The organism is Meridianimarinicoccus sp. MJW13 (assembly GCF_014901205.1).
In the GTDB taxonomy this organism is placed as follows: domain Bacteria; phylum Pseudomonadota; class Alphaproteobacteria; order Rhodobacterales; family Rhodobacteraceae; genus Meridianimarinicoccus.
Genome location: NZ_JACNMU010000004.1, coordinates 1 through 115,343 on the forward strand (window position 1 = coordinate 1; position 115,343 = coordinate 115,343).

Annotated in this window: 78 protein-coding genes and 1 pseudogene (1 of these 79 running past the window's edge); 43 read left to right on the forward strand and 36 right to left on the reverse strand. The window is 65.0% G+C overall.

What is annotated here, in order from left to right:
* The first annotated feature begins 214 nt into the window (after positions 1-214).
* Together H8B03_RS08090 and H8B03_RS08095 are read left to right on the forward strand one after the other, a co-directional pair.
* Positions 215-2,482 (forward strand): NADP-dependent malic enzyme, encoded by a 2,268-nt coding sequence (locus tag H8B03_RS08090; protein ID WP_193141242.1) that lies wholly within the window; start codon positions 215-217, stop codon positions 2,480-2,482.
* A gap of 248 nt (positions 2,483-2,730) precedes the next feature.
* On the forward strand, positions 2,731-3,735 hold the full coding sequence (locus H8B03_RS08095; RefSeq protein WP_193141243.1) for an ester cyclase: 1,005 nt from the start codon (positions 2,731-2,733) through the stop codon (positions 3,733-3,735).
* Here H8B03_RS08095 and H8B03_RS08100 read toward each other — a convergent pair.
* From H8B03_RS08100 to H8B03_RS08115, 4 genes are all read right to left on the reverse strand, one after another.
* Positions 3,732-4,616 (reverse strand): transglutaminase family protein, encoded by an 885-nt coding sequence (locus H8B03_RS08100; RefSeq protein ID WP_193141244.1) that lies wholly within the window; start codon positions 4,614-4,616, stop codon positions 3,732-3,734. The two genes, H8B03_RS08095 and H8B03_RS08100, sit on opposite strands and share 4 nt — an antisense overlap.
* 11 nt (positions 4,617-4,627) lie before the next feature.
* On the reverse strand, positions 4,628-7,009 hold the full coding sequence (locus H8B03_RS08105; RefSeq protein WP_193141245.1) for a circularly permuted type 2 ATP-grasp protein: 2,382 nt from the start codon (positions 7,007-7,009) through the stop codon (positions 4,628-4,630).
* Positions 7,010-7,012: 3 nt separating this feature from the next.
* A complete protein-coding gene (locus tag H8B03_RS08110) occupies positions 7,013-10,348 on the reverse strand; it encodes a DUF2126 domain-containing protein (protein WP_193141246.1) in 3,336 nt (1,111 codons plus the stop codon).
* A 157-nt stretch (positions 10,349-10,505) separates the two neighbouring features.
* On the reverse strand, positions 10,506-11,153 hold the full coding sequence (locus tag H8B03_RS08115) for a response regulator transcription factor (RefSeq protein WP_319022451.1): 648 nt from the start codon (positions 11,151-11,153) through the stop codon (positions 10,506-10,508).
* 101 nt (positions 11,154-11,254) lie between these two features.
* On the opposite strand from H8B03_RS08115, the gene H8B03_RS08120 reads away from it, so the two are divergent.
* The gene (locus H8B03_RS08120; RefSeq protein ID WP_193141248.1) at positions 11,255-11,581 is read left to right on the forward strand and encodes a hypothetical protein; all 327 of its coding nucleotides are present in this window, start codon (positions 11,255-11,257) and stop codon (positions 11,579-11,581) included.
* On the opposite strand, the gene H8B03_RS08125 is transcribed toward H8B03_RS08120, so the two are convergent.
* Positions 11,582-11,968 (reverse strand): hypothetical protein, encoded by a 387-nt coding sequence (locus H8B03_RS08125; RefSeq protein ID WP_193141249.1) that lies wholly within the window; start codon positions 11,966-11,968, stop codon positions 11,582-11,584.
* Between the two features lie 194 nt (positions 11,969-12,162).
* Between H8B03_RS08125 and H8B03_RS08130 the strand changes: the two genes are divergently transcribed.
* Together H8B03_RS08130 and H8B03_RS08135 are read left to right on the forward strand one after the other, a co-directional pair.
* Positions 12,163-14,136 carry a sensor histidine kinase gene (locus tag H8B03_RS08130; RefSeq protein ID WP_193141250.1) on the forward strand — a complete coding sequence of 658 codons (1,974 nt, stop codon included), beginning with the start codon at positions 12,163-12,165 and terminating at the stop codon, positions 14,134-14,136.
* 77 nt (positions 14,137-14,213) lie between these two features.
* Positions 14,214-17,348, forward strand: coding sequence for a calcium-binding protein (locus tag H8B03_RS08135; RefSeq protein ID WP_193141251.1), 3,135 nt, complete (start codon positions 14,214-14,216; stop codon positions 17,346-17,348).
* Between the two features lie 56 nt (positions 17,349-17,404).
* On the opposite strand, the gene H8B03_RS08140 is transcribed toward H8B03_RS08135, so the two are convergent.
* Positions 17,405-19,747 carry a Tex family protein gene (locus H8B03_RS08140; protein ID WP_193141252.1) on the reverse strand — a complete coding sequence of 781 codons (2,343 nt, stop codon included), beginning with the start codon at positions 19,745-19,747 and terminating at the stop codon, positions 17,405-17,407.
* A 199-nt stretch (positions 19,748-19,946) separates the two neighbouring features.
* On the opposite strand from H8B03_RS08140, the gene H8B03_RS08145 reads away from it, so the two are divergent.
* The 5 genes from H8B03_RS08145 (at position 19,947) to H8B03_RS08165 (ending at position 25,893) form a co-directional block, all read left to right on the forward strand.
* On the forward strand, positions 19,947-21,386 hold the full coding sequence (locus H8B03_RS08145) for an FAD-linked oxidase C-terminal domain-containing protein (protein ID WP_193141538.1): 1,440 nt from the start codon (positions 19,947-19,949) through the stop codon (positions 21,384-21,386).
* Positions 21,379-22,560, forward strand: coding sequence for a glycolate oxidase subunit GlcE (gene glcE, locus H8B03_RS08150; protein WP_226925803.1), 1,182 nt, complete (start codon positions 21,379-21,381; stop codon positions 22,558-22,560). Before H8B03_RS08145 ends, glcE begins: the two co-directional genes overlap by 8 nt.
* Positions 22,561-22,571: 11 nt before the next feature.
* Positions 22,572-23,855, forward strand: a complete 1,284-nt coding sequence (gene glcF / locus H8B03_RS08155) for a glycolate oxidase subunit GlcF (protein ID WP_193141253.1) — start codon at positions 22,572-22,574, stop codon at positions 23,853-23,855.
* Between the two features lie 84 nt (positions 23,856-23,939).
* Entirely contained in the window at positions 23,940-24,767 is an 828-nt protein-coding gene (locus H8B03_RS08160) for a sulfite exporter TauE/SafE family protein (RefSeq protein WP_226925804.1), read from the forward strand.
* 157 nt (positions 24,768-24,924) lie between these two features.
* Positions 24,925-25,893: an AraC family transcriptional regulator gene (locus tag H8B03_RS08165; RefSeq protein ID WP_193141254.1), complete on the forward strand. Its 969-nt coding sequence runs from the start codon at positions 24,925-24,927 to the stop codon at positions 25,891-25,893.
* A gap of 4 nt (positions 25,894-25,897) precedes the next feature.
* Here the strand turns inward: H8B03_RS08165 and nadC are convergent, their stop codons facing one another.
* Genes nadC through nadA form a run of 3 tightly spaced genes read right to left on the reverse strand, consistent with a single transcriptional unit; the run spans position 25,898 to position 29,374 of the window.
* On the reverse strand, positions 25,898-26,752 hold the full coding sequence (gene nadC, locus H8B03_RS08170) for a carboxylating nicotinate-nucleotide diphosphorylase (protein ID WP_193141255.1): 855 nt from the start codon (positions 26,750-26,752) through the stop codon (positions 25,898-25,900).
* Entirely contained in the window at positions 26,749-28,320 is a 1,572-nt protein-coding gene (locus H8B03_RS08175) for an L-aspartate oxidase (protein ID WP_193141256.1), read from the reverse strand. The genes nadC and H8B03_RS08175 overlap by 4 nt, the downstream gene beginning before the upstream one ends.
* 7 nt (positions 28,321-28,327) lie before the next feature.
* Entirely contained in the window at positions 28,328-29,374 is a 1,047-nt protein-coding gene (gene nadA / locus H8B03_RS08180) for a quinolinate synthase NadA (protein ID WP_319022452.1), read from the reverse strand.
* A 254-nt stretch (positions 29,375-29,628) separates the two neighbouring features.
* Between nadA and H8B03_RS08185 the strand changes: the two genes are divergently transcribed.
* From H8B03_RS08185 to H8B03_RS08220, 8 genes are all read left to right on the forward strand, one after another.
* Entirely contained in the window at positions 29,629-30,144 is a 516-nt protein-coding gene (locus H8B03_RS08185; RefSeq protein ID WP_193141258.1) for a DUF2478 domain-containing protein, read from the forward strand.
* Positions 30,145-30,299: 155 nt separating this feature from the next.
* Positions 30,300-30,857 carry a cupin domain-containing protein gene (locus H8B03_RS08190; RefSeq protein WP_193141259.1) on the forward strand — a complete coding sequence of 186 codons (558 nt, stop codon included), beginning with the start codon at positions 30,300-30,302 and terminating at the stop codon, positions 30,855-30,857.
* Between the two features lie 14 nt (positions 30,858-30,871).
* Positions 30,872-33,319: an FAD-dependent oxidoreductase gene (locus H8B03_RS08195; protein ID WP_193141260.1), complete on the forward strand. Its 2,448-nt coding sequence runs from the start codon at positions 30,872-30,874 to the stop codon at positions 33,317-33,319.
* Positions 33,320-33,336: 17 nt separating this feature from the next.
* Entirely contained in the window at positions 33,337-34,881 is a 1,545-nt protein-coding gene (locus H8B03_RS08200) for a trimethylamine methyltransferase family protein (protein ID WP_193141261.1), read from the forward strand.
* 16 nt (positions 34,882-34,897) lie between these two features.
* A complete protein-coding gene (locus tag H8B03_RS08205; protein ID WP_193141262.1) occupies positions 34,898-37,342 on the forward strand; it encodes an FAD-dependent oxidoreductase in 2,445 nt (814 codons plus the stop codon).
* A gap of 148 nt (positions 37,343-37,490) precedes the next feature.
* Positions 37,491-37,949 carry a thioesterase family protein gene (locus H8B03_RS08210; protein WP_193141263.1) on the forward strand — a complete coding sequence of 153 codons (459 nt, stop codon included), beginning with the start codon at positions 37,491-37,493 and terminating at the stop codon, positions 37,947-37,949.
* Between the two features lie 96 nt (positions 37,950-38,045).
* Positions 38,046-39,329, forward strand: coding sequence for a sodium:proton antiporter (locus H8B03_RS08215; RefSeq protein ID WP_193141264.1), 1,284 nt, complete (start codon positions 38,046-38,048; stop codon positions 39,327-39,329).
* Positions 39,326-40,942: a glutamate synthase-related protein gene (locus H8B03_RS08220; protein ID WP_193141265.1), complete on the forward strand. Its 1,617-nt coding sequence runs from the start codon at positions 39,326-39,328 to the stop codon at positions 40,940-40,942. The genes H8B03_RS08215 and H8B03_RS08220 overlap by 4 nt, the downstream gene beginning before the upstream one ends.
* Here the strand turns inward: H8B03_RS08220 and H8B03_RS08225 are convergent.
* The 6 genes from H8B03_RS08225 to H8B03_RS08250 form a co-directional block, all read right to left on the reverse strand.
* Complete coding sequence (locus tag H8B03_RS08225) at positions 40,939-42,669, reverse strand: alpha/beta hydrolase (protein WP_193141266.1); 1,731 nt, start codon at positions 42,667-42,669, stop codon at positions 40,939-40,941. The genes H8B03_RS08220 and H8B03_RS08225 overlap by 4 nt on opposite strands.
* 132 nt (positions 42,670-42,801) lie before the next feature.
* Positions 42,802-43,008, reverse strand: coding sequence for a hypothetical protein (locus H8B03_RS08230; RefSeq protein ID WP_193141267.1), 207 nt, complete (start codon positions 43,006-43,008; stop codon positions 42,802-42,804).
* Positions 43,005-43,760 carry a hypothetical protein gene (locus H8B03_RS08235; protein WP_193141268.1) on the reverse strand — a complete coding sequence of 252 codons (756 nt, stop codon included), beginning with the start codon at positions 43,758-43,760 and terminating at the stop codon, positions 43,005-43,007. The genes H8B03_RS08230 and H8B03_RS08235 overlap by 4 nt, the downstream gene beginning before the upstream one ends.
* Positions 43,757-44,797: a Rieske 2Fe-2S domain-containing protein gene (locus H8B03_RS08240; RefSeq protein WP_193141269.1), complete on the reverse strand. Its 1,041-nt coding sequence runs from the start codon at positions 44,795-44,797 to the stop codon at positions 43,757-43,759. The genes H8B03_RS08235 and H8B03_RS08240 overlap by 4 nt, the downstream gene beginning before the upstream one ends.
* Positions 44,794-45,153: a hypothetical protein gene (locus tag H8B03_RS18985; RefSeq protein ID WP_226925805.1), complete on the reverse strand. Its 360-nt coding sequence runs from the start codon at positions 45,151-45,153 to the stop codon at positions 44,794-44,796. Before H8B03_RS18985 ends, H8B03_RS08240 begins: the two co-directional genes overlap by 4 nt.
* Before the next feature lie 105 nt (positions 45,154-45,258).
* Positions 45,259-46,164, reverse strand: coding sequence for a glycerophosphodiester phosphodiesterase family protein (locus tag H8B03_RS08250; RefSeq protein ID WP_193141270.1), 906 nt, complete (start codon positions 46,162-46,164; stop codon positions 45,259-45,261).
* Positions 46,165-46,369: 205 nt separating this feature from the next.
* On the opposite strand from H8B03_RS08250, the gene H8B03_RS08255 reads away from it, so the two are divergent.
* Positions 46,370-47,515, forward strand: a complete 1,146-nt coding sequence (locus H8B03_RS08255) for an NAD(P)/FAD-dependent oxidoreductase (RefSeq protein WP_193141271.1) — start codon at positions 46,370-46,372, stop codon at positions 47,513-47,515.
* Positions 47,516-47,584: 69 nt separating this feature from the next.
* Here the strand turns inward: H8B03_RS08255 and H8B03_RS08260 are convergent, their stop codons facing one another.
* The 7 genes from H8B03_RS08260 to H8B03_RS08290 all read right to left on the reverse strand — a co-directional run bounded on the left by H8B03_RS08260 (position 47,585) and on the right by H8B03_RS08290 (position 72,405).
* The gene (locus H8B03_RS08260; RefSeq protein ID WP_193141272.1) at positions 47,585-48,193 is read right to left on the reverse strand and encodes a VPLPA-CTERM sorting domain-containing protein; all 609 of its coding nucleotides are present in this window, start codon (positions 48,191-48,193) and stop codon (positions 47,585-47,587) included.
* A 44-nt stretch (positions 48,194-48,237) separates the two neighbouring features.
* Positions 48,238-67,377 carry an Ig-like domain-containing protein gene (locus H8B03_RS08265; RefSeq protein ID WP_193141273.1) on the reverse strand — a complete coding sequence of 6,380 codons (19,140 nt, stop codon included), beginning with the start codon at positions 67,375-67,377 and terminating at the stop codon, positions 48,238-48,240.
* Positions 67,378-67,912: 535 nt separating this feature from the next.
* Entirely contained in the window at positions 67,913-68,800 is an 888-nt protein-coding gene (locus H8B03_RS08270) for a dienelactone hydrolase family protein (RefSeq protein ID WP_193141274.1), read from the reverse strand.
* Positions 68,800-70,458, reverse strand: a complete 1,659-nt coding sequence (locus H8B03_RS08275; RefSeq protein ID WP_193141275.1) for an alpha/beta-hydrolase family protein — start codon at positions 70,456-70,458, stop codon at positions 68,800-68,802. Before H8B03_RS08275 ends, H8B03_RS08270 begins: the two co-directional genes overlap by 1 nt.
* 82 nt (positions 70,459-70,540) lie before the next feature.
* Positions 70,541-71,269 (reverse strand): arsenical resistance protein ArsH, encoded by a 729-nt coding sequence (arsH, locus tag H8B03_RS08280; protein ID WP_193141276.1) that lies wholly within the window; start codon positions 71,267-71,269, stop codon positions 70,541-70,543.
* A complete protein-coding gene (gene arsC / locus H8B03_RS08285) occupies positions 71,244-71,666 on the reverse strand; it encodes an arsenate reductase (glutaredoxin) (protein WP_193141277.1) in 423 nt (140 codons plus the stop codon). Before arsC ends, arsH begins: the two co-directional genes overlap by 26 nt.
* A gap of 130 nt (positions 71,667-71,796) precedes the next feature.
* On the reverse strand, positions 71,797-72,405 hold the full coding sequence (locus tag H8B03_RS08290) for a TetR/AcrR family transcriptional regulator (RefSeq protein ID WP_193141278.1): 609 nt from the start codon (positions 72,403-72,405) through the stop codon (positions 71,797-71,799).
* 106 nt (positions 72,406-72,511) lie between these two features.
* On the opposite strand from H8B03_RS08290, the gene H8B03_RS08295 reads away from it, so the two are divergent.
* From H8B03_RS08295 to H8B03_RS08320, 6 genes are all read left to right on the forward strand, one after another.
* On the forward strand, positions 72,512-73,654 hold the full coding sequence (locus tag H8B03_RS08295; RefSeq protein WP_193141279.1) for an efflux RND transporter periplasmic adaptor subunit: 1,143 nt from the start codon (positions 72,512-72,514) through the stop codon (positions 73,652-73,654).
* A gap of 1 nt (position 73,655) precedes the next feature.
* The gene (locus H8B03_RS08300; RefSeq protein WP_193141280.1) at positions 73,656-76,796 is read left to right on the forward strand and encodes an efflux RND transporter permease subunit; all 3,141 of its coding nucleotides are present in this window, start codon (positions 73,656-73,658) and stop codon (positions 76,794-76,796) included.
* Positions 76,797-76,885: 89 nt separating this feature from the next.
* Positions 76,886-77,557, forward strand: coding sequence for a response regulator (locus tag H8B03_RS08305; protein WP_394355454.1), 672 nt, complete (start codon positions 76,886-76,888; stop codon positions 77,555-77,557).
* Positions 77,558-77,645: 88 nt separating this feature from the next.
* Positions 77,646-78,785, forward strand: a complete 1,140-nt coding sequence (locus tag H8B03_RS08310; protein ID WP_319022453.1) for an FIST N-terminal domain-containing protein — start codon at positions 77,646-77,648, stop codon at positions 78,783-78,785.
* On the forward strand, positions 78,782-80,992 hold the full coding sequence (locus H8B03_RS08315; protein ID WP_193141281.1) for a PAS-domain containing protein: 2,211 nt from the start codon (positions 78,782-78,784) through the stop codon (positions 80,990-80,992). The genes H8B03_RS08310 and H8B03_RS08315 overlap by 4 nt, the downstream gene beginning before the upstream one ends.
* A 168-nt stretch (positions 80,993-81,160) precedes the next feature.
* The gene (locus H8B03_RS08320) at positions 81,161-85,012 is read left to right on the forward strand and encodes a calcium-binding protein (protein WP_193141282.1); all 3,852 of its coding nucleotides are present in this window, start codon (positions 81,161-81,163) and stop codon (positions 85,010-85,012) included.
* A gap of 12 nt (positions 85,013-85,024) precedes the next feature.
* Here H8B03_RS08320 and hemP read toward each other — a convergent pair whose 3' ends face one another.
* Positions 85,025-85,192, reverse strand: a complete 168-nt coding sequence (gene hemP / locus H8B03_RS08325) for a hemin uptake protein HemP (protein ID WP_193141283.1) — start codon at positions 85,190-85,192, stop codon at positions 85,025-85,027.
* Between the two features lie 256 nt (positions 85,193-85,448).
* Here hemP and H8B03_RS08330 point away from each other — a divergent pair, with 256 nt between their 5' ends.
* The gene (locus H8B03_RS08330) at positions 85,449-86,459 is read left to right on the forward strand and encodes an IS30 family transposase (protein WP_193141284.1); all 1,011 of its coding nucleotides are present in this window, start codon (positions 85,449-85,451) and stop codon (positions 86,457-86,459) included.
* 111 nt (positions 86,460-86,570) lie between these two features.
* Here the strand turns inward: H8B03_RS08330 and H8B03_RS08335 are convergent, their stop codons facing one another.
* The 4 genes from H8B03_RS08335 to H8B03_RS08350 form a co-directional block, all read right to left on the reverse strand.
* On the reverse strand, positions 86,571-86,987 hold the full coding sequence (locus H8B03_RS08335; protein WP_193141285.1) for a PIN domain-containing protein: 417 nt from the start codon (positions 86,985-86,987) through the stop codon (positions 86,571-86,573).
* Entirely contained in the window at positions 86,984-87,229 is a 246-nt protein-coding gene (locus H8B03_RS08340) for a type II toxin-antitoxin system PrlF family antitoxin (RefSeq protein WP_193141286.1), read from the reverse strand. The genes H8B03_RS08335 and H8B03_RS08340 overlap by 4 nt, the downstream gene beginning before the upstream one ends.
* A gap of 104 nt (positions 87,230-87,333) precedes the next feature.
* Entirely contained in the window at positions 87,334-88,704 is a 1,371-nt protein-coding gene (locus tag H8B03_RS08345; RefSeq protein WP_193141287.1) for an aspartate aminotransferase family protein, read from the reverse strand.
* Positions 88,705-88,851: 147 nt separating this feature from the next.
* Positions 88,852-89,322: an Lrp/AsnC family transcriptional regulator gene (locus tag H8B03_RS08350; RefSeq protein ID WP_193141288.1), complete on the reverse strand. Its 471-nt coding sequence runs from the start codon at positions 89,320-89,322 to the stop codon at positions 88,852-88,854.
* A gap of 266 nt (positions 89,323-89,588) precedes the next feature.
* Here H8B03_RS08350 and H8B03_RS08355 point away from each other — a divergent pair, with 266 nt between their 5' ends.
* Positions 89,589-93,947 carry a peptidoglycan-binding protein gene (locus tag H8B03_RS08355; protein WP_193141289.1) on the forward strand — a complete coding sequence of 1,453 codons (4,359 nt, stop codon included), beginning with the start codon at positions 89,589-89,591 and terminating at the stop codon, positions 93,945-93,947.
* A gap of 113 nt (positions 93,948-94,060) precedes the next feature.
* On the opposite strand, the gene H8B03_RS08360 is transcribed toward H8B03_RS08355, so the two are convergent.
* The 5 genes from H8B03_RS08360 to H8B03_RS08380 form a co-directional block, all read right to left on the reverse strand.
* Positions 94,061-94,906, reverse strand: a complete 846-nt coding sequence (locus tag H8B03_RS08360) for a DUF4394 domain-containing protein (protein ID WP_226925807.1) — start codon at positions 94,904-94,906, stop codon at positions 94,061-94,063.
* Positions 94,907-94,957: 51 nt separating this feature from the next.
* Positions 94,958-95,437: a peptide-methionine (R)-S-oxide reductase MsrB gene (gene msrB / locus H8B03_RS08365; protein WP_193141290.1), complete on the reverse strand. Its 480-nt coding sequence runs from the start codon at positions 95,435-95,437 to the stop codon at positions 94,958-94,960.
* A 71-nt stretch (positions 95,438-95,508) separates the two neighbouring features.
* Positions 95,509-96,060 (reverse strand): fasciclin domain-containing protein, encoded by a 552-nt coding sequence (locus H8B03_RS08370; protein ID WP_193141291.1) that lies wholly within the window; start codon positions 96,058-96,060, stop codon positions 95,509-95,511.
* A 124-nt stretch (positions 96,061-96,184) separates the two neighbouring features.
* Positions 96,185-96,871: an anti-sigma factor domain-containing protein gene (locus H8B03_RS08375; protein WP_193141292.1), complete on the reverse strand. Its 687-nt coding sequence runs from the start codon at positions 96,869-96,871 to the stop codon at positions 96,185-96,187.
* Entirely contained in the window at positions 96,868-97,410 is a 543-nt protein-coding gene (locus H8B03_RS08380; RefSeq protein ID WP_193141293.1) for a sigma-70 family RNA polymerase sigma factor, read from the reverse strand. The genes H8B03_RS08375 and H8B03_RS08380 overlap by 4 nt, the downstream gene beginning before the upstream one ends.
* Before the next feature lie 221 nt (positions 97,411-97,631).
* Between H8B03_RS08380 and H8B03_RS08385 the strand changes: the two genes are divergently transcribed.
* The 4 genes and pseudogenes from H8B03_RS08385 to H8B03_RS08400 all read left to right on the forward strand — a co-directional run bounded on the left by H8B03_RS08385 (position 97,632) and on the right by H8B03_RS08400 (position 100,399).
* The gene (locus tag H8B03_RS08385) at positions 97,632-98,246 is read left to right on the forward strand and encodes a TetR/AcrR family transcriptional regulator (RefSeq protein WP_193141294.1); all 615 of its coding nucleotides are present in this window, start codon (positions 97,632-97,634) and stop codon (positions 98,244-98,246) included.
* A 10-nt stretch (positions 98,247-98,256) separates the two neighbouring features.
* Positions 98,257-98,670 carry a VOC family protein gene (locus H8B03_RS08390; RefSeq protein WP_193141295.1) on the forward strand — a complete coding sequence of 138 codons (414 nt, stop codon included), beginning with the start codon at positions 98,257-98,259 and terminating at the stop codon, positions 98,668-98,670.
* 95 nt (positions 98,671-98,765) lie between these two features.
* Positions 98,766-99,120 (forward strand): annotated as a pseudogene (locus H8B03_RS08395) (DUF1428 domain-containing protein).
* A 130-nt stretch (positions 99,121-99,250) separates the two neighbouring features.
* Positions 99,251-100,399 carry an HPP family protein gene (locus tag H8B03_RS08400; RefSeq protein WP_394355455.1) on the forward strand — a complete coding sequence of 383 codons (1,149 nt, stop codon included), beginning with the start codon at positions 99,251-99,253 and terminating at the stop codon, positions 100,397-100,399.
* Here the strand turns inward: H8B03_RS08400 and H8B03_RS08405 are convergent, their stop codons facing one another.
* Entirely contained in the window at positions 100,400-101,581 is a 1,182-nt protein-coding gene (locus tag H8B03_RS08405) for an MFS transporter (protein WP_193141296.1), read from the reverse strand.
* 159 nt (positions 101,582-101,740) lie between these two features.
* Here H8B03_RS08405 and H8B03_RS08410 point away from each other — a divergent pair, with 159 nt between their 5' ends.
* Both H8B03_RS08410 and H8B03_RS08415 read left to right on the forward strand, forming a co-directional pair.
* Positions 101,741-102,586 (forward strand): LysR substrate-binding domain-containing protein, encoded by an 846-nt coding sequence (locus H8B03_RS08410; protein WP_226925808.1) that lies wholly within the window; start codon positions 101,741-101,743, stop codon positions 102,584-102,586.
* 10 nt (positions 102,587-102,596) lie between these two features.
* Complete coding sequence (locus H8B03_RS08415; RefSeq protein ID WP_193141298.1) at positions 102,597-102,782, forward strand: hypothetical protein; 186 nt, start codon at positions 102,597-102,599, stop codon at positions 102,780-102,782.
* Between the two features lie 32 nt (positions 102,783-102,814).
* On the opposite strand, the gene H8B03_RS08420 is transcribed toward H8B03_RS08415, so the two are convergent.
* A complete protein-coding gene (locus tag H8B03_RS08420) occupies positions 102,815-103,336 on the reverse strand; it encodes a winged helix DNA-binding protein (RefSeq protein WP_193141299.1) in 522 nt (173 codons plus the stop codon).
* Positions 103,337-103,573: 237 nt separating this feature from the next.
* Between H8B03_RS08420 and H8B03_RS08425 the strand changes: the two genes are divergently transcribed.
* The 7 genes from H8B03_RS08425 (at position 103,574) to H8B03_RS08455 (ending at position 110,547) form a co-directional block, all read left to right on the forward strand.
* Complete coding sequence (locus tag H8B03_RS08425; RefSeq protein WP_193141300.1) at positions 103,574-104,545, forward strand: TRAP transporter substrate-binding protein; 972 nt, start codon at positions 103,574-103,576, stop codon at positions 104,543-104,545.
* A gap of 64 nt (positions 104,546-104,609) precedes the next feature.
* On the forward strand, positions 104,610-105,158 hold the full coding sequence (locus H8B03_RS08430; RefSeq protein ID WP_193141301.1) for a TRAP transporter small permease: 549 nt from the start codon (positions 104,610-104,612) through the stop codon (positions 105,156-105,158).
* A 10-nt stretch (positions 105,159-105,168) separates the two neighbouring features.
* Positions 105,169-106,464 carry a TRAP transporter large permease gene (locus H8B03_RS08435; protein ID WP_193141302.1) on the forward strand — a complete coding sequence of 432 codons (1,296 nt, stop codon included), beginning with the start codon at positions 105,169-105,171 and terminating at the stop codon, positions 106,462-106,464.
* Entirely contained in the window at positions 106,461-107,213 is a 753-nt protein-coding gene (locus H8B03_RS08440) for an allophanate hydrolase subunit 1 (protein WP_319022454.1), read from the forward strand. The genes H8B03_RS08435 and H8B03_RS08440 overlap by 4 nt, the downstream gene beginning before the upstream one ends.
* Complete coding sequence (locus tag H8B03_RS08445) at positions 107,210-108,226, forward strand: biotin-dependent carboxyltransferase family protein (protein WP_193141303.1); 1,017 nt, start codon at positions 107,210-107,212, stop codon at positions 108,224-108,226. The genes H8B03_RS08440 and H8B03_RS08445 overlap by 4 nt, the downstream gene beginning before the upstream one ends.
* A gap of 9 nt (positions 108,227-108,235) precedes the next feature.
* Positions 108,236-109,009, forward strand: coding sequence for a LamB/YcsF family protein (locus tag H8B03_RS08450; RefSeq protein ID WP_193141304.1), 774 nt, complete (start codon positions 108,236-108,238; stop codon positions 109,007-109,009).
* 194 nt (positions 109,010-109,203) lie between these two features.
* On the forward strand, positions 109,204-110,547 hold the full coding sequence (locus H8B03_RS08455) for an amidohydrolase family protein (RefSeq protein WP_193141305.1): 1,344 nt from the start codon (positions 109,204-109,206) through the stop codon (positions 110,545-110,547).
* A gap of 36 nt (positions 110,548-110,583) precedes the next feature.
* Here the strand turns inward: H8B03_RS08455 and H8B03_RS08460 are convergent, their stop codons facing one another.
* Complete coding sequence (locus tag H8B03_RS08460; protein ID WP_193141306.1) at positions 110,584-111,351, reverse strand: hydroxypyruvate isomerase family protein; 768 nt, start codon at positions 111,349-111,351, stop codon at positions 110,584-110,586.
* A gap of 221 nt (positions 111,352-111,572) precedes the next feature.
* Between H8B03_RS08460 and H8B03_RS08465 the strand changes: the two genes are divergently transcribed.
* The gene (locus H8B03_RS08465) at positions 111,573-111,788 is read left to right on the forward strand and encodes a hypothetical protein (protein WP_193141307.1); all 216 of its coding nucleotides are present in this window, start codon (positions 111,573-111,575) and stop codon (positions 111,786-111,788) included.
* A gap of 215 nt (positions 111,789-112,003) precedes the next feature.
* Here the strand turns inward: H8B03_RS08465 and H8B03_RS08470 are convergent, their stop codons facing one another.
* Positions 112,004-113,023, reverse strand: a complete 1,020-nt coding sequence (locus H8B03_RS08470) for a replication initiation protein (protein WP_193141308.1) — start codon at positions 113,021-113,023, stop codon at positions 112,004-112,006.
* 739 nt (positions 113,024-113,762) lie between these two features.
* Between H8B03_RS08470 and H8B03_RS08475 the strand changes: the two genes are divergently transcribed.
* A complete protein-coding gene (locus H8B03_RS08475; RefSeq protein WP_193141309.1) occupies positions 113,763-114,965 on the forward strand; it encodes an AAA family ATPase in 1,203 nt (400 codons plus the stop codon).
* Positions 114,962-115,343, forward strand: partial view of a ParB/RepB/Spo0J family partition protein gene (locus H8B03_RS08480; protein ID WP_193141310.1) — the start only. Its footprint extends 623 nt past the window's final position; the window shows 382 of its 1,005 coding nt (coding positions 1-382); its start codon is at positions 114,962-114,964; its stop codon lies beyond the right edge, outside the window. The genes H8B03_RS08475 and H8B03_RS08480 overlap by 4 nt, the downstream gene beginning before the upstream one ends.

Here is a 115,343-nt window from a genome sequence, read left to right on the forward strand (position 1 = left end):
TCCGAGCCGCCCTGCCGTTCCTGGCCGTGCTCTTCGTCTTCCTCATCATGGTCACCTACATCCCGGCCCTCTCGACCTTCCTCCCAACAGCGCTCATGGGACCGGAAATCATCACGAATTAGGGATTGGGCCCCGGACCTATTCGGGACAAACATCACTTGCGGCGGGGCCCATGCCCCGCCGATACTCATAAAAAGAAAATTCGGGGGAAAACATGAAAGATCAACTGACACGGGACGCCTTGGAGTACCATTCCGCGCATCCCAAGGGGAAATTGCAGGTCCTGCCCAGCAAGCCCATGGCCACCCAAGCCGACCTGGCGCTGGCCTACAGTCCCGGCGTGGCCATCCCGTGCGAACGCATTGCCGAAGACCCGTCGCTGGCCAGCGAATACACCATGCGCGGCAACCTTGTGGCGGTGATTTCCAACGGCACGGCGGTGCTGGGGCTGGGCAACATCGGGCCGCTGGCTTCGAAACCGGTGATGGAGGGCAAGGCCGCGCTGTTCAAGAAGTTCTCGGGCATCGACGTCTTCGACATCGAGGTCGACGCCGAGGATGTGGACACGTTCTGCAACGCGGTGCGGCCGCTGGAGCCGACCTTCGGCGGCATCAACCTGGAAGACATCAAGGCACCGCAGTGTTTCGCCATCGAAAAACGCCTGAAGGCCGAGATGAACATCCCGGTGTTCCACGACGACCAGCACGGCACTGCCATCGTCTCGGCGGCGGCGACGCTGAACGCGCTGGAACTGGTGGGCAAGAAGATCGATGAGGTCAAGATCACGGCCAATGGCGCCGGGGCCGCCTCGATCGCCTGCCTGGAGCTGCTCATCAGCTTTGGCGCCAAGCGTGAGAACATCGTCGTGTGCGACAGCCAGGGCGTGATCTACAAGGATCGTCCGGGCCGTCCGATGGATGAAACCAAGCTGCGCTTTGCCGGGGAAACCGAGGCGCGCACGCTGGACGACGCGATGAAGAACGCCGATGTGTTCCTGGGCCTGTCGGTGGCCGGGGCCGTGTCCAAGGAAATGGCCGCCAGCATGGCACCCCAGCCGATCATCCTGGCGATGGCCAACCCCGAGCCGGAGATTCGTCCCGAGGTGGTGGCCGAGGTCCGCGATGACGCCATCTGCGCCACCGGCCGGTCGGATTATCCCAATCAGGTCAACAACGTCCTGTGTTTCCCGTTCATTTTCCGCGGCGCGCTGGACTGCGGCGCCACCGAGATCAACGAAGAGATGAAGATGGCCTGCGCGCGGGCCATTGCCGCCATGGCGCGGATCGAAGCCTCGGACGTGGTGCTGTCGGCCTATGGCGCGGACAGCCTGAGTTTTGGCCCGGATTACATCATCCCCAAGCCCTTCGATCCCCGGCTGATCCTCGAGATCGCCCCGGCGGTTGCCAAGGCGGCGATGGAGACCGGTGTTGCCACACGGCCCATCGAGGACATGGACGCCTACCGCGAGCAGCTGTCGCGTTTTGTCTACCAGTCCGGCATGCTGATGAAGCCGGTCTTCGAAAAGGCCGCCGGCGACCCCAAGCGCGTGGTCTATGGCGAAGGCGACTCGGTGCGCGTGCTGCACACCGCCCAGCAAGCCATATCGGCCGGGATCGCCAAGCCGGTTCTGATCGGATCTGAAAGTGCGATATCAAGCAAGATCAAGGAACTGGGCCTTGTTCTTGACATGAAATCCATCGAGGTCGTGGACCCCGACGCCATCGATCTGACGGTCTATGGCGACACTCTGCACAACCTGGTGGGTCGCAGCGGCATCACGCCGAAAGAAGCCCTGCGCGGGGTGCGCAACGATTCCTCGGTGCTGGCCATGTGCATGCTGCAGCGGGGCGAGGTCGATGCGGCCATCGTGGGGACCGGCGGACGTTTCGGCCATCACCTGACCCGTCTTGAGGGCATCATCGGCCACGCCGACGGGGTGGCGGAACTGTCCACGCTGAGCGCGCTGGTGCTGCCCTCGGGGACGATCTTCATCGCCGACACCTATGTGACCCCCGATCCGACCTCCGAGGAGATCGCGGAACTGGCGGTGCTGTCGGCGCGCACCCTGCGCAAGCTGGGGCAGGAGCCAAAGGTGGCACTGTTGTCGAACTCCAACTTCGGGGATCGGCCCAGCCCGTCGTCACGCAAGATGCGCGCGGCGACGCAGCTGTTGTCGAAGATGGACGTGGATTTCGAGTTTGACGGCGAGATGCACGCGGACGTGGCGCTGAGCGAGACGCTGCGCAACATCGTCATGCCCTCCAGCCCGCTGCGGGGCCGCGCCAACCTGCTGATCATGCCCAATATCGACGCGGCGCATATTGCGCTCAACCTGCTCAAGACACTGGGCGGGGGCGTGTCGGTGGGGCCGATCATGCTGGGGGCTTCCAAGCCCGCGCATATCGTGTCCCAGTCGATCACCGTGCGCGGCCTGCTGAACATGACGGCGATTGCCGTGGTGGACGCCCAGGGCGCGATCTGACGCGACAGAGACAGTCGAAGGCCACGGGGGAAAGTGGCATCTTCGATCGGGGGCGCGCCGTGGGGGACGGCGCGCCCTCACTTTATGGCCGTCCGGGGTCTCCGCACGGGCCATGCCGGCCTGAATGGGCTTGCAACAATTCGTGACGCCCCAAGCGACGACCACCCCGAGACAATGCTCACGGGACCATGCAACATGGCCTGCGCCTGTGTACAAGGCGACGATCCGCCATCGAAAAAGTGGGCCAGATGTCAGACTACCAAGCCGAAAAACGTGTCGTTCGGGATTTTCACACCGCCCTGGAGACAGCACAGGGCGCGGCCATTGCAGATGTCCTGTCTGCCCATTGCGCGCCCGATCTGCTGTGGCGCGGCTATCATCCGTTCCACGAGTTGCAGGGGCCGGACGCGGTTGCCGCGCAATTCTGGGAACCCCTGCGCACCAGCCTGACCCGACTGCAGCGCCGCGAGGATGTGTTCATGGCCGGGGAAAACCGGGCCGACGGGCAGGCGGGGGTCTGGGTGGTGTCCATGGGGCATCTGATGGGGCTGTTCGATCAGCCGTGGCTGGGCATTCCGCCCACCGGCAAGCTGGCCTTCCTGCGCTATTGCGCCTTTTACCAGGTTGAAGGCGGCACGATCACCGAAACAGCCCTGTATTTCGACCTGCCGCAACTGATGGTGCAGGCCGGGTTGCAGCCGTTTCCGCCACAGACCGGTGCGCAACTGGTGCAGCCCGGCCCGCTCACCCATGACGGCTTGCTGTTCGATCCACAGCCTGCCGCAGAGGGCAACCGGACCTGGGCCTGCATCGCCAGCATGATCGCCGATCTTGGCCAATGGCAAAGCGGCCTTCCGATCCACGAGGAACTGGCGCGCAGCTGGACCAAAGACATGCTGTGGTGGGGCCCGACCGGGATCGGGGCAACCTATACCATCCCGCGCTACGTGGCGCAGCATTCCGGCCTGTTTCGGGCAAGCTTTGCCGAGCGCACCAAGACCCGCCACCTGTGCCGGGTGGCCGAGGGGCATTACGGCGGGTTCTTCGGCTGGCCGAATTTTACCGCCCGCCCGACAGGTGGCTTCATGGGGATGCCCGCCACCGGCAAGGCAGGGGACTTCCGGGTGATCGACATCTATCGCCGCGAAGGCGACAAGTTGGCCGAGAACTGGGTGTTCATCGACCTTCTGCATTTCTGGAACCAGCAGGGCGTCGACATTCTGGCGCGCTGCACCGCCGCGCCACAGGGCTAGGCATTCTCCAGCGGCTCCACGTCCACCAGTTGCCGGGTGGTATGATCGCCCACCGACCGCATGTAGCCCTTGACCGGGGCCACATCGGCGTAGTCGCGGCCATAGGCGACGACCACGTGATCGTTGAAGGCCTCGACCGCGTTTGTGGGATCGTATTCGACCCAGCCCATCTGCCGCCCGCACCAGGCCCGGACCCAGGCGTGCATGGCGTCGGCGCCCTCCAGCCGGGGCTGGTTCTGCGGCGGAATGGTGCGCAGGAAGCCGCTGACATAGGCCGCCGGAATGCCGATCTCGCGCAGGCAGGTGATCATCACATGGGCGAAATCCTGGCACACGCCAGCGCGCTGTTCGAAGGCGGCCTCGGTCGGGGTGTCGACGTCGGTGGCCTGGGGGTTGAAGGCAAAATCCTCGTGGATGCGCTGCCCCAGCGCCCGCACGATATCATAAACCGTGGTCTGCGCTCCGGCGACCTCGCGGGCATAGGCGGCCATGCCGTCGTGCCGCGGGATGCGGGTGGAGGGGCCAAGGAAATGATGCGGTGCGTCCGGGGTCAGGTCCGGTTGCGCGGCGATCTCACCCGCCAGCCCCGGCAGGGTGCCGGACATGTCGAAACCCTGCCCCTCGCGCAAGCATTCGACCCGTGCCTTGACCGTGAAACTGCTTTCCTGATGGGGCGAGGCCAGCGCCACTTCGGCGGTCTCATTGCCGAAGAAGTCGAAACCGTTGACCTGTTCCACCGGCGCCGGGGTCACTTCAAGTGTTCGCGACAGCACGCGCTGCTGTCCGGGCAGGGCGCGCGGCATCAGCCGCAGCAGGTGACGACCGGAACTGGCCGGACTGGGGTAGCTGTACTGGATGGTCACGCGAATATCGTACTGCATCGCCCGCTCCCTCAGGTCAGATATGCCAGGCTGGTCTGGTTCGAGATGTCGATCAGCCCCGCCAGCACCAGGTTGAAAACGTCGGTGGACAGGGTCTCGGGCGTTTGCAGCGCCAGATCGGTGCGCGCCTTCAGCACCGCCCGGCTGAGCGGTGTCATCTGGTGGTGCAACTCGACACCCGGCAAATGCCGCAGGTGCGTTTCCATCTGGTTGAACTGGAACAGCACACCCCGCGGGTTCAATGCATCCAGCGCCATCAGGTCCACCACGGTTTCGCGACAGGGCGCGATGGCATAGCGGCGGTGATGGGTCATGACGCTGTCGCCGACCTCCAGCACCAGGTCCAGACCGCCGGTTGCGCTGTCGGGATCGGCAAAGGCGGACAGGCATCCGCACATGGTTGCGGCCCGTTCCGCCGCGCGACCCATGGCCAGAAACCGCCAGCCGGTAAAGCGGTACATGTTCTCATGCACCAGTCCCGAAAAGCCGTTGAGGTTGCGCAGCAGCACGCTCATCGCTTGCGCGGCGCTGTCGCCGGGCAGGGCGGTCGCGGCCTGTTCAGTCAAAGTGCGCGTCAGGTCGGACAGGGCCAGTGCGCCATCGACCGAGAAGCGGTCGCCGACCTGGCTGGCACAGGTGCGGGCATTGTCGATCAGCGCCAGCAGGCTGTCGGGGATCGGCTGGGCGCTGTCACAGCCAAAGCTTGCCAGATAGGCGGTCGAGGCTTGCAGCAGCGGGGCCTGCGGACCCTCGCTGTCGGACAACCGCGCATGATGGGCGCGCAGGATGCGCACGATGTGTTCGCCCCGTTCCACATAGCGGCCCAGCCAATACAGGTTGTCCGCCGCGCGGCTGGGCAGGCGACCGGGGGTCGAGCGCAGCACCGCCGCCGGGTTTGACGGCAGGATCGGCTTGGCCTTGGCGCGGCTGTCGCCGACGATCCAGACATCGGCCACCCGTCCACCCTGCTGCATGGCCAGAATGTTGGAATCTGGCACCATGCCGATCTGCGCAAACCCGCCCGGCATGACCTTCCAGCCACTGGCGGTGCGGGCCAGAAACACCCGCAGGCTCATGGGGCGCGGCACCAGCGCGCCGTCGATCAGTGTCGGCGCGGTGGACAGATGCACCTGCTCCTGCCCGACCAGATCCGGACCGTTCTGCTGGATACGGGTGGTGATCTCCGCCACCGACAGGTTGGCCTGCGCGGCCTCGAACACCGGCGCCGTGGCGAAGGCCGGGCTGATCATCATGCCCTGGGGATGGTCGCGCATATAGGCGCTTTCGTTTTCCTGCCCGCACCACCAGGTTGCGATGTTGGGCAGGCGTAGATCGCGCCCGTTCAGGATCTGGCTGAGCCGAGGCATGAAGGCCATCAGCGCGCGGGTTTCAAGGATGCCAGAGCCGAGCGCGTTGACCATGGTCAGATGCCCGGCGCGAATGGCCCGCAACAGCCCCGGCGTGCCCAGCCGCGAGCCTTCGTTCAGCTCCAGCGGATCGACCCAGCCCGCATCCATTCGCCGCCACAGCACCGACACCGGGCTGGTGCCATTCACCGTGCGGATCATGGCGTGGCCGTTCTGAACCGTCAGATCATCGCCCTGCAACAGCGGAAACCCCAGGTGGCGGGCGATGAAGGCGTGTTCGAAATAGGTCTCGTTCAGCGGGCCGGGGGTCAGGATGCCGACCTGGCTGTGGTCCGCGCCCGACAGCGCCGTCAGCCGGTCGCGGAACTCGCGGAAAAACCCGGCCAGCGGCGCCACGTTGGTCCGCGCGATCATGTCGGAATAGACCCGAGTGGTCGCCATGCGGTTTTCCAGCGCAAAGCCTGCCCCCGAAGGCGCCTGCGTCCGGTCGCTCAGCACCCACCACTTGCCAGTGGGGCCGCGCCCGATGTCGAAGGCCATGAAATGCAGGAAATGCCCCGAGGCCGGTTTGACCCCCACCAGCGGGCGCAGCCATTCGGGATTGTTGGCCACCAGCGAGGCCGGCAGATGGCCCTCGGCCACCAGCCGGTTGTCGCTGTAGATGTCGGCCACCACCTGCTCCAGCAGCCCGGCGCGTTCGGTCAGGCCAAGGGCGATCTCGTCCCATTCGGCTTGCGAGATCATCACCGGCACATGGCTCAGCGGCCAGTCGCGCTGTCCGGTATCCTGCGGCCCGTAGCGGCGGAAATAGACCCCGGCGTCGCGCAGATACTGTTCGCCCTGGCCGATGCGGGCGGCCAGTTTCTCGGGCGCTTGCGCGGCCAGCGCGCGAATGAAGCTGTCCCAGACCGGGCGCACCGCGCCATCTGGACCTATCAACTCATCCGGGACGCCATCGGCCGGGCGATAGCCCTGCAAAAGCCGGGCGACATCGTCGCCCGTGCTGCCGTCCACACCTGCCGTCATGCCTCAGATCCCCGGTTGACGCCTCAGGTCCAATGTCATCGGGAAGTCACGATGCGGCACTTCGCTGGGCGGGATGAAGTTGCCCGGAGTATGCCCATGTGGCTGGAAGCGGGCAAGGCGGCGGGCCTGGGCTTCGTTTCCATTGATCGGGAAAGTGTCGTAGTTGCGCCCGCCGGGATGCGCGACATGATAAGTGCAGCCGCCCAGCGACCGCCCGGTCCAGGTGTCGTAGATGTCGAAGGTCAGCGGCGCATTGACCGGCAGCACCGGATGCAGCGCCTCGGGCGGTTGCCACGCCTTGAACCGCACCGCCGCCACCTTGATCCCGCCCAGGCCGGTGTCCTGCATCGGCAGGCGGCGGCCATTGCAGGCAACGACATAGCGGTCGGGATCGCGGGTGGTCAGCTTGGCCTGCAAACGTTCGACCGAACTGTCGGTATAGCGCACGGTGCCGCCGATAGCCCCGGTTTCCCCCAGCACATGCCAGGGTTCCAGCGCCTGCCGGATTTCCAGGTTCACGCCTTCGTAGTCCACCTCGCCGCAAAACGGGAAGCGGAACTCGGCCTGCGCCTTGAACCAGTCGGGGTCCATGTCGAACCCGTGTTCGGACAGGTCACGCAGCACCTCAAGAAAATCGTCCCAGACGAAATGCGGCAGCATGAACCGGTCGTGCAGGCGGGTGCCCCAGCGGATCGGGTCGCCGGTGGCCGGCGATTTCCAGAACCGCGCGATCAGCGCCCGGATCAGCACCTGCTGGGCCAGGCTCATGCGGGGGTCGGGCGGCATCTCGAAGCCGCGGAATTCCACCAGCCCCAGCCGTCCGGTGGGACCATCGGGCGAATACAGCTTGTCGATGCAGATCTCGGCGCGGTGGGTGTTGCCGGTCACGTCGATCAGGATGTTGCGCAACAGTCGGTCGGTCAGCCACGGCGGCGTCACCGCGCCATCCTTGGGCGCGTTGATCTGGTTCAGGGCGATTTCCAGCTCGTACAGGCTGTCGTGGCGGGCCTCGTCGATACGCGGCGCCTGGCTGGTCGGGCCGATGAACAGCCCCGAGAACAAGTAGCTGAGCGCGGGATGCCGCTGCCAGTGCAGGATCAGGCTTTTCAGCAGATCGGGGCGGCGCAGGAACGGGCTGTCCAGCGGCGTGGCGCCGCCCACGACCACATGGTTGCCGCCGCCGGTGCCGCAGTGGCGCCCGTCGATCATGAACTTGTCGGCGCCCAGACGCGTCTGGCGGGCCTCGTCATAGACGGTTTCGGTGATCGCCTTGCACTCGTCCCAACTGGCGGCCGGGTGCACGTTGACCTCGATGACACCGGGATCGGGCGCGACGCGGATCACGTTCAGGCGCGGATCGGGCGGCGGCTGGTAGCCTTCGATATGCACCGGCAGGCCGGTTTCCATGGCGGCGCTTTCCACCGCCGCCAGCAGTTCAAGATAGTCATCGACGCTTTCGGTCGGCGGCATGAACACGCACAGACGCCCGTCGCGCGGCTCTACCGACATTGCGGTGCGCACGCGCCCGCCCAGCGTTTCGGCGGACTCCAGAACGGCGCGTTCGCGGGCCGGCGTTTCGACCTGTTCGATGGTCCGGGATCTCTGGGTCCGCTCCTTGCTGAGCGCGGGCAGGTCGAATTCGGGCAGATCGCCGGTCTGGGTGACCGGGTCCACCGGATAGATATAGGGGTAGCCCGCCGACGGGATATGCGGCAGCGCCTCCAGCGGCAGGCGGAAGCCCACCGGGCTGTCGCCGGGCACCAGGAAGATCTTTCCGCGTCGGGTGCGCCAAAGCTCTGACAGCCATTTCGACGAAGCCTTGGCCTGCCAGCGCTGCACCGGCAGGATCATCCCCGACGGCTCGGTCAGGCCCCGGTTGAAGACGCGGGCGATGCGGTGGCGCGCCTCGGCATCCTTCAGTTCCGAATTCTCGGGCGTCACATTGTCCGGCAGATTGCTTTCCTTCAGCATCCACTCGGCCGGATCTTCAAAGGCGGGCTGAACGTACTCCGGGTTCACCTCCAGCGTCTCGGCCACCGATTGCAACAGCGTGCCGGCCTCGGCCCAGCCGACCTTGGTGTCGGCCTGTTCGCGGGCAAACAGCGCATCGTTGCGCCAGATCGGTTTGCCGTCCTTGCGCCAGTACAGCGAGAAGGTCCAGCGCGGCAGGCTTTCGCCGGGATACCATTTGCCCTGACCGTGGTGCAGGAAGCCGCCCGGCGCGAATTTCTCGCGCAGGCGGTGGATCAGTGTGTCGGCCATGCCGCGCTTCATCGGCCCGACGGCCTCGGTGTTCCATTCGGCGCTTTCGAAATCATCGATCGACACGAAGGTCGGCTCGCCGCCCATGGTCAGCCGCACGTCGCCGTCTGCAAGCAGCTTGTCGACCTTGTGGCCAAGCGCATCCAGCTTTTCCCAGCTGTCTTCGGGGAAGGGTTTGGTAATGCGCGGATGTTCGGCGGTGCGGGTGACGCGCATGTCGAAGTCGAATTCGACCTCGGCCGGGCTGGCCAGCCCGCTGATCGGCGCGGCGTTGCGGAAATGCGGCGTGGCGGCCAGCGGAATGTGGCTTTCGCCGGTCAGCAGCCCCGAGGTCGGATCCAGCCCGACCCAGCCCGCACCGGGAATATAGGCCTCGCACCAGGCGTGCAGATCGGTGAAATCGTGATCGGTGCCCGAAGGGCCGTCCAGCGCATCCAGATCCGGCTTGAGCTGGATCAGGTAGCCCGACACGAAACGCGCCGCGATGCCCAGGTTGCGCAGCACCTGCACCAGCAGCCAGGAACTGTCACGGCACGAGCCTTTCAGCGAGGTCAGCGTTTCTTCCGGCGTCTGGACGCCCGGTTCCATCCGGATCACATAGCCGATCTTCTGCTCCAGGTCGCGGTTCAAACCGACCAGGAAATCGACGATCTTGATCTTGCCGCCCCCGTCGTCGATGCCGTCCAGAAGCGCGCGCAGCTTCGGCCCGACCGGGTCCGGCCTGAGGTAGATCGACAGATCCTCGGACAGTTCCTCGGGATACTCGAAGGGATAATGCTCGGCCCGGTCCTCGACGAAGAAATCGAACGGGTTGTAGACCGACATGTCGGCCACCAGATCGACCTCGATCTTCAACTCCCGCACCGGCTCGGGGAAGACGAACCGGGCCAGCCAGTTGCCATAGGGATCCTGCTGGTGGTTCACGAAATGCCCGGCGGGCGAGACTTTCAGCGAATGCGAGATCACCCGCGTGCGGCTGTGCGGGGCCGGGCGCAGGCGGACGATCTGCGGGCCGAGCGTCACCGGGCGGTCGTATTTATAGTGGGTCAGATGATGGATGGCTGCGGTGATCGACATGAAAGACTCCCGTCGGTTTCACCGCCCACGCAACCACATCCGCGCAACCGACTGCGAGGGGAAACTGGGCATTTCGGGACATTCGGGCGAAATAGCCGTCTTTTGTCGCGCCGTCGCGCCCATTCGGCAGGCAGAATGATAGCCTGGCAACCGGGGATCAGAGTTCCGCCGACGGATCGATCAGCCCCTCGCGCAGCGCAAAGGCGATAAGTTGGGCCACCGAATGCACGTCCAGCTTCTGCATCAGCGAGGTCCGGTGCCGATCCACGGTCTTGGCGCTGATGCCCAGGATCTGCGCAATTTCCTTGTTCGACCGGCCCGCGACGATCAGGTTCAGGGTCTGGCGTTCGCGGCCGGTCAGGGGCGAGGGCGCGGCGCGATCCTCCAGCAGGGCCGCCACATGATCCGAGATCACCCGCCCCCCGCGCAGGATCTTGGGCAGGGCGGCGTACAGCGCGTCATTCTCGGTGGCCTTGGAAAACAGCCCGTCCACCCCGCTGTCGATCAACTCGCTCAGCTTGCCGACGGCTGAAATGCCGGTCAATACCACGATCCTGGTGTCGGGCGACCAGCGCCGGGCCTCCAGCAGCACCTCGGTGCCCCCCGCCAGCGGCATCTGCACGTCCAGCAGCATCAGGCTGGGGCGATGCTGGCGCAGGGCGGCGATGGCATCCAGCCCGTTGGCAGCCTCGGCCACCACCGTGATGCCGTGTTCCTCGATCAGGCCGGGGGCTTCCAGCGCGGCGCGCAACCCGCCCCGCACGATGGCGTGGTCATCGGCGATCACACAAGTGTAGGTTTTCACGACAGGCGCCCTCGTCGAAACTGCGGTAGTCTGGCAAGCATGGCCGCAGCACATATGGGGTGCAACGGTTTTTGGCGACACGGCAGGAAAGGAAGCGTGACATGCAGACGTCGGGTTTTGGCACAACGATCCTTGGCGCGGCCCTGATCGCTGCCGCCCCGCTGTGGGCGACCGAGGATCTGCGCCCCACGCAGGGCGAGATCGATGCCTTCGTGCTGGCCGATGCGGATCGGGATCAAAGCCTGACCCAGCCCGAATTCAAGACCTTCGTACAGGCGATGGCACAGCAGGGTCAGCCCACCGCGCGCCAGATCCGCTTTTTCGGTGCCTATGGGCTGGCGTTCTCCATCGCCGACGGCGACAAGGACGGGCGCATCACCCCGGCTGAATTGCGGCAGGCGGACGACCGGCATCGCGCCGGGCAGTGATCACGGCGCGCTGTCGCGCAGCCAGTCGAAGGTCAGTTTCTGCCCGGCGCGCTGGCTCAGATCCACTGGCACCGACAGCACCGTGACCGGCTGGCGTCCGGGCTGTTTTTCAAAGTAAAATACATGGCGGGTGGGCGCGAAGGCCACGCATCCCAGACCCGGATCGGGCAGCAGGATGCGGGCAAACCCGTCGGCATGGTTGCGCAGCGCCTTCTGCACGCCGCTGGTGGAGCGGTTCTTCAGGCAGACCAGCACCGCGTCGTCCAGGGGGCCGTCGGTATATTGCGCGCCAATCAGATCATGGGCGCCGCTTTGCAGGATTTCGGGCTGCGCGGCGGCCGGGGTTGTGACAAGGGTGAAGGCGGTCATCAAGAGGCGAAGAAACATGCCGTGGGGCTCCGTTCTGGGTGCCCCCAGCATCGCGCCGCCCCCCCGTCCGTGGTATGAGGTCGATCCACCAATTGCCGCGTCCCGGACTTGCCAGCCGCGCGCAACCCGGCCCATGGTGACAGCAATCCTGACCGCGAGTGCCCATGTTGCCCCGATACCTGTTATGCTTTCTCTGGACGGCCCTTCTGGTCATGACGACAAGCCTGTGGGCCGCGACGCAGGCCCGCGCGCTGGACATTTCAGCAAGCGGAGATGCGGTCGATCTGACCCCGCATCTGACCCATGCGCCGGGGCAGGGGCTGGATCTGGCGGTGATGCTGGCGCGGTTTCGCGCGGGCGGGTTCAGCGCCGGGCTGGAACTAGACAGCCTGTCCACCAATTATGCGCCCGAGGCCTGGTCCGGGGTGGAGCTGACCAATACCAGCCTTGATGACGGCCGCCCGCCCGATCCATTCGCCATCACCCTGCACCTGCCGCTGGTCAGCGAGGTCGACATCTATCTGATCCGTGACAGCGGGCTGACCGAGACGCTGCTGACCTATTCCATCTTTGCCCCTTTCGATCCGGCCCAGCACGCCGCCACCCGCCTGCGCACCGTCGAATTCCAGGTCGCACCGGGAGAGCAGGTCACCCTGCTGGCGCATGTGAAATACGGCCCGTTCCAGACCCTGCGCATGGCATTGCAATCGCCCCTTGGAGTGGCCGAGCAGACGGTGCGCGACACCGCCGGGCTGACGGCGTTCTACGCGGCCAGCCTTGCGGCGCTGGCGTTCTTTCTGGCGTTCTACGTGGCGCTGCGCGACTGGATCAGCCTGCTTTACGCCGCGCTGTTCCTGGCCGGGCTGGCCTTCATCGCCTTCATGGACGGGCTGCTGTTTCGCCTGCTTTATCCCGACCGGCCCGAGCTGCAATCGGCGGTGGGGTTCTTCCTGCTGTACGCGCTGTCGGGGGCGGGCTTTCTGCTGGCCGGGCACGGGCTGGCCAGTGCGGGCCGGAGCCGACTGGCGCGCCTGTGCCGGGGCCTGGCTGGCGTTTCGGCGGTGGGGTTCCTGCTGGCGCTGGCCTCGCCCGGCCCCTATGCGGCGCTGCTCGCCGAGGGGCTGCTGGCGATCAGCCTGGTGGCCATTCCCTTCGGCACCGGCGCGTGGCGACAAAAGCAGGGGCGCACCCATGCCACGGCGCTGTGGCTGTCGCTGGCCACGGTCGGCGCACTGCTGCTGGTGGTGGTGCTTGTCGCCTCGGGCTGGGCACGCGAAACAGTGCCCCTGATGGGCGCCATCCGTATCGTCTATCTGACGATGCTGGTGGCCACGATCACCAATTTCGCGGCCCATGTGATCCTGATCCGACGCGCCCACGCGCGCGCCGTGGCGGCCCAGATGCAGGCGCTGGAAACCGAAGCGCAAACCGCGCAGGAGTTGCTGGAGACCGAGCGCGCCTATACCCGCGCCCGCGATCTGGCCCGCCATCGTCAACGGCAATTGGCCACCGCCAGCCATGATCTGAAACAGCCGCTGGCGTCCTTGCGGATGACCTTCGACAGCCTTGGCGAACGGCTGGAGCCGGACCTGCGCGCCCGTCTGGGCGAGGCCTTCGACTATATCGAAGGGCTGTCGGGCGAATACCTGCGCGACGCGGCCCCGCAAGACGACGGCGACATCGCACTGCCGCCACCCGAGGCTGAGGAACAGACCGAACCCTATGCCCTTGGCCTGATCCTGCAGACCGTGCAGCAGATGTTCCAGCAGGACGCGATCTCGAAAGGGTTGCGGCTGGATCTGATGAACAGCAGCGCGCAGGTGCAAGTGCCGCCGCTGGTGCTGATGCGCATCGCCTCGAACCTCGTGTCCAATGCCGTCAACCATACCGACCGGGGCCGGGTGCTGATCGGCGCGCGCCGCCGGGGATCACGGGTCGAATTGTGGGTTTGCGACACCGGCCCCGGCATGAGCGCAGACCAGATCGCCTCCTTCCGGCAGGAAGGGCAGAAGGGCGCAGGGTCTCAGGGCCACGGGCTGGGACTGGCGGTCTGTTTCGCACAGGCCGAAGCGCAGGGGCTGAACCTGACGCCGGTCTCCCGCCCCGGCCATGGCACGGTGTTTCGCCTGTCCATTCCCGTGGTGCCCGCACCGGCACACGCCGCGATTGGGGGATCGGCCCCATAACCCCGCAACGGTCCGTTTCGTAGGGTCATTCCAGACCGGGGCACACCGCCCCGCACCTGGAAACAAGGAACGGACCCATGGAATTTTTCAGCAAGAAGAGCATTCACCAGACCTATAAGATGTACGGCTGGAGCAGCAGCAAGGATGCGGGCTCGGGCAACGACAAGATGTATGGCTACAGCGCCTACAAGAACAAGCTCTGGGGCGGCTCGGGCAACGACTTTGTCGCCGGCTGGGGCACCTACAACGAGTTGCACGGCGGCAGCGGCAACGACACCGTGAAAGCCTATGGCGCCAAGAACACCCTGTGGGGCGACAGCGGCCACGACACGATCTATGGCTATGGCGGGACCAATACCATCTACGGCGGGTCGGGCAATGACACCGTCTACGGCAAGGGCATCACCAACAAGATCTGGGGCTCCAGCGGCTATGACACGCTGAAAGGGTACGGGGCCTATAACTATCTTTCGGGCGGCGATCAGAACGACCGGCTCTATGCCTATGGTGCCAAGAACGACCTGTACGGCGGCGCACATGACGACACTCTCTATGGGCATGGGGCCTGGAACAAGCTGGACGGCGGCAGCGGCCATGACACCGTCAAGGGCTATGGGGCCACCAACTTCCTGTACGGCCAGTCCGGCAGCGACTACCTGCAGGGCAGCGGCGCCTGGAACAAGATGGATGGTGGGTCGTGGAACGACACGCTGAAAGGCTATGGCGCCTACAACGAAATGTACGGCGGCTCGGGCGACGACACCATCGAAGCTTACGGCGCTGTGAACAACGCCTATGGTGGCACCGGCAATGACACCATCAAGGGCGTTGGTGGCGTCAACAGCCTGAAGGGCGAAAGCGGCGATGACACCATCGAGGGCATCGGCGGCGTCAACCACATCGACGGCGGCACCGGCAACGATCATCTGATCGGCAAGGGCGGCGTCAACACCGTCTTCGGCGGCGACGGCGACGACCTGCTGGAAAGCTTCGGCGGCGTCAACGTGATGCGCGGCGGCAATGGCAATGACACCCTGAAGGCGGCCGCCGTGGTGGCCACCACCCAGTTCGGTGACGCGGGCAATGACACGCTGATCGCGGTCAGCGCCAACAACGGCCAATGGGGTGGCGACGGCGACGACATCATGGCCGCCGTGGGCAACACCAACATCCAGTCGGGCGGCAACGGCAATGACACGATGGTTGCGGGCGGGATCACCAACATCCAGTTTGGCGACGATGGCGCCGACCAGCTGTTCGCAGTGGGCAACCTGAACCTGCAGTTCGGCGGTGATGACAACGACCTGGCCGTCGCGGTCGGCGGCACCAACATCCAGCATGGCGGCGCGGGCAACGACGTTCTGTTGGCCGCGGGCGGCGCCAACATCCAGATCGGGTCCGAGGGCAACGACTGGCTGATCGGCGCGGGCTACGGCAACCTGCAATTCGGCGGCCACCTGTGGTCGACCCTGCCCACCGACATCGATCTGGGCGGCTTCGACCTGGCCGCAGCACAGGACAAGCTGGACGATCATCTGAGCGGCGGCGGCAGTGACGGCAGCAACGTGATGCTGGCGGCGGGCAAGGCCAACATCCAGATCGGCGGGCGCGGCAATGACGTGGCCATCGGCGGCGGCCAGGGCAATGCTCAGGCCGGCGGCGACGGCGATGACGTGCTGATCGGCTGGGGCACCGGCAACGCCCAGTCGGGCGGCGCGGGCAGCGACCTGATGATCGGACTGGGCCGGGTCAACATTCAGTCGGGCGGCGACCACACCGACGTGATGATGGCGGTCGAGCGTGGCGACAGCGCCGGTCTGATGGTGCAGTTCGGCAATGACGGCGGCGACCTGATGGTGTCCAAGGCCGGCGACGGCGAGGCCGACCTGTGGCAGACCATTCAGGATGCCATCGACGCGGCCTTGGACGACGATGACGACGACACCAGCACCGCGACGTCCACCACGACGGACGATGATGACGACGACACCACTGACACCGCACAGAAGAAGCAGGACGCCAAGGATAGCCTGCTGGACAGCGCCCCCTCGCTGAACCTGCAATTCGGTGGCGACGGCGACGATCTGTTTCACGTTGCCGGAGACATCGGCTTCCAGATGGGCGAGGCCGGCGACGACATCTTCCTGGGCGGCGGCACCTACAACCTGTCCTTCGGCGGCGACGGCAGCGACCTGATGCTGTCCACCGGCGACGAGATCAACGTGATGGCCGGGGATGCGGGGGCCGATTGGGTGATCGACACCGGGGTGTTTGCCGATCTCTTCTGGTCGGCGGTGGTGCCGTCGCTGCCGTCGGGTGTGATGCCGGATCTGGGCGGCGGGATGTTCAATCCGCTGGCCGGGGTCGAGGCCGCGGTGCAGGGCATGGGCGACGCGCTGGCCAATGCCAACCCGCTTAACGATGTGATCGACACGGTGGCAGATGCGGCCAACTCGGCCCTGTCCTTCATCGACTACGCCAAGGCGCAGTTCCTGGGCGGGGCAGGCGACGATTTCCTGGCCACCAGCGGCGCCGACGCGGATCTGGTCGGCGGGCAGGGCAATGACACCTACCTGTTCACCTTTGCCGAGGATGCCGAACTGGACATCGACGAGGCCGGTCTGGATGCGGTCCGCGACATCGCCCAGATGCTGGACCTGACCGAGGGCAAGATCGACGCCATCACCGGCGGCGGTGGCGGCACCGACACGCTGGAGCTGCGCAACGCCGGGGCATCGGATGCCAGCGATCTGCGGTTCTTCGTCGAAGGCGGCAGCGATCTGGTCATCGAAGGGGCCGAGGGCGCGGTGCGGATCAAGAACATGGATGACGACACCACCCGCGTCGAAACCCTTGTGATCTCGACCGGCGACACCACCCAGAGCTTCGACATCGGCGCGGCTTTCGAGGACGGGATGTTCACCGCCAACGGTGCCGACCGTCTGGCCCGCGACACGGCCGGGGCCGACACCTTCGACTTCGCCTTCTCGGCCGGGCAGGTGGATCTGGGCGCCTATGCGGGCACCGCGGGCGGTACCAGCGCCATCGACACCGCCTTTGCTGCCGCCTTCGACGGCTGGATCGACACGGTGGCCAATGCCGCCGCCCCGATCCCGGTGGTGGGCGCACTGGCCGATGATGCGGCGACGGCGGCCCATGCGGTGCTGGCCTTCGACATGCCCGCCACGCCGGACATGCTCGACTTCGCCTGATCCTTGCTGGACCCAAGACAAGCAGCGGCCCGCCACACCGGCGGGCCGTTGTCGATTCAGCGTTTCTTCATGGCGTCCAGAAGGGCCGCTCCAAGGGCGCTGTTGCCGCTGTCCTGGCCCTTGGGTTTCGCGCTGCCACCGTGGGGTTGCTTGCCCCCGCCTTTGCCCGGATGACCCTTGCGCGGATCGTTCTTGTGCGGACCGCGCGCATTACGGTCTTCCTTGGCCGAAGCGCCACCGTCCTTGCGCATGGACAACCCGATGCGCTTGCGCGGCACATCGACCTCGACCACCCGCACGCGCACCACGTCCCCGGCCTTGACCACCTCGTGCGGGTCCTTGACGAAGCGGTCGGCCAGCTGGCTGACATGCACCAGCCCGTCCTGATGCACGCCGATATCCACGAAGGCCCCGAAGGCCGCGACATTGGTCACCGTGCCTTCCAGGCTCATGCCCGGTTTCAGGTCGGTGATCTCTTCGACCCCGTCGGCAAAACTGGCGGTGACGAAACCGGGGCGGGGGTCGCGACCCGGCTTTTCCAGCTCCGCCATGATGTCGCGCACGGTGGGCAGGCCGAAACGGTCATCCACGAAGGTCTCGGCGCGCAGTTGCGCCAGCGCCTTGCTGTCGCCCATCACGCTGCGCAGGTCGCGCCCGCAGGCTGAAACGATCTTGCGCGCCACGTCATAGGCTTCCGGGTGCACCGCCGAGGCATCCAGCGGCTCGGCCCCGTCGCGGATGCGCAGGAAACCCGCGCATTGCTCGAACGCCTTGGGGCCCAACCCCGAGACCTTCTTGAGCATCTTGCGCGAGGCAAAAGCCCCGTTGGCATCGCGGAAATCCACCACCGATTGTGCCAGCGACGGTCCCAACCCGGACACATGCGCCAGCAGCGGCGCAGACGCCGTGTTCAGGTCCACGCCCACCGCGTTCACCGCATCCTCGACCACGGCTTTCAGCGATTTCGACAGCCGGTGCTGGTCCACATCGTGCTGGTACTGGCCGACGCCGATGGATTGCGGTTCGATCTTTACCAGTTCGGCCAGCGGGTCTTGCAGACGGCGGGCGATGGACACCGCGCCGCGCAGCGATACGTCGAGATCGGGGAATTCCTTCGCCGCCAGTTCCGACGCGGAATAGACCGAGGCCCCGGCTTCGGACACCACCACCTTGGTGGGCGCCTTTGCCCCGGCGGGCAGGTGTTTCAGCGCGTCGGCCACCAGCCGCTCGGTCTCGCGGCTGGCGGTGCCGTTGCCGATGGCAATCAGGTCCACCCCGTGTCGGGTCACCAGCCGCTGGATTGCCGCCTCGGCGCCGCGCAGATCGTTTTTCGGCTGGAAGGGATAGAGCGTCTCGGTGGCCAGCAGCTTGCCCGTGGCATCCACGACAGCGGCCTTCACCCCGGTGCGGATGCCCGGATCAAGGCCCAACGTTGCCCGCGCGCCTGCCGGGGCCGCCAGCAGCAGGTCTTTCAGGTTGCGGGCAAAGACAGAGATTGCCTCTTCATGGGCGCGCGCGCGCAGATCGCCCATCAGATCCAGCATCATCGTCAGCGACAGCTTGGTACGCCACGTCCAGCCTGCCACGTCGCGCAGCCATGTGTCCCCCGGCCCGTCGCCCCGCGCCTCCAAAGGGGCGGCCACGATGGCTTCGGCTTGTGCCACGCCGGTGTCGGGGTCCGGGGCGATGTCCACGGTGACAACGCCTTCCTTGGCCGCGCGCAGCATGGCCAGCGCCCGGTGCGAGGGCACCTTGGCCCAGCTTTCGCGGTGGTCGAAATAATCCGAGAACTTGGCCCCCTGCGCCTCCTGACCCGCGATCACCCGCGCGCTGATCAGCGCCTCGCGGTGCAGATAGTCGCGCAAACGGCCCAGCAGATCGGCGTTCTCGCACAGTTCTTCGGCCTGAATATCGCGCGCCCCTTTCAGCGCGTCCTTGGTGGTCTCGAAGCCCTCGCACAGATGCGCCTCGGCCAGTTTTGCCGGATCGGCGTAGCGGTTGTCGCGGATGGCCTCCAGCAGCGTCGCAAGCCCGGCTTCGTGCGCGATCATCGCCCGCGTCCGACGCTTCTTCTTGTAGGGCAGGTAAATATCTTCCAGCGCGGCCTTGGTGTCGGCCTTCGCGATGGCGCGCGACAGGTCGTCGGTCAGCTTGCCCTGTTCGTCGATGCTTTTGACGATGGCGGTGCGGCGGGCCTCAAGTTCGCGCAGGTACACAAGCCGGTCGGCCAGCAGGCGCAACTGGGTGTCGTCCAGCCCGCCGGTGACCTCCTTGCGGTAGCGAGCCACGAAGGGGACCGTTGCGCCCCCGTCCAGCAATTGCACCGCAGCCGTCACTTGCTGGGGGCGGGCGTTGATGTCCTGGGCGATGGTCTGTGCGATGCGCTGATCGGTGTCCAAGGAAGCTCTCCACTGTGGTCGGAAGTCCGGTGTAACGATCCGTTCGGCGCGCGCCAAGGCCTTCGGGGGCGGCGGCGGCGATTGTTGAACCGCCCAAGACATTGCCTTGCAGTTGCCCCCCGGTTTGCTGTCTGATGCGGGCGACGGGCGATAAAGGATCGCCAGGACGCAACAGCGGCAGGGAGGCCACATGTCCAGCATCCAGATGGCACCACCGGATCCCGGCGTACTTTCCCGCCGTGACCAGATCGTGGCCGAACTGTCCAAGGTGCTGCCGGCCGATGCGGTGATCTCGGACACCTTCGAAACGCTGGCCTATGAATGCGACGGGCTGTCGGCCTATCGCTGCCCGCCGCTGGCGGTGGTGCTGCCCCATGACACCGCGCAGGTCGCAGCCGTCATGGCCACCTGTCACCGGCTGGGCGTGCCGGTGGTGCCGCGCGGCTCGGGCACCTCGCTGTCGGGCGGCGCGCTGCCCACCGCAGACAGCGTCATCCTGGGCACCGCACGGCTGAACGCGGTGTTGGAGACCGACTTTGACAACCGCTTCATCCGGGTGCAGACCGGCATCACCAATCTGGCGGTGACCGGTGCCGTCGAAGGCGACGGGTTCTTCTATGCGCCGGACCCCTCGTCGCAATTGGCCTGTGCCATTGCCGGCAACATCGCGATGAACTCGGGCGGGGCGCATTGCCTGAAGTACGGGGTGACCACCAACAACCTGCTGGGCGTGACCCTCGTGCTGGCCGATGGCGAGGTGGTCGAGATCGGCGGTCCGGCCCCGGATGCGCCGGGGCTGGATCTGCTGGGGGTGATCTGCGGCTCGGAGGGCCAGCTTGGCGTGGTGACCGAGGCGACGCTGCGCATCCTGCCCAAGCCTGAGGGCGCGCGCCCGGTGATGATCGGCTTCGACAGCGCCGAGGTTGCCGGGCAATGCGTGGCCGATATCATCCGCTCGGGCGTGCTGCCGGTGGCCATCGAATACATGGATCGCCCCTGTATCGAGGTGGTCGAGAACTTCGCGCGGGCCGGATATCCGCTGTGCGAGGCGTTGCTGATCGTCGAGGTCGAAGGCTCCGACGCCGAGATCGCCGACCAGTTGGCCCGCATCACCGCCATCGCCAACCGCCTGAACCCGGTCGAGATGCGCGTCAGCGAAAGTGCTGCCGAAAGCGCGCTGATCTGGAAGGGGCGCAAGTCGGCCTTCGGGGCGATGGGGCAGATCAACGACTACATGTGCCTGGACGGGACGGTGCCGGTTTCGGCCTTGCCCGCCACGCTGAAACGCATTGCCGAGCTGAGCGCCGAACATGGGCTGAAAGTCGCCAATGTCTTTCACGCGGGCGACGGCAACATGCATCCGCTGATCCTGTTCGACGCCAACACGCCGGGCGACCTGGAGCGCGCCGAGGCCTTCGGGTTCGACATCCTGCGTGCCTGCGTGGATGCGGGCGGCTGTCTGACGGGCGAGCATGGCGTGGGCATCGAAAAGCGCGATCTGATGACCTATCAATTCAGTGCCGAGGATCTGGAGGCGCAGATGCAGGTCAAGGATGTGTTCGACCCGGCCTGGAAGCTGAACCCCACCAAGGTGTTCCCGCTGGACCTGAGCGCCGCCCGGAGGGCCGCCCATGACTGACCTTGACGTAACGGATGCGCCGATGACGGTCTTTGCCGCCCCTGCCGACGAAGCGGCGGTTCAGGCTGCAGTGGCCAAGGCTCATGCGAACCAGCAACCGCTGCGGCTGCGTGCGGGCGGTAGCAAGCAGGCACTTGGCCAGCCGGTGCCGCAGGCCGCGCTGCTGGACCTGTCCGGGCTGACCGGCATCACCCGCTATGAACCCGGCGCGCTGGTGATCGAGGCGAAAGCGGCGACGCCACTGGCCGAAATCGAGGCGGCGCTGGCCGAGCATGGCCAGATGCTGGCCTTCGAGCCGCCGGATTTCCGCGCGCTTCTGGGCAGCAGCAGCGCACCGACCATCGGCGGCACCGTGGCGGGCAACCTGTCCGGCCCGCGTCGGGTGCAGGGCGGTGCTTGCCGCGACTACCTGCTGGGCGTGCGCTTCGTGGACGGGCAGGGGCAATTGGTGCGCAACGGTGGCCGGGTGATGAAGAACGTCACCGGGCTGGACCTGTCCAAACTTCAATGCGGTGCTTTTGGCACGCTGGGGGTGCTGACCGAAGTCGCGCTGAAGGTGCTGCCCCGGCCTGAGGCCCGCGCAACCCTGGCGTTCGAAGGCATCACGCTGGAGCAGGGCGTCAAGCTGTTCGCACAGGCGCTGACCACCCCGTTCGAAGTGTCGGGCGCGGCCTGGGTCGAAGGCACCGCTTATCTGCGGATCGAGGGACTGACGGCGCAGGTCGCCTATCGCCGGGATCGGTTGTCGGCGCTTCTGGCCGACCATGACCCCATGAACACGGATGATCCGGCCGCGCCGTGGCCCGCCATCCGCGACTGCGCCGGTTTCGCCGATCACGACGGCCCGGTCTGGCGCCTGTCCCTGAAACCCAGCCTTGCCCCCGGCATTCTTGCCGCGCTGTCTGACCGTCTGGGCGCGCGCGGCATGGCCGATCAGGGCGGCGCGGTGCTGTGGCTGGCGCTGCCGGACGCGGACCCGGGACAGGCCACAGCCATTCGCGCCGCGATCCCGTCGGGGCAGGGCCACGCCACGCTGTTCCGCGGCCCCGAGCCCTTGCGCGCCGCCGTCCCCGTCTTCCAGCCCCAGGCACAACGGCTGGAGCGTATCGCCGCCGATCTGCGCGCGCGGTTCGACCCCGCCGGCATTCTGAACCCCGGCCTCATGCGGGCCTGAGCAGGACACACATGCAAACCAGTTTCACCGAAGACCAGCTGCGCGATGCGGGCACGGCCCGCGCCAATGAAATCCTGCGCGCCTGCGTGCATTGCGGGTTCTGCACCGCCACCTGCCCGACCTATCAGGTGCTGGGGGACGAGTTGGACAGCCCGCGCGGTCGCATCTACCTGATGAAGGAAATGCTGGAAACCGGCCGCACCCCCGATGCCAAGACGGTCAAGCATATCGACCGCTGCCTGAGTTGCCTCAGCTGCATGACCACCTGCCCCTCGGGGGTGCACTACATGCATCTGGTCGACCATGCTCGCGCCTATATCGAGGAACACTACAAGCGGCCCTGGCACGACCGCGCCCTGCGCTGGATGCTGGCCCGCATCCTGCCCCATCCGGGGCGGTTCCGACTGGCGCTGCTGGGGGCAAAGATCGCGCGGCCCTTCAAGGGGCTGATGCCCGATGCGCGCCTGAAGGCGATGCTCGAGATGGCCCCGCGCCAGATCCCGCCGGTCAGCCGCAACGACGATCCGCAGGTGTTTGCCGCCACCGGCCCGCGCCGGATGCGGGTGGCGCTGATGACCGGCTGCGCGCAGAAGGCGCTGAACACCGAGATCAATGACGCCACCATCCGCCTGCTGACCCGCCACGGCTGCGAGGTTGTGGTGGCGCGCGGCGCGGGCTGTTGCGGGGCGCTGACCCATCACATGGGCAAACAGGGCGAAAGCCACGCCTCGGCCGCCGCCAATATTCGCGCCTGGAGTGCCGAGATCGCAGGCGCCGGCCTGGATGCCATCGTCATCAATACCTCGGGCTGCGGCACCACGGTGAAGGACTATGGCGCCATGTTCGAAGGCGATCCGCTGGAAAGCGACGCCGCCCGCGTGGCCGGGCTGGCCCGCGATGTCTCCGAGGTGATGGAAACGCTGGGCCTGTCCGATCCGCACCACGCCGCCCCCCTGCGCATCGCCTATCACGCCGCCTGTTCGCTGCAGCACGGCCAGCAGATCAAGGACGCCCCGAAATCCCTGCTGAAAGACGCGGGCTTCACGGTGGTGGAACCGCGCGACGCCCATCTGTGCTGCGGCTCGGCCGGCACCTACAACCTGTTGCAGCCTGAAATCTCGGGCCAGTTGAAGGCGCGCAAGCTGGACACGCTGGCGGCCACCGCGCCGCAGGCGATTGCGGCGGGCAATATCGGTTGCATGATGCAGATCGGATCCGGCACCGAGGTGCCGGTGGTGCACACGGTGCAGCTTCTGGACTGGGCCACGGGCGGCCCGAAACCGGCAGAGCTGTAGCCGCAGCCCCGCTTCCCGCTTTCTCTTTTCGCCGGCCTGTGCTTGGAAGGCACATCGCGCGCGCCGCTTCTCAGGAGATCCCCCATGGCCTTCGACCCGATGCTCATCGTCTATGCCGGCCTGCTGGTCCTGACCGGCGCCGTGGCCGGGATCATGGCCGGGTTGCTGGGCGTCGGCGGCGGCATCGTCATCGTGCCGGTGCTGTTCCTGCTGTCGGATGCGTTGAACATTTCGCCCGACATCGCCATGCATCTGGCGGTTGGCACCTCGCTGGCGACGATCATCCCGACGTCAATCTCCTCGGCCCGGTCGCACAACCGCAAGGGCGCCATCGACTGGGACCTGCTGCGCGGCTGGGCGCCCTTCGTCTTTGTCGGCGCGGGCATCGGCGGGCTGCTGGCGAAGGTGTTTTCCAGCCTCGTGCTGACCGGGATTTTCGGCTGTGTCGCACTGATCGTGGCCCTCAACATGATCAAGCCCAAGCAGATCATCGTGGCGCAACAGCCGCCGACCTCGGTCGCTGGGCGCGGGGTGCTGGCCACGCTCATCGGCGGGTTTTCGGCACTGATGGGCATCGGCGGCGGCACATTGTCGGTGCCGATCCTGACGCTGTTTTCCTTCCCGGTACATCGCGCCGTTGGCACGGCCTCGGCCTTTGGGCTGGTGATCGCGGTGCCGGCGGTGCTGGGCTTCATCTGGGCCGGTTGGGGGGTCGAAGGGCGGCCGCCCTGGTCGCTGGGCTATGTCAGCCTGCCCGCCGCGGTCCTGATCTTTTCAACCAGCATCTTCGCCGCGCCGCAGGGCGCACGTCTGGCCCATTGGCTGAGCCCGGCAAAACTGCGGTTTGCCTTTGCCGTCTTCCTTGGGCTGACAGCACTGCGGATGCTCAGCGCCGTGTTCAGCGGCGGCTAACGCAACAATGTCCTTGAAACTCTGAAAAACCCGGCGTTTTATGAAACTTCCCGGGCTGATTTTCTTGGTTTGCGGAAATTTGTTCCGATGCGGAGACACGGGAGGGGCGATCATGGCGCAGGCAGAGAGATACCGGTTTGCCAGGAACACGTCACTGATGTGCGCCAATCTTGGGGTGGATCCGGTCCGGGTCCTGCGCCGCGCGGGGCTGTCGCCGGATCTTTTGCAAAACGAAGGCCGCGGATTGCTCTTGCCCGAGTATTTTCGGGTCTGGGACGCCATGATGGCCGAAGCGCATACCCCCGAAGCCGCCGTCAACCTGTCGCTCGCGCTGGCCCAAGGGCATTTTTCATCGCGGATCTTCGCGTTTTCGCGCGCCCCGTCTGTGGCGGCAGGAATAGAACGGCTGGGCATGTATTTTCCCATCCTCTGGCCGACCTATCTGATTGCGGACCGGGTCAGCGATGGGCTCCAGATTGATATCCGTTCCAAGGATCCGCGCCATCCCATACCCGGGACGATGCGCGCCTTCGTCTTGTTTTTCCTGGTGGGACTGGTGCGGCGCTATACCTCCGAGGAACTGGTGCCGCAGCGCGCTGGCCTGGCGACCTACGCAGGGGATGTCCAGCGGGTCGAGGCCATCTTGCGGTGCAGATTGCACGATACCGACGATTTCCTGTTGGAGTTCTCGGGCTGGGATGCAGACAGGCCGCTCATCGCCGTGGCTTCGGAAACCTCGGAAATCTGGGAAGGCTTCCCCCCCAACCTGCGTCCGGCACCGGATGCCGAGGCGCGGCTGTTGCCCATCGGAGAGCGGGTGCGATCGGCGCTGCTGGAGCTTCTGCCGGGCGGCCAGTCGGGCGTAGGGGCTGTCAGCGAACGCATGAACATGAGCAAGCGCACGCTGCAACGCCACCTGTCGGCAAACGGCCTGCAGTTTCAGGAAATCCTGACTGAAACCCGCAAGGATCTGGCCTTGCACTATCTGCGCGACCGCGGACTGCTGGTCGAAGAGGTCGCGCTTTTGCTGGCCTTCAACGACGCCAATGCCTTCTACCGCGCCTTTCGCGGCTGGACCGGGATGACCCCGGCCGCGGCCCGGCGGCCGGTGACGCAAACCGTCTGAACGTTCAGAAATCCAGCCCGATATCGACGTTGGTGACCGAATGGGTCAGCGCGCCCACCGAGATAAAGTCCACCCCCGTCGCCGCCACCTCGGCGATTCGGTCCAGCCGCATGTTGCCCGAAGCCTCTGTGATGATCTGTCCGGCCGCACGGCGCACGGCTTCGGTCAGGGTGGGCGTGTCCATGTTGTCCAGAAGCACCACGTCGGCACCACCGTGGGCCAGCACCTGATCGAGTTGATCCAGCGTATCGACCTCGATCTCGACGCGCATCATGTGCGACGCATGGTCGCGCGCGGCCTTCAGCACGGCCTCGATCCCCCCGGCGGCGGCGATGTGGTTGTCCTTGATCAGGATGGCATCCGACAGGCCGTAGCGATGGTTCGACCCGCCGCCATGCAGCACTGCCAGTTTTTCCACCGCCCGCAGTCCCGGCGTGGTCTTGCGGGTGCAGGTGATGCGGGCCCTGGTGCCCTTGGTCTTGGCCACGAAGGCCGCCGTCTGCGTGGCGATGCCCATCAGGCGGCCCATGAAGTTCAGGCCCACCCGCTCCGCCGACAGGATCGAGGCCGCATCGCCCGAGACCTCAAGCAGCACATCGCCGGGGGCACAGCGGGCACCATCGGTCACGCGCGGGGTGACGATCAACTCGGGATCAATCAGCCGAAAGGCAATGCGCGCCAGCGCCAGCCCCGACACCACACCGGCCTGCCGCGCCACGATGCGCGCGTCATAGCGGGTGCCGGGCGCGATCACCGCACGGGTGGTGACATCGCCGAACGCGCCAAGGTCTTCTTCAAGCGCAGTGCGCACCAGCGGTTCCAGAACCAGATCGGGCAGGGTGGCGAAGGCGAGGCTCATGCCGTGTCCTTTGCAAGGGCGCGGGTCAGGGCCCGCGCATCGTTCAGGGTCAGAAAGCTGCGTTGTGCCAGCGCCGGGTCAGCTTCGGGGAAATCCGTGCGGGCATGGCTGCCACGGGTTTCTGTGCGCAGCAAGGCGGCGGCGGCAATCAGGCTGGCGGTGGCGGTCATGTTGACCACATCGGGCACCTCGGCCTGTGCCGCCTCCAGCTCAGCAATCCGGGTCAGCGCCTGTTGCAGACCGCCACCGGTGCGCAACACGCCAACATGGCGCGACATGGTTTCGCGCAGATCGGTGATCGCCTGCGGATCGGGGGCCGGGGCCGGGCCGGTTTCGGGCAAGGCCACCTCGGCGGCATGGGAAACCGGCGTCAGTTCCGTGCCCAGATCGCCCGCGATGGTGGCGGCAAAGACCAGCGCCTCGAGCAACCCGTTCGAAGCCAGCCGGTTGGCGCCATGCAGGCCGGTGGCCGCCGCCTCGCCGCAGACCCAAAGGCCGTCAAGGCTGGCGCGGCCGTGTGCATCGGTGGCGACACCGCCCATGTGATAATGCGCCGCCGGGGTGACGGGGATGGGCTGGGCCAACGGATCGATCCCGGCGCGGGCGCAGGCGGCGGCCACGGCCGGGAAACGCTCGGGCAGGGCCGCGCCGATGGCGTCGCGAGTGTCCAGCGCCGGGCGATTGCCCGCCTGCACCTCGGCAAAGACCGCGCGGGCGACCACATCACGCGGGGCCAGTTCGGCTTCGGGATGGGCATCGATCATGAAGCGCGCGCCATGCCGGTTGACCAGCACCGCGCCTTCACCGCGCAGCGCTTCGGTCGCCAGCGGCACCGGATCCTCGCCGCTGTCGATGGCGGTGGGATGGAACTGCACGAACTCCATATCCGCCATCCGCGCCCCGGCGCGCGCCGCCAGCCCCATGACCTGCCCCCGGATCGGCGCGGGGTTGGTGGTGCGCGCATAAAGCCCGCCCGAGCCGCCGCCGGCCAGCAGCACCGCAGGCCCCTCCAGCGCGACGGGCATGCAGCGCGAGGGGCTGACCTGCATGACCTCGACGCCTGAGACGCGGCTGCCTTCGGTCACCAGCCCGGTGGCCAGAACCCCGGTCAGCACCTGGATCGACGGGGTGGCGCGGACGCGGGCGATCAGCGCTTCCATGATCGCCTTGCCGGCCTGATCGCCCTGCACCCGCACAACGCGGGCCAGCGAATGCGCGGCCTCGCGGCTGAGCACATAGCCGCCCTGGCGGTCGCGGTCGAAAGGGGTGCCCAGATCGGTCAGCGCGTGGATATGGGCGCGGGCGGCCTCGGTCACCAGTGCTGCGATCGCCGGATCGACAGTCCCGGCCCCGGCACGAATGGTGTCATCGGCATGCAGGGTGGGGCTGTCGGCCACCGCCATGGCCGCGGCGACACCGCCCTGCGCCCAGGCCGAACTGGCGCCAAAGCCCAGCGGCTCGGGCGTCAGCAGGACGACCGGGCGGGGGGCCAGGCACAGGGCGGCGTAAAGCGCCCCCAGACCGGCCCCGACAATGATGATCCGGTCGGTAAGGACCCGGTGGCGCATGACCCGATCAGCCTTGCAGCTTGCGGCTCAGGTCGATCATCCGCTCGACGGCGCGGCGGGCGCCGTCGGCGACGGCGGGATCGACGGTCACCTCGGGGCTCATGGTGTGCAGCGACCACAGCACCTTTTCCAGCGTGATCTTCTTCATGTAGGGGCACATGTTGCAGGGCTTGGCGAAGTCCACGTCCGGAAGTTCGTCCGCGATGTTGCTGGCCATCGAGCATTCGGTCACCAGCATGGCGCGCGCCGGTTTCTCGGCATGCACCCAGTCGATGATCCCCTTGGTCGAGCCGGTATAGTCGGCCTCGGCCACAACCTCGGGCGTGCATTCGGGATGGGCGATGATCTTCAGGCCCGGCATGTTCTCGCGGTAGGCGCGCAGGTCTTCGGGGGTATACAACTCGTGCACGATGCACGACCCGTCCCAGAACACCACGTTCTTGCTGCTTTCATTGGCCACGTTCTGCGCCAGGTACTTGTCGGGGGTCATGATGACCGTATCGGACTCCATCGCCTCGACGATCTGCAAGGCGTTGGACGAGGTGCAGCAGATGTCCGAGGCCGCTTTCACCTCGGCGGTGGTGTTCACGTAGGACACCACCGGCGCGCCGGGATACTTGGTGCGCATCTGGGCGATACCTTCGGCGGTGATGCTTTCGGCCAGCGAACAGCCCGCTTGCGGATCGGGGATCAGCACCGTCTTGGAGGGGTTCAGCACCTTCGAGGTCTCGGCCATGAAATGTACGCCGCACTGCACGATCACCGGGGCTTCGACCTCGGTCGCCTTGATCGCCAGTTGCAGACTGTCGCCGACGAAATCGGCGACGCCGTGGTAAATCTCGGGCGTCATGTAGTTGTGCCCCAGGATGACCGCGTTGCGTTCCTTCTTCAGGCGGTTGATCTCGGCCACATAGGGCGCATGGATCGCCCACTCGGGCGGCGAGATCACGCGCGAGGTGCGCGCGTAGATCTCTTCGGTCGCGGCGGCCTTTTCAAGCGAAGGGGCAAGGTCGTAGTGCCGGGACAATTCGGCGGTGATCTGGCTTGTCTGCACGGACGGTGGTCTCCGGAAGCGTGGACAGGGGTGCCGGAAAGGCACGGATCGGGTCAGTCTCTTGCGCGGGCTTTGGCGCAACAAAATGTCGTGCTGGCCCCATGGTAGATCGGAAGGCGTTTGCATAGCCAGAAAGAGGCCAAAGGTAAACAGGGGATGACACGGTGCGGCCAAGCCGTGGCATCGGGACAGCGGGGCGGCGCCCCCAAGTTTAGCCCATTGCCGCAAGGCCTTCTGCTGCCTATGTTTCGGGCATGAAGATCGCCTATATCTCCTCTGCCGACCGGGGCGGCACCGACCGCCTGCTGGAACAGTTTTCCGTGCATCTGCAAGCCCAAGGCGCGCGACTGTGCGGGATTGTCCAGACCAACACAGATTGCGGCCCCGGCCCCTGCGACATGGATGTGCGCGTCTTGCCCGACGGGCCGATTATCCGCATATCTCAAAGCCTTGGCCCACAGGCGCGGGGCTGCCGGCTGGACACCTCGGCATTGGAACACTCGGTTGCAGCAACCGAAAACAGCTTCGATGCGGGCGCCGATCTGCTGATCCTGAACAAGTTCGGCAAGCATGAAGCCGACGGGCGCGGCTTTCGCACCATGATCGCGCGCGCCATTTCCGAGGATGTGCCGGTTCTGCTGGCGGTCAACGGGCTGAACTTGCCCGCGTTCGAAGCCTTTACCGACGGGATGGCCCGGCGGGTTGATGCCGATCTTGAGGCGCTGACGGTCTGGTTCGAAAGCCTCGGCGCGACCGACGAAGTGGCGTAGCCCCGCGCCGGGGCCACGCGATTCCCTTCTGACACAACCAACACCCGGCCAGATCGCGCCGGTCCATGGCCGTTGTGCCTCACCCGGTTCAAAGTTCCATTTGACAGGCCGTGAAAAATGTCGTGAATTTTTCATATCGTTTTTCAGGAGTCGCCATGCTGAAACGTCCTACCCTCGGCGCTGACCTGCGCGCCCTGCGCAAGACGCGGGGGCTGACCCTGACCGAACTGGCAAGCCGCATCGGCAAATCCGTCGGCTGGCTGAGCCAGGTGGAGCGCGATCTCACCCGCCCCGCGACCGGGGATCTGGAATGCATCGCCGATCGGCTGGGCGTGCCGCTGTCGCTGCTGACCGGCCCCGCGCCCCATGCCCCTGATGAACATGGCCGCATCGTGCGCGCCAGCGGGCGGCGTCGCATCGGCCCCATGGGGGGCGGTTTGAGCGAGGAACTGCTGTCTCCCGATCTGACCGACAGCTTCGAGATGATCCGCTCGACCTTCGCGCCGGGCAGCACCTCGGACGGTACCCTGCGCCGCGAAACCCAAGAGGTCGGGTTCATGATCTCGGGGCAACTGGCGCTCTGGATCGACGGCCACACCTTCACGGTCGGTCCCGGCGACAGCTTCCGCATCCGGCATCAGCCCTTCCGCTGGTCCAATCCTTTCGATGATCCAGCCGTCGCGGTCTGGGTCATCTCTCCTCCGGTCTATTGAAGAAAGGCGACGCCATGGCAGATCTTCCCGCAAAAGCCCGCGTGGTCATTATCGGTGGCGGTGTGGTCGGTGCTTCCTGCCTGTATCACCTTGCCAAGCGCGGCTGGTCTGATTGCGTGCTGCTGGAGAAGAACGAACTGACGGCGGGCTCGACCTGGCACGCGGCGGGCAATGTGCCGACCTTTTCGAATTCCTGGTCGATCATGAACATGCAGCGCTATTCGACCGAGCTGTATGCCCGGCTGGGGGCCGAGGTCGACTATCCGATGAACTATCATCAAAGCGGCTCGATCCGGCTGGCCCATACGCCCGAGCGGATGCAGGAGTTTCAGCGCGCCTGTGCCATGGGCCGTTATCAGGGCATTGCCATGGAGATCTGGACGCCCGAAGAGGCCAAGGCGCGCTATCCGTTTCTGGAAACCCACGATCTGAAGGGGGTTCTGTACGACCCGACCGACGGCGACATCGACCCCGCGCAGGTGACGCAGGCGCTGGCCAAGGGCGCGCGGCAGATGGGGGCGCGGATCCACCGCTTCTGCCCCGCCACCGGCGTGACCCAGCGGCCCGACACCGGCTGGATCGTGCACACCGATCAGGGCAATATCGCCTGCGACTACGTGGTGAATGCCGCCGGGTATTATGCGCAGCGGGTCGGTGACTGGTTCCTGCCCTATGGCGGACGCCGGGTGCCGATGATGGTGATGAGCCACCAGTACCTGCTGACCGACGAGGTGCCCGAGGTCGAAGCCTGGTCCAAGGCCCATGGTGGCAAGCTGCCGCTGCTGCGCGACGTGGATGTGTCCTACTACCTGCGGCAGGAAAAGCACGGCTTCAACCTTGGCCCGTATGAGCCGAACTGCCGAGCGCATTGGGTTGAGGATGATGATCCGATGCCCGAGGATTTCAGCTTCCAGCTCTGGTCTGACGATCTGGACCGGATCGAGGATATCGTGGTCGATGCCATGGCGCGGGTGCCGCTGATGGCCAGCGCGGGCGTGTCGCGCGTCATCAACGGGCCGATCCCCTATGCGCCGGACGGATTGCCGCTGATCGGCCCGATGCCCGGTGTCAGGAACGCTTTCGAAGCCTGCGTGTTCACCTTCGGCATCGCCCAGGGTGGCGGCGCGGGCAAGGTGCTGTCGGAATGGATCGTCGATGGCCGCACCGAATGGGACATGTGGTCTTGCGATCCGCGCCGCTTCACCGATTACACCGATCCTGACAATTGCGTGCAAAAGGGGATGGAGGTTTACGGCAACGAATACGCCATCCACTTCCCGCACCACGAATGGCCTGCGGCGCGGGATCGCAAGCTGTCGCCGAACCACGCCCGGATGGTCGCCGAGGGCGGACAGATGGGCGTCTACAACGGGTGGGAGCGCGCGAATTGGTTCGCCCGGCCCGGCGATGACACCTCACAAGCCGCGACAAAGACCTGGGCACGGAACGGCCCGTGGGAGTCTCGGGTGCGCGAAGAATGCGAGGCCGTCCGCGACGGCGTCGGGGTGATCGACCTGTGCGGGTTTTCGCGCTTCAGCCTGTCGGGCGCAGGGGCGGCGGATTGGTTGCGCGGGCGCATCACCGGGGCGTTGCCCAAGGTCGGGCGGCTGAACCTGATCTATTTCGCCGACGACCGGGGCCGCATCGTGACCGAGATGTCCTGCATCCTGCGGGGCGAAGATGACTTCCTGCTGATGACCGCCGCCGTTGCGCAGTGGCATGATTTCGAACTGCTATGGCGCGCGCTGCCCGAAGGGCTGGTGCTGCGTGATCTGTCTGCCGAGACGACGACGATGCTGGTGACCGGTCCGCAATCGCGCGATCTGTTGGGACGGATCGCCGAGGCCGACCTGTCGCAGGGCTGGCTGAACCATCAGGCTGCGCGTGTGGCGGGGCAGGACTGCCTGCTGGTGCGGGTCTCTTTCGCCGGGGAACTGGGCTGGGAGGTGCATTGCCCCATGTCCGGTGGGGCGGCGATTTACAATTCGCTGAGGGATGAAGGCGCCACGCCGGTCGGGATGTATGCACTCAACTGCCTGCGGATCGAAAAAGGCTATCGCAGCTGGAAGGGCGATCTGTCGTCAGACTATTCGATGCTCGAGGCCGGGCTGGGCCGCTTCGTCAAGCTGGACAAACCGCAGGACTTTCCCGGCAAGCAGGCCTTGCAGGCCGAACACCAACGCGGGGCCGCGAAGGCCTTTGTCACGCTGGTGGTCGATGCCGGGGACTGTGACGCGCCTTACATGTCCTGCATCTGGAAGGACGGGCAGATCGTGGGCGAAACCACCTCTGCCGCCTATGGCTACCGGGTTGGCGCCGCGATAGCACTTGGCATGGTGCGCGCCGACTGCGCCGTGCCGGGGACAGAGCTGGAGGTCGAGATTTTCGGAACGCGCCACAAGGCGCAGGTGCAACCGGATGGCCCGTTGTGGGATCCGGACAACACCCGCCTGCGGGCCTGACGGTGGCGGCGCGCGGGATGGCTGACCCCACAAGAAAGCGGCGCGGCGGTGGGCGCGCGGCAAGGCTGTCCGCGCGTGCGGCCCCGCTGCCTGCGGACCTGCGCCCGGTACGGCCGGGGCTGGAAGGCGGGCGCTACAAGGTGCTGGACGACGCTGATGTTCTTCGCATCCACAGCGCTGCGCTGGACGCGCTGGAACAGATCGGTCTGGCCAATGCCCCCGCCTCGGGGGTTGATCTTCTGACCAGAGCCGGGGCCGTTCTGGGCCCCGATGGCCGCCTGCGGTTTCCCCGCGCACTGGTCGAAGACATGCTGGCCTGCGCGGCCAAGGCGGTGGTCCTGCCGGGGCGGGATCCGGCCTTTGATCTGGACGTCTCCGGCAACCGCGTGCATTTCGGCACCGCCGGGGCCGCGGTGCATGTGGTGGACCCGGTCACGCTGGACTACCGCGAAAGCACGACGCAGGATCTCTATGACGCCGCGCGTCTGGTACAGGCGCTGGACAACGTGCATTTCTTCCAGCGGCCCATGGTGTGCCGGGACATCACCGACAATTTTGAACTGGATACCAACACCATCTATGCGGCCTGCGCCGGCACCACCAAGCACATCGGCACCAGTTTCGTGGGCCCCGAAAACCTGCCCGGCTGTCTGGAGCTGCTGCACCTGATCGCGGGCGGCGAGGCCGCCTTTCGGGCGCGGCCCTTCGTGTCGAACACCAACTGCTTCGTGGTGCCGCCGATGACCTTCGCCACCGAAAGCTGCGAGGTGATGGAAATCTGCGTTCGCGCCGGGATGCCGGTGCTGCTGCTGTCCGCCGGGCAGGCCGGGGCCACGGCGCCGGCGCCCATCGCGACCGCCGTGGTGCAGGCGGTGGCCGAATGTCTGGCCGGCGTTGTCTATGTCAACGCCATCTGTCCCGGCGCACCGGCGATCTTCGGCACCTGGCCTTTCGTGTCGGACCTGCGCACCGGAGCCATGTCCGGCGGATCGGGCGAGCAGGCACTGCTGACCGCCGCGTGCGCCCAGATGCACAAGTTCTATGGCCTGCCGGGCGGGGCGGCGGCGGGCATTGCCGACGCCAAGCTGCCCGACATGCAGGCCGGGTGGGAGCAGGCGATCTCGAACACCATGGCGGGCTTGTCGGGGCTGAACATGGTCTACGAGGCCGTCGGCATGCATGCCTCGCTGCTGGGGTTCTGCATGGAAAGCCTGGTTCTGGGCAACGATCTGCTGGGGCAGGTTCTGCGCTGTGTGCGCGGCATCGAGGTTACCGACGACACCGTCAGCATCGACGTCATGAAAGCCGTCTGCCTGGGCGGGCCGGGGCATTATCTGGGGCAGGATCAGACCCTGAAACTGATGCAAAGCGAATACGTCTACCCCGACGTGGCCAACCGCATGAGCCCCAAGGAATGGGTCGAGGCCGGGCAGCCGCAACTGCTGGATCAGGCCCGCGCCCGCAAGGAGGCGATCCTGGCCAGTGCGCCGCATCACCTGTCCCCCGATCTCGAGACCCGCCTGAAATCTCGCTTCAACCTTGTGACCCTGTCCCACAACTGACGGAGGCCGTCGCCGCATGTCGCTGCCTACCCAAGCCCGCGTTGTCATCATCGGAGGCGGCGTCATCGGCTGCTCCGTCGCCTATCACCTGGCCAAGCAGGGCTGGACCGACGTGGTTCTGCTGGAGCGCAAGCAGCTGACCAGCGGCACCACATGGCATGCCGCCGGGCTGATCGCGCAATTGCGGGCCACGCGGAACATGACCCGGCTGGCGAAATACTCGCAAGAGCTCTATGGTGCGCTGGAAGCCGAGACCGGGGTTGCCACCGGCTTTCGCCGCTGCGGCTCGATCACCGTCGCCCTGACCGACGAGCGCCGGGAAGAGATCCTGCGGCAGGCCTCGATGGCGCGGGCCTTCGGGGTGGAGGTCGAGGAAATCTCACCGGGCGAGGTGGCAGATCGCTATCCGCATCTGAACATCGACGGTGTCACGGCCGGGGTCTGGCTGCCCCGCGACGGGCAAGGCGATCCGGCCAATATCGCGCTGGCGCTGGCCAGGGGCGCGCGCCAGATGGGCGCGCGGGTGGCCGAACGGATCAAAGTGACCGGCGTGGCGCGCGATGGCCGCCGTGTCTCCGGCGTGGATTGGGTTGGGGAAGACGGCACCAACGGCCATATCGCCTGTGACCATGTCGTGAACTGCTCCGGGATGTGGGGCCATCAGGTGGGCCGGATGCTGGGCACCAATGTGCCGCTGCACGCCTGCGAGCATTTCTACATCGTCACCGAAAGCATCCCCGGCCTGACCAGCCTGCCGGTGCTGCGGGTGCCCGATGAATGCGCCTATTACAAGGAAGACGCGGGCAAGATCCTGCTGGGCGCTTTCGAGCCGCTGGCCAAGCCCTGGGCCATGGACGGCATCCCCGAAAGCTTCGAGTTCGACCAGCTGCCCGAGGATTTCGACCATTTCGAGCCGATCCTCGAAGCCGCCGTGAACCGCATGCCGATGCTGGCCGAGGCGGGCATTCACACGTTCTTCAACGGTCCCGAAAGCTTCACGCCGGACGACGCCTATCACCTTGGGCTTGCCCCCGAGATGGACAATGTCTGGGTCGCCGCCGGGTTCAACTCCATCGGCATCCAGTCGGCGGGCGGGGCGGGCATGGCGCTGGCACAATGGATGGAGGCGGGCGAAAAACCCTTCGATCTGGGCGACGTGGATATTGCCCGGATGCAGCCGTTTCAGGGCAACCGGCACTATCTGTTCGAACGGTCGAAGGAAACGCTCGGCCTGCTTTATGCCGACCATTTCCCCTATCGCCAGAAAGCCACGGCGCGCGGTATCCGCCGCACACCGTTCCATCACCATTTGCAGGAGCTCGGCGCGGTCTTCGGCGAACTGGCCGGGTGGGAGCGCGCCAACTGGTTCGCCCGCGACGGGCAGGCGCGCGCCTATGACTATTCGTGGCAGCGGCAGAACTGGTTCGACAATGCCGCCACCGAGCATCAAGCCGTGCGCGAGAACGTCGGGCTGTACGACATGTCCTCCTTCGGCAAGATCCGGGTCGAAGGCCCGGAGGCCGAGGCTTTCCTGAACCATGTGGGCGGTGGCGATGTCGCGGGCCCCGTGGGCAAGATCACCTACACCCAATTCCTGAACCCCGCCGGTGGGATCGAGGCGGATGTGACCATCACCCGCCTGTCGGAAACCGCCTTTCTGGTTGTGACGCCCGCCGCCACACGGTTGGCCGACCAGACATGGCTGGCCCGGCACCGGGGTGACTTCCGCGTCACCCTGACCGACATGACCGCCGCCGAAGGCGTGCTGGCGGTGATGGGACCGTTGTCGCGGGAACTGCTGCAACGGGTCTCGCCCAATGATTTCACCAACGCGGTCAACCCGTTCGGCACCGCGCAAGAGATCGAACTGGGCATGGGTCTGGCCCGCGCCCATCGGGTCAGCTTTGTCGGAGAGCTTGGCTGGGAGATCTACGTCTCGGCCGATATGGCGGGCCACGCCTTCGAAACCCTGTGGGAGGCCGGGCAGGAACTGAACCTGAAACTGTGCGGGATGCACATGATGGACAGTTGCCGGATGGAGAAAGGCTTTCGCCACTTCGGCCATGACATCACCTGCGAGGATCACGTGCTGGAGGCCGGGTTGGGCTTTGCCGTGAAGACCGACAAGCCCGATTTCATCGGCCGCGACGCGGTGCTGCGCAAGCGCGAGACCGGGCTGCAGAACCGGCTGGTGCAGTTCAAGCTGACCGATCCCGAACCGATGCTCTACCATGCCGAGCCGATCCTGCGCGACGGCGCGGTCGTGGGGCATCTGACCTCGGGCGCCTATGGCCATCATTTGGGCGCGGCGATGGCCATGGGCTATGTGCCCTGCGCCGGAGAAAGCGCGGCGCAGGTGCTAGCCTCGACCTATGAGATCGAGGTTGCGGGCGTGCGCGTCAGGGCCGAAGCCAGCCTTGCGCCCTTCTACGACCCCAAGGGCGCCCGCCTGCGCGGCTGAGCCGGGACGTGGCGCCAGCTCCACAGCCAGCTTGCGCCACTGCCGGTTTACGGCAATGCTGATGTCAATGGGGCGGGGCCGCCGCCCCCTGATTTCAGGCATTTGGCGTGGCTTTCTCGCGCCGGGTTCGGAAAGGAGGCAATCGGGCATGAGCGACAAACAGGGCCCCGCGACGCGGGATCGGTTCCGGGTCTTTCGCCCGCTTCAGACCCGCTGGATGGATACGGACGTCTACGGCCATGTGAACAACGTCATCCACTATTCGCTGTTCGACACGGCGGTGAACGGCTGGCTGATGGAGGAAGGCCTGCTGAACCCGCGCACCTCGGACAGTTACGGGCTGGTGGTCGAAACCGGCTGCCGCTATTTCGCCGAACTGCGCTTTCCCGACCTCGTGACCGCCGGGTTGCGGATCGGCAAGCTGGGCAACAGCTCGGTCCGGTTCGAGATCGGATTGTTTGCCAATGACGATCTGACGGCCGCGGCCGAGGGCTTTTTCGTCCATGTCTACGTGCGCCGCGACACCCATCGCCCCACCGCCATCGACGGCCAGCGCCGCGCGGCCTTCGAAGCCCTGATGGACCACACGGGAAAACCACCGGGGTGATCGCGCATCGTTCAGCCATTGTGACTGAGCGAAGTCGCCCATTGACGGTATCGTCGCCGATACACCCGGTGTGAGCGCCGGAAGGAAGGAACCGGGATGGGATTGATCCTGCTGTGCTTGGTCACCGCCGCCTACTGCATGTTCGGCAAGCGGCTGGAACAGACGATGGTGACCGGCCCGATGATCTTCATCGCGCTTGGCGTCGTGCTGAACCAGGCCGGGCTGTACGATGCGGTCTATGGCGAAGAGGCGCTGCATGTGGTGGCCGAACTGGCCCTGATCCTGCTGCTGTTTCTGGATGCCGCCCAGACCAACCTGCGGGTTCTGGCCCGCAGCCACCAATGGCCCGTACGGATGCTGCTGCTGGGACTGCCGCTGGCCTGGCTGCTGGGGGCCGGGGCCATTCACCTGATCCTGCCCGACTGGCCGCTGATCTTCGCGCTGCTGATGGCCGCCATCCTGACGCCCACGGACGCGGCCCTGGGGCAGGCGGTGGTGTCGAACCCCGACGTGCCCGAACGTCCGCGCCGGGCGCTGACCGTGGAAAGTGGGCTGAACGATGGTCTGGCGCTGCCGCTGATCCTGCTGCTGGCCTCGATCGCGGGATCGATCGTCACCCACGACGCCCGCGATTGGGCCGTCTTCGGGCTGAAACAACTGACCCTTGGGCCGCTGGCGGGCATCGCGATCGGCTGGCTGGGCGGGCGGGTGCTGATCTGGGCCAAGAACACCCATGCGACATCGAAAGCCTATGAGGGTATCGGCGCCATCGCCCTGGCCACCGGCACCTACCTTCTGGCCGATCTGATCGGCGGCAACGGTTTCATCGCGGCCTTCACCGGCGGGCTGGTCTTTGGCCATGTGGTCAAGGATCGGTGCCACTTCGTCTATGAATTCACCGAGAACGAAGGCCAGATGCTGGCCTGGGGTGCGTTCTTCCTGCTGGGGGTCACGCTGGTGCCCGATGCGTTGCCGCATCTGGGGCTGGGGGAACTGGCGGTGATCCTGGCCAGCCTGTTCATCACCCGGCCGCTGGCGATCTGGCTGTCGCTGGCAGGCACCGATGCCGCGCCCATGACCAAGATCTTTTTCGGCTGGTTCGGCCCGCGCGGGCTGGCCACGGCGCTGTTTGCCTTTACGGTGATGCCCGATATCGGCGCGGAATGGGGCGAACGGATCCTGTACCTGGCCATCAACACGGTCTGGATCAGCGCGCTTCTGCACGGGCTGACCGCCGTGCCCGCCGCCCGCGCCTATGCCGCGCGCCTGTCGGAACTGACGCCCAAGGCCGAACTGGCGCCGATCAAGGCCTCGGCCAAGCCGCTGCGCACCCGAAACCTGCCACCCCGAAACGCCCCTCGCTCAGGAGATGACCCATGAAGAAGATCCAGATTGCCCGTTTCGACGACCTGCCTGACCGCGACCCGCAATATGCGCTGGTCGGAGAGGTCGATCTGGTAGTGGTGCGCTTTGATGACGAGGTCTCGGTCTTCTATGGCCGCTGCCTGCATCGCGGCGCGCTGATGTCGGACGGGTTCGTGCGCGGGCGCAACCTGATCTGCGGCGTGCACGACTGGGACTACCGGCTGGACACCGGCGTGTCGGAATACGCCAACGAGGAAAAACTGCCGAAGTTCACCTGCTGGATCGAAGCCGGCAATATCGTCGTCGATGAAGACGAGATCCTGGCCTGGCAGCAGGACAATCCCCAGCCGTTCAACCGCGATGCCTACCTGGGGCTTTACGCCGACACCTCGCACGGCACCGAGGAAGAACCCTATGCCGGGCTGATCCAGTCCTACGCCCGCAGTGGCCTGAAACGGACCGGCCACCACGGCGCGGTGGACGCCATGGGCGTGCCGCGCACGCAGCTGCCGGACTGGGACGACATCCAGATACTGACGGCGCAGTTGCACCGCGCGCCGTTGCTGGATGACGACGCCGTCGGCACCGAGGTGGTGATCGGCCCGAACTGTGCAAAACCCCTGACACTGAAGATCCCGCTGTTCGTGTCGGACATGAGCTTTGGCGCCCTGTCGGAACCGGCGAAACTGTCGCTGGCGCGCGGCGCGGAACTGGCGGGCACCGGGATCTGCTCGGGAGAGGGCGGCATGCTGCCCGAAGAGCAGCAGATGAACTCGCGCTATTTCTACGAACTGGCCTCGGCCCGCTTCGGGTTCGACTGGGACAAGCTGGCGCGTGTGCAGGCGTTCCACTTCAAGGGCGGACAGGGTGCCAAGACCGGTACCGGCGGCCATCTGCCCGGCAAGAAGGTGGTGGGCAAGATCGCCGAGGTTCGGGGGCTGGAAGAAGGCACCGACGCGATTTCGCCGCCGCGCTTTCCGGATTGGACGGAACCTAGCCAGATCAAGGAATTCGCCGACGAAGTTCGCGCACGCACCGGGGGCATTCCCATCGGCTACAAGCTCAGCGCCCAGCACATCGAGAAGGACATCGACGCGGCGCTTGAGGTGGGCGTGGACTATATCATCCTGGACGGGCGTGGCGGCGGCACCGGGGCGGCGCCGATCCTGTTCCGCGACAATATCTCGGTGCCGACGATCCCGGCGCTGGCCCGTGCGCGGCGACATCTGGATGTGCTGGGCCGGTCCGATGTGACGTTGGTCATCACCGGCGGGCTGCGCAAGCCGGCGGATTTCATCAAGGCACTGGCGCTTGGCGCCGATGCGGTGGCGCTGTCGAACTCGGCCATGCAGGCCATCGGCTGCATCGCCATGCGCGCCTGCCACACCAACAACTGCCCGGTCGGCATCGCCACCCAGAAGCCCGAACTGGTCAACCGGCTGGTGGTCGAGAAATCCGCCCGGCGGCTGGCCAATTTCTTCGAGGCCGCCACCGAACTGATGCAGGTCATGGCCCGCGCCTGCGGTCACGATCACCTGTCGAAGTTCAACGCCGACGACCTGACCACCTGGAAGCGCGAGATGTCGGATCTGACCGGCATCCCCAATGGCGGGCTCGGCCGGCCCTAGCGCTGCAGCACATAGCTGCCCGGGGCGGGCATCAGCGGGGACAGACCCTCGGCGCGGTTGCCCATGGGCGGCGGCGCCACCTGTTCGGGCGCGGATTTTTCGGCCAGCCATTTGGCCCAGGCCGTCCACCATGATCCGTCGATCTGCGGATGCCGTTCCTGCCAGGTGTCGGGGTCCCTGTAGCGTTGACCGACCGGGCGGTATCCCTGACGGTAGTGCCGATGCGGCGTGCCCGGCACGCTGAGGATGCCGCCGTTGTGGCCGCCGCTGGTCAGCACGAAGGACAGGTCGGACTCGGTGAACAGCGTGGCCTTGTAGACCGACCGCCACGGCGCGATGTGATCCTTCTCGGTGCCGACCACGAAGAAGGGTGCTGTGATGTCGCGCAGGGCGATGATCCGCCCCTCGACCGCGAAGCGCCCTGCGGTCAGCCGGTTTTCCAGAAACAGTCCGCGCAGGTATTCCGCGTGCATCCGGTAGGGCATCCGCGTGGCGTCGGCGTTCCACGCCGAGATGTCGAATTCATGCTCTTCCTCGCCCAGGAAGTACCGGCGCACGGCGCGGGTCCAGACCAGGTCTTGCGCCCGCAGCATCTGGAAGGCGCCGGCCATCTGCGTCTGGTCCAGCACGCCCTGATCCCACATCATGTCCTCAAGAAAGGCGACCTGGCTTTCGTCCAGGAACATCATCAGCTCGCCCGCTTCCGAAAAATCGGTCTGCGCCGCCAGCAGCGTGATCGAGGCCAGCCGGTCATCGCCTTCGCGCGCCATGGTGGCCGCCGCGATAGACAGGATGGTGCCGCCCAGACAGTAGCCGCAGGCGTGCACACGCGCTGACCCGTTGATCTTGCCGACCACATCCAGCGCCGCCATGACCCCCATCCGGCGATAATCCTCCAGCCCCAGATCGCGATCCTCGGGCGTCGGGTTGCGCCACGAGATGCAAAAGACCGTGAAGCCCTGCGCCACCAGCCAGCCGATCAGCGAATTCGTCTGACTGAGATCGAGGATGTAGTATTTCATGATCCATGCAGGCACGATCAGGATCGGCTCGGCATGGACCCGTTCGGTTTGCGGACTGTATTGCAGCAATTCGATCAGGTGGTTGCGGAACACCACCTCGCCGGGGGTGACGGCCAGGTTGCGGCCGACCTGAAACGCCTCGGACCGGGCTGGTCGCGCCCCGCGCATCTGCGCGGTCATGTCATCCAGAACGTTTTGCATCCCCTTGACGAGGTTGGTGCCGCCGGTGTCGCGGGTGCGATGCAGTATCTCGGGGTTCAGCATCGGAGAGTTCGACGGCGAGATCATGTCCAGCACCTGCCGGGCCATGAAGTTGACCCGGTCGGTGCTGCGCGGCCGCATCCCGCGAATGCCCGAGGTCGCATGGTTCCACCAATCCTCTTGTGACAGGTACCAGTTCTTCCAGATGCGATAGGGATAGTCGTTCCACGCCGGATCCCGGAACCGGTGATCGCCGGGGGCGGGGGTGAACCCCGCGTCCAGCCCGGCGCTGGCCATCATCGCCCGCGTGGTGTTCCGGATCGCCCGTTCGGTCAGATCCCAGCGGCGGCCCGGAGCATAGGCAAGATGTGCGGCCCAGTCCGCCCAGGCCGCGCGCGCGGCGTTCGGAGATATCCCCCGCGTGATCCGCGCGGCGGCGGCCCGGGTGGCACGATCCAGCGTGTCATGGGGGTGGGGATCGGCGGTGGCATTGGGGTCGGACATCACAAGTATCCTTGGCAATCGGGGGCGGCCCACGGACGGGTGTCCGGCCGGGGCAGACTGACCTTAGCAGTCCCGGCAAAAGCTATGGATGATGTGTGTCAAATCCACGGCCTCCGCCATGGAAACAGGCTGTCATCGCCCCAGTTTCGACCACAGCGCCTTGATCCGCTCCAGCAGGCTGTCCAGCAGGCTGAGGGTCAGAACCGCGCCGGTCAGCAGGATGATATAGCGGTATTCCCACCAGAAACTGCCGCGCAGCAGGTCGATGTTCTCATAGGCCCACCAGATGCCGCCGCAGGCCGCAACGGTCAGCGCCGCACCAATCACCCGCCCGATCATGGTGCCACCTTCAGGGTTTGGGGATCGATGCGGAAAACGTGCAGAGTGCCGCGCCGTTCCACCCGGCCCTCGACCTCGACCAGAATGGCGGTGTGATCGAGGATCGCCTCGGTCACCGGACCGCCGTCCGCATCCGCCAGCAGAAAGAACTCGGCCCCGTCCACCTTGGCGGTCGCGACGAACACCGGCGGCACGCCGCCGATCAGGCACAGGTTGGCACAGGCCTTGTGCGCAAGGCCCCGACCCGGACGCATGGCCCCGGTCAGGCACTTGCCGTCGCAGATTTCGCCGGTGATGCGCCAGCGGCCCAGATCGACGGGGTCGGGCAGGGTGCCTGTGCCGTCCGCCGGTTTCAGGCCGTTGTCGCCACCGCCCAGTTGCATCCCCTTGATGTCGCCGCGCAGCAGGCGGCCCCCGGAAATCTCGACCACCGCGCCATCGACCAATGCCGCGCGGTCCTGCACGCCGCGCTTGCCCAAGCCGCTGAGCAGCACCGCGTCTCCGGGGGCGTAGCCCTCGCTTTCGATCACATGCACCACCGGATAGGGGTCGGCCTGCATCACGCCGATGGCACTGGCCCGCCCCCGGAACGCGCCATCGCCGGGATCGTCCTGCGTCGCCGCCACCATGTAGCCCGCCAGCCCCAGCAACACGATCAGCCCCAGACCGATGCCGATCATCAGGTCGCGCAGGCTGGCCGGCGTCTTGGCCCAGCCGATGAAGAACGGATCGTCGTTTCCGGGGGTGCTCATGCCGGGTCTCCCACTGTCAACGGGTCCACCGCGGTGCCGGGCGGGTTGGCGCTGGCCGCAATCTCAATCACGCCGTCACGCAGGCGCAGGTTGTACGTCGGGACTTTCTCGGAGAAGGGGGCGGGCGAACAGCCGTCGCGCATCCGGTACTGGAACCCGTGCCACGGGCAGGTGACGCAGCCGTCGATGATGCGGCCTTCGCCCAGCGGCCCGCCCTGGTGCGCGCAGGCGTTGGACAGGGCCGAATAGGCGGCGCCATCGCGGAACACTGCCGCCCGGTCGCCGCTCGGCAGGCGGATGATCCGGGCACGCTGATCGGCGATGTCGCCGGGCGAACAGACCGCCACCCAATCGCCCTTGGCCCGACGCCGGGAAGGGGTTCGCCACCACGCCGCCAGATGCAGGACCGAGACTGCCATCGCACCCGCGCCAAAGAAAATCGCGAAACCGGGGTTCTTCGCGTCCTGCAAAGCCCCCAGCGCCACATGCGCCACCACCGCCAGATAGGCCGGATAGATCAGCAGGTGCAGCCGCTTCCAGACCGGCGCTCCCAGAAACGACAGCCAGAAATCGTGGCTGCTGGCGGCCAGCACCAGCAGGCACAGCAGCGCGAAGATGCCCAAAGCCTCGATCGGGAAGCCCAGAAGCTGCCCGTAAGAGGTGTTGGAAGCCAGCAGCGCCTCGATCTGCGGCGTCGGGGCGAAGGCGAAGTACCAGTTTACCACATAGACCGCATGGGTCAGGGCCACGGCGGCGGTCAGCACGCCGAAATGGCGGCGGTTGTAGAGCAGCGGCAGAAACCGCCGGTCCAGCCTTGCAAGCGGCCCGATGCACAGGATCAGGGTCAGCAGGAAAAACGCGCAGGAGCCGAAGGCCCGCATCCGCAAGATCGCCCCGTCCACCGGGCGTGTGGCGTCCGCCGCCCCGGCACCATAGCCCAGAAACAGGGTCAGATAGGCCATCACCGCGGCCAGCAGCAGCCCGTCGTAGACCCATTTGTTGCGGTTCCACTGGACCGGCACGAAACGCACGCTCATTGCGGGGCCTCCAGCAGGGTGGCGGGGCGTTCGACCGGCCCGTCCTGACGCAGCACCAGCGCCCCGAACAGCACAACCGGGATCAGCAGGGCCAGCATCAGCGCGGCCAGATCCTGCCCGCCGCGCGGCGGCAGATGCCGGGCGCAGGGATCGACCCGGCCCTTTTCCAGCCGCGCCCATCGCCACAGCACCAGCGGCCAAAGCAACACCGTGCCGGGCACCAGCATCGGGCGGACCAGCCAGCTGCCCCGCAGGTTGGGTTCCACCCGGTCAGCGCCCCACAGCAGGAACACCACGGCCACAAGTCCGCCAATGTAGAGATAAAACTGACCAATCAACAGGATATACGCCGCCACAGGTGTCTCTCCCAACCCCGCACGCACGCCGGAACGGGCGCGTTTCACCCGTTATAGTCGAAGAACCCGCCCTTGCGGGCATGCTCACGCAAGGTTGACCTTTCGTCAGGCGCGGCGCTGTTCCCCGGCCTGAAGATGCAGCGCGCGACCGGGAAAATCGGTGATGGTGCCGGTGACGTCAAAGCTCATGACCCGCTCAAGATCTTCGGTGGTGTTAACGGTCCAGGGATAGACCTCCAGCCCTGCACGGCGGGCCGCGGCGACCGAGGCGGCGGTGATCTGGGTGTGATAGGGCGCCCAGGCCACACCGCCAAGCGCGTCGATCATCTTCCACGGTTCGGGATCAAAGGCGCCGACCAACCACGGCGAGCCTTCGTAGAAATTCGGATGCTCGCTGAGCGGGTCGCTGCCCGTGTTGCTCAGATAGGATCGGGGCAGATCCGGCGCGATGGCGGCGGCAAGGGCCAACACGTTCCAGTCGAAGGATTGCAGCCGCATGCTGTCGCGCAGGGGATGGTGCTGCAACATCTCGCAGATCCGCGCAGCGCAGCGATGCGCCACATCCGAGAACTCCGCATCGGTGGGATCGGACTTTATCTCGATCAGGCCCAGCACCGGGCCGCTGCGGGCGGTGCTGGTCATCAGCTCCAGCAGATCCGCGAAGGTCGGCGTGTGCAGCCCGTCCCGCGCCGCCTGTTCGGGGAAGCGCAGGGCATAGGGCGTGCCGGGTTTCAGGCGACCCACGTCATAGGATTGGACCTGCGCCAGGGTCAGATCGCGGATGAAGGGGCCGGGATCGGGCACCCAATCGCCGTCCGGGCCGCGAGCGATGGCCGGGCTCAGGCGTGGATCATGGGTCACCACGGGCACCTCGTCGGCGGTCAGGAACACGTCGAATTCCAGCGCACGCACGCCCATGTCCAGGGTTTCGGCAAACCCCTCAAGCGTGTTTTCCGGCAGCACACCGCGCGCCCCCCGGTGGCCGATGATCGAGAAGGGAGAAGGTGTCACGCTGGCATCTCTGTATCTGGGACAAACGGGTCCGGTCGGGGTCTAAAGCAAGTTTGAATCAGTTGCTTTGCAATTGAACGATTATTTGACGTCGAGTATCGATCGAAAACGACCCGCTGTAACAAGTTCCGTTGCGGCACATTTGACGGATGCTTGAACCTGCCCCGGCTTGTCCGCATCATCGCCCCAACCATTGGGGGGCGTCATGGGGACAGAAATTTTCGAGACCGATTGCGTGGTCATCGGGGCAGGGGTCGTCGGTCTGGCCGTGGCGCGCAGCCTTGCCCTGCGCGGGCGCGAGGTTCTGGTGCTGGAGCGCAACGCGGTCTTCGGCGAAGAAACCAGCGCCCGCAATTCCGAAGTCATCCATGCCGGGCTGGCCTATGCGGCGGGCTCGCTGAAGGCGCGGCTCTGCATCGAGGGCAAGGCGCAGCTTTACGCCTTCTGCGCCGCGCGCGGGGTGCCGCACAAGCGGCTGGGCAAGCTGATCGTGGCCACCCGTGACGCCGAACTGCCAGCGCTGGACAGAACCATCGCGCTGGCCGAAGGCGCGGGGCTGTTCGATCTGGAACCCCGCGACAAGGCCGCTGTCGCGGCGATGGAGCCAGAGTTGACCTGTGTCGCGGCGCTCTGGTCGCCGTCGACCGGGGTGATCGACAGCCATGCCTTCATGCTGGCGCTGCTGGGCGAGGCCGAGGCGCAGGGCACCACCTTCGTGCCCAACAGCAGGGTCGCGGGCGGCCGGGTGCTGGGCGACGGGCGGATCGAGCTGGACATCGGCGGAGACGAGCCGATGCGCCTGCACGCCGCCCATGTGATCAACTGTGCGGGGCTTTGGGCGCAGCAGGTCGCGGGCTGCATCGACGGCATACCGGGCGACAGTATTCCCGGTCAGGTGCTGGCCAAGGGCAGCTATTTCTCGCTGAGCCAGAAGGCGCCCTTCCGCCATCTGGTCTATCCCGCACCGCCGGGGGATGGCTCGCTCGGCGTGCACCTGACGCTGGACATGGCCGGTCGCGCCAAGTTCGGGCCCGATATCGAACGGCTGGATTGCGGCCCCGATGCGGTGGACTACCGGGTCGATCCTGGCAAGGCCGAAATTTTCACCGAAGCCGTACGCCGTTTCTGGCCGGGTCTTCCCGATGGCGCATTGGTACCCGACTATGCCGGATGCCGGCCCAAGCTGGCGGCGGGCGATGCCGGTCAGATCGATTTTCGTCTGGACGGGGCCGAGGTGCACGGCCTTGAAGGGCATGTGATGTGCTACGGGCTGGAAAGCCCCGCCCTGACCTCGGCGCTGGCGATTGCCGAGGTGGTGGCGGACAAGGCGTTGGGGCGACCCGCCGCGTAAGGCCAGACATGCACAAGCCCGGCCTCAGGGAAAGACCGGGCTGCACGGACCGCGACAGGCGGTGTTGGGTCAGGCGGGACGACGGCGCGCAGCCAGTCCCAGCGCCCCAAGGGCGCCCAGCAGCAGAACCGCCCCCGCAGGCAGGGGAATCGCCGCCGAAGAGGCCGGGTTCAACTGGGCCGTTCCGAAGACCCCGCTTGTGGCCAGTGGGGCCGAGGCCGCGAAGGGCGTCGGCCCGAATTCGCCCATCAGGGTCAGTACCGACAGATTGCCGAACTCACCGGCTGCCGCACCGTTCAGCGTGGTGAACAGCAACTCGATGGTGTCGTCGCCGGCCGTGTTCTCGGTAAAGGCGATCTGGCTGAGCGAGCCGTTCAGCCAGGCCGCCGCCCCATCCGCCACCGCCAGATCACCGCTGGTGAAACTGCCGTCAGGGGCAATATCGGCGGCCACGAACAGGCTCAGCCCCGTCGTGACCGGCGTGGCGGCCGTGTTGCCGCTGACCAGGCCGAAGACGCTGAAGCCGAAGAAATTCGCCATATCCGCCGGATCGGCATCCACCTGCGGACTGGGCGATACGGTGATCCCCGGCAGGGCGCTGGCCTGCGCGCCGCCGGTCGAAGCGGTCAGCATCACGGCCAGCACGGGCAGCCATCGGGTCAGAAATCGAAAAGTCATGGTCAAAGCTCCCTGAGATCCCAGCATAGCACGAATGCCGGTCATTACGCGAAGGTCAGATCGTTGATGTCGGTGACGCCCATCACGACGATCAGGTCGTTCTCGCCTCCGTTGAGTTGCAGATAGAGGTTCGCCCCGAAGGCCCGCGACTGGGCGATGTCGGTGGCACCGATGCCGGTCAGGCTGTCCACGCCGACCTCGTAGTCGGTGATGTTGGCCACATCGCGTGCGCCGCTGTTGAGCAGGGCCGCGAAGTCGAAGCAATCCGCCCCGGCACCGCCGCCCAGCACGTCCAGTGGGCCGCCCATGCCATAGATCGCATCGTCCTGCGCCGTGCCGACAAGGTTGTCACGCCCGCTGGTGCCGGTGATCACGTTCTTGCCTTCATCCAGCCCGGCGATGGCAATGGTCACGGTGGCCATGTCGGTGCCGCCGTTGCCATCGCTTACCGTGTAGGTGAAGCTGTCGGTGGCATTGTCGCCAGTGTTCAGCGCCTCAAACTGGCCGTTCGGGTCATAGTCGAAGGTGCCATCCCCATTGTCGATGACCAGCCCCAGCGTGCCCGTGGTGTCGATACTGAGCACCGAAAGGGTCTGACCCTCGGGATCGCTGTCGTTGGCCAGCACATTGCCGGTGGTAAAGCCGGTGTCCTCGTTGGTGCCAAAGCCGACGCCATTGTCGTCGACCGCAACCGGCGCATCGTTCACCCCGGTGATCTGGATCGACACGGTGGCGGTATCGCTGCCGCCGAAGCCATCGGTGATCGTATAGGTGAAGCTGTCGGTCGCCGACTGCCCCGCTGCCAGGCTCTCGAACATGCCGTTGGGGTCATAGTCGAAGGTGCCATCGCCGTTGTTGATGACCAGCCCAAGGGTGCCGGTGGTGTCGACCCCGGTGAGGCTGAAGCTGTCGCCGGTGTCCACATCGCTGTCGTTCAGCAAGACGCTGGCGGTGGTAAAGGCCGTGTCCTCGTCCGTGCCAAAACCGGTGCCGCTGTCATCGCCCGCAATGGGCGCATCGTTCACAGCACCGACCGAGATGCTCACCGTGGCTATATCGCTGCCGCCGTTGCCATCATCGATGGTGTAGGTAAACGTGTCTGTCACCGGCGTTGCCCCTTCCGGCAAGCTGTCGAACTGGCCGTTGGGAACATAGCTGAAGATGCCGCCCCCCAGATGGCTGACCAGCGCACCGCCGGAGGAAACCGCATCGAAGGCGGTGACGGTCAGGGTGTCACCCTCCACGTCACTGTCGTTGCCCAGCACGCTGGCGGTCGAGAAGGTCGTATCCTCGTCGGTGGCGAAACCCGTACCGCTGTCGTCATTGGCCACGGGCGCATCATTGACGCCGGTCACCGTGACGGTGACCGTGCCGGTGTCGCTGCCGCCGTTGCCGTCGCTCAGGGTGTAGGTGAAGCTGTCGGTGGTCGACTGGCCCACGCCCAAGGCTTCGAACTGGCCGTTCGGATCATAGTCGAAGGTGCCGTCGCCATTGTCGACCACCAGGCCCAGCGTGCCGGTGGTGTCGATGCCAGCCACGGACAGCACATCGCCGGTATCGACATCGCTGTCGTTGAGCAGCACCGAGCCGGTGGTCAGGGCGTTGTCTTCATCCGTGGTAAATCCGGCACCGCTGTCATCCACGGCCACGGGCGCATCGTTCACCCCGGTGACGGTAAAGGTGACGGTGGCCGTATCGGTGCCGCCGTTGCCGTCACTGATGTCATAGGTGAAGCTGTCGGTGGTGGACTGCCCCACGGCCAGGTATTCGAACTGGCCATTGGGATCATAGGTGACCGTGCCGTCATTGTGGTTGGTCACCATCCCCAGGGTGCCGGTGGTATCGACACCGGTGACACTCAGGCTGTCGCCATTGCTGTCGGTGTCATTGGCCAGCAGCCCCACCAGGGTCGATGTGTCCTCATTGGTGTTGAAGGTGTCGTCCCCGGCAATCGGGGGCAGGTTGCTGCCGCCGATGGTGATGGTCACGGTGGCCGTATCGGTGCCGCCGTTGCCGTCGGTGATCTGGTAGGTGAAGCTGTCAGACGCCGTGGCACCCATGCCCAGTCCCGAGAACTGGCCGTTCTGGTCGTACGAGAACGTGCCGTCGCTGAGCAGCGTCACCAGCCCGCCCTGTGCCGTTGCCACCGGCGTGCCCAGAAGACCACCCGATTGCACATCGTTGACGCTCAAGATGTCACTGGCATCCGGATCGCTGTCGGCCAGTCCGCCGTTGGCGGCCAGCACATCACCGGTCAGCGCCGCATCCACGGCCACGGCAAAGGCGTCATCCACCGCCGTGGGATCGTCGTTCACCCCGTTGATGGTGATGGTGGCCGTGGCGGTGTCGGTGCCGCCCTGGCCGTCATCGACCAGATAGGTGAAGCTGTCGGTCGCCATTTCGCCCACCGCCAGACTGTCGAACAGCCCCAACTGGTCATAGCGGAAGGTGCCGTTCGACATCTTGGTGACGGTGGCGCCCGAGGGCAGGGCAAAGGCCACACCGGTAGAGACCGGTGCGCCGTTGATCTGTGTTACATCCAGCGTGTCGCCTTCGGGATCGCTGTCCACGCCCGCGCCGTTGTTGGCCAGCAGGTCGATGTCCAGCAGCACATCCTCGGTGGCGTTGCGCGCATCGTTGGCGGCCGAGGGCGCGTCGTTGATGCCGGTCACGGTCACATCCACGGTCGCGGTATCGGTGCCGCCGTTGCCATCGTCCACCGTGTAGGTGAAGCTGTCCAGCGTCGGCGTGCCGCCCTGTTGCAAGGCTTCGAACGCACCGTTCGGGTCGTAGGTCACCGTGCCATTGGCATTCAGCGTGACCTCGGCCCCGGTGGTCAGGGTGATGGTATCGCCGGGGTTCACCGCCTGACCATCGATGTCGGTGACGCTCAGCGCGTCGCCGTCCAGATCGCTGTCGTTGGTCAGCACCGCAATGTTGGTGGTGTTGTCCTCGTCGGTGGTGCCGGTGTCATCCAGCGCAACGGGTGTGCTGCTGATGCCGTTGATGGTGATCGTGGCCGTCGCCTGATCCTGTACGCCACTGCCATCCTGCAGGGTGTAGGTGAAGCTGTCGCTGGCCGTATCGCCGTTTTGCAACGCGTTGAACTGGCCATTGGGATCATAGGTGAAGGTGCCCGATCCGTTGACCACCAGAAGCGCGCCCGAGGTCAGGGTGATCTGCGAACCGATCACGCCGGACTGGCCGTTGACCTGGACCACGAAAGGGATGTCGCCGGTGTCCGGATCGCTGTCGTTCGCGGTCAGGTTCTGGCCGGTGAGGGCCGTCGCCTCGTTGGTGGTATAGCCATCATCGGCAGCGGTCGGTGCATCGTTGACGCCATCGACCGTGACCGACAGGGACACGATGTCCTGCCCGCCCTGACCATCCGAAACGGTATAGGTGATGGAGTCGTTGACCGACGTGCCCACCGGCAGCGCATCCAGCGCGCCGGTCGGGTCATAGGTATAGCTGCCATCGCCGTTGATGGTGAAGCTGCCGCCCTGGCTGCCCGCCGTTGCCACGCCCACGGCAAGGGCCGAACCGCCGACCTCGGACACACTCAGGCTATCGCCGTCGATGTCGGTGTCATTGGTCAGAACATTGCCGAGGGTGGCAGTATCCTCATCCGTGGCGCCGGTGTCATTGATCCCGATCGGGGCATCGTTGACGCCGGTGATGGTGATGGTCGCGGTGGCGGTATCGCTGCCGCCCTGACCATCCTCGACGGTGTAGTCGAAGCTTTCCTGCGCCGACTGCCCGACCCCCAGCGCCTGATGCTGCGTCCCCGGCACGAAGGTATAGCTGCCATCGGCCAGCACCGTCAGAAGCGAGCCCGAGGCCAGCGCGAACTGGCCGCCCACATTGGCCGCGGACCCGTTGACCTGCGTCACCGTCAGCGGATCGCTGTTGGGATCACTGTCGTTGGAAAGCACGTTGCCGGTGGCCTGAGTTTCCTCGTCGGTGGTGTTGGTGTCATCCGCCGCGACGGGTGACTGGTTGGTGCCATTGATGTTGATCGTCACCGTGGCGGTATCGGTGCCGCCGCGCCCGTCGGACACGATGTAATCGAAGCTGTCGCTGGCGCCGCCCGAGAGGCTGCCGTTGGGATCGTAGACCACGTCGCCGGTGCCCGGAGTGAAGGTCACGATGGCGCCCGAGGGCAGGGTGACCTGTTCATCGCCATTGGGCAGGGTGATGCCGCCGGTAAAGGGCGGCGCGATGGCCTGAATGCTCAGCGTGTTGCCATCGATGTCATTGTCATTGGTCAGCACGTTCAACGTCACGGTGGCATCGTCGTTGACATTGGCGCTGTCATCGCCGGCGACCGGGGCGTCGTTCTGGCCGTCGATGGTCAGCATGACTGTGCCGATGTCGGTGCCGCCCTCGCCATCGCTGAGCGTGTAATTGAAGGCATCCGCGCCGTTCTGGAAGTCCGGCAGGGCTTCGAACTGACCGTTCGGATCATAAGAATACGACCCGTCGGCATTCAGCGTCAGCAGCGCGCCCGAGGGCAGGGTGATCTGGGTGCCGATGCTGGCCGCCACGCCGTTGACCTCGGTCACGGTCAGGCTGTCGCCGCCGGGATCGGTGTCATTGGTCAGCACGTTGGCCGAATGTGCCGGGCCATCCTCGCTGACCAGGGCAAAATCGGTGTTGGCAACCGGCGCCCCGTTGATCACGGTCACGGTGAAGCTGTCGACCTCTTGCGCGTTGGCCGCGCCCGAGTTGTCATCGACAGTGACGGTCACCGTATAGCTGCCCTCGGCCCCGTAGACATGGCTGATCATCGGGGTCAGGCTGGCCGAGTTGAAGTTCTGGCTGGCGCCATCTCCGAAGGTGACCGAGAAGCTGCGCGTGTCGGTATCCGGGTCGGACAGGGTCAGCGTGCGCATCAGCGCCTGACCCTCGGTGATCGAGGCGTTCGGCCCGGCCTCCAGCCCCGGCGCGTCATTGATCGGGTTGACGGTGATATCCGCCAGAACCGAACTGGGCGCATAGGCAATGCCGTCAGACCCGGTCCAGGTGAAGCTGTCGGGCCCGTTGAAATCCTGGTTCCCCAGGTAGACCAGATCGCCCGCGATCAACTGCGCACGCGTCACCACCTGGCCCGCGGTGACCGGCGAGCCGTTCACCGTCAGCGTGCCATTCGACGGGAAGGTGTCGATGCGGATCTCGGCCAGCGAGTTGCCGTTGGGATCGGTGAAGCCCGCGTCGAAGATCGCCTCGTCCAGCACGATGCTGGTGTCCTCGTCCCCCACGGCCGAAACCGGCGAGACTGTCGGCGCATCGTTACCATAGACCTGCAACAGCACCGAGCCGTTGTAGGTGATGACGAAGCCGCCGCCGGGCAGGGCTGCAATATCGGGCTGGTTCTGGTTGCCCGTCGTGGTGGTGTTGACCTGGAACTGGCTGTCCAGACGGTTGCCGTTGCCATCGTATTGCTGCGCGAACACGCCCTGCTGGCTGCCGTCCGTCCAGTTGTGGTCGGTCCAGGCAATCACGAAGCCGCCCGAATCCAGCGCCGCAATGGCCGGGTCGTTCTGCGTGCTCTGGCGCTGGTCGTTGACGCGGAACTCCTCGTTCACCGGGTTGCCGGTCACATCGTAGATCTGGGCAAAGACACCCTGGCCGCTCAGATCGGCGGCATCGTCACGCCAAGTGACCACGATGTTGCCATCGGTCAGCACCGTCGCCTGTGGCGTACCCTGGCCACCTATGGTGGTGGTGTTGATCTGGAACTCGCTGCCCATTGTGGCGCCAGAGGCGTCGAACCGCTGGGCGAACACCCCTTCCCAGGTGCCGTCGGTGGCGTTTTCGTCCTCCCAGACGATCAGGAACCCGCCGTCATTCAGCTTGGTGATGTCGGAATTGTGCTGGTTGCCCGACGTGGTGGTGTTGACCACAAAGTCGGTGTTGGGCGTGCCCTGCGGCGTGCCCGAACTGTCGAACCGGCGCGCGATCACGCCGTTGCCGCTGCCGTCGCCGGCCGAGCCGGAGTTGCCCGAGGTCCAGGTGACGACGAAATCGTCATTGTCCAGAACCGCCACCGCCGGGGTGTGCTGCACCCAGGTCACTTCCGAGTTCACGGTGATGACTGCGCCGCTGGGCGTGCCGTCCTCGTTGAACAGTTGTGCCGCGATGCCGGTGTTGTTGCCGTCGATGGTGGCGTCGGTCCAGACCACCACAAAGCTGCCGTCCGAGAAGGCGGCGATCTTGGGATCGGATTGCGTGTTGGTCTGCGAGCCTGCGTTGATCAGGAATTCATCATAAACCCCATTGGCAAGCCCGCTGCCATCGCGCGCCACCGGGTTGCCCAGCACGTCGAACCGCTGGGCGCGGATGCCGGTGCCGGAACTGTCTGAGCTTTCGAAAACCACCACGAAGTCGCCGCCCGTGGCGGGCAGCATGGCGACCGCCGGATCGTCTTCCAGACCCGAGTTCGTGGTGTTGACCGTGCGCTCTCCGCCGACGGCGACCGAGGCATCGGGAGTGGGCGTGATGTTGACGGTGACCAGAACCGGGTCCGACGCCCCGCCATCGCCATCGGTGATCTGGATGCGCAGCGGGCGCTGCGGCAGGGGATCGTCCGAGATGTTGCGATAGGTCAGGTTCTCGACCAGAAGCTCGACGATTTCGGCCGTGGCATTGCTGTTCAGCAGCAACTCGAAGGGCGCGCCGTCCTGGCCGTCCTGACCGATGGTGGCCACCTGGGTGCCGTCCACCAGAACCGCCGTCGACCCGGTGATCGAGATCCGCGGTCCCTGCCGCAGGCCAAGCTGATCCTGTGTCAGATCGTCGGGCGGGTTGATCTGGTCGATCAGCGGGGCCGAGGCGATGACATTGGACACCAGGATCGAGCCGCCGTCGAAATCGGCGGAATCCGGATCCGACACCGCGGCTGCGCCATTGGCGTCGATCAGCTGCGGCACCCCGTTCAGATCATTCTCATCATAGGTGACCTGCGCGTTCACCCCATCCAGAACCGGTTTGCCGCCGGTGGCGAAATCCGCCGGATCGCCCAGCAGGCGATGGTAGACACCATAGCCGCTGCCGTCACCGGCCGGGCCGGATGTGGTCGAGGTATAGCTCGCGACCAGATTGCCATTGGGCAGGGCGGCCAGCGCCCCTTCGAACTGGGTGCTGGTGAACTGTTCGTTGATCTGCACCGCACCGTCGATCCGATAGCCGTTGGCATCGAACTGTTGCAGGAAGACCCCCCAGCCCGAGCCATCGGTCCCGTTGCTGTCGGCATAGCTGACGGCAAACCCGCCACCCGGCAGGGCTGCGATGTCGGGCGCGCTTTGGGAGCCATCCACCACCTCGTTGACCAGGATCTCGGGGCCGGTCTTGTTGCCCGCGCCGTCGAATTTCTGGACATAGATGCCCGACGAGGTCGTGTAGCCGAAGTCGTCGCGAATGTCGCTCTCATAGGCCACTGCATAGCCGCCGTCGTCAGTGGCCACAACACGCGGCGCATACTGGCTGAACCGCTCCAGCGTGTTCACCTGGATCGGGCCGCCGATGGCCGAGGCATCCGCCGCATAGCGTTGCAGGAACACGCCGAAGGCGAAATCGCCTGGATTGTCCAGGTTGTTGGCGGTGAACACCACCACGAAGGTGCCATCGGACTGGATGGCCACATCGGGCTGCGTAACCCCGTTGTTGCCCGCCGGATCGATGAGGATCGCACCGCCGAAGGTGCCGCCGGTATCGTCGAACCGCTGGCCCACGATCTGGGTGTTGAAGGGCGTTGAGGATTTCTGCCCCTGATAGAGAAGCGCAAAGCTGCCATTAACCGGGTCGTCGAAGGCATCCAGAGCCACCGAAAAGCCATTGTTGGTGGACGGGCTGTTGAACTGGATCTCTGTCCCCACCTTGTCGCCATTGGCATCGTAGACCTGCAGGATCACGTCCTGCTGGGTGCTGCTTTCCCAGGCGACCGCAAAGCCGCCGGTTGCCAGGCCGACCACCTGCGCGTTGGACTGGTTGCCTGGCGTGTAGGTGTTGATCTGGAATTCGCCACCCACCGGCGCACCGGCGGCATCAAAGCGCTGGCCGAAGACCCCGTTCTGGCTGTCCCCCGTGGCATCCTGGTTGTGCGAGGTCCAGACGATGACATAGCCGCCGTTCGCCAGGCCCGCGACATGGCTGTCGCTTTGGTTGCTCGTGGTGAAACTGTTGGTCAGCACATCGCTGCCAATGGCCACCGCACCATCGGTCTCGGGGGTGATGGTCAGGGTCTGGGTCTGGCGGAACACGCCGCCGTCGCCATCGGTCAGCTGCACCGACAGCTGCCGTTCGCCCTCGGGGTCATCGGAAATGTTGGCATAGGTCAGCGACCGCACCAGCGTGCGCACCGCCGCGTGGTCGGCATTGCCGGTCAGGTCGATGATCAGCGCAGCGCCATCGGTGCCATCAGACACCAGCGTCCCGATCTGCGAACCGCCAAGATTGACCGCGCTGCCCACGACCGTCACGCCGCCCGACCCGTCGATGCCCAGTTGATCCTGCGCCCGCGCATCGCGGTCGCGGAACTGGGTCTGCACGGTGTCGTTGCGCAACACGTGAACCGACAGCGTCCCGCCCGCGAAGTCGGCACTGTCGGCATCGCCGATGCCGGCATTGGGCGCCAGGAACTGCCCCGAGGCATTCACATCCGCCTCGTCCAGCACAAGATCGGCCAGCCCCGAAATCGTCGGATCCTCGGACAGCATCACCGTGCCGTCGGCCGCAAACACCTGCTGGAAGACGCCATATCGATCGCCATCCCCCGCGGTTCCCGACGTCCACGAGGACCAGCTGGCCGTGAACCCGCCGCCCGGCAGGGCCACCAGACGCGGCTGATGCTGGGTCGAGGCCACCTCGGTATTGATCTGGAACTCCCCGTCGATGCGGGTGCCGTCGGCGGCATAGACCTGTCCGAAGACACCGACCCCGCTGCCGTCGTTGCTGCCGTTGTCGGACCAGGCCACCACCCAGCCGCCGCCGTCCAGCCCGATGACATCGGGATTGTATTGCGAATTGATGGTGGTTTCATTGACCCGTTCTTCACCGCCCACGGCATTGCCGTCCATATCGTAGCGCTGAAGGAGCACGGCTGTGCCGCTGCCGTCGCTGCCGCTGTCGTCATCCCAGACCACCACGAAGCCGCCGTCGCTGATCGCCGCTACGCGCGCCGCATCCTGGTTGCTGTTTGTCGACGTATTGACCTGGAATTCATTGCCCAGGGGCGTGCCGTTGGTTTCGTACAGCCGGGCAAAAATGCCATTGCCGCTGCCGTCGCCAGCGCCACCCGAAGTTGTCGAGGTCCATGTGACCACGACCCGGCCGCCGGTCAGCACTGTGACCGCTGCATCGGCTTGGCTCGAATCTGTCTGGGTATTGACCTGAACGGCGCCGCCCTGCGGCACCCCGGCGGCCGAGAATTCGCGCAGGAAAACGCCCGCGCCACTGCCATCGCGATTGCCATGATCGGTCCAGGCCGCCAGGAAATTGCCATTGGCGCGGGCCGCCAGCACACCTTGATTCTGCGTCGAGGCCACCACGTCGTTGATCAGGATTTCGCCGCCCACGGCACCGCCGTTCTGATCGAAGATCTGACCATAGACACCGTCGCTGGTTTCGCCTGCCGTTTCCCCGGCAGGGTTGGCCCAGCTGTGATCCGTCCAACTCACCACGAAGCCGCCGGTCATCAGGCCGGTGACGGCCGGATCGGACTGGGCAAACTCGGTGTGGCTGTTGATCTGGAATTCACCGCCCAGAGGCGTGCCGTTCAGATCGTAGCGCTGGCCGTAGATGCCGGCGCTTCCGTCCTGCGGGCGATCCTGATCGCTGCTTTCCCAGATGGTCACATATCCGATCTGAACGCCGCCGGTGTCATAGATGGCCGCCATGGCCGCATTGGACTGGTCACCGGCGGTATAGCTGTTGACCTGCAGCTCGTCGCCCTGGGCGACTGTGGTGCGATCAACATCGGGAGTGACCGCCACATCGACCACATGCGCACCGGTCGCGCCTCCGTCGCCATCGCTGATGTTCAGCACCAGTTGACGATTGGCCGCCGGGCCGCTGGACAGGTTGCCATAGCCCAGTTGCGCCACCAGCGCTTCGACCGCCTCCGGCGTCGCGTTTGCGCCAAGCGAGATCCGAAGATCGGCGCCGTTCTGGCCGTCGCGGGAGGCGTCGATGGTGCCGATGATGGCCGCGTTGAACAGCACGTCGCTGCCGGACACACTGATCCCATTGCCCGCCACAATGCCCAGCTGATCCTGCGCCGCACCGGATATGCCCGAAACCTGCTGCAGGTAAAGATCGGTCGATCCGGTCACATGCGCCAACCAGATCTCGCCGCCGGCGAAATCAGTCGAATCCATATCCGTCAGCGACAAGGCGCCATCTGTATCAAGAACTTGCAGGCCAGAGTTCACGTCGTCTTCCTGGAAAACGACTTGGTCCACGAACCCTTCCAGCACCGGTGACATTGCTCCGGCAGGCAAGGCGGGCTGGTCGAACAGGCGCTGGAAAACGCCGTAGTTGTTACCATCGCCCGCGGTGCCCGACGCGAATGATGTCCACCCGGCCACCATCGTCCCGTTCAACAGCGTGGCCAGTTCCGGTTTGGCCTGCGTGCTGCTGCCCTCCGGGTTGACCACATAGGACACGCCATCGCGGCTGCCATCGGCCATGAAATCCTGCGCCACGACGCCCTGACCGCTGCCATCGGTGCCGTTGTCATCGCGCCAGGCCACGGAAAAGCCGCCATTGGCGCGCCCGATGACCGAAACATCGCTCTGGTTGTTCAGCAGCTGGGTGTTGACCAGGAACTCGCCGCCCTGCGGAACACCTGCGATGTCATAGATCTGGGCGAAAATACCGTCGCCGCTGCCGTCCGCGCTTTGCCAGACAACCACGTAGCCGCCGTTCGCCAGGGTGCCCGAGGCCGCAAGCGCGGCCACTTCGGGATGCTGCTGGGTGCCGGTGGTGGTGGTGTTGACCAGCACCTCGCCGGTGCCCACGCCGGTCAGCGCGGTGCCGTCTGGATCAACCAGCGTCCCGCTGCTGTCGATCCGCTGCGTGAAGACCCCATAGCTGTTGCCATCGGCGCCGCCACGGTCTTCCCAGACCACCAGCACATCGCCATCGGGCAGGGTGACCGCCCGCGACCGCACCTGATCGCCCGTGGTGGTGGTGTTGATCTGGAACTCGCCCGCCTCGGGGGTGCCGGTTGCGTCGAAGGTCCGGCCGAATATGCCGTGGCCGCTGCCATCGCCCGCCCCGCCGGAGGTCTGCGAACTCCAGGTTGCCATGAAGCGCCCGCCGCCCAGATCCACCACGTTGCCGGAGTTCTGGGTCGAAGAAGTCTGTTCGTGAACCTGGAAGGCCGCACCGACGAAGGTGCCGTCATTCTGGACAATCTGACCATAAACGCCCTGGCCCGAGCCATCGCGGGCAGAGCCTTCCGTCCAGAGCACGACATAGTTGCCGTTGGACAGGCCCACGACACGCGGCTGGATCTGATCGCCAATCGGAACGTCGTTGACCTGGAATTCTACCCCGACCTGTTCGCCGAAGGCATTGTATCGCTGGGCAAAGATCCCCCGGTTGGACGTGGACGGGTCATCCTGCCCCTGCGACGTCCAGACCATGACGTAGCCGCCATCGGACAGCACGCCGATCCGGGCCGACTCCTGATTGCTGGCGGTATAAGTGTTGACCTGGCTTTCCTCGCCCAAAGCCGGGGCCACGGAATCACGGTTGATCGGCTGGTACAGGCGGATGAAAGACGATGTATTGCCGGCCTGGTTCGAAACTGTCAGGTCGAACGCCGCTTGCGTCGTGTTGAAGCTGCCGCTGAGCCCGAAGGTCAGCGCCTCTATCAGGGCCTCGACCGCCTCGGCTGTCGCGCTGGCATTCAGGTCGATTTGCAGGTTGGCACCGTCTTGGCCATCGGACGACGCATTGCGGGTGCCAATGCCGGTGCCTTCATAGGACACCACCCCGGTGGTCGCATTGAACCCGATCTGGCCCGCGCCTGTGCCCTGATCCTGCACAGACATCTGTACGGTGAAAATCGAGGAATTGACCTCGTTCAGGCGCACATAGCCGCCCGAGAAACTGGTGCCGGCATAGTCGTCCAGATCGACGTTTGCATCCAGCACCATCGGGCTGGCCAGCAGGGCGGTTTCGTCGACCTCCGGGTTCAGCCTGTAGACCAGGTTGCTGTTCTGATCCGCGCCAAAGTCAGAGATCGACAGGCCCGAGGCCGTGGATCCGCCGCTGTTGATGATCACAAGGACCGCGTCGGGTTCGGTCTGGCCGTCGGTGCCATCGGTCACAAGCAGGCCGATACCCCGGCTGGTGCCCGCGACATTGGCCGCGATATCGGCCGAGCCGAAGGCCAGCGCCTGCAGCAGCGCCGTCACGGCCGCACTGTCGGCCTGGGCATTCAGTGCAATCCGCAGACCGGCCCCGGCCTGACCGTCCAGCACCGCATCGATGGTGCCGACCTGGGTGCCGTTCACCCGCACCTCGTCGACATTGGTGATGCTGACATCGCCCGACGTATCGAACGTGAGGATATCCAGCGCCGCGTTGGGCGTGGTGTAATAGGCCTCCAGCATGCCTCCGTTGAAGTTGGCGCTGTCGGGATCATCAAAGGTCACCGCGTCATCCAGCACCGTCGGTGCAACCGTCAGGTCGTCGGCAAACAGCGTCACCGCGCGGTCGAAATCACCCAGTACGGGCGATGTGGCGCCGGGGGCCGCGCTTTCGAAGGTGCGCAGGAAGATCCCGTTGCTGGAGCCGTCGCCGCTGTAGCCCGAGGTAGTCGAGGTCCAGACTGCCGCGAACCCTGTGCCGAAGGAGGTCAACGCCGCTTCCGACTGGGTCGAGCTGACCTCTTGATTGACTTGAATATCGCCGTCGATGCGCACGCCGTTGGCATCATAGCGCTGCGCGAAGACCCCCACGCCAGACCCGTCCCGGCCGCTGTTGTCTTCCCAGGCCACGACAAAGCCGCCGTCCGCCATTGCAGTGACCTGCGCATTGTACTGGGAACTGCCGGTTTCGGTGTTGACGCGGAACTCGGTGCCCAGGGGGCTGCCGGCATTGTCGAACCGTTGCGCGAAGACACCATCCGCGCCACCGTCCTGGTTGTTGGAGGTCCAGGTGACCACGAAGCCGCCCCCGGTCAGACCCGCCACCTCGGGGGTGTCCTGATTGCCGAAGGTTTCCGTGTTGACCAGGAAATCATTGCCCACGGCCGCGCCGGTCGCGTCGAACACACGGGCGAAAATACCGTTGCTGTTGCCGTCGCCTTCGCCACCCGATGTGGGCGCGACAAAGACCACCACATGACCGGCATGGGTGCCGGCACTCGGGCCCGGCCCATGCACCAGAGCGGCCACTTGCGAGTCCGACTGGCTGCCGCTGGTGTTGGCCACGTTGACCTGCGTCTCAGAACCCGCGCCGACACCCGCCGCATCATAGACCCGCGTAGCGATGCTGGAACCGGAGCCGTCAATGCCGTTGGTGGTGAAGCTGACCACGAAGCCGCCGCCTTCGAAGCCCGCCACCGAGGGATCAAGCTGGCTGCTCGCGGTCGTGATGTTCACAAGGAACTCGGACCCGTTGGTCGTGCCATCCGCGTTGAAGCGTTGGCCATAGACGCCATAGCCACTGCCGTCGGAGCCGGAGTAGTCCTCCCAGACCACAACGTAGCCACCATCGTCGGTGGCCGCCACGTCCGGGTCCAGCTGGCCCGACGCCTGGCTGGTGTTGACCCGCGTTTCCGGGCCTACCGGGCGGCCGCTGGCGTCGTAAAGCTGTGCGAAGACACCCCAGTCATTGTCGCCGCGATTGTCCTGGTTCGCCGACTGCCACACCACAACGAAACCGCCGCCCGCCAGTTCGACGACCTCGGGCGCGCTTTGCTGGTTGTCGGCATGCGCATTGACCTGCCGCTCGTCCCCCGCCACCAGCGTGCTGTCGGTTTCCGGGACCACATTGATGGTCACGAAACGGCTCTGCGCGGCATTGCCGTCGCCGTCGCTCAGGTCCAGTTTCAGACGCCGGGCTGCTTCCGGGCTGCTGGAGCTGTTGCCATAGGCCAGGTTGCCCAGCACGGCCTCGACCGCCTCGACCGTCGCATTGCCGTTCAGAGTGATCGCGAAATCGGCGCCGTTGACGCCATCGCTGGTAATCGTGCCGATGACCGTACCGTCGACCGACACCGTGTCGCCCACAGAACTGCCGCTGAGTTGCACGTCGCCATTGCCCACGTCACCTGTGACAAGGCCCAGCTGATCCTGCGCCAGGCCATCGGGATCGTTGATCTGGAACAGGGTGGGGTCCTGAAGATCGACCGACAGGGTCAGGACTCCGGTGTCGAAATCGGCGGAATCCAGATCGCCAAGCGCGATCGTCTTGTCAGCATCAATGCGTTCCAGACCCGCGTTCAAGGCAGACTCGTCCAGGGAAATGCTGTCATTCAGCCCGACGATCACCGGTGCTTGGCTGGTGCCGAAGCCCGCGATGGCGCCGAAGACCTGCTGGAACACGCCATTGGAATTGCCGTCGCCGGCGCTGCCACTGGTGGCCGAGGTCCAGTTGACCACGAAGGCTCCGCCGGGCAGGGCAGTTGCTGCGGGCTGGTTCTGGGTGCTGTGGAATTCGGTGTTGATCTGGAACGCGCCGTCCACACGCTGACCGGTGGCGGTGTAAAGCTGGCCCTGCACCGAACCGCCGCTGCCGTCCAACCCGTTGTGCACGTCGTTCCAGACGATCACGAAGCGGCCGTCGGTCAGGCCAATCACATCGGCGGCAATCTGAGAGTTGGCGCGCACGTCGTTGACGATGAACTCGCCGCCTTGCGCGGTGGCTGTGGCATCAAACCGTTGCGCGGCAATACCGACCCCCGATCCATCGCTGCCGGAGTTTTCCTCCCAGGCGATCACGAAACCGCCGTCTGCCGTGGCCCCGATCGCGGGGGTGCCCTGCCAGCCGTTCGTGGTGGTATTGACCTGGAACTCGCCGGTGTCCGGTGTGCCATTGGCGTTGAAGACACGGGCAAAAATGCCAAAGCTGCTGCCGTCACCCGCCGCGCCGCTGGTGTTCGACTTCCAGGTCACGACGAAACGGCCATCGGCCAGAACCGCAACATCCGGCTCATCCTGTGTGCTGGAGGTCTGCACATTCGCCTGGGTTTCACCGCCCTGAGCAGCACCATTGACGTCATAGCGCTGGAAGAAGATCCCGGCGCCGCTGCCATCGGAAAATGCATCGGTCCAGACTACCACGTAGCCGCCGGTGTTCAGCGCCGAAATGGCCGTGTCGTACTGGCTGCTGCTGGTGGTCGTATTGACCAGCGTTTCTCCGCCAGCCGGGGAGCCGTCGGGATTATACCGCTGCGTGGAGATGCCGTAGCTGTCGCCCGGACCATTGCCTTCCCAGGCCACGACCCAGCCGCCATTGCCCAGCGAGGCCACCGCGGGGTCCCTCTGATCGCCGGTCTGGGTGGTGTTGACACGCACCTCGCCCGAGGCCGGGGTACCAAGCGCGTCGTACCGCTGCATGTAGATGCCGTGGCCGCTGCCATCCTGCGCGTCCGACTGCCAGACAGACACCCAGCCGCCATCGTTCAGCACCGTCACCTGTGCATCATCCTGCGCGCCGGTTGTGAAGCTGTTGACCTGGGTTTCGCTGCCCAGCTTGGGAAGCCCGGTGGTTTCGGCCACCGGCGTGATCTGGATGGTCAGGCTGGTTGCCGCGTTGACGCCGCCATCGCCATCGTTGATGTCCAGCTCATAGCTGCGCGACGACGCGGTGTCGTCCGACGGGTTCTGGTAGTAGATCGCGTTCAGCAGCGTCTCGACTCGCACCAGTGTCGAACCCGGCAGGAAATCCAGCACCAGATCGGCGCCGTTCTGTCCGTCCGAGGAAATGGTGGCCACGGCCACGCCGCCCACGTTCACCGTGGTGCCGCCCCCGGTGATGGTGATCCCGCCGCCGGTCTGGATCATCAGGTTGTCTTGGGTGTTGTCATCGGGCGGATTGAAATCATCGGTATTCTGATCGACCAGCACCCGGCGCAGGGCGAAGAACCCCCCATCGAAGTCGGCGGAATCCGAATCCGACAGCGTCAGCGCACCATTGCCAAGCAGCGGAATGCCCGCCGCCACCTGATCCTCGGTGGCAGAGACATCGGTTTGCAGCCCGGTCAGCACCGGCGGCGGCGAGGTGTTGATCTCGTTCGGATCGCCGATGATCTGCTGGAAAACGCCATCGCCGCTGCCGTCACCGGCGGGCGCACTGTCGGCCGAGGTCCATTGCACCACGTAGTTTCCTTTGGGCAGGGCGGCCATGGTCGGCTCGTCCTGGGTCGAGGCAACCTCGGTGTTGATCCGTACCTCGGTGTCCAGCCGCGTGCCATCCGCGTCGAAGACCTGCGCGAACACGTCCGCGCCACTGCCCGGCGCCGGGGTTGAGGTATCCACCCAGGACACCACGAAGCCACCGGTGGACAGGGCTATCAGGCTGGGCGTGGTCTGATCGCCGCTGGTCGAGTCGTTCACCCGCACTTCGCCCGCGATCGGCGTGCCGGTCGACGTATAGCGCTGGTAGTAGATCCCGCCCTGGCTGCCATCCTGCTGTTCCGAATGCCAGGCGACGACGAAATCGCCGTTGGCCAGGGTCGCCACCTGCGGCATCGCCTGCAAGTTCTCGGTGGTGGTATTGACCCGGATCTCGCCGGTTTCCGGCACCCCGCCCGCGTCGAAGATGCGCGCCGAGATGGCCGTGGACGATCCATCGCCATTGGCCACGTCGTTTTCTTCCCAGACCACCACGAACCGACCCGCGTTCAGGGCGGAAACCTTGGCGGTATCCTGCCACCCGGTGGTCTGCACGTTCACCGATATTTCGCCACCCACCGTGGCCCCGGCCGCGTTGTAGACCTGCGCCTTCACCGCATTGCCGCTGCCATCCCCGGCCGTTCCGGAAGAGGCCGAATGCCATGTCACCACATAGCCGCCGTTGGACAGGGCCGCGACATCCGGGCCTCCCTGGCTGCTGGACGAGTTGGTTTCGACCTGAATTTCGCTTTGGATCAGCGCGCCTGTATCGTCATAGCGATTCAGGCGGATGCCGCTGACGTTGGAATCCTGCCAGACAGTCACCCAGCCGCCATCGTTCAACCCGGCCACCGCCGGCTGCACCTGGTCGCCCGCCGCCGTGGCATTGACCTGGAACTCCAGCCCCACCGGCACGCCATCGGCGTCATAGCGCTGCCCGAAGATTCCGCCCTGCCAGGTGATCGCGTCATCCTGTCCGTAGGAGACCCAGACCGAGACATAGCCGCCATCGGTCAGCCCGGCGATGTCGGAATCGTTCTGGCTCAGATTGGTCACGGTGTTGACGCGGGTTTCGCCGCGCACCGGCCCGTCGATATCGGCATCGGGTGTGATCGTGATCTCGACCACCACCGGATGCGAGGCCGCGCCATCGCCATCTTCCAGCAGGATCGAAACATAGGACTGGTCCGCAGCATCGTCCGACAGGTTCTGATAGGTCAGATGTTCGACCAGGATCTCGACGCTGGCCGCATCGGCATTTGCGTTCAGATCGACGATCAGGGGCGCGCCATTCATGCCGTCCGAGGAAATGGTGCCAACCTGGGTGCCGTTGACGCTGACCGCGCCGGTCCCGGCGTTGACGCTGACCGGACCGGTGGCGTCCAGCCCGAACTGGTGCTGCGCGTCGTCATCCTGCGGCAGGAACTGCTGGGCGTGGGCGGATGCAGCAATGGTGCCGACCAGAAGACGCCCGCCGTTGAAGTCGGCGGAATCCATGTCGGACACGGCGGCGGCGCCATCGGCGTCGATCCGCTGCGGCATGGCATTCACATCCGATTCCAAGAACACGCGGGTGGTCGAGACCGCCTCGACCTCGGGCGCGGCGGACAGCGCGTTGTAAGTCAGTGGGTCGCCGAACAGACGCTGGGCCACCGCCCGGCCCGAGCCGTCTCCGGCCGTTCCCGAGGTGTCTGACGTCCAGGCCGCCACGAAATTGCCGCCAGCCAAGGCCGCCAACGCACCCGCGTATTGACTGCCCTGAATTTGCTCGTTGATCAGGATTTCACCCGTCAGGGCGTTGCCGTCGACGTCAAACCGCCGCGCCACCACGCCATAGGCCGACCCATCGCCCGAGCCAGCCGAGGTGAACGCGTCCCAGATGACGACAAACCCGCCGTCCGATGTGCCCACGACATTGGGCTGCTGCTGGGTGCTGCTGGTCTGGACGTTGATCTGGAATTCGGACCCGACGACGGTGCCGTCGCCTTCGTAGAGCTGACCGTAGATACCATGGTGCGACGCATCCGGTCCTTCCCAGACAACCACGAAACGGCCGCCGTCCAGGCCCGCCACCGAGGGGGCCTGCTGGGTGCCCGCCGTGGTGGTGTTGACATCGATCTCGGTCCCGACGGTCGCCCCGGCCGGAGTAAAGACCTGTGCCTTGATCCCGTTGCCACTGCCATCGGCAGCCCGATAGGCCACAACCACGCCGCCACCGGCCAGCCCGTTGGCGCCGCCCGACGGCTGGATGGTGGCCAGTACCGGTTCGCTTTCCGTGGTGGAGGTGTTGGCGCCCGTGGTGTTGACCGTGGTCTCTGCGCCCTGCGGCACGCCGCTGGCATCGAAGCGTTGCATCTTGACGTCGCGCACAAAGGAGACCGCCGCGTCATAATCAGTGAACCAGGCCACAGCAAAACCGCCACCGGGGAGGGCGGCGACGGTTGGTTGATGCTGGCTCGAGACCTGGGCGGTGTTGACGGCGATCTCACCCCCCAAGGGCACGGCCTGTGCATCGTACTGCCGCGCGACGATGCCAAGACCGTTGGTGTCGTTTCCAACCCAGGCTACCGCGAAGCCGCCGTCATCGGTGGCCGCAATGGTGGGGGCGTACTGGTTTCCGGTCTCGGTGGTGTTTAGGATGAATTCCAGCCCGATCCGCGTGCCGTTGGGCGCGAACCTTTGCCCGACAATGGCAGTGCCCGAGCCGTCCTGACCATCGCTGGACCAGACAATCACGTAGTCGCCGCCGGTCAGCGTGGCGATCGCGGCGGTCTCCTGATCTCCAACCTTGAAGGAATTGACGAGGTCTTCCGGGCTTAGCGGCGTATTCACGATGGTTCTCCCCCTGGTCAGAGGGCCCATCCACGAGTCACATCCATGTGACGGTGCGCACAATAGGTTCCGGCTGAAACATCAGGCGACCAGCGAATATGTCCGGCAGGCACGCCAAACCACTTGCAAAAATGCTTAAGCTGAAAAGAACCGGTAACTTTGCATGCGAACCCCGTCGACACCGGGGTGAAACGGGCGGACCTCCTGTTGATTAGTTAACTAAGGGTAAGATTCTGACCGGGGTGGCTGTCAACGCCGATTGCAGTCATTCTGTTGCGGAAAACAGGGTATTTCCGGTAACTAATGGTAAATATTCTCCAATTTCAGGTACCAGAATTCCATACCCGGTGTTCAACCACAGGTGGCCTGACCCCGAAAATCTACTGTATTTTCCCGCCGAACGCTTCGATTGCGCAAACACACGCTCTGGTTGCGACCGACCGAATCAGGAACACTTGATGCCAGCCAAAAGGCCGAATCAGGACCATCTGCGCGGATTCTTGCCCAACATTCGGCTTTTTTTCGCTGATGGGATTCAGTTTCCCGGGGCAGATTCCGGCGCTGAAATGCGCGTGACGAAATCGCGCCCGAGTCCCAGGGCCGTTGCGGTGGCTTCGGGGCTGAATTCCAGCGTGCTGAGCGCCTCACGCTCTTGCTGGTCGAACCCATGCGTGGCGTTTTCCAGCACCGTGAAGGCCACCGGACGTACGGCGGTTTGCCCGGTCGCGATGTCGAGACAGGCTTGCTCGTCGGTGATCTCGTCGTCCCGGACAAGGATCATTTCCACCGGAATCTCCGCCGCCCAGCCTTGGCGTGCGGCCAGGCTGCCCGGACCGCAATAGGGATAGGAGACCAGCGCGCCCAACACCCCGGCCAGACCGCGCGCCTGCGGATCGCCTGGCCAGCGGGTCAGCCCCTGCGGCGGACGCGGGGTCGCGGCCTGGCTGAGCAGATCCATCACCGCCCAGCCGCCATGCGACGCCCCGAACAGCAGCAGGCGGTCAGGGTCGGCAAAGGCCATGGCGCGCACATCTTCCAGCGCGACGGCCAGATCTCCGGCGCGTTCGGTCCCGGTGAAGATCTGGCCGGCGCAGATCAGCCGCCAGACCTGAAAATCCAGGTAGTCGCGCGGCGCGTGACTGTCGACCATCACCGCGGCCCAACCCTGTTCGTTCAGCATCCCGGCCCATCGCGCCATATTGTCATGCGGCCCGTCGCAGCCCGACGCCAGCAGCGCCGTGGGGAAGGGGCCTTGCCCGCTGTCGGGCAGATACACCTTGTAGTAGGGCGACAGCAGCGCCGAGCGTTCTTCCGGTGTGTCGCGCGGGGTCAGCAGCCCCAGATACCGCGCGCCCATCTGGCCCAGCAGCACAAGGGTCAGCACGCCAAGCCCGATCAGGGCGATCCGCCATGCCCGCCGCATCAGAACGCCGGCCCGCGCCGCAAGAAGATGTCCTTCAGTTCGGCGGCGCGCTGCGGCGTCCAGCCCTCGGGCTCCAGCACCTCGGCCCAGGCATCGATATAGTCGGCGGCGATGTAGTAGTGGCCGAAGCCCTCGACCTGCAGCGAGATCGCCATGTCGAGCGCCAGTTGGAACATGGTGACCACCGGAAACCAGCGGAATTCGGGCGGCACGTCCGGGGCGCGCGGATCGCGCATCCAGTCGGGTCGGCGGAAGGCCGACGTGAAGCTGAAGGCCACGATCGGATCGCTGCCATAGTGCAGGAACACCAGCCGGATCGGCCCCCAGCGCGTGGCCTGGAGATCGAATTCGCCGCTCTGGTTGGTCACCTGTGCCAGCGAGCCATTGCCGAACCGCGGTTGCCATGCCGGACTGTCGGGTTGGCGCTGGTCCCGCATGAATTGCCACAAAGGGCTGATGAACGGTGATCCGGCCCACAGCGCGCCCGACACCGGATCGCCCAGCATGTCCAGGATCGGCAACGAGCTTTGCGAGTTCAGCGCGCCCTGAGACAGCCCGTGCACGTACAGCCTTGGACGCGTGGCCGGGTCCAGTTCAGTCCAGTAGTCATAGACAACATCGTGCAATACGCGGGCCTGTTCGACGCCGTAATCCGGGTTGGCCAGGATCGACAGGACCGAGGTCAGATAGGAATACTGCACCGCCACCGTGGCAACATCGCCACCCAGCATGAAATCCAACGTGTCCTGCCCGCCCGGATCCATCCAGCCGGTGCCCACCGGCACCATCACCACCAGCGCCTTGCGCGAAAACCCGCCCTGCCGGATCAACTCCTGCAAGGCGACTTCGGCCCGTTCCTGCGCGGTTTCTGCCGCGCGGCGCCCGACGTAGACGCGGATCGGATCCATGGCGATGTCGGGCTTGAAGGCGGCAATTTCTTCGCGGGTCGGCGCCGTGGCGACGAAGGCACGGCCCCAGCGGCCCATTTCCTCCCAATCCACCAGCGAGTCCGGCCCGCCGGTCTTGCCCGGTTCCGTGGGCCGCGGGATGTCCGGCTCGATCAACTCGTCGGCGGCCTCGAAAGAGGCGTCGGCGATCTCGAAAGCGCGTTTCACCAGAACCCCGTTGATCAGGCTCCAGAACAGAAACAGCGCAAGGGCCACGCCTATGGCGAACCCGACGCGCGGTGGCAGCACATGGTTGAGCAACGCCGTCAGCCGCCGCTGCACCGCCCCGAACAGCCGCACCAGCACCCATGTCGCGGCAAAGACACCGAATGCCACCGGGGCAATGATGCGCGGATGCGAGGTGTCCACCGGCGGCAGGTGCATGACCACGCGGGTCGCGTTTTGCCAATCGGCGGCGTGCCACAGGCACCAGATGCTGACCACAAGCGCGAAAAGCCCCGCCAGCGCCGTCAGCAGCAGATGCCGCGTCGACGAGAGAACCGGGATGCCCAGAAACCGCCAGCCCCAGGCCATGGCCACGCCGACCTCGTGCCCGATGCCAGCCACCAGCCCGCCCAGAACTCCTTGCATCACAGGATCGCGCGGCAGCAGCGACGGCGTCAGCGACGCGCCGAAAAACAACGCCGCCAGGCACAGGCCCAGCGGCGACACGCGATGCGACAGGGGTGGCGTGGGAATGGCAGGGGTCATGGCAACGTCTCGGAACAGGGGCACATCCGGGGCCACCCTTTCAGTCCGCATCCGACCTGTCCAGCGCGGCGCGGCACCCGGATCAGACCGAACGCTGGTTGACCCGCGCCGACAGGTCCGCCGCGGTTTCCTTGCGTTCGGAATAGCGATCCACAAGATGCGGGCTCAGGTCACGGGTGAGCCAGGTAAATTTCACCAGTTCCTCCATCACGTCAACCACGCGGTCATAGTAGGCCGACGGCTTCATGCGGCCATCCTCCTCGAACTCCAGAAACGCCTTGGCCACCGAAGACTGGTTGGGAATGGTCAGCATCCGCATCCAGCGGCCCAGCACCCGCATCTGGTTGAGGGCATTGAAGCTTTGCGAGCCGCCCGAAACCTGCATCAGGGCCAGTGTCTTGCCCTGACTTGGCCGGATCGCGCCCAGTGTCAGCGGGATCCAGTCGATCTGGCTTTTCAGCACCCCGGTCATGGCGCCATGACGTTCCGGCGAGCACCAGACCATGCCTTCGGACCAGGTCACCAGATCACGCAGATCCTGTACCTTGGGATGGTCGGCCTCGGCATCATCGGGCAGGGGCAGGCCGGCCGGATCGAAGACCCGCGTTTCGGCGCCCAGTCGGGTCAGGATGCGCGCGGCCTCTTCATTCAGCAGACGGCTGTAGGAGCGTTCGCGCAGCGAGCCATGCAGCAGCAGGATGCGCGGCGGATGGGTGGACCGGATCGGCTGGGACAGGGTTTCGCGATCAATGGCGCGAAAGGACGCTTCGTCAAGCTGCGGCGTGTCAGTCAACGCGCTGGCCCTTCTCATCCAGAATGACCGTGCCGTCTTCCTTGACCAGAGGTCCGTCGGGCAGGCGGTCAAGCAGATCCAGCACCGCCTCGGACGGGCGGCAGAGCTTCACCCCCTTGGGCGTGCAGACAATCGGGCGGTTGACCAGCACCGGATGCACCAGCATCGCATCAAGCAACGTCTCGTCACTGACCGAGGGGTCCAGCAGGCCCAGCTCCTCGGCCGGGGACTTGCTGGTGCGCAGGGCGTCGCGCGGGGACAGCCCGGCCGCCGCGAACAGGCCCAGCAGTTGCGGCCGGGTCCAGCCGGTATCAAGGTAGTCGATGACCACGGGATCGTGGCCGGTGGTGCGCAGGATCTCAAGCACGTTGCGAGAGGTGCCGCAGGCGGGGTTGTGATAGATGACGGTGGACAAGGGGCTCTCCGCTACGGGGTCGATGAGTTCTGGTTTCGTGGCCGGGCGGCGTCTGAACCGGGGATCTCGGCCTGCATTTTCGGACTTCACCAATTCATGAATTATCGAAAACCTGCAATCCCGAACCGCCTCAGGCCATCACGCGCCGGGCAGCTTCGGACAGCATCACCTCGATATCGGACTCGAATTCGCAGACCTTGGCCTTGCCGTCGATCAGCAGGAAAGACAGCCCATGCACGAAGGTCCACAGCATGGTCGCGCGCAGCTTCACGTCGCTGTCGATTTCGCTTTTCCCCAACAGCTTGGCCACTTCTGTTTCCACCAGCGTCTTCGTGGGCGGTGCGGCGGCGTCCTCCGGTGACATGGCCCCGCTTTGGTGCGGCCAGCTGAACATCAGGCGGAACACGCTGGGCTCGGCCTGCGCGAAACCGACATAGACCCGGCCCATGGCGATGATGCGCTCAAGATCACCCTCGGGCAGACCCTCCAGCGCCGCTTTCATCTGGGAGAAATGCCGCTCGGCCGCTTCCTCGCAGACCGACCTGAGCATCTCGTCCTTGTTGCGGAAATGGCGATAGGGTGCAGCGGTCGAGACGCCGGCGACTCGACAGGCTTGCGAGACTGAAAAATGGTCCGGCCCTTTCTCTTCCACCAATTGTCGAGTGGCTTCAATCAATTGCGCCCTGAGGTCGCCGTGATGATAGCCGGATTTCTTCTGGATTGTTGGGTCGCTGCTCATGATCCATCTGATGCCCTGTCACGTAGGACTTGTCAAAGTTAGAGATTCTAACTTATGTAAGAGCATCTAACATTCAATCAATGCCCCGCCCGGATCGGAGCCCCCGATGACACAGTCCACATCTTCTTCCAGCCGCGCACGCCGGGCCGCCCGCCGCGCGGCCACGATCCTTCTGACCACGTCCACGGTATTCGGGGCAGGCTACGCGGTGAGGACCGGGGCCCAGGTATTGACAATGCGGGCCGAGGCCACCCAACCCGATGATGTGGCTGCGGCGACGCCGGTCTCGGTGGCCCCTCTGACGATCCTGCCGGGCTTTGAAACCCAGCGGCGGTTCCTGGGGCAGGTGGAGCCTGCCCAGACCGCCGAACTGTCTTTCGAACTTGGAGGCCGGATCGTCGAGATCCTGGTGGACGAAGGCGCAACGGTCGCCAGAGGCACTGCGCTGGCCCGGCTTGACACCGCCCTGATCGAGGCCGAGCAGACCCGCCTTCAGGCCGCCCGCGCGGCTTTGGAGGCCGAACTGACCTTTGCCGAAGCCTCGCTGTCGCGTCGATCAGCGCTGAAGGATCGGGGGTTCTCTCCGACCGAACAACTCGACCAGGCGCGCGCCACCCGAGATGCCTTGCAGGCGCGAATTGCCGAGACCGACGCGGCCATCGCCGCCACAAGGTTGCGGCTTGAGAAGTCCGTCCTGACCGCCCCCTTCGACGGGCGGATCGCGGCACGGCGCGTCGATACCGGCACGACCGTGGCCGCCGGGCAGGGCGTGGTGCAACTGATGGAGGACGACAGGCTTGTCGTGCGGGTCGGGCTGCCGGTCTGGGCCGACCCGGCCGCGTTGACCGATCTGACGGTGTCGATCGCCGGGCGTGACCTGCCGGCCAAGGTGCAGACGGTGCGCCCCGACATTGATCCGGTGACACGGACCCGCACCCTGTTGCTGTCGGTGCAAAGCGACGGTGCCCCGGTTCTGGGCCAGACCGCCGTGCTGACGGTGACGCGGCAGGTGGCGATGGCAGGCGCCTGGGTGCCGTTACGCGCCTTGCGCGAAGGAACGCAGGGGGTGTGGACAGTGTTCACTGTCGATGCCGACAATCGCGTCCGGCCGGCGGCGGTGGAACTGCTGCACAGCGAGGCCGACCGCGCCTTCGTGCGGGGCAGTTTCCCCGATGGCGCGCGGCTGATCCAGGCAGGGCCGCACCGGGTGACCCCCGGCCAGTTGGTCCGCGTGACCGGGGCGGGCTGAGATGGAAACCCTGACCTTTCGCCAGCCGCGCCTGGTGGCGCTGATCCTGCTGGTGCTGATCGCCTCGGGACTGGCCTCGCTGCTGTCGCTGGGACGGCAGGAAGATCCCACCATCACCAACATCTTTGCCACGGTCACCACCAATTTCCCCGGCGCCGATCCCGGTCGCGTCGAAGCGCTGGTCACCGCCGAGATCGAAGAGGAACTGCGTCGCATCGAAGAGGTCGACACGGTCACTTCGGTCTCGGGGCAGGGGGTTTCGGTGGTGTCCATCGAACTGCTGGAAACCCTGGACGCCGCTGTCATCGAACAGGCCTGGACCGAAGCCCGTGCCGCCGTCGATGATGCCCGCGCCCGCTTTCCCGAAGGCGTCGGCGCGCCGGAGTTCGACAGCGAGGGCATCGCCGCCTATTCCGCCGTGGTCGCTGTCAGTGCTGAACACGCGGGCGTGCCCCTGCCGATCCTCAGCCGTCATGCCGAAGCACTGGCCGACCGGTTTCGCGGCATTCCCCAGACCCGCGCCGTCAACCTGTTCGGCGTGCCGGACGAAGAAGTTCTGGTCTCGGTCGATCCGGCACAGGCCGCCGCCCTGGGCCTGACCGCCGATCAGATCTCGGCCGCGATCCGGGGGGCCGACGGCAAGGTGCAGGCCGGCCGGTTGCAGGCCGACCGCACGGATATCTCCATCGCCATCTCGGGCGAGGTCACCGCACTGGACCGTTTGCGCGACGTGGTGCTTCGCGAAGGCCCCACTGGTGCTGTCACCCGTCTGGACGACATCGCCACGGTCAGCCGGGGCGCAAAACAGCCCGCCGATGAACTGGCCCTGTCGGACGGCAAACCCGCCGTGCTGATCGGGGTGCTGGCGCAGGACGGGGTGCAGATCGACCGCTGGATGGATCTGGTGCGGGCGGAACTGACCCATGGCGCCGACGCGGTCCCGGTGGGCATCGCCGAAACGCTGGTGTTCGACCAGTCCACCTATACCGCGGCGCGGCTGGCGGATGTGGGCACCAACATGGCCATCGGCGTCGGGCTTGTGGTGGCGGTTCTGTTCGTCACGCTGGGGGTACGCGCCGCGATGATCGTGGCACTGGTTCTGCCGGTGGTCAGCCTTGCCACCCTGGCGACGATGAACGCCATTGGCCTGCCCATTCACCAGATGTCGGTCACCGGGCTGATCGTGGCGCTTGGCCTGCTGGTCGATGCCGCCATCGTCATGTCCGACGAGATCCGGCAGCGGTTGCAGGCAGGGATGGCGCGGGTCGAGGCGGTGGGCGACTCCGTGCGTCGTCTGGCAGCGCCGCTGCTGGCCTCGACCATCACCACGGCGCTGTCGTTCACGCCGATGATCCTGCTGCCCGGACCGGCGGGCGATTTCGTCGGCGCCATCGCCATCGCCGTGGTGATGATGCTGTTCTGGTCGCTGATCGTGGCCCTGACCGTCACGCCCGCGCTGGCCGGCTGGCTGCTGCCGCGCGGTGATGGCGGTGGCGTGCTGGCCTCGGGGATCAGGGGCGGCGCGCTTGGCCGGGCCTTCGGCGTCTCGATCCGCTGGTCGCTGGCCCATCCGGTGAAATCGGTGGCCCTGGCGCTGGTCCTGCCGATGCTGGGTTTTGCCAGCTTCCCCTCCCTGAAGGCCCAGTTCTTCCCCGGCGTAGAGCGCGACCAGTTCTATCTTGAGGTCCAGATGCCCCCCGGCACCGCCATCGGCGAGACCCGCCGCCTTGTGGGCGAGATCGACACCATCCTCGGGCAGGAAAGCGACGTGCGCTCGCGCTATTGGTCCATCGGCAAGTCGGGACCGGCGTTCTACTACAACATCACCGGCGGACGTTCGCGCGAGCCGGGGTTCGCCCAGGGCATGGTGACCACCACCACCGACGCCGCGGCGGCCCGGCTGGTGCCGGAGCTTCAGGCGCGGCTGGATGTCGAGTTTCCGCAAGCCCGCATTGTGGTGCGCGGTTTGGTGCAGGGTCCGCCGGTGGACGCGCCGGTCGAATTGCGCTTCGTCGGTCAGGATATCGCCGTGCTGCGCGAACTGGCCGATGAAGCCCGCGCCATCATGGCCGATCTGAACACCATCACGCAGGTGCGCAGCTCGATCTCGGGTGGGGCGCCGCAACTGCGGTTCGACATCGACGAAGACAAGGCCCGGCTGCTGGGGCTGAACCTGACGGATGTGGCGCGCCAGCTTGAGGCCGGGCTGGTGGGCGTCACCGGCGGGTCGCTGGTTGAAGGGACCGAGCAATTGCCGATCCGGGTTCGCTTTGGCGACGGGCTGCGCGCCGATCTGATGGCCATTGCCGACCTGCCGATCCTGCCGCCCGATGCCGCCAAAATCGCCGCGTCGGGGGCCTTTCCCGGCGTGCCCATGTCGGAACTGGCCAGCCTGCGGCTGGAGCCGTCGGAAAGCACCATCACCCGCCACAATGGCGCGCGCGCCAACACCGTGCAGGCCTTCCTGATCCCCGATCTTCTGCCGGAGGAAGCCTTGCAGGCGGTGCAGGCCGATCTGGCAGACGCCGGGTTCACGCTGCCGGCGGGTTACCGGCTCGAAATCGGCGGCGACTCTGATGCGCGGTCCAGTACGGTGAACAACCTCATGGCCTCGCTGGGGGTGATTGCCACCTTAACAACGGCCACCATCGCGCTGACATTCAACTCTTTTCGCCTGACAGCCGTGGCGCTGGCAGTCTGCGTGCTGTCGGCGGGTCTTTCGCTGCTGGCGCTGGCGGTGCTGCAATATCCGTTCGGGATCACCGCCATCATCGGGGTCATAGGCTCCATCGGCGTGTCGATCAATGCGGCCATCATCATCCTGACCGGGTTGCAGGCCGATCCGGATGCGGCGGCGGGGGATCGCGCGGCCATGGCACGCGTGGTCACCGGCTCAAGCCGGCACATCGTCTCGACCACCATCACCACGTTCGGAGGGTTCCTGCCGTTGATCCTTGCCGGTGGCGGTTTCTGGCCGCCCTTTGCGGTGTCGATCGCGGGCGGGGTGCTGTTGTCGACGGTGGTGTCCTTCTATTTCACACCGCCGCTGTTTGCCCTGATCCAGCGCCGGACACCCAACCCGGCCGGGCAGGCGACGCGCACCCCGGCTGCCGCTCCCAGTTTGCGGATGGCCGCCGAATGACCGGTCTACGACTTTCGCACCAGTTCACGGATCGGGCCTGCCCATGTTAGCTTGAGACCGCAACACCAGGTCGCAAGGAGAAGTCCGGAGTGCTCAGCGCCCAGAACCCCACCAGAACCGCCATGATCGTGGACGATCACCCGTTGTTCTGCGACGCCCTGTCGATTGTCCTGACCAGTGCCGCCGGGATCTCCAGCGTCACCACCGCGGACTCGTTGAACGACGCGCTGGAGGTTCTGAATGACGGCCCGCTGCCCGACGTGCTGCTGCTGGACCTGAACCTGCCGGATGTGAACGGGCTGGACGGGCTGCTGCGGTTGCGCGCCCGGCACCCGGACCTGCCGCTGCTGGTGGTGTCCTCCATGTCCGACAACCGCACCGTTTCGGCCACATTGCGTGCCGGGGCCCGCGGCTTCGTGCCCAAACACAGCCACCGCGACATCTTCCGCAGCGCGTTCGACGCGATCTGGGCCGGCGAGACCTATCATCCCGAGGGTTATATCGAGCCCGCCACAGAGGATGGCGCGCGCGATGAATCCGTGGCCCGTCTGGCCAGCCTGACCCGGCAGCAGGCCCGCATTCTGCGGCTGATCTGCGACGGCAAGCTGAACAAACAGATTGCCTTTGACCTGTCGATTGCCGAAACAACTGTCAAAGCCCATGTCACGGCGATCATGCGCAAGCTTGGCGTACAAAGCCGTACACAGGCGGTTCTGGTCGCCCAGCAGGCCAGATACGCACATCTTCTGCCCGAGGGATAGAAAAGCCCCGCCCGGAAGATCGTCGCGGACATGGGAGCGTTAGGAGGAGGCGCAACCCCTGGAGCACGACACACTGGCCACCCCCGAGGTGGCAGAGCAAACGACCATCCGGCGCGCCGCTGTCCCGGCACAGCGCCCCGATTGCATGGATATCCTTGCAGCACAGCTTGGGTCTGACCTGGCCCAGCTTTTCCTGTTCGTGGACGCCGATGCGGATTTCGACAAGGTGGTCGCCGCCGCCGGAGCCCGGTTCGAAGGGGTCGAGGTCGTGGCCTGCACCACCGCCGGCGAAATCACCGAAGACGGCTATAGCGAGGGCAACATCGTCGCCGTGGGGTTTCCCCGAAAGCACTTTCAGACATCGACCCTGCTGGTCCCGGATCTGAAAGACTTCGACGCCACCGATCTGACGGACGAAGTGGTGCGCCAGCGTCTGGCGCTTGAAGGCCGGGCCCGCGGTCTTCCCAACGCCTTCGCCTTCCTTGTGATCGACGGCATGAGCCTGCGCGAAGACCAGTTGATGAGTGCCATCTCGTCCGGATTGGCAGCCATGCCGGTCTTCGGCGGCTCGGCCGGGGACGGGGTGCGCTTTGAACAGCCCAAGGTGGCCCTGAACGGCGTGGTGCATCGCAATGCGGCCGTGATCACCCAGGTGCGCACCGATTGCGAACTCAAGGTCTTCAGCCTGGATCACTTCCAGCCGGGCGTCGCGCGCATGGTCGTTACCGGGGCTGAACCCGCCAACCGGATCGTCTGCGAGATCAACGGCCGTCCCGCTGCGCGGGAATACGCCCGCATTCTGGGCAAGAACCCCGACTACCTGTCGCCCTTCACCTTCGCCGCCCATCCACTTGTCGTGCGGGTCGGGGGCCAGCACCATGTCCGGGCCATCCAGCGCGTGACCGACGACGGGGCGCTGGTGTTCTATTCGGCCATAGACGAAGGCATCGTTCTGACGCTGGCCAGATCCGAGAACATGGCCGACCATCTGGACGCCGAACTGGAACGCCTGACCGCCGGTGGCAAGCTGGACACGGTTCTGGCCTGCGATTGCGTGCTGCGCCGGATCGAAGCGACCCAGCATCAGCAAGTGGGGCGCCTGTCGCAGATCCTGCGCAAGCACAATGTCGTGGGGTTCAACACCTACGGGGAACAGGTGGGCGCCAAGCACGTCAACCAGACCATGACCGGCGTCGCCTTTTTCCACCCGCAAGGCTCTGCCGAATGATGGATTCACTTCTCGATCCGAATGAGCCGCTTGAAGCGCAGCACGCGCGGCTTCTGAAGATCACCGCCGCGCTGATGAACCGGGTGGAACAGGACACCGACGGCGCAGGCCAAGCCTATGCCCAGTTCGAACGTGCGGTGATCCTGGAAGATCAGGTGCGCCAGCGGACCCTTGAACTTGAGGCAGCGCTGGATCTGCTGAACCGGTCCAACGCGCAACTGGCCGAGGCCAGCCGCGAGGCCGACGCCGCCCGCGCCGACCTGTCCAACGCCATCGAAACCGTGCGCGAGGGATTTGCCCTGTTCAACGAGCATGACGCGATGGTCATGTGCAACAGCCGCTTCGGACTGAAGCTGAAGGACATCCGCCCGCGCCTTGTGCCCGGTCTGACCTTCGGCGACTATGTCGGTCTGGTCAGCCGCAGCCAGTACCTGGCGCTGCCGACGCCCGAGCGCCGCGCCGATTGGGCCGCGCGGCGGCTGAAGCGGCACGGCGACAGCTACGTGATGTTCAACGTCGAACTGGCCGACGATCACTGGTTGCAGGTCAGCGAGCATCGCACCTCGAACGGCGGCACGGTGATCCTGCAAACCGACATCACCGACGTGATCCGCATCGGCCGCGAGGAGCGTGACAAACTGCTGGATCAGCAGGCACGCATGGTCCGCGCCACGCTGGAGCATCTGAACCAGGGCGTGGCGATCTTCGACCAGGGGGCCCGGCTGGTGGGATGGAACACCCGCTTTACCGACTTGCTGGGGCTGGCGCCGTCGCGGGTCATGATGGGCGCCAGTTTCGACGGCATGACCGAGGAATTGCGCGAGCGTTTCACCATCTCGGACGAGGCGCAATTGCGGCAGTTGGAAACCTGGCGCAACGGCGGCAAGGCAACAGCGCCGCTGTCCTTCGAACTGTCCGGCCCGGACCGGCTGTCGCTGGACACTTTCGCGCGCAAACTGCCCGATGGCGGTTTCGTGGTCTCGCTGACCGATGTCACCGCCATCCGCGAAGCGGCACGGGCGCTGACCGTGGCCAACGAAACGCTGGAACACCGGGTGACCGAGCGGACGCTGGAACTGGAAGACGCGGTGGAGGCGGCCGAGCGCGCCAATGCCTCGAAGTCCCGCTTTGTTGCTGCGGCCAGCCATGACCTGTTGCAACCCTTGTCGGCGGCCAAGCTGTTCCTTGCCTCGGCCACCGATCACGATCCGAACCCGCTGGTCGACAAGGCGCGGCGGGCGCTGGAAAGCGTCGAGGTGATCATTGACGCGCTGCTCGACATCTCGAAGCTGGACTCTGGCAGCGAGGTCTTCGATATCCGCGCCGTGCCGCTGTCGGAAATCCTGCGGCAACTGGCCGAGGAATTTGCGCCGCTGGCCGCCCAGAAAGGGCTGGAGTTGCGCGTGGTGCCTTCGACGGCGGTGGTGCGCAGCGATCCTGCCTACCTGCGCCGCATCCTGCAAAACCTGATCGGCAACGCCATCCGCTATACCAGCGAAGGCCGGGTTCTGATCGGCGCGCGGCGCATGGGATCGGCCCTGCGGATGGAGGTCTGGGATACCGGCTGTGGCATCGCCGAGGAGGACCAGGAGTTGATCTTCCAGGAATTCCAGCGTCTCGACGCCCGCGCCAGCGCCAGCGAAGGGCTGGGGCTGGGACTGGCCATCGTCGAGCGCGCCTGCGCCCGGCTGGGTCATCCGCTGGGGTTGTGGAGTATTCCGGGGCGCGGCAGCGGGTTCTTCGTCAGCCTTCCGGCCAGCGAAGCCACCGACCCGCGGGTGTCCGCCAAGGCCGATGCTTCGCGCGTATCAACCGCGTGGCGGCTGAAGGACAAGGGGCTGATCGTGCTTCTGGTCGAAGATGATGTGGACTTGCGCCGCGCCATGATGATGCTGCTCGGCAAATGGGATGTCAGCGTGCTGGAAGCCGAAAGCGCCGAGGCCGCCATCAATTTGCTGGAGGAAATCGAGATCGTACCGGATGCGGTGCTGGTGGACTACCAGTTGGGGCAGGGCGCCGATGGCATCGCGCTGACCCAGACCCTGAAGGCGCGCTATGGCCCGATCCCCTCGTGCGTGCTGTCGGCCAACCGGTCACCCGAGTTGCGCCAGCAATGTGCCGAGGCCGGGCTGCCGCTGATCTCCAAACCGATCGACGCCTCGCGACTGGAGAGTTTCCTGCTGAGCAGCCTGGACCCGAACGCCTAGGCGCGGAACACTGCCCCCCCGGTCTGCGATGCCGCGCCCCTTCCGAAACCCGCCCGTATGCTCGATGTTTCACGATAAGCAAAAACTTGCCTAAAAATGCCCCTTGCCCTAGCGTCTGAAAAGGATTGCCCGATTGGGCACAATTTTATTACAGCGAGAGGCCTTGAAATGACGACTTATGTGCTCAATGCCCATGCAATTGAATTTGATTTCAACGACAATACCGTGTCCGTCGGCACATCAACCTTGTCGATCGTGGTCGGCCCGGGCGGATCACCGCACCTGAATTACACGCTGTCACCGACGCAGGCCACGGACAACGATCTGACTGAAGTTCTTTTTGATACGAACGACTTGTACGGCGGGTACTTCGGCGGCCCGTTCGAATACGACGTGGATATTGACGAAGAATCCATCGGGATCGTGAATTGGATCGATGCCGGGGGCACGCCGCGATCCACGACAATCCTGACCTTTGCGGGCGATGACCAGACCGCGTCATCAGCCTTCCTGTTCATCGTGCCGATCGGTGGCGACATGCTGCCCAACCTGAACACCGTGGCGGCCTGGGACGGTTTCACCGGCGGCAATGGCATGAACAATCCAAGGATCACGTCATTCGATGATCCCCCGTTCAATCCCGGAGACGACATCCCGCTAACCGGTATCGGGGCCTTCTCGGCGACAGTCACGCAAGACGATATCATCGTGGATGAGACCGATCCCAACGAAAGTGTCTTCTACGACGCCGGTCCCGGCAACGACGAGATCTATGGCGACGACGCCTGGGTCCACGCAACCCTGGGATCCGGCGCCGACTATCTGCAAGGCGGCGCGGGCGGCGCTGTCGTGGATTATTCCAGAGAAACGGGTTCCAATCCGGTGACAGTCCACCTTGGAAACAACACCGCCACCGATACCCATGGCGACACCGATACACTGGTCAATGTTGTCAGCGTCATCGGCTCGGCCTTCGACGACACGCTCACCGGATCGAACCAATACGATGATCTGACCGGCGGCAATGGCGACGACAGTATCTCGGGCCTGGACGGGGACGACTTCCTGCAGGCGGGCAACGGCAACGACACTTTTGACGGTGGCCTTGGCAGCGACACAGTCAATTTCGAACCGATCGGCACAGCCGTCATCGTCAACAATACCGGGACCATGCAGGCCGGTGTGGCAGGATTCACCGCCAACAAGGGCGCGGCCGGAAACGACAGCCTGTTCAACATCGAGAATTTTCACGGCGCCAACCTGACGGCCTCGGGCGATCAGATCTATCTGACCGGCCAGAATGCCTATGTTTTTGACCGCGCTGGCGACGACCATGTCGAGGTGACGGACAACACCATCGCGGGCGGGATCACCTTCTTTGTGGGCTCCGGGAACGACACCTTCATCGGCTCCACCAACGGCTGGGATACACTCGCGCTGCAATCCGACATCTACGATGCTCTGGGCGCAGTCACCCAGGGCGTGACCGTCACCTTCACGGACCAGGGTGCAGGCAGTCTGACCGACGGCTGGGGGTTCACGGACCAGTTCCAGAACATCGAAGAAATAAGAGCCACACGCTTTGCCGATACTATCAACGGCCATGATGGCGATGAGTATTTCTTTGGAGGGGACGGCAACGATACCCTGAATGGCGGAGCTGGCCGGGACGACCTGGAGGGTGGTAGCGGAAATGACACCATCGACGGCGGCGACGGCAGCAGAGACGAAGTGCGCTACGACAATGAGGAGCGTAATAGCGGCGGCACCCAGGGAGTGGTGGTCAACTTCCTGACCGGCACCGCGACCGACACCTTTGGCGACACCGACACGCTAAGCAACATCGAGGAAGTGCGCGGCACCTCGCACGCCGACAGCTTCACCGGCAGCGCCGCTGCGGAAGAACGCTTCCGGGGCTATGCCGGCGACGACACGTTCCTTGGCGGCGACGGGCGCGACCGGATCGACGGGGGCGCGGGCGACGACATGATCGACGGCGGCGACGGCACTCGCGACCAGGCCCGCTACCAGGACGACCACAATGACGGCGGCTTCCTGGGGATCGATGTTGATCTTGCGCTGGGAACGGCGACCGACACCTTTGGGGATACCGACACGCTGGTCGGCATCGAACAGATCAACGGGTCGAACTTCAACGACGTGATCCGCGGCGACGATCAGGACAATGCTTTCTGGGGCGGCTTTGACGGTGACGACCTGATCGAGGGCCGCGCCGGGAACGACTATCTGTCCGGGGGTGCCGGCAATGACACCCTTGATGGTGGGGCCGACTGGGATACTGTCGGCTATGAATTCGATGATCAGGACGGCGGCACGCAAGGCGTCACGGTCAATCTTTCGCTGGGTTCCGCCACCGATACGTTCGGCGACACGGATACCCTGATTGGTATCGAGGAAATCCGCGGCTCTGTCTTTGACGATAACATCACCGGCGACGCCAACGACAACAGGCTGCGCGGCGAGGCTGGCGACGACGTCATCAATGGCGGCAACGGCAACGACAGGCTCTGGGACGGCGATGGCGACGACCAGGTGAACGGCGGCAACGGCGACGACACCATCGAGACCGGCAGTGGCAATGATGTCTTCAACGGTGGCGCCGGAATCGATACCATCTTCACGGATCTTTCGACCGCAACCCCCCAACAATTCATCGTCGAATTCAACCTCGCCACCGGCGACATGGGGGCCAAGGGACTGACAATCCTGCGCGACACGCTGATCGCCATCGAGAACTTCACCCTGATCGGCGACTTCGACGTCGAAGCCGTGGGAAATGGCGGGGCCAATGTCTTCACGCTGGATCTGGGCGATGACACGGTGACTGCCGGGGCCGGAGACGACGAGGTCTCGGGCGGCGGCGGTGACGACATGCTGGACGGCGGCGGCGGCTCGGACCAGCTGTTCGGGCAGCAGGGCAATGACATGCTGATCGGCGGCTTTGCCAATGACTTCCTGTTCGGCGGTTCGGGCGACGACGATCTGTCGGGCGGCGACAGCAACGACCAGTTGTTCGGCGGTTCGGGTGCAGACACAATGGACGGCGGCAACGGCTCGGACCTGTTTGTCATCGACGGGTTCGACACGGTGACCGACACCGGCACCGGCGGCTATGACAAGGCGCAGATCGCCAGCGCCAGTGGAGACAGCGTGTCGATGGCCGGGTGGAGCGGCGTCGAGCGCGTCAATGGCAACGCGGGCAACGACCAGATCGACGGCTCGACCGCCAACGATGCGCTGCTGCTGTTCGGGAGTGGCGGAGACGACACGCTGACCGGCGGGTCGGGCGATGACGTGCTGATCGGTGGTGATGGCAATGACACGCTGACCGGCAATGATGGCAACGACATCATGCTGGGCGCTGCGGGCAACGACACCTTCGACGGCGGCGCGGGCAACGACGTATTCTACATCGGCGAAAGCGGCGATGTGGTCAGCGACGGCGGGGCCGGGTTCGACAAGGCGGTGATCTATGACACCAACGGCCTGAGCCTGAACGTCGGCAGCTGGATCGGGGTCGAGCGGATCATGGGTCTGACCGGCGACGACACCATCGACGCCACCGGGCTGGCAACCTCGGTGACGCTGGTGGGCGGTGCTGGCAACGATGTGCTGACCGGCGGGTCCGATGCGGACGTGTTCTTCGGCGGGGCCGATGACGACACGCTTCTGGGCGCGGCGGGCGATGATGCGCTCATCGCGGGCGCGGGCAACGACATGCTGGACGGTGGCGCGGGCAACGACTTCTACCTTGGCGGTCTTGGCGCGGATGTTTTCGCCTGGACCGACGGGTTTGGCCGCGACGTGGTGAAGGACTTCACCGATGGCGTCGACCGGCTGGACTTCTCGGGCCACAGCACGGTGAATGCGCTGTCGGATCTGACCATCACCCAAAGCGGCAACCACACCATCGTGGCGATGGTCAACGGCACCGACCAGGTGACGCTGGCAGACACTCTGGCCAGCACGGTCACCGGGACCGATTTCGACTTCGTCTGAAGCCGAAGCGGTCTACTTGGTCAGGATCAATTTGCCTTGCCGCGTGATGCGCAGGGTATAGATCGCCTGGTCCAGCTTGATCTGGGCCAGCACGCCGCCCTTTGTCAGATCGCGCGCATCGTACAGCGGCAGGATTTCCTCGGCGCCATCTTCGATGGAGGTCGGAGCAGCATATTTCATCTTGGGTCAATTCCTGGAAGTTCGAAGCTTGCGCTTCGTATCGGCCTGATGTGGCTGGCTCATGGCGTCACGAGTGGCTTGCGCAATAATAACTGACAAATACACTCTACTAATTCAAGAAGAAATTCCAATGCCCACGTATTCAGGCGTTTTATTACCATAATCTTGATTACTCGGCTGATCTTTCCGAGCAGGTGGATTCACAAACGAAGTGCAAATTCTGTACTGAAACAGAGAGTTGCATGGAGCATGAAGAATGGGAAGCCACTACTGCCACCTGAATTTGGATGAACGACGCAAGATAGCAAAGTGGCTTGAAGCCAAAATGCCGATTGCTGAGATTGCGGATCGACTGGGCCGTGACCCCTCCACGATCTACCGAGACATCAAGCGGAACCGATATACGGACAACGAGCTGCCAGACCTGAACGGCTATTACGCGCTGAATGCACAGGACATGTACGAGAAGCGCCGTGCCATCCATCGAAAGATGATCGTGCATCCGGAACTCAAGGAAGCCATTGAAGATCGCCTGAAGGCTGGATGGTCGCCCGAACAGATAGCCGGACGCATGCGACTTGAACACCATCCGATCCGCGTGAGCCACGAGACCATCTATCGGTTTGCCTATTCCAAGGATGGTCGCGACGAACAGTTTTATCGCCACTTGCCTGAACATCGCCGTCGCCGCAGGCCGCGTGGGTATCGCAGGCACAACCGGACCCACATCTTTGATGCCCGAAGCTTGTCACACAGGCCTGACCGCATCTCAGAACGCGCTGAATTCGGCCATTGGGAGTGTGATCTGATGATGTTCCGCAAAGAACATGGGAAGGTAAACGTGACGTCCCTGGTCGAGCGCGTGAGCCGATACGCCGTCGTCATGCGCAACGAGGATCGCCAAACCAAACCCATCATGGAAGCGCTGATCCAGGGGTTGGCTCCCCTGCCCGCCGATGCCCGCCAATCGATCACCTTTGATCGCGGCACCGAGTTCTCAGCCTGGCGGCATCTCAAGGTCGGGATCGGCGCGGATGCGTGGTTCTGTGATCCACAAGCGCCGTACCAGAAAGGCACCGTAGAAAACACGAACAACAGGCTGAGGAAATACCTGCCCCGCTCAACCGAACCGACGGCGCTGACAAATCGATACTTGAGGTCGATTTGCCACCGCCTCAATGCAACGCCGCGCAAATGCCTCGGGTATCACACGCCAGCAGAAGTCTTCGAAACCAAGCTGATGGAAATCCAGAACCGACTGGGATAGATCGACATACTAGGACCTGCACTTCAGTGTGAGTTCACAGCCGAACCGCCGCGCAGACGGTCTGCTTCATCAATCCAAGCGAGTGAAGAGCCATTCGGGGGCGTGTCCGGGTCAGGGCCGAGGCGGCGCAATATCCGACCCAAGCAGATCAACGCGGTCTTCGCGGGCCAGTTTTCGGTCGAAGGTCACCAGGGTTCCGCCCTCGGCCTCCGCTGCCAGACGGATCATCTGATCGGAGAACCCGGCCCCGCCCCGCGCGTACCGCGACACCGCCAGCCCGACACGGTCGGCCGCTTCGATGCACAGTTCCGGGGCCTCCAGCAAACCAATCAGCGCCTGTGCAATGACCTCGCGCTGCAACCCGTAGGCCCGTTCCAGCACCCAGACCAGTTCGACCACCACCTCGCGGCAGACAAACCCCTGATGCGCCGCGCTGAGACTTGACATCAACTCTTCTGCCGCGGCCCATTGTGCGGAGTCGTCCCGTGTCAGGAACCGCACCAGAACATTGGTGTCCAGACCGATCACTCGGGTTTCGCCGTGGCCCCGGCGGCGATGGCCGCGTCGATCTGGTCCTGGCTGCGCGCGGGTTGACCCTCGCGATGCAACAGGCCGCTGAGACTGCGCAGCGGGCGCGGCTTCAGGATCCGAACCTCGCCATCGTCCAGCACCAGATAACGGATCCGGTCGCCCGGCTTCAGTCCAAGGGCATCGCGCACCTGCCGCGGCAGGGTCGTCTGGCCCCGCGATGTGACGGTGGATTCCTGCATGATGGCATCCAATTCAAAACTTACACTTGCATTGCATATAGGGATTTTGCATTACATTTGCAAGCTGCACCCGTCATCCCTGCCCCGCCATTGCGGGCTTGCGATCAGCCCAGAACTTCCGCAACGGACTCGGCCAGCTTGCCGGTAATCTCGTCGGCCTCGGCGCGGGTCAGGCAGAACGGCGGCGCGAAACCCAGAATATCGCCTTGCGGCATGGCCCGGCTGATGACGCCCCAGCGCAGCAATGCACCGTTGAGCGCCGCGCCCATGCCCCTGGCCGGATCGAAGAAGCGGCGGTCGTCGCGATCCTCGACGAATTCGACGGCGCACAGCAGCCCCTCGCCCCGGATCTCGCCCACATGCGGGTGATCCCCCAGCGCATCGATCAACCCTTGCTTGAAATACGCCCCCACCGCGCCCGCGTTGGATACAAGATTTAACTCATCCAGCAGCTTCAGGTTGGCGACCCCCGCCGCGGCCCCGATGGGATGCGCCGAATAGGTCCAGCCGTGGCCGATTGGGCCGAAGCGGTCGGTGCCCTCCTCCAGCACCTTCCAGACGTCTTCCGACACGATCGACCCCGACAGCGGCGCATAGGCCGAGGTCAGCCCCTTGGCGATGGTGATGATGTCGGGCCGAATGCCGTAGTGCTCCGATCCAAACATGCTGCCCAGTCGGCCAAAGCCGGTCACCACCTCATCGGCGATCAGCAGGATGTCATGCTTTTGCAGCACCGCCTGAATGGCGGGCCAATAGCCTTCGGGCGGGGGCACCAACCCGCCGGTGCCAAGGGCAGGCTCACCGATGAAGGCGGCGATGGTGTCGGCCCCTTCCCGGTCGATCAGGGCTTCCAGTTCGGCGACGCAATGGGCCACAAACGCGGCCTCGCTTTGCGAACGGTCTGCGCGGCGGAAGTAATATGGGGCTTCGGTATGGATCACCTGCGTCAGCGGCAGGTCGAATTTCTTGTGAAACACCTCCAGCCCGGTGAGCGAGCCGGTCATCAGCCCCGAGCCATGATAGCCGCGCCAGCGCGAGATGATCTTCTTCTTCTCGGGACGGCCCTTCACGTTGTTGTAGTACCAGACCAGCTTGATGTTGGTTTCGTTGGCGTCCGATCCGCTGAGCCCGAAATAGACTTTCGACATGTGATCGGGCGCGCGGTCCAGGATCATCTTTGACAGGGTGATCGAGGCTTCGGTGCCATGGCCCACATAGGCGTGGTAATAGGCCAGTTCGCGCGCCTGCTCGGCAATGGCTTCGGCAATCTCGGCGCGGCCATAGCCGACGTTGACGCAATAGAGCCCGGCAAAGCCATCCAGCAGGCGGTTGCCGTCGCGGTCTTCAATATGGCACCCAGATCCGCCGGTGATGACCCGCTGCGGCAGGTTCCCCCGCGCGAATTCGGCCAGATGGGTCGAGGGATGGAAGAAATTCTCGCGGTCCCACTGTTCCAATTGATCGTTGTGCAGCATCTGAATGATCCTTCGCTTCCCCGCAGGTCCGGCCGTTTCCGGGCCATAGTGCACCGAACCAGCGGCCGGTTTCCAGCCAGAGAAACACCTGTTCTTGCGCAGGAAATCAGAAGAAACCTTCGGCGCGAGTGGCACCCGGCAGAGGATTTACCCGGCAGCCGGGGGCAGCGGCGCGGGCGCATCCTTGACCGGCTTGGTCACGATATAGCCGAAATAGCGTTCGATCCCCGCGCCAGTGTCCAGCAGGCGATCCATCAGCCGCTGGTAGGCATCCACATCCGCAACCACCACCCGCAGGATATAGTCGATCCCGCCGCCCGTGGCCCAACACGCCTGAACCTGCGGCAGATCCTGCACGAGGGTTTCGAAACGGCGGAAATCCTCGGCCTTGTGGCCCGACAGCGTGACCTCGACGATGACCTCGGTCACCGGAGCAATGCGCCGGATCTCGACCATGGCGCGATAGGCGGTGATCAGCCCGCCCTCCTCCAGCTTGCGCAAGCGCTCCCAACAGGGGCTGGGCGACAGGTTCACCTTCGCGGCCAGCGCGGTCTTGGTGATACGACCGTTGACCTGCAACTCGCGCAGGATGGCCATGTCGAAGGAGTCGAGTTTCACGGGTCGGGTCATGCCGCCTAAGTGTCACGACACGCGCCTTGAGCGCAATCATGGGGAAAAGGCATCCCCCGCAACGGCCAATTCCGATCTGCCCCGGTTTGGCATGGGGCGATACACGAGGTTCCCCTGCGGCAGGTCACCACGGCGGGGGCAGCTTGACCGGCCCGCCAAACGCCGCAACTCTTTTTCCATGGCCAGACTTCACTTTTTGCAAGGTGGGCGGGCGTTTTAGATTGTTTTTGAAATAGGGGGCTGGGGCAAAATTCATGCGGGATCGAATTGCATTTGGACGTGGTTTTCACCGGCTTGTTGTCTCTGCGCTGTGCCTTGGCGGGGTTGCGCTGTTTGATGGTGCCACACAGAAATCTCTTGCCGAAGGTTTTTCCGCGACCCCACCGCTGGTCCTGGCACAGGCAACGACGGCAGGTCTGAGCCAGGGCGAACGGCAAGTCGCGCAGCTGGGCCTGAATGCCCTGGGCATCGACGTGGGAATTGCCGACGGTGTTTTCGGGCCGTCGACCCGGGCAGGCATCCGTCGGTTTCAGCAGGCCCTGGGCGCGCCGCCAACGGGAGAGCTGACCCGCGCGCAATTCGATCGCCTGCAACAGGTCTATCAGCAGGCAAAGGCGGCCGGAACTGTCGACACCCCCCTGTCGCCGGCGGAACTCAGAGAGTTGCAGGGCGGGCTGAAGCTGCTTGGCTTCTACAACGGCAAGATTGACGGGGTGGCTGGCAAGGGCACCAACCAGGCGGTCACCAGATTCTTGCAGAATTCCGGGCATACGCAAGGTCAGATCCCAATGGCCGAGGTGCTGGAACTTGTCCGGACCCAGGTGGCGGGCAAGGCCAATACCCCCGGCAATACGCAACGGGCGGGCCCCAGCTTTTCCTGCGACCAGGCCGGCACGCCGACAGAACATGCGATTTGCGGCTCGGACGGGCTCGCGCTTCTGGATCGGACCCTGGCCGAGGCCTATCAGTACGGCCTGTCACGCCAGCATTCGACCCGCACGGGCGACTTCCGCGAGGGGCAGCGGGCCTGGCTGGCCAGACGCAACGCTTGCGGGGCGAATAAAACCTGCCTGCGCGACGAGATGATGGCGCGGATCGAAACCCTGGCGCCGGGTCAATACACCCAGATCCTTGTCCTGGCCGACCGTCCCGAATTTCTGTCCGTTGGGGTGGGCGATACGCAACAGACGCCGGGGGCATCCCAGGCAGTTCCCGTCGCGGACAATCCGGAACTTGCCGCATTGGCCGCCGAATACGGAATCCCGACGAAGAACGGGTATCTGATTGCGAAGCATCCCCAGATTCTCCTCTCGCCAGAGCCGCACGTCATCGCACCGGATCAACTGCCCACCGCCGACGGGGCCTGGACACGGCTGGAAACGCTGGCCTGGGTGGCGCGGTACCCGGACAGGTTCCAGGAGGGAACGGCCTTTGTCGGATTGGCGGCCAACTTTCTTGAAGGGGCCGCGTTCGATGCCTTTTTCCCGGATCGGGGCAAGCTGAATCAGGCCCTGGCGCGTGGGGGCACCGTTGAAGACTGGAATGTGTACGGGGTGAACCCCTTTGGCGATGAATTCGCCTATGCCGACAAGAAACAGGAGTTCTTTGACGAGATCTTCCCGCGCATTCTTGCCAAGGCCCCGGACTGGCCGTTGCCGATCATGCATGTGGTTCCGTTCAGACTGGGCGCCTATGACACCACGCGCGGCGCCTTCCCCTTGTCGACGGTGATGCTCGGCAATCAAGCTGCCCTTCATGTTGCCAGCTTCGAGTCCCAGGACCGGGTGGTTTCAACCCCGATCGCCTCGGCAGAGTTGATCACCCCTCTTCCGCAATGGCTTGAAATGCCCCTTGAAGAGGCGCGCTTGTTGCGGGCAGGCATACAGGGTGACCAGAACGTGTATCTGGCTTGGTATGCAGAGTTGGACTGGGGCGCAGATGTCGTGGCCCCGCCAGTGTCTGTCGACAGTTCGGTCCAGACGCCGCGCACCCCAAGGGGCACAGCTGCGCTGAAGCACATCGGAATCTACCGCGACGCGCAGGTCAGTGATCCGATCAAGATCTTCGATGTTGCAACCTTCGGAAAAGCATCGCCGACCACCGCGGAGCCACCGAAAAGCGCGGTGTCCGACACCGGCGAGATCGATGTCGCGAAGATAGACCTCGATACAGGGTATTCAATTCTCCGGCAGGCAGCCGATCTGCTGCCGCCGGATTTTGCCCGGAACCTGGCCCTGCGGACCGTGGAAGCGCGCAGAGCGAATGAGTTGGATCAGGCAGAAATCCTTGCCCGGCTGGAGCAGGAGTTCAACAGCTATCCCACGCAGGAGGTCTGGCTGTCGTCAAGCGTCAACCTTGGTCAATACGATACGCAAACAGGCACGTTCGACCTGACCGGTCAGGTGCCAGCATTCCACGCGGGTTCATCCCGCAACAAATACAGCGTGCAATTTCAGGTCACCATGCTGGAACCCGTTGCCCTGGACAAACTGGCGGTGCCGGTCGAAGTCGCCCGGTATCTGATCGAAAGAAAGGACCGCCGCATCAGTCTTGCCTTGCTGGTCGACATTGACCGTGCGGCCATGATCAATGAAGCCACCATCGGCCTGTTCGTTCGGCCCAAGGCTCTGGCCTATTACTATGACGATCACGACACTCAACAAAGGGTTGGTGTGGGATCGAAGACCATCGAGGCCGGCACCGGTCCGTCACAACCCTTGGCCGAAGATTTTTCAGACGATCAGGTGCCTTTCACCATGGCCACGGCCGGTATCCTATATGCCGCGTCCCAGGACGAAGCGGCGCGCGCGCAATTCCTGGACGACTTGATGCCCCTCATCTGGCTGTCCGAGCGCGACGGCTTTGCAGTACCGGGACAGGGGTTCTTTCCAAAGGGCAGCCCGTTTCCATCCGGCGGGGTCGCAACCGCGTTTTTGCCGGAATTCACCGCCTGGGTCGATGCCAAATCCCGGTCCCTGGCGAACAGCACTTTCCTGATTGCGGCTGATGGGCCCAGATCCGGGTCCGAAGGCTGTCGCTTCGGGCGATCGGTTGAGGCCAACACATCCTATGTGCTGTCACCCCTGGGGGCCGAACTTGGCGCCGGGCAGGTTGCTGTGGACAGGCGAGCGCTTGAAAGCCTGCAAACCCCTGCCTTGATGGATCGCGAAATCCTTTTCTATACCGCCAACTGGCAGACGCCCGGAAAGCTGTGCAGCTTTTCCGACTGGAACCTGTTCGCCGAGATTTCCAAGGCCGGCGCACCAGCCTCGCTCAGTCCGAATGGCCAGTACTTGCGCACGGTCAGAAGCTTTGTCGCAAAGCTCGACATGATCGAATTGCGGCCCGGCAATACCCCGCTTCCCGATGTGGTTTTCCGGTTTGATGCCGAAGAGACGCTTTTCCATCAGGCGGGCATCTCTGATGACCGTACCAACCCGGTCCACCGGCTGTCTGCACAGGGACCATCGGCACAAGAGCTGGCCGAAAAGGCGAAGGCAGAAGAAGCCGCGAAGCCCTTTCAGCCCGAGCACAAAGTGTGGAGTGGCAGCTATCAGTGCGCCGGGGTGACCGCCGCGCAGATCACCATGACATTCGACTTCCCGTCGGCGACCCGCGTGACGGCGAATGTTCAATTCAACATCACCGCCCCCAATCCCGAAGCCGGGTCCTTCTCGCTGGACGGCGCGATCGACAAGTCCACCGGGGCCTTTGACTTCACGGGCGGGCGGTGGATCTACAATGCACAGGGCCGACCCGTGCCACAAATGAGCGGGCGCTTTGTCGAAGGCGGCCGCGCGCTCGACCTCACGATGGCTGGCGGCCAATGCTACGGGTTTGATCTTCGGCCCGGAGAGGGAAACGTCACGCAGGCACCGCAGCAAGGCACCCCGCAGCCACAGGTCCAACCCGCGCCAGAGGTGACCGCACCCGCAGACGTGTCGGAACAGGACATTGTCGGCCTGCGCACCGGCATGACGATGGACGAGGCCCAGTCGATCATCCTGCGCGAATTCCGGATCCCCGCCGTCTATGAGGCCAACGCGCCCTCCCCCGGCGATCTGCGGGCGCTGGCATACATGCGCGTGTTCATAAGCGAAAATGCCGACCAGGTGATCGCGCTGTTCTCGCCCAGCCGATCCGAGCCAATCGTCGCGATTGCCCGCCATGTCAACAAGCGCAACGGCCCGTTCGACTATCAGAACCTGGGCGCGCGACTGGTCGAGAAATACGGTGCCACCAGCCATGTTGCCGACGGTCAGACGGCCATGACCTGGTCGGACGGCCCGACCTGCGCGCCGCTGCAATTGCAGGTTCTGCCCCAGCGGTATTTCAACCCGCTGCAAGGGGTCAGTTCCGGCGGCGCCCTGCCCGGCCAAAGCGATCTGCAGTATGCGGTCAGCGACATTGGCGTACTGTTGCCTCCGGACGCCTCCGATCTGCTGCGCAACGCGGAATGCGGGCGCGTCCTGCAATACGGGACCACATCCTATGCGCCGCGAACCGGGGTCTCGGTGTTCAGCCTGTTTCTGGTCGACCTCGAGGCCGTGCGCCGTATCGATGGCGTTCCGGAAGGTCCACAAGGCTCGGGCGGGGATGAGATCAAACTTTAGGGTCAGCGCGCCTTCCCTGCCCCGAAATCCTTGCCAGCAATCTGCACGGGAAATGAAAAAAGGCGGCACTCAAGTGAGTGCCGCCTGCAACTCGTTACCGCACAACAGGGTGACTACATCCCGGCAGAGACGGCGAAGCTGGACACATCCGCGCCGCCAAGATCCCAAAGCCGCGTGGCCGCGCCGGTTTCCAGGTCAATCTCGTACAGCCCGGCGGTCGCCTGCCCGTCGATCTGCAGCACCGCATAGGCCATGTCCGTGCCTTCCCGGGGCGAGACGATATCGAAGCCGCCGACAGGCAGCAGGTCGATGGCTTTCCCGTCAACCGTGACCAGACCGACGGTTTCCAGGGTTCCGGCGTTGTTCGCCAGGCTCACAAGCGCATTGGCGCGGGCGTCAAGGGCGTACTGAAACGTCCCGCCGGCCTTCGCACCGCTGATCGCGTTGGTATAGGCGTTGGCGAACACCAGCGGTTCCGCGCCTTCGGAGGCATCGCCCTCGGCATAGAACAGATCGGTAAAGCGGCGTACCGAGTTGGCCTTGTCGTCGCCGAAACTGGTCGGGAAATAGACAAGGTTGTCTCCGGCCGAGGAAACCGCGCGAACGGCGTCGATCTTGTTGTTGAAGTCAAAGGCAACCACGGCATCGCCGGCGATCGCGGTGCCTTCCATGAATGCCGCGCCCTGGTCCATCGTGTCCCCGGACATTGTGTCGATGGTGACGATGCGCCCATCGGCATAGCCCATCAGGTCGCCCGTGACCGGACGCCAGGCAATGGCGCGCACCGGCGCCGACAGGGTGACTGTCCGCATCGTGTCGGGCGAGGCGATGCTGTCCATCACCATCAGGCTGGTGCCATCGGCTGACAGCGCATATCCCGTGGTGCTTGCAGGACCGTCGGCGAAGGCCGGGACAGACAGCAGGGCAAGGGCGGAAGTCAGGGTGATCATGCAGTTCATTTGGTTTCCTTTTCTGTGTCAGGTTCTGTTCGGAAACGGGCGGACGGCCTTTCAAAGCGACGTCCCCCGTGCCCCCTGGATTCGGAACGTCAGGCTGACGCCGTTGAGACAGTGCCGCTTGCCCGTCGGGGCCGGCCCGTCCTCGAAGATGTGGCCAAAGTGCGATCCGCAGCGGCGGCAATGCACCTCGGTGCGGGTTGCGAACAGGGTGTTGTCGGGTTTCGTGCCCACGGCATCGGGCAGGCTCTGCCAGAAGCTCGGCCAGCCCGTCCCGCTGTCGTATTTCTGTGCGGAACCGTAGACGGGAAGATCGCAGCCCCTGCAGTGATAGGTCCCCGCGCGGGTCTCGGTGTCGAGCGGGCTTGAAAACGGTGCCTCGGTCGCCTCTTCACGCAACACGGCGTATTCCAGTTCTGTCAGCATCGCGCGCCATTCGGCCTTGGTCCGGGCAATCTCGAATGGACCTTCCACGGCATACAGACGTGTGCCTGCAACCGCGAGCAGTCCGGTCAGAAGCGTTCTGCGTTTCATGGGGATACTCCGAGTCTGGGGTGGACGACCCCCTCCGCCGCAGCGGAGGGGAAGGATGCGGAAGCGTCGGGTTACTTCGGCACCAGCACGGCGTTCACGACGTGGATCACCCCGTTGGATTGATCGACATCCGCCACGGTCACACGGCTTGCGTTGCCGCTTTCGTCGATGATGTAGACGTTGCTGCCCTTCACCTGCGCCGACAGCGCATCGCCCGACACCGCATTGAAGTGATAGAAGCCGTCGTTGCTGGCCCTGGCGGCGGCGATGATGTCGGCCGCGGACCAGTCACCGGCGACCACATGGGCTGTCAGCACCTTTTGCAGCATGGCCTTGTTTTCCGGTTTCAGCAGGGTTTCGACGGTGCCTTCGGGCAGGGCGTCAAAGGCATCATTCACCGGGGCAAAGACCGTGAACGGCCCGTCGCCCTGCAGCGTCTCGACCAGACCCGCCGCCTGGACAGCGGCGACAAGCGTCGTGTGGATCGGAGAGTTGACGGCGTTTTCGACGATGTTGCGGTCTTCCAGCATCGGGGCGCCCCCAACGGTGGGGTTGGCAGCAAGAACAGCGGTGCTCATTGCCAGGGTTGCGGCGGACACTGCGATGGATGCCTTGAATGTCATGGTCTTTCTCCTTCATTGCTTACGCCGTTTTGGTCAGCGATGAAGAAGACACGCAGGTGCCGGACAGAAAGTTTCAGAAAGTTTGAAAAAAAATCGGATGGCAGTTCGGCACCACGGTCGCGGCCTATGCGTCGGTGATCGGTCCGACAGCCAGAACAGCCCCCGTCGGCGCGCCGGTCGGCGACCCTCCGGGCGGTTCGTCACTGATGGCCAGCGCACCGCCCGCCATCTGCCCAGCCAGCGTCTGAGGCACATCGATGCGCGTGGTCGGGGTCTCGGGCAAGACGCCCAGAGAGACCGGCGCCTCCGCCCCTTCGGCAATCAGCCACAATTCAAGCACCCGGCCCGGCAGGGCCGCGCCAGCCTCGCGCGACAGCTCAAGCGTGTTGGTCTCGGCCACAAAGCTGGCCAGCACGACGAGTGATCCGTCCTCGGCAGAGACGCTTGCCACGAACGTCGGGGCCGTTCCGATATCGGGGTCCAGCAGCGGGCCCAGAAGCAGCGCGCCGACCACAAGACTGGCGGCGACCAGCCCGCCCGAAACCCAGGCCCAGAGTTTTCCGCGCCGCGGCTTGGCATCGGGGAAGAGGACAGTCTGCAGCCGCGCCTTCACGGCCGCAGGCGGGGTCACCGGCGCAATGTCATCCGCCAAGGGCGCAAGCTGGCTTTCCCAATCACGGACCAGGTCGCGCAAGTGGGCGTCGTTCGCCATGCGGGCCTCGAACGCGCGCCGTTCCACATCGTCCAGAAGACGCAGCACGTATTCACCCGCCAGGGCGATATCGTCGCTATGATCTTCCTGCGTGCTCATCGGCTCAGACAGTCCTTCAATTTCAACAGGCTGCGCCGCAGCCAGGTTCGCATGGTGTTGAGCGGCACGTCAAAACGCTCCGCCAGTTCCTTGTAGCTGTCGCCGTCCAGATAGGCGCGCCGCACGGCGTCCGACCGGTCTGCCTCCAGCTCGTCCAGGCACCCCATCAGCCGCTTGCGTTCGGACGCGGCAATCGCCGCACCTTCGGGCGTGGGCGATCCATCGGACAGGTCATGGACTGCGTCAATGTCGACGCTGCCCGCCTTGCGGGCCCGCAGCTTGTCGATGGCGGCGTTGCGCGCGAGGGTGATCAGCCACGTCATCGGGCTGTTTCCGTTCACGCTGTAGCGGTCGGCCTTCTGCCAGACCTTCACAAACGCGTCCTGCAACGTGTCTTCGGCTTCAGCCCGATTATTCAACACACGAAGGCAGACACCAAAAAGTTTCGCGGACGTCGCATCATAAAGCGCAGAAAAGGCCGCCCGGTCCCCAAGGCCCACCTGCACGATCATGTCCTCGATGTCGGTGCGTTCGCGCATGCGGTTTGGAAATCCCCGGCAACTACTTTGGGAAACACTGATCCAACGACCCGGAAAACGCCAGCCTTTAAAGGGCGGTGCATTCTGGCCAATCCCAAAGGAGCGTTCGTTGTCACCCCTGTCGAATTCCGCATCGGCGCCGACCGGCTTGGCCCGCGCCCGACCCCGGATTTCCAGGTTCCTCTTGATCTACATACCAACCGGTTGGTATTCTTTCGAGCATGGCAGCCCCCAAGGATCATAAAAAACGTCCGGCGGGGATGGTGAAACTGCTGGATGCCGCTTTGCGGGTGATCCGACAGAAGGGGTATTCGGCAACGACGGTCGATGATCTATGTGCCGCCGCTGGCGTCACGAAGGGCGCATTCTTCCATCACTTCCGCTCGAAGGAAGATCTTGCGATAGCGGCGGCCGGATACTGGGCCGAAACAACGGACGCGTTTTTCGCTGCCGCGCCCTATCACGAACCGGCTGACGCGCTGGACCGGGTGCTTGGCTATGTCGATTTCCGGCGCTCGATCCTGCAAGGAGACGTGCCGGAATTCACCTGTCTTGTCGGAACCATGGTGCAGGAAACCTACGGGTCGCATCCCGCCATCCGCGAGGCCTGCAACGCCAGCATCACCGGCCATGCCACGACGCTGGAGGTCGACATCAAGGCGGCAGCGGCAGAGCATGGCGTCACCCTGCCGATGAGCGCCGAAAGCCTCGCGCTGCACACCCAGGCTGTCATTCAGGGGGCGTTCGTGCTGGCCAAGGCAGGCAACGACGTCACCGTCGCCGCCGACAGTCTGGACCACCTGCGCCGCTATATCGAACTGCTGTTTCAGAAATGAGGGAACCCCGATGACCAAGATGATTTTCGTCAACCTGCCGGTGGCCGACCTTGCCGTCTCGACCCGTTTCTACGAGGCGATTGGATGCCAGAAGAACGGGCAATTCAGCAACGACAAGGCCGCCTGCATGGTCTGGTCCGAGTCGATCACCTTCATGCTATTGACGCATGGGTTCTTCTCGACCTTCACGCCGAAACAGATCGCCGACGCGGGCAAGACCTGTGAAGTGCTGATCTGCTTGTCGCGGGACAGCCGCGACGAGGTGGATGCCATCACCGATGCCGCCGCAGCGGCGGGCGGCACGGCGGATATCCGGCCCCCTACAGACATGGGCTTCATGTACGGACGTTCGTTCGAAGACCCGGACGGCCACGTATTCGAACCGATGTGGATGGACGTGACCCAGATGCCGCAGGGCGCGTGATGCCCGCGATAGTGCCGATGGGCAAACTCGACATCGCGATGCCGGGGTCGGCGTTTCGGGGCTGAAAACCATACCCCAAACCAAGGAGAACACCGATGAGCTATGTTCAAGGATTTCTGCTGGCCTGTCCCAGCGACAAGAAAGAGGCCTATCGCGAGTTGGCCGAAAAGTCGGCCCCGATCTTCCGCGACTACGGCGCGACCAGAATCATGGAGTGCTGGGGCGAGTCCGTTCCGGACGGCGAGGTGACGGATTTCAAGCGCGGTGAAGGCAAAGGATGACGAAACCGTCGTGTTCTCGTGGATTGAATGGCCCGACAAGGCCACCTGCGAAGCGGCCGCCCGGAAGATGGAAAGCGACGCGCGTTGGTCCGACATGCCCGAGATGTGCTTCGACGGACAGCGGATGATGTGGGCCGGGTTCGAGCCGGTGTTCGAATCGGCGGGCTAGGCACCCCCCCTGTGCGCCGCTGCCGGGATTGGTCTGACCGGGCCATCAGCCGGGTTCTTCCTGAAAAGGGCCGGTTGAACCTTTCGGAAACTGATGAAAGTTTGCGCGCATCTCACCCGGAGGCGCGGATTTGCAGATTCTGAAGTCACTTGGCCCTGCTGTCGCGCGGGTGTCGGCCTTCGAGGCCATGCGGGCCGGCCTGGGGGCGCTGATCGGCCTTGGGTTGACCGGGCTGTTCCTGCTGTCGCCCCAGATTGACACCGAACTGGGCCTGTACCTGGTGGCGCCCTTCGGCGCGTCTTCGGTGCTGCTGTTCGCGGTACCCAACAGCCCTCTGGCGCAGCCCTGGTCCGCCATCGTCGGCAATACGGTCGCGGCCATCGTCGGCGTGGCTGTCTGCCTGTCGGTGCCGGACCCGGCCCTGCGGATCGCATTGGCCGTGGGTCTTGCGATCACGGCCACCATCCTGTGCCGGGCCGTACATCCGCCCGCCGGGGCCGTTGCAATGACAGCGGCCATGTCCCCAGAGGCCATTGCCCAACAGGGGTTCTGGTTCGCGCTGGTGCCCATCGCTGTGGGAACTATTGCCCTGGTGGTGATGGCGGCGATCTATGCACGGCTGACGGGCCGCCGTTACCCCTTTCGGCAGTTCGACGATCAAAGCAAGTTTGGAACCGATGACCGCAACCCGACCGAGCGCCTGGGCCTGTCGGAGGAAGAACTGACGGCCATCCTGGAACGCTACAGCCAGTCCTTCAACCTCGGGGTCGAGGATCTGGCCCGGCTGATCGGCGCGGCGGAACTGCAGGCTGCCACGCATTCCTCGGGCCCCCTGACCGCGCAGGACATCATGTCTCGCAACCTGGTCACGGTCGGCCCGGACTCGGCCCTGGGCGAGATCGCGGACCTGTTCCGACAGCATCGTTTCACCTCGATCCCGGTGGTCGAAAACAACCAGACCTTCCTGGGCGTCATCTTTCAGATGCACCTCATCACACAGGCCCGCACCGATGCCCTGCGCCTACACCGAGGTTATGGCGCCGCGCTGCGCCGATTGCTGGATCGCGACCGGGACAAGCCGGTGTTGGCAGGTGACATCATGAGCGTGGCGGGCCCGCGCGCGTCCACCAACACGCCGATCGGCGCGCTTCTGCCAATGATGGCGGATGGCGATACCGATGCGGTCCCGGTCATCGAAGACGGCAACATCGTCGGCATCGTGACGCGCACCGACCTGGTGGCCGCGCTGGCCCGGCGGGCCGCACGCAGCCCCCATTGATCATTCAAGGTCCGGAAGCAGGACCGTCAGGAAGCCAAGGCACAACAGCAGGGATAGGAAGCCAAAGACCTGTTGTATGCCGATCTGGTCCGCCAGCGCGCCAAGCGCCGCCGCACCAAGCGCCCCGACCCCGAACGCAAAGCCAAAGACGAAGCCCGCGACCATCCCGACTTTCTGTGGCATCAACTCTTGCGCAAAGACCACGATGGCCGAGAATGCCGACGACAGCACCAGCCCCACGACGACGCTCAGGCCGACCGCAGCCCACAGTGGCGTGAACGGCAACACGATCGCAAAGGGGAGCGCGCCGACAATCGAGCCCCAGATCACCTTCTTGCGGCCGATGCGATCCCCGACAGGCCCGCCGAAAAAAGTGCCAAACGCGACAGCCGCCAGGAAAACGAACAGGAATCCCTGCGCCTGCGGCACCTCCAGTCCGAATTTTTCGATCAGGAAAAAGGTGTAGTAGCTTTTGAAGGTCTCGATATAGACGAACTTGCTCAGCAGCAGCGCCCCCAGGACCGCGAACGCGATGACAAGACGCTTGCGCGGCAAGCCAGGGCCGACCGCCGGAGGGGCCCCGGCAGCCTGCATCAGGCGCTGATGCTCGGTGAACCAACGGGCGACCCACAGCAGGATCACGACCGCGCAGACCGCGAGCAGCCCGAACCAGGCCGTGGTGGCCTGCCCCAGAGGCAGCACGATCAGCGCCGCCGCCAGCGGTCCAAGCGCCGTGCCGGTGTTGCCACCGACCTGGAAGCTGGATTGCGCAAATCCCAGCTTGCCGCCCGAAGCCATGCGGCACACCCGCGAAGCCTCGGGGTGAAACAGCGCCGAGCCAAGCCCCAGAACGGCGGCCGCGCCAAGCAAGGCGGCAAACGATCCGGCCGTTGCCAGCAGAACGATCCCGATGGCCACGACTCCCATGGACACGGCCAGGGAATAGGGCTTGGGCCGCAGGTCGCCATACAGCCCAAGGACGGGTTGCAGGATGCAGGCGGTGATCTGCTGAGCCAGCGTCAGCAGGCCCAGTTGGAAGTAGCTCAGCGCGTATTGCGATTTCAGCACCGGGTAGAGCGCGGGCAGAAGAAACTGGATCAGGTCGTTGATCAGATGCGTGCCGCTCACCGCGAGGATGACGGAATAGGATGTCGGCAGGACCGCCGTGCGTTGTGTAATCATGGTTGGCCTCGACGTGAGTCGGTACCGCCTTGTACCGGAAATGAACAGCAACCGTCAGAATACAGGTTTTTCCCGCGGTTTCGCGCCAGATCGAAACGCTGTATGCTTTAGAAAAACTACAGTCTCTGAATGCTCAAAAGTCGCAGGAACGTGCCCCCGATGAACGCCCTTCGAACTTTCGAAGTGGCGGGCCGTCGTCTTAACTTCCGCGCTGCCTCGGAAGAGCTCGGCGTGTCCCAAGGCGCTGTCGCACAACAGATTCGCTTGCTGGAAGATCACCTTGGCCAGACCCTGTTCACGCGTCTGCCGCGCGGTGTTGCCCTGACATCGCGCGGTGCCGCCTATCACGCCGAGGTCAACCGCGCCTTCGACATTCTGCGAGAGGCAACAGATCTGCTGAACGATGCCGGTGGAAGCCTCACGATCAGTGTAACGCCGACCTTCGCCACCAAGCTCTTGATTCCAAGCCTGCCGTCCCTGAACGCCGTTCTGCCCGGCGTCGAGATCCGCACCATCGCAACCGTGGCCGTGACGGATTTCGACCGTGACCGGGTGGATATCGCCATCCGGGAAGCGCGCCCGCCCTTTCCCGCGTCCCATGAGGCCCAACTGCTGTTCCGCCAGGATCTGATCCTGGTGGGCAGCCCGCATCTGCTGAAGGATCAACCAGAGCAGATGACGCCCGAGACGATCCGTGCGATGCCGCTTCTGCACGACATGTATGGTCACTGGCAAAAGTACTTCGGGACGACAGGTCGGTTGCCCGGTCCGGTTTTCAACCAGATATCCCTGGCGCTTGATGCCGCTTTGGCCGGGCAAGGGCTGGCCATTGTCAGCCGCGCTTTCGTGCAGGGCGACCTGAAGGCGGGCCGATTGATCGAAGTCGGCGCATCCAACCATGAGCCCGATATGAATTACTACCTTGTCAGGAAGCGATCGCGCCAGCCGCGCCGCATGGTGGATGCGGTCTGGTCATGGTGTATCGACACGTTCTCGACCCCTTGAGGCGGGTCTGTTGGGGTGGTGTCATGCGGGCAGCCGAAGCGACGGCGTTGCCCTGTGGCTGTCCGGCACCAGCCGCGACATACAGCGCGTGTTCGTCACCCACGGTCTGAAGCGCCCGCGGGTGCAGTATTCGGCAACCATCGAAGACGCGCTCACGGCCGTCGTTGACGTGGTCGACGACGGCGCCGTTGCATGATCTCAGCGGATGTTGCGGGCCCCGACGGCGCCTTACAGCGACGCCGCCGCCCGGCTGGCCTGATCGTAATGGCCTGACAACGCGCGCAGATTGCGGGCCAGTTCGCGCAGTTCTTCGCCCGACAGATCGGTCGCCGACAGACCCTCAAGAAGGCACTGGCTGCGCACATCGCGGTAAAGCTTGCACAGCGCCACCCCGTCGGGCGAGGTGCGGTAGAACACTTCCTTGCCGCGCTTTTCCGACTCCAGCAGCCCCGCCTTCAGCAGCTTGCGCAGGGCATAGTTCACCGTGTGGCTGTCCTCGATGTTCAGCAGGAAACAGATATCCGCCAACCGCTTGTCGCGGGCACGATGGTTGACGTTGTGCAGGATCAGGATCTCCAGCGGGCTGAGATCGGGTTGGCCGGCGGCGGCCATGCACCGGGTTGTCCAGCGCGAGAAGGCGTTGAAGACAACGATCAGGCCAAACTCAAGCTCGGACATTTCCCAGCCGTCGCCCTCCGCCAGGTGGCGGGAGGACACGATCCGGCGGCCGGGGGAGGTCTGCTCGCTCATGGGTCTCACCTCATTTCATCTTCATAATATCGGCGTTTTACAAACATTATGCCACCGATCTGTGGCCGTCTCAACCGGCGACCCCCGTGGCCGTGGTGACGGTTTCGCGACCGGGCCCGGCACCGCGCCCCGCCATTCGGCCGGAACCGCGCCCTTACGCACGCGGATAAAACGTTGACAATTTGTCAGCGTAATATCAATGTGAGAGTCGAACACGACTTTCAGGGAGGAATGACAATGTTCGTATCACGCTATCTGGGCGGTGCAGTGGCCGCTCTTGCCGGGCTCGTGGTGCAGGCGCAAGCCGACACCTGGGACATGCCGACGCCGTACCCGGACGCCACCTTTCACACCGTGAACATCCACCAGTTCGCCGAAGACGTGGCCACCGCCACCGATGGCGGGCTTGAGATCAAGGTGCATTCGGCCGGGTCGCTGTTCAAGCATCCCGAGATCAGCAAGGCCGTGCGCAGCGGTCAGGTCCCCGCCGGGGAATTCTTCCTGTCGCTGCTGGCCAATGACAACCCGGCCTTCGGCATCGACTCCATGCCGTTTCTCGCCACCAACTATGACGAGGCGATGCGGCTTTGGGCAGCCCAGAAGGACGTGATCGACGGGCTGCTGGATGACCAGGGCCTGATGGCGCTTTATGCCGTGCCGTGGCCGCCGCAGGGTCTGTATACGACCAAGGAAATCAACTCGGTTGCCGACCTCGCCGGGCTGAAGTTCCGCACCTATAACGCCACGCTGGAAGAATTCGCCAACCTGGCGGGGGCTGCCCCCACCCAGGTCGAAGTGCCGGACATTCCGCAGGCCTTCTCGACCGGCCGGGTCGAGGCGATGATCACCTCGCCGTCGACCGGGGTGAACTCGAAAGCCTGGGACTTCCTGACCCACTACACCGACATTCAGGCCTGGATCCCCAAGAACATCGTCGTGGTCAACAAGCGCGCCTTCCGCCGCCTGGATGACGCCACGCAGGCCGCCGTTCTGGAAGCCGCCGCCGCCGCCGAACAGCGCGGCTGGGAGATGAGCATGGCCGAAACCGCCGCGCAAACCGCCGTTCTGGCCGAAAACGGCATCACGGTGGTAGCGCCTTCGGACGAGCTGATGACCGGCCTGCGCGACATCGGGGCACAGATGCTGGACAACTGGACCGCCGAGGCCGGCGACTCCGGCGCGGCCCTGCTGTCGGCCTACCAGCAATAATCCAGACCAATGGTCGGGCGCACACCCGCGCCCGACCCGCCAGTCTTGCCTTGGGGGGACAGACATGCGGCCCATTCTTGATTTCACCTATCGTGCGGCCGGCGGTCTTGCGGCAGCCTTCATCCTTGCCATCGTGGTGCTGGTCTTTGCCCAGGTCAGCCTGAACCTGGCCGACAAGATCGCCGCCGCGCTGTTCGGGCAGGGCATCGGTCTGACGATCCCGTCCTACGCCGATTTCACCGGCTTCTTCCTGGCCGCCGCAACCTTCCTTGCGCTGGCATATTCGCTGCGGGAGGGCGGACATATCCGCGTGACCCTGCTGGTCGGACGCCTGCCGGACCGCGCCCGCCGCGCGGTCGAAACCCTGGTGGTGGTAATCGCCCTGGGGATGAGCGCCTTCGCAACCTGGTACGTGATCCTTCTGGTCTATGAATCCATCGAATTCGGCGATCGCAGTTCGGGCATGGTGTCGGTGCCCCTGTGGCTGCCGCAGCTTCCCGTGGCGCTGGGGCTGGCCATTCTCACCATTGCCTTGGCGGACGAATTGTTCGGCCTGCTGCGGGGCCGTCCCGCAACCTGGGAAGACAAGGGCGAAAGCCTGTTGAAGGAATAGGATCCAGCCCATGTCAATCGCCACACTCTCCATCCTCCTGCTGGTCCTGCTGTTCGCCTTTCTGGGCGCGGGCCTTTGGGTGGCCTTTTCGCTGCTGGGTGTCGGAATGGCCGCCATGGCGCTGTTCACCGACGCGCCGCTGGGCCTTGTCATGGCCACCACCATGTGGGGGCACAGCAATTCCTGGGCGCTGGCCGCCCTGCCCCTGTTCATCTGGATGGGCGAGATCCTGTTCCGATCCCGCCTGTCCGAGGACATGTTCACCGGCCTGTCGCCGTGGATGAACCGCCTGCCGGGCCAGTTGCTGCACGTCAACGTCTTTGCCTGCGGGATCTTCGCGGCGGTCTCGGGCTCTTCCGCGGCCACCGCCGCCACCATCGGCAAGCTGTCGATCCCGGAACTGTCGCGGCGCGGTTACCCGGAACGGCTGGTCATCGGCACGCTGGCGGGTTCTGCCACGCTGGGGCTGCTGATCCCGCCGTCGATCATCCTGATCGTCTATGGCGTCGCCACCGAACAATCCATCGCGCGGCTGTTCATCGCCGGGGTGCTGCCCGGTGTCCTGCTGGTGTCGCTGTTCGTCGGCTACGTGGTGATCTGGGCGCTGCTCAATCGCGACAGCCTGCCGATGGAAGACATCGGCACCAACTTCCGCGAAAAGATCCGCCGCACCCGCCGCCTGATCCCCGTGGTGCTGCTGATCGGCGGCGTCATCGGCTCGATCTACGCCGGCATCGCCTCGCCCACCGACGCCGCTGCGGTCGGCGTGGTGCTGGCACTGGTGCTGTCGTGGAGTTCCGGCACCCTGACCCGCGACAGCTTCTTCGGCGGGCTGATGGGAGCGACGGTCACCTCCTGCATGATCGCCTTCATCCTGGCGGGCGCGTCCTTCCTGACCGTGGCCATGGGCTTTACCGGCATTCCCCGCATCCTGGCCGAATGGATCGGCTCGCTCGGGCTGTCGACCTTCACGCTTCTGGCGGCCCTGACCGTGTTCTTCGTCATCATGGGCTGCTTTCTGGACGGAATTTCGGTGGTGGTCCTGACCGCCTCGGTCATCATGCCGATGGTGCTGCAGGCCGGGATCGATCCGCTTTGGTTCGGTATCTTCCTTGTGATTGTCGTCGAGATGTCCCAGATCACACCGCCGGTGGGCTTCAACCTGTTCGTGCTGCAATCGCTGACCGGGCGCGACATCCTTACGGTCGCCCACGCCGCGCTGCCGTTCTTCTTCCTGATGATCCTGGCGCTTGCCATCATCTCCGTCTTCCCCGGCATCGTGACCTACCTGCCGGAGCAGATGTGACCGACCCGCAGCCCCCCCTTTCCCGCCGCGCGCCCGAGGTGCGCACCATCGGCATCGCCGGGATGCTGGTCAGCTTCGGTGACCGGCTGAGCGAACCGGCCAACCGCGCGGCGCTGGCCTTTCGCGCGGCGGTCGAGGCCGAAGGCTGGGACGGGGTCGAGGAAACCTCCTCTTCGCTGGTGTCGGCCTTTGTGCGGTTCGATCCGCTGCACCTGTCCCACGCTCACCTGCGCCAGCAGCTTGAGGCGTTGCTGCGCCGCCAGGACTGGTACGCCGCTGACCTGCCCACGGGCCGCCGGTTCTGGCGCATTCCCACGGTGTTCGGCACCGATCTTGCGCCGCAACTGGGCCAGGCAGCACAGGCCGCGGGGCTGAGCGAGGCCGAGGCCATCACCTCGCTGACGCAAGCCCGGGTGCGGGTTCAGACCATCGGGTTCGCCGCAGGCCAGCCCTATCTTGGCGAATTGCCAAAGGCCTGGGACATTCCGCGCCAGACCACCTTGACAAAGCGCATTCCCGTGGGCGCGCTGGCGGTGGCGATCCGTCAACTGGTGCTGTTCTCGGTCGCGACGCCGACCGGCTGGCAGCACGTGGGACAAACCGCGATCCGGCTGTTTCAGCCCGAAGTCCCGGACCCCTTCCTGCTGCGCCCCGGTGACGAGGTGCAATTCGTGTCCACCGACGCCGAAGCCCTGGCCACCATGCGAAACGACCCGCACGGCGGCGCGAAATGCGAGGCGATCACATGACCGCCCTGCTGAAAATCCTGCGCGCCGGTCCCGGCCTGACGCTGCAGGACCGGGGGCGCAGCGGCTATCTGGATGTCGGCCTGTCGCGCGGCGGCGCGGTGGATCGGCTGGCGCTGGACGAAGGCGCGGCCCTGCTGGGGCAATCGCCCGACTGCGCGGTCATCGAGATGGCCGGCATGGGGGGCGATTTCGAGGCCAGCGCGGATATGCGCATCGCCCTGACCGGTGCGCCGATGCGGGCCACGCGGGACGGCACAAAACTGGCCTGGCATGCCTCGCATCTTCTGCAGGCCGGGGAACGGCTGTCGATCGGTCCGGTGCAAGCGGGCTGCTACGGCTACCTGCACGTCGGCGGTGGCATTGACGCGCCGGTCTGTCTGGGCGCGCGCGCAGCACATCTGTCGGCCGGGATCGGCGCGGCGCTGTCGGCGGGCGACGTCCTGGCCATCGGCAAGGACAAGGGCAGCGAGACCGGCCTGCTGCTGGAGCCCGACAACCGCTTTGACGGCGGGGTCGTGCGCGTGGTCGCCAGCTTCCAGACCCATCTGTTTGCGCAAGCCGAACGCGACCGGTTTCAATCGGCGCCGATGCGCCGCGACGCCCGCGCCAACCGGATGGGCGTGGGGCTGGACCCCGAAGGTGGCGGGTTTCACGTCGAGGGCGGGCGCAACGTGGTCTCCGAAATCATCGTGCCCGGCGACATCCAGATCACCGGCGACGGCACCCCCTTCGTGCTGATGGCCGATTGCCAGACCACCGGCGGCTATCCACGGATCGCCACGGTCCTGCCCTGCGATCTGCCCAAGGTCGCGCAAGCCCCGGTCGGCGCCGCGCTGCGCTTCCAGTTCGTCGATCTTGAAAAAGCCGTGGCGCTGGAACGTGCCGACGCCCAGCGACGGGCGGTTCTGTCCCGCAGCCGCCGCCCGTTGATCCGCGACCCGCACCGGATGACCGATCTGCTGTCCTATCAACTGATCAGCGGCGTCGTCGCCGGCGATGAAGACGACCCCTAGGGAGGAAACATGACACATTTCGTGGATCTCAATGCCGATATGGGCGAAAGCTTCGGCGCCTGGACGATGGGCGATGACGCCGCGCTGCTGGAGATCGTGACCTCGGCCAATGTCGCCTGCGGCCTGCACGCCGGCGATTGGGACGTGATGGCCAAGACCATGCAGCGCGCGGTGGACAAGGGCGTCGGCATCGGCGCGCATCCCGGCTTTCCCGACCTGCACGGCTTTGGCCGCCAGCGCATGACGCTGCCGCTGGCGTCCTTGCAGAACCTCGTGCGCTATCAGGTCGGCGCGGCCCAGGCGATGGCACGGGCGGCAGGCGGCACGGTGCGGCACCTGAAGCTGCACGGCGCGCTGGCCAACATGGCCTCGGAGGATGAAGCGATGGCCACGGCCTGTTACCAGGCCGCGCTGTCCGTCGCCCCCGAGATCATCATCATGGTCCTGGCCGGCACCGCGCAGCAGCGTGCGGCACAGGCCCTGGGCTGTCCCATCGCCTGCGAAATCTTCGCCGATCGTGCCTATAACGACGATGCGACGCTGGTCGATCGCAGCCTGCCGGGCGCGGTGATCCATGACCCGCAGGTCGCCGGGCAGCGGATGGCGCAAATGGTGCGCGAAGGCGCGATCATCACCGAAAGCGGCACGCGGATCGAAACCCGGATCGACACCATCTGCCTGCATGGCGACACGCCCACGGCCGTCAGCATCGCCGCCGAGGTCCGCCGGGCCCTGCTGGCGGGTGGCGTTGAACTGGCGCAGTTCCCGGGCGCAACGCTCTGATCGCTGGCGCACCGGGCTTGGCCCCGGCGGTGCAGACCTGCGCCCCCGGACACAACCGTTTACAGGTCTGCCCCCATGTCTTACCCATTGGGTCAGACCTCGGCCACCTGTTACGCCGGGCACGATGGGCCATGCGGTCGCCGCGCCACCGTCGCCGGACATCCCTCGCCCATCGCCAATGCTGGAGAAAAACGATGCGCCACCTGGCTGTTCTGCTTTGCACCGCCGCAACCCTCACCACCGCCTGTGCCTCTGCGCAGGAAACCGGGTCGGAAGGCGCCCCAAATGCCGTGCTGATCCGCGGCGCGAGCATCTTTACCGGCTGCTCCCCCGATCTACTGGAAGGTCAGGACGTCTATATCGCCGGCAACATGATTTCCCGGATCGGCGCCGATCTGGAACCGCCCGAATTCGCCACCGTCATCGACGCGGATGGCCATGTGCTGATACCCGGCCTGATCGATGCCCATTGGCACGGGGTCTATGCGACGGCGACAATCGGCAAGCTCATGACCACCAACGAAGGTTACTGGAACCTTCTGACCGCGGCCGCACAGCGCGACACGCTGTATCGCGGGTTCACCACGGTGCGTGATACGGCGGGCCCGATGTTCGATATTGCCCGCGCCACCGATGAGGGCCTGATCGAAGGACCACGGGTGTTTCCCTCGGGCCCTGCCATCTCGCAAACCGCCGGGCACATGGATTTCCGGATGACACGGGATGTGCCCGCCACGCCGGACAAGCTTCATTCCTTCGAGACCTCGGACATGTTCTACATCGCCGACGGCGTGCCCGAGGTGCTCAAGCGCGTGCGCGAAAACCTGATGCAGGGCGCGACGCAGATCAAGCTGATGGCCGGCGGCGGCGTCACCTCAAGCTATGATCCGATCCACACGATCCAATACACCAGGGCCGAACTGGAAGCGGCGGTCGAACAGGCGGAAAACTGGGGCACCTACGTGCTGACCCACGCCATCAATGACGAGGCCGTCAACCATTCCATCGACGCCGGCGTCAAAAGCGTCGAGCACGGCCACATGTCGACCCGCGAAACCCTTCAACGCTTCGTCGAGAACGATGTCTGGCTCAGCATGCAGCCCTTTCTGGACGACGAAGACGCCCCGGCCCTGAACGCGTTCCAGAAGGCGAAATACGATTCCGTCACCGATGGCACCGACTTCGTCTACAAGACGGCCAAGGAACTGGGCGTGAAGATCGCCTTCGGCACCGACACGCTGTTCAGCGCGGATCTTGCCAAGCGGCAGGGCGCGCAGCTTGCCAAACTGCAAAACTGGTTCACGCCCTACGAGGCGCTGAAGATGGCCACCTGCGACAATGCCGACCTGCTGGCGCTGTCGGGCAATCTTACACCCTACCCGATGGGTCCGCTGGGGGTGATCGAAGAAGGCGCCTATGCCGACCTGATCCTTGTGGATGGCAACCCGCTGGACGATCTTGATCTGGTGAGCGATCCTGACGCGAACTTCGACGTCATCATGAAAGATGGCGTGATCTACAAGAACGCGCTGAACTGAGCCTGCCCCGCGCGGCATCCCCCGACGCCGCGCGTATCATTCGGGGGCCAGCTTGGGCATCCAGCCAAGGCTGGCACCGGTGTCGGGGCCGGGTTTGTATTCGGCACCAAGCGGGGCTTGATATCCCATCCGGGCGATTGCCCGGAAGACCTGGGAATAGTCCAGCGTGCCCTGATCGGGCGGCCCCCGGTCGGGTACCGCGGCGAACTGGATATGGCCGATGGATCCCCAGACGCTTTTCAGCCGGCCGATCACGTCGCCCTCGGTCCGCGCCACGTGGTAGCAATCGAACATCAGTTTCAGGTTCGGCGCCCCGACCTGCGCAATGATCTCCACCGCCTGCCCGGTGGTGGACAGGAAATAGCCCGGCGCATCATGGGGGTTGAGCGGTTCGATCAGGATGGTGATCCCCTCTGGCGCGGCCCGCGTGCAGGCATGATCCAGCGCCGAAACAAAAGCATCCCGCGCCGCCGCACCGCTGGCCATCCCCGCCATCACATGCACATTGCCCGCCCCGACGGCCGTGGCATAGGCGATGGCCTCGTCAATGGCGGCGCGGGCATCGCTTGCCCGGCCGGGCAGCGCGGAAAGGCCGACGTCCCCTGCCCCGACATCCCCGCGACGTGTGTTGAGCCCGAGCATCGGCAGGCCGGTGTCCTTCAACGCCGCGACAACCTCGGCCACCGGGACCTCATAAGGCCAGTGGCATTCCACGGCATCGAAACCGGCGGCATGGGCCGCGCGGATGGCGTCTGGCAAGGCCTTTTCGGTCCACAGAAACCCCAGGTTGGCTGAAAACTTCATGCGTCCCACTCCACGTCAAACTTGCCCACAAGGGCGCGGCGCCCCCCCGGCCATCATCGCCAACCGGGCGGGATCCTCAAGCGCTTCGATGGCGTTTCAGGCGGCTTCCAGACCCCTGCCCGCCACCACCGGCCCGCAAACCTGCGCCCCGGAATTGACATTGACGAAGTCGCCCTAGATCGTCGCCGGGACATTTCCGTCCCAAGATCCAGGAGATCACAATGAAGTACCTGTTGGCACCCTCGCTGTTGCTGTTCGCGCTGTCGGGATGCGGTCTGAGTGAAAGCCAGGTCAGCACAGCCGCTCAAGCTGGCGCCGCTGCCGCCGAGGCACAAGAGGTCTCAGAAGAGGTCAAGCGCGAGACCGACTTCGATGCCATCGGGCGCGAGGCCGTCGCGGATGTGGACACCTCAAACTTCGATGCGCTGACAAACTGACACTGTCATCGGCACCCCCACAAGATCGACCCCCAAAACCCGTAGGTCTGTCGCAGGCATTTTGCCTGTCCTGACGGGTTTTTCCGGGGTCGTGTTGTTTGCGCGGGGCCAGAGTCTTGCAGATTCTTATGGTCATTTATTGACCATAATGCTCACAACCCAGACTGCGCGCCAACACCCCCTGCCCGCCCGAAAATTGCCAATTGGCAATTTCACTACAACGGGTTGTTTTCCGCGAACTTTCTGAAGAACGCGAGAAACGCCTTGTCGGGATCACGCGCCGGCTCGCGACCCGTGGACCAGGCCCGCCATTCGCTTTCCACGAAGTAGATGTCATAGCCGGGATGGCGCAGCTTGGCGGTCTCATAGGTCTCGGTGCGCAGCGCCCTGCCCTGCCCGTCCAGCCAGGCCGGACGCGGCTTCAGCGTCGACACCTCGGGCTCCACCTCTCCGGCCACCCGCGCCTTGCGCCCGACCTTCGAGAAGCTCACCTCGCGTTCGGCCGCATCCACCCCGTCGCGATCCTTGCGCCACCAGCGCAGCTCCACATGGGTGACCCGGCGCCCGGTCTTGATCGGTTCGATCTGCACCACATAGTCGCTCAGCGCGTTGACCTCGGCCACGGCGGGCTTGATGGCGCGCAGGTTCAGGTTTGACCAGCTGGTCAGCTTGCCCTTGGGCACCCCCAGCACCCCGCGCAGCGCCTCAAGAGTGAACTTCTCGGACGCGCGGTACTTCAGGTTGCCGCGCTTCTGCACCATCTCGTACAGCGTCAGCGCATATTTCGAAGTCAGCGCGAACATCACCTCGCGCTGCAACCGCGCGAACACCGACGAATGCTTGATGATCTTGCGCAGCCGCGCCGGAATTTCATATTCGACCAGACCGTCGCGGCGCAGGGTCTCGATATTGCCGCCCAGAAGCTGCACCCGCTCGATCGCCTCTTCGCCGTCCCAGTTCACCTGGATCTTGACGATGGCCGACATCAGCCGTTCCAGGCTTTCGCCGATGCGATCGTTGGCATTGTGCGAACCGCGCAACTCGGCCTTGGCGATCACATGGGTCACCGGCTTCTCGATCCCGTCCCAGGCGTTTTCCAGAAGCTGGTTATAGATCCGCCGATCTGCCAATGTCAGCGGAGTCACCTCGACCAGATCCACCAATTCCCCCGGTTTGACGAGGCTTTCGGCATTGGGTCGGGCGTCCAGGGTGCGATAGGAACGGTCGGCTGCCACGCGCGCTACTCGATTCTCTTACGTTTGTAGTTTGTTGGATGTAAGCTACCAAGGCGCTTTGCCCCGGTAAAGCACTTGCGCGGGCAGCGCGGCGATCCCGGCGGCAGATCTCGTGGGTCTGGCCGCAACGCCCGCCGCCGTATCGCCAAGTCTTACACATGAATAGGCCCAAATGTATCTTTTAAACAGCAATGCCACCAGAGCCGGCTCACCCAATCCGTAAGGTTTGCGACTCGGGCCGACTCGCCCCCGGACTCGGAATTCACCCAAGATCAACCAGAAAATGCTTGTTTTACAGGGGTCTGCGCGCACCCAAAATGTAAGGGTGATTCCACACCCCAGACGTAGGCGCAGCCAACCCCATCCGTAAGCTTTGCCCACCCCAAACGTAGGCCGTAGTCACCCATGAAGTAGCGATTGGCGGAAAGTTGTGCGCAAAGACAGAGACTTAACCGTCCTGAACATGGAACAATTAGAATCTAGAATCCCTGCGGGTGCTGGTGTTTTTTGCTTGGGGTTTGGGGATAACTCCCGGATCGGCACACTCCGCCTTACAAATCGAGAGGTTTGCGCCAATTTCACCCGTAAATCTCCGAACCGGGCCGCTGTTGCCCCGAAATTCCACTCATTCCGGGATACATCTGCAACTTCCGCTTTTTTCGTTGATTTCCGAAAATTATCGCACTTGCGGCGGTGCGCCCCGTCCCGCATGATTCGAGCGTCACCATTCGAGGATACCATGGACAACCAGGTTCTCCCCCCCGTTACGCTTTCCGAATTGCAAAACCTCTCGACCCGCGCCGACACGGTCATGAACCGCCTGCGCGACCGCGTCTATGCGCCCGGCAGCGAGAAACAGCTCGAGCTCAGTTTCAATGTCCGCTCCGCCGCCGAAATGGTCGGCCGCTCGGAAAAGCTGATCCGGGATGCCGAGGCCGATGGCCGCCTGCCAGAGCCGCAGAAGGATCCCGAAACCGGCCGCCGCACCGGCTATTCGCTGGCCGAGGTCAACCGGATGCGCGAGGTCTTCGGCACACTGCCGCACCGCGCGCCCGGCGATCCGCCGCTGGTCATGGCGGTGCAGAACTTCAAGGGCGGCGTCGGCAAATCCACGCTGGTGACCCATCTGGCGCAGTACTTCGCACTGAAAGGTTACCGCGTCTGCGTGATCGATTGCGACAGCCAGGCCTCGACCACCGCCGTCTTCGGGCTGAACCCCGACGTGGATGTCGACGAGGATGAAGACACGCTCTATCCGTTCTTCCGCCACGGCGGCCCGGCGACGCTGCACTACGCGCTGCGCGCCACCTATTGGCCGGGCATCGCGCTGATCCCGGCCAACCTGGGCCTGTATGATGCCGAGTATGAATTCGCCGCCCGCATGGCTCGCGACCACACCTTCGTGCTGGACAAGCTGCGAGACGGGGTCGAGTCGATCCAGGACCAGTTCGACATCGTGCTGCTGGATCCGCCGCCGGCGCTGGGGATGCTGTCGCTGTCGGTGCTGCGGGCGGCCAACGCGCTGCTGATCCCGGCACCGCCCAACAACATCGACTTCGCCTCGACCGCGCATTTCCTGAAGATGATGGCGGCGACGCTGGGCGAGATTTCGGAACATGGCGGCGCGCGGTCCTATGCCTTCGTCAAGATCGTGGCGACCAAGATGGACGACCAGAAGTCGGCGCATGTGGCGATCAAGCGGATGATGGACGCGGTGTTTCCGCATGACGTTCTGCAATCGGTGCTCAAGGACAGTGCCGAGATCGACAACGCAACGGCCAACCTGAAGACGGTATACGAGTTGACGGGGCCAGCCCGGCGGACCGAGACCCACAAGCGCTGCCGCACCTATCTGGATGCGGTGGGGCGCGAGGTGGAGACACTGATCCGCAAGACCTGGCCGAGTCACCATTCGGACCTGCGCAAGGAGGGGATCCTGTGAGCAAGAAGCACGACGCACTGTTTGACGACATTCTCAGCGGGCTGGACGCACAGCCCACGGAGGCGACGCCGCCGCCCGAACCGGCGGCCCCGAAAGACCGGGGCGGGGCGCGCTTCCTGAAGCGGTCCACCACCATCGGCGACCGGCTGTCGGGCGAGATCGAGGAAAAGACCCTGAAATGGGTGGACCCGGCCGAATGCCGCATGTGGGAACATCACAACCGCGCCTACGACCTGCTGACCGAGGACAGTTGCCGCGACCTGATCGACGGCATCCGCGCGCAGGGGCGGCAGGAATTTCCCGCCATCGTGCGCCGCGTCAGCGATGGCGGGGCGCAGGCCTATGAGGTCATCTGCGGTGCGCGTCGGCATTTCGCCG

What these genes read in the sequence shown, in the direction of transcription:
- H8B03_RS08455 (WP_193141305.1), top strand. Translation starts at nt 109,204, where the DNA reads ATGCGCCACCTGGCTGTTCTGCTTTGCACCGCCGCAACCCTCACCACC.
- nadC (WP_193141255.1), bottom strand. Translation starts at nt 26,752, where the DNA reads ATGAGCCTCGCCTTCGCCACCCTGCCCGATCTGGTTCTGGAACCGCTG.
- H8B03_RS08215 (WP_193141264.1), top strand. Translation starts at nt 38,046, where the DNA reads ATGGGATTGATCCTGCTGTGCTTGGTCACCGCCGCCTACTGCATGTTC.
- H8B03_RS08330 (WP_193141284.1), top strand. Translation starts at nt 85,449, where the DNA reads ATGGGAAGCCACTACTGCCACCTGAATTTGGATGAACGACGCAAGATA.
- H8B03_RS08435 (WP_193141302.1), top strand. Translation starts at nt 105,169, where the DNA reads ATGTCAATCGCCACACTCTCCATCCTCCTGCTGGTCCTGCTGTTCGCC.
- H8B03_RS08175 (WP_193141256.1), bottom strand. Translation starts at nt 28,320, where the DNA reads ATGCGCCACCGGGTCCTTACCGACCGGATCATCATTGTCGGGGCCGGT.
- H8B03_RS08190 (WP_193141259.1), top strand. Translation starts at nt 30,300, where the DNA reads ATGCTGAAACGTCCTACCCTCGGCGCTGACCTGCGCGCCCTGCGCAAG.
- H8B03_RS08375 (WP_193141292.1), bottom strand. Translation starts at nt 96,871, where the DNA reads ATGAGCACGCAGGAAGATCATAGCGACGATATCGCCCTGGCGGGTGAA.
- H8B03_RS08345 (WP_193141287.1), bottom strand. Translation starts at nt 88,704, where the DNA reads ATGCTGCACAACGATCAATTGGAACAGTGGGACCGCGAGAATTTCTTC.
- H8B03_RS08200 (WP_193141261.1), top strand. Translation starts at nt 33,337, where the DNA reads ATGGCTGACCCCACAAGAAAGCGGCGCGGCGGTGGGCGCGCGGCAAGG.
- hemP (WP_193141283.1), bottom strand. Translation starts at nt 85,192, where the DNA reads ATGAAATATGCTGCTCCGACCTCCATCGAAGATGGCGCCGAGGAAATC.
- H8B03_RS08185 (WP_193141258.1), top strand. Translation starts at nt 29,629, where the DNA reads ATGAAGATCGCCTATATCTCCTCTGCCGACCGGGGCGGCACCGACCGC.
- H8B03_RS08105 (WP_193141245.1), bottom strand. Translation starts at nt 7,009, where the DNA reads ATGACGGCAGGTGTGGACGGCAGCACGGGCGACGATGTCGCCCGGCTT.
- H8B03_RS08270 (WP_193141274.1), bottom strand. Translation starts at nt 68,800, where the DNA reads ATGCGGCGGGCATGGCGGATCGCCCTGATCGGGCTTGGCGTGCTGACC.
- H8B03_RS08205 (WP_193141262.1), top strand. Translation starts at nt 34,898, where the DNA reads ATGTCGCTGCCTACCCAAGCCCGCGTTGTCATCATCGGAGGCGGCGTC.
- H8B03_RS08355 (WP_193141289.1), top strand. Translation starts at nt 89,589, where the DNA reads ATGCGGGATCGAATTGCATTTGGACGTGGTTTTCACCGGCTTGTTGTC.
- H8B03_RS08380 (WP_193141293.1), bottom strand. Translation starts at nt 97,410, where the DNA reads ATGCGCGAACGCACCGACATCGAGGACATGATCGTGCAGGTGGGCCTT.
- H8B03_RS08320 (WP_193141282.1), top strand. Translation starts at nt 81,161, where the DNA reads ATGACGACTTATGTGCTCAATGCCCATGCAATTGAATTTGATTTCAAC.
- H8B03_RS08100 (WP_193141244.1), bottom strand. Translation starts at nt 4,616, where the DNA reads ATGCAGTACGATATTCGCGTGACCATCCAGTACAGCTACCCCAGTCCG.
- H8B03_RS08405 (WP_193141296.1), bottom strand. Translation starts at nt 101,581, where the DNA reads ATGATTACACAACGCACGGCGGTCCTGCCGACATCCTATTCCGTCATC.
- H8B03_RS08385 (WP_193141294.1), top strand. Translation starts at nt 97,632, where the DNA reads ATGGCAGCCCCCAAGGATCATAAAAAACGTCCGGCGGGGATGGTGAAA.
- H8B03_RS08235 (WP_193141268.1), bottom strand. Translation starts at nt 43,760, where the DNA reads ATGAGCACCCCCGGAAACGACGATCCGTTCTTCATCGGCTGGGCCAAG.
- H8B03_RS08390 (WP_193141295.1), top strand. Translation starts at nt 98,257, where the DNA reads ATGACCAAGATGATTTTCGTCAACCTGCCGGTGGCCGACCTTGCCGTC.
- H8B03_RS08445 (WP_193141303.1), top strand. Translation starts at nt 107,210, where the DNA reads ATGACCGCCCTGCTGAAAATCCTGCGCGCCGGTCCCGGCCTGACGCTG.
- H8B03_RS08165 (WP_193141254.1), top strand. Translation starts at nt 24,925, where the DNA reads ATGTGCGCCAATCTTGGGGTGGATCCGGTCCGGGTCCTGCGCCGCGCG.
- glcE (WP_226925803.1), top strand. Translation starts at nt 21,379, where the DNA reads ATGACTGACCTTGACGTAACGGATGCGCCGATGACGGTCTTTGCCGCC.
- H8B03_RS08230 (WP_193141267.1), bottom strand. Translation starts at nt 43,008, where the DNA reads ATGATCGGGCGGGTGATTGGTGCGGCGCTGACCGTTGCGGCCTGCGGC.
- H8B03_RS08255 (WP_193141271.1), top strand. Translation starts at nt 46,370, where the DNA reads ATGGGGACAGAAATTTTCGAGACCGATTGCGTGGTCATCGGGGCAGGG.
- H8B03_RS08300 (WP_193141280.1), top strand. Translation starts at nt 73,656, where the DNA reads ATGGAAACCCTGACCTTTCGCCAGCCGCGCCTGGTGGCGCTGATCCTG.
- H8B03_RS08095 (WP_193141243.1), top strand. Translation starts at nt 2,731, where the DNA reads ATGTCAGACTACCAAGCCGAAAAACGTGTCGTTCGGGATTTTCACACC.
- H8B03_RS08260 (WP_193141272.1), bottom strand. Translation starts at nt 48,193, where the DNA reads ATGACTTTTCGATTTCTGACCCGATGGCTGCCCGTGCTGGCCGTGATG.
- H8B03_RS08450 (WP_193141304.1), top strand. Translation starts at nt 108,236, where the DNA reads ATGACACATTTCGTGGATCTCAATGCCGATATGGGCGAAAGCTTCGGC.
- H8B03_RS08430 (WP_193141301.1), top strand. Translation starts at nt 104,610, where the DNA reads ATGCGGCCCATTCTTGATTTCACCTATCGTGCGGCCGGCGGTCTTGCG.
- H8B03_RS08410 (WP_226925808.1), top strand. Translation starts at nt 101,741, where the DNA reads ATGAACGCCCTTCGAACTTTCGAAGTGGCGGGCCGTCGTCTTAACTTC.
- H8B03_RS08460 (WP_193141306.1), bottom strand. Translation starts at nt 111,351, where the DNA reads ATGAAGTTTTCAGCCAACCTGGGGTTTCTGTGGACCGAAAAGGCCTTG.
- H8B03_RS08475 (WP_193141309.1), top strand. Translation starts at nt 113,763, where the DNA reads ATGGACAACCAGGTTCTCCCCCCCGTTACGCTTTCCGAATTGCAAAAC.
- H8B03_RS08130 (WP_193141250.1), top strand. Translation starts at nt 12,163, where the DNA reads ATGACGACAAGCCTGTGGGCCGCGACGCAGGCCCGCGCGCTGGACATT.
- H8B03_RS08240 (WP_193141269.1), bottom strand. Translation starts at nt 44,797, where the DNA reads ATGAGCGTGCGTTTCGTGCCGGTCCAGTGGAACCGCAACAAATGGGTC.
- H8B03_RS08225 (WP_193141266.1), bottom strand. Translation starts at nt 42,669, where the DNA reads ATGTCCGACCCCAATGCCACCGCCGATCCCCACCCCCATGACACGCTG.
- H8B03_RS08195 (WP_193141260.1), top strand. Translation starts at nt 30,872, where the DNA reads ATGGCAGATCTTCCCGCAAAAGCCCGCGTGGTCATTATCGGTGGCGGT.
- H8B03_RS08090 (WP_193141242.1), top strand. Translation starts at nt 215, where the DNA reads ATGAAAGATCAACTGACACGGGACGCCTTGGAGTACCATTCCGCGCAT.
- H8B03_RS08210 (WP_193141263.1), top strand. Translation starts at nt 37,491, where the DNA reads ATGAGCGACAAACAGGGCCCCGCGACGCGGGATCGGTTCCGGGTCTTT.
- H8B03_RS08290 (WP_193141278.1), bottom strand. Translation starts at nt 72,405, where the DNA reads ATGAGCAGCGACCCAACAATCCAGAAGAAATCCGGCTATCATCACGGC.
- H8B03_RS08120 (WP_193141248.1), top strand. Translation starts at nt 11,255, where the DNA reads ATGCAGACGTCGGGTTTTGGCACAACGATCCTTGGCGCGGCCCTGATC.
- H8B03_RS08275 (WP_193141275.1), bottom strand. Translation starts at nt 70,458, where the DNA reads ATGACCCCTGCCATTCCCACGCCACCCCTGTCGCATCGCGTGTCGCCG.
- H8B03_RS08425 (WP_193141300.1), top strand. Translation starts at nt 103,574, where the DNA reads ATGTTCGTATCACGCTATCTGGGCGGTGCAGTGGCCGCTCTTGCCGGG.
- H8B03_RS08220 (WP_193141265.1), top strand. Translation starts at nt 39,326, where the DNA reads ATGAAGAAGATCCAGATTGCCCGTTTCGACGACCTGCCTGACCGCGAC.
- H8B03_RS08110 (WP_193141246.1), bottom strand. Translation starts at nt 10,348, where the DNA reads ATGTCGATCACCGCAGCCATCCATCATCTGACCCACTATAAATACGAC.
- arsH (WP_193141276.1), bottom strand. Translation starts at nt 71,269, where the DNA reads ATGAGAAGGGCCAGCGCGTTGACTGACACGCCGCAGCTTGACGAAGCG.
- H8B03_RS08295 (WP_193141279.1), top strand. Translation starts at nt 72,512, where the DNA reads ATGACACAGTCCACATCTTCTTCCAGCCGCGCACGCCGGGCCGCCCGC.
- H8B03_RS08370 (WP_193141291.1), bottom strand. Translation starts at nt 96,060, where the DNA reads ATGACATTCAAGGCATCCATCGCAGTGTCCGCCGCAACCCTGGCAATG.
- H8B03_RS08160 (WP_226925804.1), top strand. Translation starts at nt 23,940, where the DNA reads ATGGCCTTCGACCCGATGCTCATCGTCTATGCCGGCCTGCTGGTCCTG.
- H8B03_RS08340 (WP_193141286.1), bottom strand. Translation starts at nt 87,229, where the DNA reads ATGCAGGAATCCACCGTCACATCGCGGGGCCAGACGACCCTGCCGCGG.
- msrB (WP_193141290.1), bottom strand. Translation starts at nt 95,437, where the DNA reads ATGAAACGCAGAACGCTTCTGACCGGACTGCTCGCGGTTGCAGGCACA.
- H8B03_RS08420 (WP_193141299.1), bottom strand. Translation starts at nt 103,336, where the DNA reads ATGAGCGAGCAGACCTCCCCCGGCCGCCGGATCGTGTCCTCCCGCCAC.
- H8B03_RS08135 (WP_193141251.1), top strand. Translation starts at nt 14,214, where the DNA reads ATGGAATTTTTCAGCAAGAAGAGCATTCACCAGACCTATAAGATGTAC.
- H8B03_RS08315 (WP_193141281.1), top strand. Translation starts at nt 78,782, where the DNA reads ATGATGGATTCACTTCTCGATCCGAATGAGCCGCTTGAAGCGCAGCAC.
- H8B03_RS08125 (WP_193141249.1), bottom strand. Translation starts at nt 11,968, where the DNA reads ATGTTTCTTCGCCTCTTGATGACCGCCTTCACCCTTGTCACAACCCCG.
- H8B03_RS08360 (WP_226925807.1), bottom strand. Translation starts at nt 94,906, where the DNA reads ATGAACTGCATGATCACCCTGACTTCCGCCCTTGCCCTGCTGTCTGTC.
- glcF (WP_193141253.1), top strand. Translation starts at nt 22,572, where the DNA reads ATGCAAACCAGTTTCACCGAAGACCAGCTGCGCGATGCGGGCACGGCC.
- H8B03_RS08465 (WP_193141307.1), top strand. Translation starts at nt 111,573, where the DNA reads ATGAAGTACCTGTTGGCACCCTCGCTGTTGCTGTTCGCGCTGTCGGGA.